Genomic DNA, 93,491 nt, shown 5'->3' with positions numbered 1-93,491 from the left:
GCCGGTGGCCGTCTTACGTTCTCAGGCGACACCCGCTACCGGGACGAAACCCCCGGAACGGGTGGAACCCGTACACCACTTCCCTGGACGCAACCCGCCTCCTGGGCGGCAGCGTCCTCCCTGCCGCGCCACGAACCAGAGCGGCGTACACGCCGGGCCGGGGCAGTTCGATGTATCGGCGTACTCGGGGGAGAACGCCCGGATGGTGACGGTGCCTGTGGGGCAGTCCAGTGCGGCGGGGCAGAAGGCGTCGTACGCCCCCAGGCAGCCGCCGGTCACCGGCCCGTTCCACACCCGCAGGACGATCTCGGCGGGCGAGGTGCCCTGCAGGCTTCGGATGTAGAGCTGGGGACCGAGGCCTGCCACGATGCAAGAGGCCACTTGGACAGGAAAAACGCAACTTCGACATGGCCCGCAGAGGCAGCTACCTTCATCTGGTCTTCGGCGATCGCCCACGGGCGCACAGGAGTTCCTTCAGGCTGAGCCACCCGCGACGGGATGAGGTGGTCACGCCCCATGAATCCTCGCCCCCATGCGGGGGCCACCGAACCGGGTCCACACCAGGCACCTCCGACCAGGGAGAGACGCATGCCCCATCTTGCGCTGTACACATTCGGCGTCCTGAAGTCACCTCTCGCCGATCCCTCACCTCTCACGAACGAGTTCTACGACAGCGGCGAGGCCGTCTACCGGAAGATCAGCCGGCACCCCGGGTACCTCGCTCGCGCTGAAGCGGCAGACGGCGACCGGGGCACACTCTTCGAGGCGGACTGGGGCGCATGGGGAGAGTTCGCCGTACCGACCTGGTACGGCAAGGGCCGTACGGCGGAAACCACCGCCCTGGCCGCGACCCTCTCACTCTGGACCGACCTGCGCCCCGCCTTCGACGCCGTCTACACCGGTCTGCACCGTGAGGCGCTGAACAGGCGTTACGACTGGTTCGAGAGGACAGGGCACCCGAGTTACGTGTTCTGGTGGGTCTCCGACGGCGTGATACCCACCTGGCAGGACGGGGTTTCCAGGCTGGAACACCTCCACGATCACGGCCCCGCGCCGCACGCCTTCACCTTCCACCACTCGTTCGCCCCGGACGGAACTCCGACCAGGATCGAAGGCATCGGGCCGAAGAGCGATCAGGTCCGCTGACAAGGAAGCCTGAACGACTGGGTCCGCTGTCGAACGCCTCGATTGAATGACGGCGGACAGATGCGTCTGCGCTGCGGCGGATCCATCAGTACCTGGGGCTTCGCCCTCTACCTCGCGAGCACCGGTGAGTACCAAGACGCCATCCTGCCCACCAGCGGCTTCGCCGCACCCCCGAAGACGCCCTCGACTGCGCCTGCGGCCGCTACTTCACCGACCACTGGGCCGTGTTGCCAAAGGAAGCTGGTGAGCCGGGTGCACCCCCAGACTTCGGCGTCGAGCAGCGTCATTCCCAGCACGGGCCACGCATCCCGCCTGCGCCTGCGGCCGCGTGGTGTCCGTCTCGCTGCGTAAACTGTTGGCTCGTATGCCCGTCTGTGATGGCTACGCGCACACTGACGGTTTCCCGTTCGACCCGAAGGACTGAGCCGTGCCCGACAGACCTGAGATTGTCTGCATCTGCGGCTCTACCCGGTTCGCGGACGAGATGAGCGCGGCGAACCGTGATCTGACCTTCGCAGGTGTCATCGTCCTCGCGCCAGGCGTCTTCCTGCGCGCCGAGGATCACGGAGCAGACGAGTTGATCACCAACGAGCAGAAGACCGCGCTGGACGCTCTTCACCTGCGCAAGATCGACCTGGCTGACCGGGTTCTGGTCGTCAACCCGGGCGGGTACATCGGCGAGTCCACGAGCAGGGAGATCGCATACGCCCACGCCACCGGCAAGCCGATCTCGTTCACCGATCCCCTCTGACCAGTAGACGCTTCGTGGTGCGCCCGGGCAGCGAGTCTCGGTCAGCCTTGGAGCGTGTTGCCGGTACTCCAACTGAGGTTCGATGTGTGTCATAGGGATGTTGCCCATCGTCGCTGGTGGTGGCATCGCTGGGCGGTGTGCTGGTGGTGTAGTGCAGGCCCACCTCGGAAAAGACCCCCGTATCGATCACGGTAGGGGGTCTTCGGCGCCCACGTTCGACACCGATCCTCTGGCTACCCGCTCTTGCCGTTGGCTAGAGGCGTGTCGCGGTGCGGACGAGGTCGGCGACGGCTTTGGATCTGCTGTGTGGCGGCCAGGCGATGACGGTCGTGACAGCCGGTGCGTCCGGCACCGGCACCGTCGCATGATCGTCGCGCAGGTGGGCCCGGAGGGACTCGGGCACGACCGCGCAGGCCCGTCCGAGCGCGATCAGCTGGAACAGCTGGGTGTGGTCGCGCACCTGCGGGCCAGGTCCGTCCGGATAGCCCCCGCCCCGTCGAGGCCAGCGCGGCAGGGGCAGGTCCGTCAGGGTGGTGACCTCGGCCATCGACATATGGGGTCGGTCGGCCAAGGGGTGCCCGGCGGGCAGGACCACGACCTGCTGTTCGGTGTGCAGGTCCTCGGTGTCGAGTCCGGCCGTCGTGTCGAAGGGCCGCTGGAGCAGAGCAACGTCGGCACGCCCGTCGCGCAGCAGCCCTTCCTGCTCGCCGGGCCCGCACAGCATCACCTCGACTGCGACCGCGCCGGGCTCGGCGGCGTAGGCGTCCAGCAGCTTCGACAACAGTTCGCTGGACGCTCCGGCTTTCGTGGCCAGCACCACACCGGGCTGTTCGGCAGCTGCGCGGCGGGTGCGGCGCTCGGCGGCTTCGACCGCGTCGAGTGCGGCCCGGGCCTCCCGCAGAAGCACCGACCCGGCCTCGGTCAAGGCGACTGCGCGAGCAGTCCGGTGCAGCAGAACCACTCCGAGCCGCCGCTCGAGCTGCTGGATCGCCCGCGACAGCGGTGGTTGCGCCATGGCGAGCCGCTGCGCCGCCCGCCCGAAGTGCAACTCCTCCGCGACGGCGACGAAGTATCGCAACTCCCGCGTCTCCACCGCGTCATCGTATCCGGCGCTCACCACGACCGATATCCGTGCGGTATCGCCGCCCACCCAGTCGGTCTTGGACGTCCCACCCGAGTCCGCACCACGCTTGACGACATGAGTGAACAGACGATCGCGCTGGTGACCGGTGCGAACAAAGGAATCGGATACGAGATCGCGGCGGGCCTGGGCGCCCTCGGCTGGCGAATCGGCGTGGGCGCGCGGGATCAACAGCGCCGCGACACCGCGGTGGAGAAGCTGCGCGCAGCCGGGACCGACGCGTTCGGCGTTCCGCTCGACGTGGCGGACGACGCAAGTGTGGCCGCCGCGGCCGAGCTGATGGCCGACCGCGTCGGAGGGCTCGACGTCCTGGTCAACAACGCCGCGATCACCGGCGGTATGCCGCAGACGCCCACCACGGTCGATCCCGCGACCGTACGAGCCGTCGTGGAAACCAACGTGATCGGGGTCATCCGCGTCACCAACGCGATGCTGCCCATGCTGCGCGGCTCGGCATCGCCGCGGATCGTGAACATGTCCAGCAGCGTCGGCTCGCTCATCCTGCAGACCACGCCCGGCATCGACATGGGCCCGATTCCCACTGCGTACTTGGCGTCCAAGACCTTCCTCAACGCCGTCACCGTCCAATACGCCAAGGAACTGAGCGACACCAACATCCTGATCAACTCCGGCTGTCCCGGCTTCACCGCCACCGACCTCAACGGCTTCCAGGGCGTCCGCACTCCCCGCCAGGGCGCGGCGATCGCGATTCACCTCGCGACCCTGCCCGACGACGGACCGACCGGCGGATTCTTCGACGACGCTGGAACAGTGCCCTGGTGACAGGCCCACCGGCCCCTGGGCGAGTATTTGGTCGTGATCAAGGGGAGGTCTCGGCGAGGTCCTTGGTCCAGATCATCGCGCCGCGAAGGTGGAGGCCGGCGAGGTGGCTCGCAGGGGTTTTGTCGTAGCGAGTGGCGATGCCTCGCCAGGCCTTCAACTTGTCGATCAGGCGCTCGACGGTGTTCCGCTCCCTGTAGAGGTCGACGTCGTGGCTGACGGGCCGGCCGCCCCGACTGCCCTTCTTCTTCCGGTTGGCGGCCTGGTCCTTCTTCTCCGGGATGACGGCCTTGATCGCGCGTTGATGCAGGTGGGCGCGGTTGCCGCGGGACGAGTGGGCCTTGTCTCCGGCGACCGCGTCGGGTCGGGTGCTGGGGCGGCCGACCGGTCCGCGGACCCGCACCTTCTCCAGCACGGGGGATGAACTGGGGGCTGTCGACGGCCTGCCCCTCGGTCAGAACGAGCACCAGCAGGCGGCACTTGCGCTCGCCGGCAACGTGGACCTTGCTGGTCCGACCGCCTCTGGAGCGCCCGAGCAGGGTGGCCTTCGGGCGGAGCTTTCGCCTGCGTCGGACACGTCTCCGCTCATCCCGCGCGGGGTCGTGTGCGGTGTCCTGCCCGCCTTGTCCCTCCGGGCCGTCCCCCTTTGCCGGGCCTTCTCCACCTCCTCGGCGGCCTTCTCCAGGTCGGCGAACGTGTCACAATGCGATCTATCGGATCGGGCGTGACCGTGAGGGTGAAACCCGCAAACTGATCACAACCGGATGCGTGCTCTAGGCGGGCTGCGGGGCGGGCGTTGCCGGAGCGGCCGCGACCTTGCGAGTCTCGTGCATTATCAGCAGGCCGTTGACCACCATCAGTGTCGCGGTCAGGCCGTGGACACCGAGGGCGGTGGCCAGGGAGCCGTGGTGGGCCAGAACGGTGGCCATGTCGCCGTACGCGGCGAGGGCCTCCACCAGCAGCACCCAGCCCAGTCGCGCCGGGTAGCGGGTTCCGGAATCAGCCGGGGAGAAGCACGCCTTCGAGCCCGTGGCGCGGATCCGCAGCGCGGTATACAGTCCCGCCACCTGATCGAGCGGGGCCTGCCCAAGGAGCGCCGCTCGCAGAGCGGTACCCACGGGGGGCGGAGTCTGCGGCTCCTGGTGGGGGCTTGGGCGACCTGACGCAGCCTCTGCTGCCGGTCGGCCGAGCAGGAGCCGACGGGTGCCCGGGCCCGGGCCCGGCGCGGTGCACGCGACGGGCCCGGGCCTTTCGCCCGACGATCATTTCCAGCGGTCGTTCCGGTTCGGCCGGCCGCGGTTCGCCCTGTCCGGCGATGCGCACCGATCGCGCGGGGAAGTCTGCGGCACGCGAGCCGTCTTGCGCCGCGCCCCGGTCGGCCTGGTGATCGCCGTCCCGCAGCGACGCGGCGACGGTGTGGGGGAGGCGGGCTCGCTCAGGCGAAGTAGTGGCCCTTGTCCAGGTCCTCGATGAGGCCCGGCTCGGAGGGGCGCCAGCCGAGCAGTTCGCGGGTCAGAGCGCTGGAGGCCGGCTGGTCGACGGCCAGGATCCGGCCGAGGAAGCCGAAGTCCTCGGCGGGGACGGAGGCGGTCGGCAGGCCGAGGTGGCGACCGATCACCTCGGCGATCTCGCGGACCGGTACGCCCTCGTCGGCGACGGCGTGCAGCACGGAGGCGGCCGGGGCCTGCTCGAGTGCGAGGCGGTACAGGCGCGCGGCGTCCCGTACGTGCACGGCGGGCCAGCGGCCGGTTCCGTCGCCGACGTAGCCGGAGATTCCCTTGTCCCGCGCGGCGGTGACCAGTTGGGCGATGAAGCCGTGGTCACCGTCGCCGTGCACGGTCCGGGGCAGCCGCACGACGGACGGGCGGACGCCGCGTGCCGCCGAGTCGAGCGCCGCCTCGGCGTTCGCGTCCCGGCCGGCCGCGGGTGAGCCCGGGGCGGAGGTGTCGTGCTCGGTCGCGACGCGTCCGGGCACCGCGGCGGTGCCGGCGGTGACGACCAGGGGCTTGCCGGTGTCCTCCAGCGCGGCGGCCAGCGTCTCGATGGCGCGGGCGTCGGCCTGCACGGAGGCCTCGAACCGGGTGAAGTCGTGGATGAACGCGAGGTGGACGACCCCGTCGCAGTCGGCAGCCCCGGCCCTCAGGGCGTCGAGGTCGTCCAGGTCGCCCCGGAGCACCTCGGCTCCGGCGGCAGCGACGGCGGTGGCCGAGGAGTCGGACCTGGCGAGCCCGAGGACCTGGTGACCTGCTCCGATGAGCTCGGGGACGACGGCCGAGCCGACCCAGCCGGACGCGCCCGTGACGAATATCCGCATGGCAGTGCCTTCCGAAAAGTGATGACAGGTTCTGTCATCACGGTACAGGTGATGACAGGCCCTGTCATCACGTAGGATCGCGGCATGGGTCGATGGGAGCCGAACGCACGCGGCCGGCTGGCACAGGCGGCACTGGAGCTCTACGCCGAGCAGGGGTACGAGCGGACCACCGTTGTGGAGATCACCGCACGGGCCGGGCTGACCGAGCGCACCTTCTACCGGCACTTCGCCGACAAGCGTGAAGTGCTGTTCTTCGGTACGGAGATGGTGAAGGACCTGCTGGCGCGAACCGTCGCCGGCGTGCCGGCCGACGCATCGGCGATGGACACGGTGAGTGCCGCTCTCGAGGCCCTGGGTGCCGAGTTCCAGGAGAACGCCGAACGCGTCAGACTGCGGGACGCCGTCGTGTCGGCGCACGCGGAACTCCGGGAACGCGAACTGATCAAGCTCGCGGGGCTTGCCGGGACGATGGCCGACGCGCTGCGCGACCGCGGTACTCCCGAACCGGCCGCGACCCTGGCGGCCGAGACGGGGATCGCCGTGTTCAAGGTCGCTTTCGCGCGCTGGATCAGCGAGCCGGGCCGACCGGACCTGCCGGGCATCCTCCGGGCCTCGATCGCGGAACTGAGGAACGTACTCGCGGAACGCGCACCCGCCTGAACGGACTCCAGGCCCTCGCCGCCCGCGCCACCGCTACGGCCGCTCGGGCCGGGCAGGCCGGCGGCACGCGTACCGGGGATGCAACGGAGACGGCAGTCGTCGCGGTGCCCGGCGGCCGGCACGTCCGGGAGATCGTGGCGGGAGACGGCACCTCACCCTGCGGGGCTGCTTCGGGACGCTGCCGAGAGGGCGTCGCGCATGTAGGTGAGGGCGGTGCGGTCGTCGATCCGGACGGCGGCGGGGGCTGCGTCCGCCAGGTCGGGGACGAGGGTGCGGGCGGCCAGGGCGCCGAACTCGTTGGCTGCGGCGAGGTACGCGCGGATGTGGGCGGCTTCGGCGGTCCGGCCGGTGGCCGCCATCATGGTGACGAACTCGATGCCGGCGACGCTTGCGGCGACCACGTTGTCGGTCTCGATCAGCTGGTCGACGTAGGAGCGGAGCAGCCGGAAGGCCCGGCCCCGGTCGCCCCGCCGGAACGCGGAGCGTGCCCGGGTGAGTTCGTCGGCCGAGAGCGTGCCCGCGGGGACGTCGACGAGGGCCGCTTCGTCGAAGTACCGGTCGGCGTCGTCGCGTCGGCCCTGGAACGAGGCGCTGTAGCCGAGGGTCTGCAGTGCCCAGTGCAGGAGGGTCGGCGGGCCGCCGGTGCGGTACCGGTCGGCCAGGTCCGCGACCGAGACGTCGACCTGCTCGAACCGTCCGATGCCCAACAGGGGCCCTGCCGATGTCAGTTCCAGGAACGACGCGAGGTGGTCGTCGCTCCGGCGGCGCAGGTCGGCGACCGCTTCCGGCAGGACCCGCCGCAGTGCCTCGCCGTCGCCGGACGCGTACGCGAGCGCGTAGCGGGCCAGGGGATGTTCCGGAACGGCGTACCGCTCCGCAACCCGGTGGTACGCCGCCGGGTTGGCGTTCTGGGTGTGGCGCTCGGCGGCCCAGACGAGCCAGAAGGCGCGCAGGTCCCGGTCGTCGGGTGCGGTTGCGGCCAGGATGCGTTCGGCCCAGGCGCCGATCTCCTGGCGGCCCCGCAGGGGGAGTTCGGTGACGACCGGCCGGGCGAGCGCGTCGGCCAGGTGCGGGTCGGCGGCCGCGCACGCCCAGGCCACGGCCGACCGCAGATGCGCCCAGAGCTCGCCGAGGCGGGCGACCCCCTCGCTCTCGTCCGGCCCGGTGAGCAGACGGTGGACACGGGCGACCTCGACCAGGCACCAGCGTGCCTGCCGTTCGGCGATCGCATCCGTCTGCCCGTGCTCACGCAACTGCTCCGCGGCGAACTGGCGTACGGGCTCCAGCAGCCGGAAACGCCGCCCCGTGGGGCCGAAGGCGACGGCGACCGTCGAGCGCTCGACCAGGGAACCCAGCAGGTCGTCGGCCTCCTCCCCGTCGGCGGAGCGTCCCGCCGCGACGGCCCGGGCCGCGCCCAGCTCGAACGGTGCCGCGAAAACCGACAGTTGGGCGAACAGCGCCTGCTCGGCCGGCGTGAGCAGGTCGTACGACCACCGGACGGCCGCCCGCAGCGTGCGGTGCCGGGCGGCGCCCGTCCTGCGCGCGCCGGCCATCCGCAGGGCGTCGTCGAGCCGGGCCGCGAGGTCGACCGGCCGGTGGCTCGCCATCCGTGCGGCGGCCAGTTCGACGGCCAGCGGGATGCCGTCGAGCCGCCGGCAGATCTCTTCGACGTGACAGCCGTGCTCACGCGGGTCGTAGTCGGGGTCCGCGGCGAGCGCGCGGGTGTGGAACAGCTCGACTGCGGCGGCCGGGGCCAACGGCCCCACCGGCAGTACCTGTTCGCCGGGGACGGCCAGCCGCTCGCGTGCGGTGGCCAGGACGCGCACCTCCGGGCAGCCCTCCGCGACGGCCCGCGCCAACGCGGCGGCGCCGTCCAGGACGTGCTCGCAGTTGTCGAGGACCAGCAGGGCCCGGCGTGTGCGAAGGCCCGCGACCAATGACTGCGTGAGGGTCTGCCCCGGACGCTGCGCCACCCGCAGTCCGTCGGCCAGCACGTCGGCGACCGCACGGGGTACGTCGGCAGGCGATGTGATCTCCGCCAGCTCGACCAGCCACCCGTCCCGGCCGTGCTCGGATGCGGTCGTGCGTGCGGCGGCCAGGGCGAGGCGGGTCTTGCCGATCCCGCCGGGCCCGACCAGGGTCACCACGGGGGAGTGCCCGAGCGCCTCGGTCACCTCGCGCAGCTCGTCCGTGCGACCGACGAGCCGGTCGGGGGGAACGGGCAGGCCGCCGACGAGTGGGGAGACAAGAGGTCGGCCGAGGTCGTCCACTGCGCCGGTGTCACGGGTGTCCGTCGCCTCCGCCGTGGCGGCGGTCGCGCTCGGGTGGTGCAGCCGCTCGTCCTGGGCCAGGATGTGCGCTTCGAGCTCGCGCAGTGCCGGCCCGGGCTCGACGCCGAGCTCGGTGACGAGACGCTCGCGGGCCCGCCGGAAGGCGGCGAGGGCGTCGGCCTGCCGTCCCGTCCGGTACAGGGCGGTCATCAGCAGGGCACAGAGGCCCTCGCGGAGCGGATGGCGTTCCGCCAGCTCCGCCAGCGGACCGACGGCCCCGCGCGGGTCGGCCTCGACCCGGTGTTCGAGGTCGGCCTCGACGGCTCCCAGCCACTGCTCGGTCAGGCCGGCCGCGGCCGCCGCGAGGCCGGGTGCGTCCAGGCCGGCCAGCGGCGTACCGCCCCACTCTGCGAGGGCCCCGGCGGGATCGCCGTCCCGGAGGCGGCGTTGAAAGCGCGTCACATCGACCGCGTCCGGCGGGACGTCCAGGCGGTACGCGGCGCCGACCCGGGCGATCGTGCCGGCGCCGAGGGCCTTGCGCAGCTGTGCGACGTGCCACTGCAGGGTCTTGTCCGCCGTCCGCGGCGGTGCATCGCCCCAGACGAGTTCGACCAGGCGGGAGACCGGGAGCGGTGTGCCGGGCGCCAGCGCCAGCGCCGCGAGCACCGTCTGCGACTTCGCCGGACCCACGACGAGCGGCCGGCCGTCGTCGGTGGCGGCGCGGACACCCCCGAGCAGACCGATCCGCACCACGGTGCCGCCTCCCAGGCTTCGACCACCGCCGAGCGTGCCACAGGCCCCGACCAGGGACAAGCCTTCCCCCGGCTGCCCGCACACCCGGACCCCACCGGCCGCACACCGGCGTCGCCGACGATCGGTGCAGCGGCCACCACGGCCGCGACGACAGGGACGACAAGGACGGGGCGGACGCATGCACAGGCGGACAACCGCGCGGGTCACAGGCATTCTCTTCCTCACCGCAACGGCGGCGGGCGCCCTCGGAGCGGGCCTCCTCGGAAGCCTCGACACCCTGGACTCGGCCCGGGCCGTTGCCGACCGGTCGCCCACCCTCGCCGCGGGCGCCCTCCTGATCCTGCTCATGGCAGTGGCGATCGCGATGATCCCGCCGACGCTCCACCCGGTCCTCAAGGAGCACGGCGAGGCGCAGGCGCTCGGCTACGTCGTCGCCAGGACGATCGAGGTCGTCCTCGTCCTCCCGGCCGCCGTCGGCCCCCTGGCGCTCGTCGCGGCGAGCAGCAGGGAGCCGGGCGCCGTCGACCCCGTCCTGGCGCTGACCCGGACGTACGACCTGTGGGGGCCGACCTGCAGCTCGGTCTTCTTCTGCCTGAGCGTCGTCCTGCTCAACCACCGGCTCCACCGGTCACGGCTCGTCCCGCGCTGGATCGCCGTCTGGGCCCTCGCCGCGGTGCTGCCGTATCTGGCCGACGCACTCCTGGCCGCACTCGGCCCCTCCGCGCTGCCACCGGCGGTCCGCGCCGTCCTGGTCGTCCCGCTGGCACTGAACGAGATGGCGCTGGCCCTCCGGCTGTTGGTCAGGGGCTTCACGGCACCTGCACCGGAGCAGTCCGCTCGTGCCGCCGCCGCCGTACCGGACGGACGGCCGGTCGATGCCGCTTCCTGAGCACCATCAGCGCCCGCCGGCCTGTCGGCCCGGTGAGCTGCCATCTCACCCGGCGGTGGGCTCGCACCGCCGGACGGCGTCGTGGGCGGCCAGTGCGGCGCGCAGGGTGAGCTGGTCGGCGCCGCGGGCCACGTCCAGGCCGGTGAACTCGGTGGCCTTGCGCAGGCGGTAGTCCACCGTGTTGGGGTGCACCTGGAGCCGTGCGGCGGCCCGGCGCCGGTCGAGGCCACTGGAGAGGAAGGTGCGCAGCGTGTCGAGCAGTTCCGGGCGTCCGGCGAGCGGGTCGAGCAGTGCGGCGAGCCCGTCCCTGGCCGGGCTCGGGCGGCTCAGCTGGTACTCCAGCAGCACATCGCCCAGCAGGTAGAGTCCGGGCCCCCGGCCGGACGCCTCCGCCACCTCCCGGACCTCGCCGACCAGCCGGGCGGCGTCCGCGACGCCGTCCGGTGCGGCGGCGGCCGCAGCCACCAGCAGGTCGGCGCCGCACACCAGCGCCAGCTGTTCGACCAGCCGGGAGAGCCGGTCCCGGTCCGTGCGGGAGAAGTCCGCGGCCGGCGTCTCGTACGGGATCAGCACCAGCCCGCCGTCGCCGGACAGCACGGACAGCGGGACGCCCGGCGTCTGGCGCTGCAACTCGTTGCGCAGCCGCCTGAGTTTGCGGCGGGCCGCGACGGAGTGGTTCACGCCGGGCCGCAGTTCGTCCGGGTGCGGTCCCACGGTGATGCCCAGGACCAGGTAGCAGGGCGGCAGCCGGATGCCGGCGCGGTCGGCGGCGGACTGCGGGTCGCCGCCCTCCAGCAGCAGGGAGAGCAGCGCCTGCCGGGCGACCTGTTCGTCGCCGAGTGCCGCCTGCCGTTCCTGGACGTATCCGGCCGCGACGGCGCAGCTCACCAGCCGGAGGTAGCCGAGCAGTCGGCGCTGGACGAGCAGCACGTCCGGCAGGTCACCGGGTTCGGCGGCCGCCAGGACCTGGGCCGCGCACTCCTCCGCACCGAAGTGGTAGGCGCCGACCACGGCCTCCAGCGGCACGCCCTCGTCCGCCCGCCGGGCCGAGGATTCGCTGATCCTCGCCAGTTCGGCCTCGCCCGGCAGTTCGCCGATCCGCAGGACCTCGATGAAGGCCCGGATGCCGCGGTCCACCTCCTTGGTGACCTCACCGCGGAGCTGTTCGGACGGGAGCGCGCCGTAGGCGGGCAGCTGCTCGACGAGCCGGGCCATCACCGCAGGCGCCAGGTCGGCCGCGGCGGCCCGGAGCCGCTTGTGGACCGGGATGCCGCCGAACTGCGGTGTCGGGCCGTGCCCCGCTGCGTTGGACGCGGTCACAATCCACCTCGCGAATCTCTGTGGTGCGTCCCGGGTGCACGGCGCCGTACCGCCGCCATGATGGTTTCCGGGAAGTTACCTACCAGTTGGTAACACGTCCACCGGTGGATCACCAGACATGTGCGGACCCCGACCGCACTCGTCCACCGGACCCCCACACCCCACAGACCGGAGGACTCCCTTGCCCGCGCGAAAGGCCGCTGTGGCCCCCACCCGACCGCGCCGCCTCCCTGCCGCAGCCGCCACCGGCTGAACCTCCGCCGCGGTCACGCGTCCCGGCCGGCGCCTTCCCGCCGCCGGACCGCCACCGCACCTTCCACCGGCCGGACGGCCGACCACACGTCAGAACACGTACCACTGCAGCCTGTCGGCGACCTCCGTCCCCGGCAGGCCCAGCCATGCCGTTCCACGAACTGGGGGAGTCATGCACAGAAACACCGCCCGGCTGCTGGCCGCCGCCGTCGTCACCGCGATGGCCCTCACCGCCGCTCCGGCGGCCACGGCCGCCGCGGCCACGCCGGCGGCCGCCACGGCGAGCGACCCGTTCTACACCTACGGAGGCAGCGAGCCGCTGTCCTCGTTCGCGCCGGGTGCCGTGCTGAAGACGCGGACGCTGCAGTACCACGTCGTCGGACTGCCCACTCCGGTGAAGGCGATCCAGCTGCTCTACCGCACCGTCGACGCCCAGGGCCGTCCGGCCGCCAACGTGACCACGGTGGTGCGCAGCCTGACGGGCGACGGCAGCAAGGCGGTGTCCTACCAGTCGTTCTACGACTCCCTCGACCCGCAGGACGGCCCGTCCCGGGCGATCGCGGGCAACCTCAGCCTGGGCGGCGTCATCGCGAACGTCGAGGCCGTCTTCCTGGTGCCGCTGCTGCTGCAGGGCTACAACGTCGTCATCCCGGACACCGAGGGGCAGAACGCCGACTTCGCGGCCGGGCCGGAGTACGCGGCCAACACGCTGGACTCGATCCGGGCCGCGACCCGGTCCGCCGAGACCGGCATGAACGCCGACACGAGGTTCGGTCTGATGGGCTACTCCGGCGGCTCCATCGCCACCAACTGGGCGGCCGCACTCGCGCCGGGCTACGCGCCCGAGGTCAACCGGAAGCTGGTCGGCTTCGCCGAGGGCGGGCTGCTCGTGGACCCGGCCCACAACCTCGAGTACGTCGACGGCTCCCTGGTGTGGAGTGGTGTCATCCCCATGGCGCTCATCGGGGTCTCCCGCTCCTACGACATCGACCTCAAGCCCTACCTGAGCGACTACGGCCTGAAGGTGCACCAGGAGCTGCAGCGGGGGTCGATCGTCGACGCACTGGGCCACTACCCCGGGCTGACCTGGAAGAAGATGGCGAAGCCGCAGTACGCCGACCCGAACTCGGTGCCGGCCTTCCTCGAGGCGGTCAACAGGATCAACCTCGGCTCGGCGCCCACCCCGACCGTCCCGGGGTACATCGCCCAGGGCAACGGCGGCGTCCTGGAGGGCACCTTCGGCAACCCGCCGGGCGTCGGCACCGGCGACGGGGTCATGGTGGCCGGGGACGTGCGGGCGCTCGCCCGGCAGTACTGCGCCACCGGCAACGGCTCGATCGCGTACCAGCAGTACGACCTGCTCAGCCACGTGGGCGCGGCCGTGGCCTGGGCACCGTCGGCGATGAGCTGGCTCGCCGACCGGTTCGCGGGCCGGACCGCCCCGTCCGACTGCGGCCGCATCCCCGCGGGCAACTCGCTGGCCCCGGAGGAGCCGGCGCCGACGTCCTGACGCCCTGCCCGCCCCGAGGCCCCGTCGCACCCGGATCCGCGTGCGACGGGGCAACCGGACGGCTGCCGCATCCCGGTCGAGCCGCCCGAAGGGCGGACGGTCGGACGAGGCCGTTGTCCCTGGCGTAGAGGGCGGCCTGGGTGCGGTCGCGCAGACCGAGCCGGCTCAGGACGCGGGAGATGTGGTTCTTGACGGTGCCTTCGCTGAGGTAGAGGTGGGAGGCGATCTCCTTGTTGGTGGCACCGGCCGAGACGAGGCGGAGGACTTCCGTCTCCCGGGGCGTGAGCAGCTCGGGGGCCGGGCCTCTCCTCGTGGCGGGTCAGTCGAACAGGTCGGGGTCGGACGCGGTGATCCGGTCCCACAGCGGGCGCGCCTGGAACCAGCCCGCCAGGTGGCTGCCCACCTGCTCGCGGGTGATCAGCGCGGTCTCCCGGTCGATCAGCCGGGGCGTGCCCGCGGCCATCGCGAGCAGCTGGGTCTGACAGGACCGCTCCATCGTGACGAACCACCAGACCGCCTCGGCGACGGAGTGGCCCACCGTCAGCAGGCCGTGGTTCTGCAGGATGACGGCCTTGTGGGGCCCGAGGGCCGCGCCGATCCGGCGGCCCTCCTCCACGTCGTTGACCACACTCCGGTAGTCGCTGTAGAGGCCGTGGTCCTCGAAGAACGCGCAGGCGTCCTGGGTGATCGGGTCCAGCAGGATGCCCAGGCTGGAGAACGCCTTGCCGTGCAGGGAGTGCGCGTGCGCGGCGGCGACGGCGTCCGGACGGGCGGCGTGCACCTGCGAGTGGATCACGAACGCGGCGCGGTTCACCGGCCGGGAGCCCTGCAGCAGGTGGCCCTCGTGGTCGACCAGGACGAGGTCCGAGGCCCTGTCCAACTTCAGCAGCAAGGAAGAGCTCTTCCTCGCCCTCTTCGACGCCCACAGCGACGCCATCCTCACCCGGCTCCGCGAACGGATCGACAGCCTGGGCCAGGACGGGCTCACCCTCGACGACCTCGCCGAACTGGTCTCCCGGATCGACCCCTCCGAACGCGACTGGTACCTGGTCACCACCGAGTTCACCCTGCACGCCATCCGCGCCCCCCAGGCCGCCTGGCTCCTCGCCCGCCACGACGCCCGGCTGCGCGCCGAACTCACCGGCGCCGTCACCGCCTTCCTCGCCGCCGCCGGACGCGAACTGACCGTGGACGCCGAGCAGGTGAGCCGCCTGCTGATCGCCCTCCGGGAGGGCGGCCTGGCCCAGAGCTACGTCGAACCCGACCGGCTCCCGCCCGGACGGCTCGAGCGCGACTTCGTCGGCCCCCTCCTCACCGCCCTCAGCCGCCCCACCACCGGCTGACCGCGGAGGCCCGCCCGGCGGAGTCCGGTCAGACCTTCCGTGCGGTCACCAGGGCGAAGGAGAGGTACTCCCCGGCATCCGTGGTGAGCATGTCGATGACCCCTCGGTTCGCCTCCCGGCTTTCCGGCCGGTGCTCGGCCCCGGCGCGGGACCACAGCAGCCAGTCCTGCCAGGCGTCGTCCTGCAGCCGTGCGGACGTGACCTCGACCAGTTCGGTGATCTCCCACTGGAAGCGCCACCACTCCGCCGTGTGCCAGGCGATCGCCTCCCAGCCGACCACGGCCTTGATGTGCGGAGGGATCGCGCCCAGCTCGCGGACCTCCCGGGTCAGGGCGGGCGTCGCCATGCCCAGTTGTCCGTCGGGTCGGAGGAAGCGCAGCAGGTAGGGCAGGTAGCCGTCCGCCGTACCGAAGTACTCGAACGCGTCCACGCTCACCACCGCGTCGAAGCTCCCGTCCTCGAAGGGCAGGGCGTGCGCCTCCGCGCGAACGGCCGTCACCCGGTCGCCGACACCCGCCTCGTCGAACACGGCCTGCGCCTCCTCCGGGGAGATCCACCAGTCCGCCGCGACGACCTGAACCCCGTACTCCCGGGCGAGGAAGACGGATGTGGCGCCCTTGCCGGAGCCGAGGTCGAGGATCCGCATCCCGGGGCGCAGGTCGAGGTCCCGGGCCAGGTCCTCCAGCAGCCACAGCGGGTTCGGCCCCATGTCCAGGTCCAACAACCAGGCGGGGTCGTAGCGGGACGAGCGCGGGTAGCGGTCCGGACGTACGAGATCATCCATGGCGGTCACGGTACGCAGCCAAGTCGATCGTGGAACGGGGAGCAACCGATTTCGAGAACGCGGAGACTCGTCCGGGCCGTCCGAGTGTCGCGGGCAGGGGGTCGGCGCAGCGGCGATTAGGTTCGTGGTTGTGACCGGCAACGACGTCGTCCTGGCGCTGGTGGTCGCCACCGCCCTGGGCTTCGACTTCACCAATGGGTTCCACGACACCGGCAACGCCATGGCGACCTCGATCGTCACCGGGGCCCTCCGGCCGCGCGTCGCGGTCGCGGTGTCGGCGTTGCTGAACCTGGTCGGCGCGTTCCTGTCGACCGCGGTCGCCGCGACCATCGCCAGCGGCTTGGTCGACAACGCCGACGTGACGCTGACCGTGGTCATGGCGGGCCTGTCCGGCAGCATCCTGTGGAATCTGGCCACCTGGTTCTTCGGGATCCCGTCCAGTTCCTCGCACGCCCTGATCGGCGGCGTGGTCGGGGCCACCATCGCGGCGGCCGGAGCCGACGCCGTCAAGTGGCAGGGCCTGGTCGCCAAGGTGATCGTGCCCGCCGCGCTGTCGCCGTTCATCGCCGGGACGGTCGCCGCACTCGGCACCTATCTCGTCTACCGCCTCACCCGTGACGTGGCCGAGAGACCGCGCCAGCACGGCTTCAGACTGGGCCAGGTCGGCTCGGCCTGCATGGTGTCGCTCGCCCACGGCACCAACGACGCGCAGAAGACCATGGGCGTCATCACCCTGGCGCTGATCGCCAACGGCACCCTGGACAGCGGAGCGAGTGCCCCGACCTGGGTGATCTCCTCCTGCGCCGTGGCGATCGCCCTGGGCACCTACATCGGCGGCTGGCGGGTCATCCGGGCCCTGGGCAAGGGGCTGGTGGAGATCGAGGCACCGCAGGGGATGGCCGCCGAATCGGCCTCCGCCGCGGTCATCCTCTCCTCCACGGACTTCGGCTACTCGCTCTCCACCACCCATGTGGCCACCGGGTCGATCCTCGGCGCGGGCGTGGGCAAGAAGGGAGCGGTGGTGCGCTGGCACATCGCCCACCGGATGGTGGCGGCCTGGCTGCTCACGCTCCCGGCCTCGGCGATCGTCGGCGCGCTGGCCTACTGGGTCGCGAACGGGATCGGGGGCACCGCCGGAGTGGTGGTGATCGCCGTCGCGCTGGTGCTGGCCTCCATCGCCTTCTATGCGGCGTCCCGCCGCCCGGCCGTCACCCCGGAGAACGTCAACGCCGCGTGGACGGGCTCGATCGTCCCGCGTCCGTCCCGGAGGAGGTGACGGGCCCCGTGAACTCCTGGATCAATCTGGAAGCCCTGTGGAAGATCATCGTGGTGGGGCTGCTCGCCGGAGCCGGCCTGCCCGCCCTGTTCGCGATCGGCGTGCGGGCCCTCAACCCGCCGGCCCGCGCGGGCGGTGCCACCGCCGGGCACTCCTCCGCGGGCCCGCTCGGCCGCACCGTCGCCGCCGTCTGCTTCGCGGTGGTCCTCGCCGCGATCGGCTGGGGCATCTACGTCATCGTCAACCACGGCTGACCGCACCGCCGACCGCCGGGAGCGGCCCCGCCCCGGGTCAGCAGCGGCGTCGGGCCAGGGCCAGGACTGCGGCCGTGCCGAGCATGGCACCACCGACCGCGGCGAGCACCGGACCGCCGTACCGGGCGGTCTGGAGGGCGAGTTCGCGGGCGGAGCTCTCCGAGTGCCGGCCGACCGCTGCTCCGGCCGTCCCGGTGAGGGCCGAGGCCTGCTCCTTCATCCGCGATCCGCTCGCGCGCAGGGTGTGGCCGGCACTGTCGATCCGTTCCTCGAGGGCGTGCCGGGTATGGTCGGCCGTTCGGCCCGCCCGTTCCCTGGCATGGCCGGCGGCACGGCCCGCCCGCTCCTTGACCTGCTCGGCGGCGTCGCGCACCCGTGCGCCGACGTCGGCCTTCGCCGCGAGTTCCTCGACGGTGTCGGCGAGCCGGTCGCGGGTGTCGGCGATCTGCGAGGCGAGGTCCGCCGTGGTGGGGCCGGCCCCGTCGGTGCGGTTCTTCCCGGTCATCGGTGCACACGCTCCTTGATCATGTCGATGTCGGTCCTGGTGGTCGCGACGGCCTGCTCGGGTACGGGCGATCCCGCCTTCCCCAGCTGCCGGCGGCCGGCCAGCGCGAGCACGGCCGCGATCAGCATCAGGGCGCCGCCCGCGACCAGGGCCGCGGCCCACAGCGGTATCACCATGGCCAGCGCGGCGATCGAGGCCGCGACGAAGGCCTGCAGACCGATGACCGCGAGCAGCCCGGCGCCGCCGAGGAGCCCGCCGCCCTTGCCGGTCCGCCGGCCCTTCTCGGTGAACTCCGCCTTGGCGAGCTGGACCTCCTGCCGCACCAGCTGCGACGCCAGGCCGGTCACTTCGTGCACCAGCTCGTTCACCGTCCTGGTGCTTCCGGCCTTCGGGCCGCGACCGATGTGCGGGCCGCTGCCGTCGACCGTGCCGTGCGGCCGCTGCGCCGGTGCGGGCCGTCCGGTGTTCACGCTCGTGTTCACGTTGCCGTTCCCTCCGTCCGCGTTCGGGCACCCCCTCCTGGCGGGTGACCGCACATCCGCCCGGCAAACCCCGTTCCGCCGACCGGTCGGCAACCACCGGCTCCTGTTTGAAGCGGTCGATCCGGGTATGAGCGGCCTAATTGCTCGCAGAGGAGGGACACGCGTATGCCCCCCGAAGCCCGGGACACCGGACGCCGGCCGCAACGGCCGACCCGCAGCGGTGATTCTGCGCGCAGCGGTGATTCCGCGCGCGGGGCCGACAGCGACCGGGCTGCCCGTGCAACATCCTCGGACCGTCGGCCGGTGTCGGCCGCCCGCGCGATGCGGACGGCGGCGGCGCAGCTGGCGGAGCTCCTCGGCCGGACGCCGGAGTCGGTCTCCGGGATCCGGCGCACCGACGAGGGCTGGCAGGCCGAAGTGGAGGTGGTGGAACTCGAACGCATTCCGGAGACGAGCAGCGTGATGGCGAGCTACCAGGTGCTGCTCGACACCGAGGGGGAGCTGATCGGGTACGAGAGGACGCGCCGCTACACGCGGGCCGAGGTCGACCGGCGCCGTACCTAGCACCGGGTGCAGCAGATGCACCGGACGGGGTCGGCGCAGGCGGGGCGGAGCCGCCGCGACGTGCGGCGCGCCTGTGGAAAGGAGTTGCCATGACCGTGGTGCCGCAGAGCGGTGGAACCAGTGCCGTGGCAGGAGGTGCGAGCACCGGCACGCTGTACGACGTCGTCGAGCTGATCCTGGATCGTGGACTGGTCATCGACGTGTTCGTCCGGGTGTCGCTGGTCGGAATCGAGATTCTGAAGATCGACGCCCGCGTGGTGGTGGCCAGCGTCGACACCTACCTGCGATTCGCCGAGGCCTGCAACCGGCTGGATCTGGAGTCGGGGCGCAAGGCCCCCACCAAGCTCCCGGAGCTGGTCGGCGAGATGACCGAAGGCGGATCCCGTGGCAAGAGCAAGGGGGCGATCACCGGGGCGGTCGAAGCGGTGACGGACAGCATCCGCGAACACCTCGAGGACCGCGACGAGCCCGAGCCCGAGTCGCGGGAGAGGCGGCGCCCCGCCCGGCGGTCCACCCGGTCGAAGGACGAGTGAGAGCCGTGGCCGTCTACGTGTACGCCATCACCGCCGACACCCACCCGGCGCAGCTGCAGGAGATGACCGGTGTCGGTTCTCCTCCCGAGGAACTGCGCGTTCTCGCCGAATCGGGCCTCAAGGCCGTCGTCAGCGAAGCACCGGAAGGGCTCCGGGCACGTCGACGCGACCTGATGGCCCATCAAGCCGTGCTGGAACAGCTGATGGACGAGGGGGCCGTCCTCCCGCTGCGTTTCGGCGCCGTCGCCTCCGACGAGCAGGAGGTCCTCGGCGTCCTCCGGGAACAGGTCGACTCCTACCGGGAGCGGCTGGCCGCGCTCGACGGCTGCGCCGAGTACCTCGTCAAGGCCGCCTGCGAGGAGGAGGCCCTGCTGCGGCAGATCCTGCGGGATTCCGCCGAGGCCCGACGCCTCAACGAGGAATCGAAACGGAGCAGCGACCCCGCGCCGAAGATCCGGCTGGGCGAACTGCTGGCCGGTGAGATCGAGGCCCGCAACCGGTCCGCCGCGGCCGCGGCCATCGAGGCGCTGCGCCCCCTGGCGCGCGAGGTCCACGAGAACGAGCCCGCCGGGGACGACTTCGTCAGCGGCTCGTTCCTGGTCGAGAAGACCCGCCAGGACGACTTCCGCAGTGCGGCGTCGGAGCTGGCCCGGCGCTGGGGCGAGGACTACACCTTCCGGGTGCACGGACCGCTCCCGCCCTACAGCTTCGTCTGAGAGGGGTGCGCCATGGGTCTCATCACCGGACTGCTGACCCTGCCGCTGGCCCCCGTCCGCGGGGTGGTGTGGGTGGCGGAACGGGTCGCGGAGGCCGCCGAGCAGAAGTTCTACGACCCGGCGCCGGTCGAGGAAGCACTCAAGGCCCTGGAACGGGACCTCGTCGCCGGACGCATCGACGAAGCGACCTTCGAACAGCACGAGGAGGAACTGCTGGACCGGCTCGACGAGATCCGCCGCTACTGGGCGTCGCGAGGCCGCTGAGCCGAGGGCACCCGCCCGAAGGCTCCTTTGATCCGGGGGTTTTCCCGCCGCGTCAGCGGTTACGCGCCCTCCATGGGCGGCCGCCCCGGACACGGGCTGCGCCGCCCCCGACGGACCGGTGGGACAGGAGGAGTCGGCCGATGAAGGTCTCCGACCAGATACTGCAGCGCCTCAGGGAGTGGGATGTCGAACACGTCTTCGCCTACCCGGGCGACGGCATCAACGGGCTGCTCGCCGCCTGGGGGAGGGCGGAGGACAGGCCGCGGTTCGTCCAGGCCCGCCACGAGGAGATGGCCGCCTTCCAGGCCGTCGGCTACGCCAAGTTCTCCGGGCGGACCGGCGTCTGCGCGGCGACGTCCGGCCCCGGCGCCATCCACCTGCTGAACGGCCTGTACGACGCCAAGCTCGACCACGTCCCGGTGGTCGCGATCGTGGGCCAGACCGACCGCAGCGCCATGGGCGGCTCCTACCAGCAGGAGGTCGACCTGCTCAGCCTCTACAAGGACGTGGCCTCGGAGTTCTGCGAGATGGTCACCGTCCCCGAGCAGCTGCCGAACGTCCTGGACCGGGCCGTGCGGGTGGCCGCGACCCGACGCACCGTCACCGCCGTGATCGTCCCCGCCGACGTGCAGGAGCTGGAGTACGAGCCGCCGGCCCACGCCTTCAAGCAGGTCCCCTCCAGCCTCGGGGTCGGCCGCTACGCCCCGATCCCCGCCGAGGAGGACCTCGCCCGGGCGGCGGAGATCCTCAACTCCGGCGAGAAGGTCGCCGTGCTGGTCGGGCAGGGCGCCCGGCACGCCCGGCCCCAGGTCGAGGCGGTCGCAGACCTGCTCGGCGCCGGAGTGGCGAAGGCACTGCTGGGCAAGGACGTCCTGCCGGACACCCTGGCCTACGTCACGGGCTCGATCGGCCTGCTGGGCACCCGCCCCTCGTACGAGCTGATGCGGGACTGCGACACCCTCCTGGTGGTGGGCTCCAGCTTCCCGTACACGCAGTTCCTGCCCGAGTTCGACCAGGCCCGGGCCGTCCAGATCGACCTGGACCCGTCCATGGTGGGGCTGCGCTACCCCTTCGAGGCCAACCTCGTCGGCGACGCCGCCGAGACGCTGCGCCGCCTGGCCCCGCTGCTGGAGCGCAAGGAGGACCGCACCTGGCGCAAGACGGTCGAGGAGAACACGGCCCGCTGGTGGGAGGTCATGGAGCGCCGCGCCGAGGTGGCCGCGGACCCGCTCAACCCGGAACACGTGGTGCACGCCCTGGACGCCCTGCTGCCCGAGGACGCGATCATCGCCGCCGACTCCGGCTCCGCCGCGAACTGGTACGCCCGGCACCTGCGGATGCGCGGCACCATGCGCGGCTCCCTCTCGGGCACCCTGGCCACCATGGGCCCGGGCGTGCCGTACGCGATCGGCGCGAAGTTCGCCCACCCCGACCGGCCGGCCATCGCGATCGTCGGCGACGGCGCCATGCAGATGAACGGCCTCGCCGAGCTGATCACCGCGGCCAAGTACTACCAGGAGTGGTCCGACCCGCGGCTGGTCGTGGCCGTCCTCAACAACCACGACCTCAACCAGGTCACCTGGGAGATGCGCGCGATGGAGGGCGTCCCGCAGTTCGAGGCCTCGCAGAGCCTGCCCGACCTGCGGTACGCCGACATCGCCGTCCTGATGGGCCTGCACGGCGTGCGGGTGGAGAAGCCGGAGGACGTGGAACCGGTCTGGCGTCAGGCACTCGCCGCCGACCGGCCGTTCGTCATCGACTTCCGCACCGACCCGGCCGTGCCGCCGATCCCGCCGCACGCCGACTGGGACCAGGTCAAGGCCGCCGCCTCCGCCGTGTTGCACGGCGACAGCGACCGCGCATCGGTGGTGCGCCAGGGCGTGAAGGCCAAGATCCAGGAATTCCTGCCCGGCCGGGGGAAGAGGTGAGGGCGGTGCAACGTCCCCGTACGGGCCCCGCGGAGGCCGCCGGGCGGCTGCTCGTCGATGTGCGGCACGGGCGGTTCGAGCGGTCGCTGTCGCTGCTGACGGCCGCCGGCGCGCTGGTCGCCGCGGCGGAGATCTACCTGGAACACGACCGGGCCGGCTTCGGGAACCGGATGATGTGGTGGCCCGTCGTCCTCGGCCCGCTCGGGGCCGCCGCCGGCGTCGCCGGGTTCAGCAGCGAACGCGCCGCCCGGACGGTGCTGCCGGTGGTGTCCGCGGCCGTCGTCGCCAACGGACTGCAGGGCACCTGGCTGCACGTCCGCGGGATCGCCCGCAAACCGGGCGGCTGGTCGATGGCCCGCTTCAACATCGAGACCGGACCGCCGCTGTTCGCCCCGCTGCTGGTCACCATGGTCGGCGGCATGGGCCTGCTCGCCGCCGTGCTGCGCCGGGAGAGGTGAGCCGTGCGGCGACTCCCGACCGGGCGGCGCGTCCCCTCCGGGGAGACCGGCGCCCGCTTCCCGAACTTCGACGCCCTCGACCAGGTCGACGCCTGGGACCCGGCCACCGCCGCCACCGTCGTCGGCCGCCTCGCCCGCCAACCCGACCTGCGGTTCTTCACCCCGGCCGAGGAGGCCACCGCCGGCGCCCTGCTCGACCGGCTCCTCGCCCAGGACGGCCCGCCCGGCGAGCCGAAGGTCCCCGTGCTGCAGATGGTCGACGCCCGCCTCGCCGAGGCGCAGACCGACGGCTGGCGCTACCACGACATGCCCGAGGACGGCGACGCCTGGCGCGCCACCCTCGCCGCCCTGGACCGGGACGCGGCCGACGAGTACGAGGCCGACTCCTTCGCCGACCTCACCTGCGACCGGCAGAAGCGCCTCGTCCGGGCCGTACAGGACCTGCACGGCAAACCCTGGCACGGCCTGCCCGCCGCACACGTGTGGAGCCTGTGGACGCGCTACGCCTGCACCGCCTTCTACGCCCGCCCGTACGCCTGGAACGAGATCGGCTTCCCCGGGCCCGCCTACCCCCGTGGCTACGCCCGGCTCGGCATCGGCCTGCGCGAACCCTTCGAGGAGGCGGACGCCGACCCCACCGCAGACCCCGCCGACCGGAAGGGAACCGGATGAGCGGCCCCGTACGCAGCCGGCTCCGCGAGGCCGCCGGCACACTGTGCCTCACCGCGTCCCCGCAGCGCGCGATCCGCGAGCGCAACGCCTCCGCCTGGCTGCTGCCCGAGGACGGTGCGCGCTTCGACCACCGGCTGGTGGAGGGCATGCGGCGCTTCGACGACACCGACGAGGTCGACCTGGTGGTGGTCGGCTGCGGCGCGGGCGGCGCCACCCTCACCCAGCGGATGGCGCACGCCGGCTGGTCCGTGGTCTGCCTGGAGGCCGGGCCGTTCTGGGACCCGGACACGCACTGGGTCAGCGACGAGGCCGGCTCCCACCACCTGTACTGGACCGAACCGCGGGTGATCTCCGGCACCGACCCCGTCCCCATGGGCTCCAACAACTCCGGGCGCGGCGTCGGCGGCTCCACCGTGCACTTCGCGGGCTTCGTCCCCCGCTTCCACCCCTCCGACTTCAGCACCTTCACCGACGACGGCGTCGGCGCCGACTGGCCGATCCGGTACGAGGACCTGCGGCCGTCGTACGAGCGGATCGAGCAGGAGCTCCCGGTGGCCGGCCAGTACTGGCCGTGGGGCGACCCGCACCCCTACCCGTACGCCCCGCACCCGGTCGGCGGCAACGGCGAGATCCTGCTGCGCGGCGCCGCCGCCCTCGGGATACGGGCCCGGGTGGGGCCCGTCGCCATCACCAACGGCCGCTTCGGCAACCGCCCGCACTGCATCTACCGCGGCTTCTGCCTGCAGGGCTGCAAGGTCAACGCCAAGGCCTCCACCCTGATCACGCACGTCCCCGACGCGCTCGCGCACGGCGCCGAGATCCGCACCCAGGCCATGGCCGTCGCCGTCGAGACCGACGCCGAAGGCCGCCGCGCCATCGGCGTGCGCTACCTGCGCAACGGCCGCGAACACCTGCAGCGCGCCCGCACCGTGGCGGTCGCCGGCTACTCCGTCGAGACGCCCCGGCTGCTGCTGAACTCCGCCAACCGCCGCTTCCCCGACGGCCTGTGCAACGACCACGACCAGGTGGGCCGCTACCTCATGGTCCAGGGCGCACCGCAGACCGCCGGCCGCTTCGAGGAGGAGATCCGCGCCTACAAGGCTCCCCCGCCCGAGGTCACCAGCGAGGACTTCTACGAGACCGACCCGACCAACGGCTTCAAGCGCGGCTACGCGATCCAGACCGTCTCGCCGCTGCCGATCACCTGGGCCGAACACGTCGCCGCCCAGGGCCACTGGGGACACGACCTGCGCCGCTACATGCAGGACTACATCCACTGGGCCACCCTCGGCGCCCTCTGCGAACTCCTCCCGCAGCCCGGCAACCGCGTCACCCTCTCCGACGAGAAGGACCGCCACGGCCTGCCGGTCGCCGACTTCTCCTACAGCCAGTGCGACAACGACCGCGCCGTCATCAGGGCCGCCCGCGCCACCATGGAGCGGATTCTGCGCGCCGCCGGTGCCACCGAGGTCATCACCATCGAGCGATACGCCCACCTCGTCGGCGGCTGCCGCATGGCGGCCGGCCCCGAACAGGGCGTCGTCGACGCCGATCTGCGCACCTTCGCCGTCCCCAACCTGCTGATCACCGACGGCAGCGTGCTCCCCACCCAGGGCTCGGCCAACCCGGCGCTGACCATCATGGCCGTGGTCGACCGCGCCGCCCGGCGCCTCGCCGACGGGGCCCGCAGCGGCCTGCGCAGCCCGTACGAGCGGAGCCTGCCATGACCGGAACGGACGCCCGCGTCGACGGCATCGACGTCCGGACCTTCACCGTGCCCACCGACGGCCCCGAGGCCGACGGCACCCTCGCCTGGGACAGCACCACCATGGTCCTGGTGCAGGCACGCTCCGGGGACACCACCGGGCTCGGCTGGACGTACGGCGCCCCGGCCACGGCGCAGGTGGTCACCGGGATGCTCGCCGGGACGGTCACCGGCCTGCCCGCCCTCGACGTCCCCGCCGCCAACGAGGCCATGGCCCGAGCCGTCCGCAACGCCGGCCGCCCCGGCCTGGTCGCGGGCGCGCTCTCCGCCGTGGACATCGCCCTGTGGGACCTCAAGGCGCGCCTGCTCGGCCTCCCGCTGGTACGCCTGCTCGGCACCGCCCGCAGCGAGGTGCCGGTCTACGGCAGCGGCGGCTTCACCACCTGGACGGACCGCCGCCTCGCCGACAGCCTCACCGACTGGGCGGAACAGGAGATCCCCCGCTTCAAGATCAAAATTGGCGAGGGGCGGGGCAGCGAGGAGCAGCGCGACCTGCGGCGCACCGAACACGCCCGCACCGTGATCGGCGACGACGCCGAGCTCTACGTCGACGCCAACGGCGCCTACACCCGTAAACAGGCCGTCCGCATCGGCCGGACCCTGGCCGGCCTCGGCGTGAGCTGGTTCGAGGAACCCGTCTCCTCCGACGACCTCTCCGGGCTCGCCCTCGTCCGCGACGCCGTCACCGCCGACGTCGCCGCCGGCGAGTACGGCTACGACCTGCCCTACTTCGCCCGCATGGCCCCCGTGGTGGACTGCCTGCAGGCCGACGCCACCCGCTGCGGCGGCATCACCGTGTGGCTGCGCGCCGCAGCCCTCGCCGAGGCCCACGGACTCCGGCTCTCCGGACACTGCGCCCCGCACGTCCACGCCCACGCGGCCGCGGCGATCCCCAACCTGCGCCACCTCGAGTGGTTCCACGACCACGTCCGCATCGAGGACCTGCTCTTCCACGGCACCCTCGACCCCCACGGCGGCAGCATCCGCCCCGGCAGCAGCGGCGCACCCGGCCTCGGCCTGTCCCTCGACCCGCAGGAGGCCGAACGCTTCCGCACCGCCTGACCCGCGCCGGCCCCGCACCGCAGCAGGCCCGCCGCAGAAGGGAGGCACCGGTGGCACCGTCCGGCGACGCCCCCGCCCCGCACGCGCTGCGCGACTACGCCCTGCTCGCCGACGGCGAGCGCGGCGCACTCGTCGGCCCGCACGGCGACATCGTGTGGATGTGCGCACCCGGATGGGACGGCGACGCGCTCTTCGCCGCCCTGATCGGCGGAACCGGCCACTACACCGTCACACCCGCCGAACCCTTCGTCTGGGGCGGCTACTACGAGAGCGGCAGCCTGATCTGGCGCAGCCGCTGGACCACCACCGACGGCATCGTCGAATGCCGCGAGGCCCTCGCCCACCCCGGCGACCCGCACCGCGCCGTGCTGCTGCGCCGGATCATGGCCGTCGACGGCGAGGCACGGGTGGACGTACGGCTGCACCCGGCAGCGGGCTTCGGCGCACAGCCGCTGCGCGACGTCCACCGCGACGGGTCGGGCCGCTGGACGGGACGGACCGGAGACCTGCACCTGCGCTGGACGGGGGCACCCGACGCGCGGGCGGACGGGCCGGGGCAGGCGGCGCTCCGCACCGCCGTACGGCTGGAGCCCGGCGCGCACCACGACCTCGTCCTGGAGGTCTCCGACCGGCCGCTGCCCGCTCCCGAGCCCGCCGACCGGCTGTGGCGCGCCACCGAGGACTCCTGGGCCGCCTGCGTGCCCGGCCTGCCGCACGTCCTCGGCAGCCGGGACGCCCGGCACGCCGTCGCCGTGCTGCGGGGCCTGACGGCGTCCGGCGGCGGCACGGTCGCGGCCGCCACCACCAGCCTTCCGGAGCGGGCCGAGCAGGGCCGCAACTACGACTACCGCTACGTGTGGATCCGCGACCAGTGCTTCATCGGCCAGGCCGCGGCCCTCGCGGGCGTGCACCCGCTCCTGGACGACTCGGTGCGGTTCGTCACCGCCCGCCTGCTGGCCGACGGCCCGGCCCTCGCCCCCGCCTACACGGTGGCCGGGGCGGCCGTGCCCGACCTGCGCACCCTCGACCTGCCCGGCTACCCGGGCGGCTTCGACGTCGTCGGCAACCACGTCAACCGGCAGTTCCAGCTGGACGCCCTCGGGGAGTGCCTGCTGCTGTTCGCGGCCGCGGCCCGCCACGACCGGCTCGGCCCCGACGGCCGGCAGGCCGCCCTCGTGGCGGCGGACGCCATTGCCGCCCGCCGCCACGACCCCGACGCGGGCATCTGGGAACTCCACGACGACCACTGGGCCCACAGCCGGCTGATCTGCGCGGCCGGGCTGCGTGCCGTGGCGGCAGAGGCCCCCGCCGCCGACAGCGGCCGCGCCGGGCGCTGGGAGGCGCTCGCGGACCGGATCGTCGCCGACACCGCGGCCGACAGCCTGCACCCCGCCGGCCGCTGGCAGCGCGCCCCGGCCGACCCCGGGGTGGACGCCGCACTGCTGCTGCCCGCCGTGCGCGGCGCCCTGCCGGCCGGTGACCCGCGGACCGCGGCCACCCTGCGCGCCGTACGGGCCGACCTCGTCCAGGACCACTACGTGTACCGCTTCCGCCACGACGAGCGCCCGCTGCAGGACGCCGAGGGCGCCTTCCTGCTGTGCGGCTTCGCCATGGCGCTGGCCGAGCACCAGCAGGGCAACACCGTCGAGGCCGTCCGCTGGTTCGAACGCAACCGGGCCGCCTGCGGGCCCGCCGGGCTCTACGCCGAGGAGTTCGACGTCGCCCAGCGCCAGCTGCGCGGGAACCTGCCGCAGGCGTTCGTCCACGCGCTGCTGCTCGAGACCTCCGTCCGCCTCGCCGGGGCGGTCTGACGGGGCGACGGGCGGGGCGGCGCGGGCCGCGCGGCTGTGGCTCCGGGTGTGGTGTCCGCGGTGCCAGCCGGGGTAGCCGCCGCACAGGGGAGGCCCGGGCGCAGGCAGAGGGGGAGACACAGAGAGGACCGGTACGCCATGACCGAGTACGGCTACTTCCTGTCGTGCGAGGAGTTCACCCCCGCCGAACTGCTCGACCAGGCGAAGCGGGCGCAGCAGGCTGGCTTCACGCGGCTGGCGATCTCCGACCACTTCCACCCGTGGAACGACGCGCAGGGCAACAGCCCGTTCGTGTGGTCGGTGATCGGCGCCCTGTCGCAGGCGGTGGACCTGCCGGTGACCACGCTGGTGACCTGCCCCACGGTGCGGCTGCACCCGGCGGTCACCGCGCAGGCCGCGGCGACCTCCAGCGTGCTGCTCAGCGGGCGGTTCACGCTCGGCGTCGGCACCGGCGAGGCGCTGAACGAGCACATCCACGGCGACCCGTGGCCGTCGTTCGACGACCGGGCCGCCATGCTGGAGGAGGCGGTGGCGGTGATGCGGGAGCTGTTCACCGGCCGCCAGATCAGCCACCGCGGCCGCCACTACACGGTCGACAACGCGCGTCTGTACACCGCGCCGGACGGGCCGCTGCCCGTCCACGTCTCGGGGTTCGGGCCGAACGCGGCGGAGCTGGCGGGCCGGATCGGCGACGGGTTCGTCACCATGACCCCGGACGCCGACCTGGTCGGCGCGTTCCGGGAGGCCGGCGGCGCGGGCAAGCCGGTGGTCGGCGGGGTGAAGGTGTGCTGGAGCAGCAACCGCGACAAGGCGGTCGACACCGTCCACCGCCTGTGGCCGAGCGAGCTGCTGCCCGGTGAACTCGCCCAGATCCTGCCCACGCCCGCGCATTTCGAGCAGGCCGCGGAACTGGTCACCCCGGAAATGGTGGAGGAGTCGGTGACCTGCGGCGACGACGCGCAGGAGCACATCGACACGGTCCGTGCCTATGCCCGGGCCGGGTTCGACGAGGTGTACGTCGGTCAGATCGGGCCCGACCAGGCGATGTTCTTCGACGCCTACCGCGAACTCGTCCTGCCGGTCCTGCAGGGCTGACCGGGCCTGCCCGGTCGACCGCACCTGACCGTAACCAAACGTGATATTCACGCGCGGTATGTCTTTTTTGCCGTTTTCTCGGTGCCGAATTCCTCACCGTTTGTGATGAAGGTAGCCGGGTAGGCGGGGCAGAGTCTTCGTTGGACGGATCCTCGATGCCCGACGGACCGACGACGGGGACTTCCCTCCCGTAGGACACACCATCCCGTAGGACAGACCATGAAGAATGCCAAGCTTGCCGCAGCCGTCGGTGCGGGCTACCTTCTCGGGCGCACGCGCAAGGCCCGATGGGCGATGACCCTCGCCGGGATGATTGCGGGCAAACGCCTGACCGCCGATCCGGCGGCCCTCCTCGGCAACCTGCTCGAGTCCTCGCCGCAGCTCCGGCAGTTGGCCGGGAACGTGCGCGGCGAACTGGCCGACGCCGGTCGCAAGGCCGCCGTCGCGGCGGCCGGGAACCGCGTCAACGCGCTGACCGACTCGCTCCAGCGCCGCACCGAGTCCCTGCGTTCGGCCTCCTCCGGTCGTGCCGAGGACGAGGGTGACGACGAGGACCTCGAGGACACGTACGAGGAGGAGCCGGAGGACGAGCACGAGGAAGAGCCGGAAGAGGAGCCTGAGGAAGAGCCGGAAGAGGAGCCGAAGCGCACCGCCCGCAAGACCGCCGGGCGCGCATCGTCCACCGCTGCCAAGGGCGGCCGGACCGCACGCGGCACCGCGCGGAAGACCGCCTCCACGGCCAGGTCGGCGACCCGGCCGGCCGCCAAGAAGACCGCGTCCGCGGCCCGCAGCGCAGCCAAGCCGGCCTCCTCACGGGCGAGCGGCACGGCGAAGAAGGCCGCCGGGGCGAAGAGCACCGCGTCGAAGACGGCCGCGTCCAAGACCGCGGCCGCCTCGAAGACGGCCAAGAAGGCCACCGGCACGGCGCGCAAGACGGCGCGCAGCACCACGGCACGGAAGCGAGCGTGATCGCGATGGCCCGCACTTCCACGGACCGCGACACCGGGGGCGTCGGCGCCCTGCTCGACCAGCTCCCGACCGACCGGCTGAAGGAACAGGCGCTCGACCTCGCCTCCGCACTGGGGGAACGCGCCATGACCGCGGCCGCCGAGAAGGTCGGCGGCGTCACCGACAAGCTGCTCGACTACGTCGAGCACGGCCCTGCCGCCAAGTCCGACGGGGGCGGCGTGTCGCCGATGAAGATGGTGATGGCGGCCGGTGCTTCCGGAGTGAAGCAGTTCGTCGCCAACAAGTTCACCGGCGGCGGAAAGGGAAAGAAGGGCGGCGGCAAGAAGCTCAAGCTCACCAACATCGTCGAGGACATCGAGGTCGGCGTGCCGGTGCGCGTCGCCTACAACCAGTGGACGCAGTTCCAGGACTTCCCGAAGTTCACCAAGCGGCTGGAGTCGGCCAACCAGGAGTCGGAGCAGAAGATCTCCTGGAAGGCGGGCATCTTCCTCTCGCACCGCACCTGGGAGTCCACCATCGTCGAACAGGTCCCCGACGAGACGATCGTCTGGCGCTCCAAGGGCAACAAGGGCCACGTCGACGGCACCGTCACCTTCCACGAACTCGCGCCCAACCTCACCAAGATCCTCATGGTGCTGGAGTACCACCCGCAGGGGCTGTTCGAGCGCACCGGCAACATCTGGCGCGCCCAGGGCCGCCGCGTCCGGCTGGAGCTCAAGCACTTCCGCCGGCACGTCATGACGCAGACCATCCTCGACCCGGACTCGGTGGAGGGCTGGCGCGGCGAGATCCGCGACAGCAAGGTGGTGAAGTCCCACGAGGACGCCGTCGCCGAGGAGGAGGAAGCCGAGGGCCGCACGGACGAGGAGCCGGACGAAGAACCGGACGAAGAGCCGGACGAGGACCGGTACGAGGAGGACGACGAGTACGAGGACGAGGAACCCCGGGACGAGGAGGAACCGAGGGGCGACGAAGAGTCCGGCGACGGCGAGCCCGAGGACGAGTACGAGGACGGCGAGGACGAGGAACCGTACGAGGACGAGCCCCGTGACGAGTCCGAGGAGGAGCCGTCCGACGAAGAGGAGCCGTACGACGAGGAGGAGCCGTACGACGAGGACGAGTACGAGGACGAGGAACCCGAGGAGGACGAGGAGCCCGCTCCCCGCTCCCGCCGCAGGGTACCCGCCGGAAGCAGGTGACGGGCCATGGCCACGGCCACCCGGGCGGGCCCCTACCTCGACCGCCCCACGTCGAGCAGTCTCGCCGACGTCATCGACCTGATCCTGGACAAGGGCCTGGTCATCGACGCCTACGTCCGGGTCTCCCTGATCGGCCTCGAACTGCTCACTATCGACGCCCGCGTCGTGGTGGCCAGCGTCGACACCTACCTCCGCTTCGCCGAGGCCGTCAACCGGCTCGACCTCACCGCCGACGGCAGCCGCGGCCTGCCCGAGCTGGTGCAGGACGGAGGCGCCGAGCACAGGAGCAAGGGCGCACTGGAGGGCGCCGAGGAGAACGTCACCGATGCGGCCGGCAGCCGGCGCGGTGACGCCGAGGACGAGGAGCAGCCGGAGGAGCGGCCGCGCCGCCGCGCCCGTCCGGCCGCACGGCGACGGGAGCAGGAGTGATGGCCGCACAGCACCGGACCCGGGCCGCCCCCATCGCCACCGGCAACGGCGGCGTGGACCCGCAGGCCTGCTACGTCTACGGCATCGTGCCCGCGGGCACCCCGCTGCCGGACCGGCTGCAGGGCGTCACCGACCCGTCGGTGCCGGTCGAACTGGTCGGCCGCGGCCGGGTGGCCGCCGTGGTCAGCACCGTCCCGGCGGACCGGCCGCTCGGCACCGCCGCGGACCTGCGCGCCCACGCCGACGTGCTGGACACCCTGGCGGCCGCCCGCAACGCCGTCCTGCCGATGCGCTTCGGCGCCGTCCTCCGGGACACCGAGACCGTCACGGAGGACCTCCTCGACCCGTACGAGGAGGAGTTCCACGACGCGCTCCAGGAGATCGAGGGGCACGCACAGTTCACCGTGCGCTGCGACTACCGGGAGGACGAGCTCCTCCGCGAGATCCTGGTGGACCGGGAGGACATCGCCCGGCTCCGCGACGACATCGCCGCACTGTCCGAGGAGGCCGGCCGCTACCACCGCATACGCCTCGGCGAGCTCGTCGCCGGGGAGGTCGCGGCCCGCCGGGACGAGGACGCCGCCGTCCTGGCCGACTGCCTCGCCCCGCACGCCGCAGCCATCGCCCCCGCCGAGCCCGGCGTGGCCGAACAGGGCTTCAGCGCGGCCTTCCTCGTCCGCGACGGCGCGCGCACCGAGTTCGAGCAGGCCGCGGAGGGCCTGGCCCGCCGCTGGGCCGGCCGCCTGCGCGTCCGCCTGCTCGGGCCGATCGCACCGTACGACTTCGCAGCCCGGATCGCCGGGACGGCGGAGGGGGACGGGTAGCCATGGCACCCGTCACCGGACCGCGCACCGGGCCGGCCGCGACAATCGGCAGGCACCCGGAGGTGTGAGCCGTGCCCGCCCGCGACCCCCGCCCCGCGGCCGGCGACCGCCCGGAACGGTCGGCCGACCGCCGCAGCCGCCGGGCATCCCAGGCCGAGCCGCCGGACGGCCCCCCGCTGCGCCGCCGTACGGCCGAGGAGCCCCGCCGCCGCACCGCCGAGGCGCCCGACCGTGTCGATGCCCGGCCTGCCCGGCGGCCGGCTCCGCACAGCAGGACGACCGGGTTGACGGCCCGTCGGGCCGCAACCCTGGCCGCCGCCCAGGTCGGTGACCTCACCGGCCGCACACCGGAGGGCATCACTTCACTGGACCGCGGAGAGGAGGGCTGGGAGGTCGGCGTCGAAGTACTGGAGACCCGCCGCGTCCCCGACTCGAACGACATCCTGGCCGTCTACCGGGTCGTCCTCGACAACGACGGCGACCTTGTTTCCTTCCGCCGCGAACGCCGATACCTCCGCGGTCGGACCGAGGAGGACTCATGACCCAGCCGACCCCCTGGACGCCCGACCGGAGCTACGCGCCGCAGTCCCGAGCCGCCATGGCGCCCGCCCCGTCCGCCAACCTGGCGGACCTGTTGGAACGCGTCCTCGACAAGGGCATCGTCATCGCGGGCGACATCCGGGTGGACCTGCTCGACATCGAACTGCTCACCGTCAAGATCCGGCTGCTGATCGCCTCCGTCGACCGCGCCCGGGAGATGGGCATCGACTGGTGGGAGCACGACCCCTCGCTCTCCTCCGGCAAACGCGACCTCTCCCTCGAGAACCGCCGCCTGCGCGAGCGCATCGGCGAACTCGAGGCCGCCCGCAGCGCCGACCGCGACCGTACGGACCGCGCGGCCGCCGACGGCGATCGGGCCGACGAGGCGCCGCCCGTCCGGCGCCGCCGCAGCACCAGGAGCGAGCCATGACCACCCCCGGCCTCACCTGGATCTACGCGGTGGTCCCCGACGTCGCGGACGGCCTCCTCGACGGCATGACCGGCGTGGCCGGCGAGCCGCTGCGCGCCCTCACCGCCCCGGGCCTCGCACTGGTCGTCGGCTCCGTGCCGCGGGAGGACTTCGACGAGCGGGCCCTGCAACAGCACCTGGCGGACCTGCGCTGGGTGGAGACCGCCGTCCGGGCCCACCACCGGGTGATCGCCGAACTCGCCCGCACCCGCCGCACCCTGCCGCTGCGCTTCGCCACCCTCTACCGCGACGACCGCGGCGCCCTCTCCTTCCTCCGCGGTGCCGGGCCGCGCCTGCAGGCCGCCCTGGACCGGGTCGCCGACCGCGACGAATGGGGCGTCAAGGCCTACCTGGACGCACCCGTCCCCGATGCCCCCGCCACCGGCCCCGCCGATCCGCCGGACGGCGCCGCCGCGGCCGACGACCGCCCCGGAACCGCGTACCTGCTGCGCCGCCGCGCCCAACGGGACGACCGGGCCCGCCGGTTCGAACAGGCCCACGAGCGCGCCCGGCAGATCCACGCGGCCCTGGCCGACCGAGCGGACGAGGCGGCGGAGCACCCGCTGCAGTCCGCCGAGGCGAGCGGACGGGCCGCCCCGATGCTCCTGAACGGCGCCTACCTGGTGGAGCACGCGCGGGCCGCCGAGTTCGGCGCCGCCGTCACCGAGCTCGGCCGCCGGACCACCGGTGTCCGCGTCGAACTCACCGGGCCCTGGCCGCCGTACTCCTTCGTCGAGATCGACGCCGAACCTGTCGAACCTGCCGAACCGGCTGGGCCGGTGACCGGTTCCGCGCCGGCCGAGGGCGGGTGATCCGCCATGACCGGCGCCGGAGAGGTGGCCCGGACCGCCCCGTACCCCGTGGACGACCGCCGCATCGCGCTGGTCGACCTGCTGGACCGGCTGCTCGCCGGGGGAGTGGTCGTCGCCGGTGAGATCACCCTCGGCATCGCGGGCGTCGACCTCGTCCGGATCAGCCTCCGGGCGCTGGTCGCCTCGGTCAGCACCCTCGTCGCCGAGACCGACCCGGACCTCTGGGACCCCGGCCCGCCCGACGGCGACCTGCCGCACCGGGAGCTCCCGTGACCGCCCCGCACGACGGCCGGCAGCCCGGCCGCCGGATCGAACTGGACCCGGAGTCCGTCGGCCGGGACCTCGCCGCGCTCGTACTCACCCTGGTCGAGCTGATCCGTCAGTTGATGGAACGCCAGGCCCTGCGCCGGATCGACCAGGGCGACCTCTCCGACGACCGGATCGAGGCCCTCGGCCGCACGCTGATGGCCCTGGAGGAACGGATGGCCGAACTGCGCGACCACTTCGGCCTGACCCCCGAAGACCTCAACATCGACCTCGGCCCCCTGGGCCCGCTGCTCTCCCCGGACTGACGCCCGTACCCGGACCGCCCCCGTTTGCCGTCCGGCGGACCGGAAAGCCGCACGGTATGAGAGACCATCCCTCCGACGCCCGCACTGTCGTGATCACCGGCGCGAGCGGAGGCATCGGCCGCGCCTGCGCCGTCGCCTTCGCCGAACGCGGCGACCGGCTCGCCCTGATCGCCCGTGGCCGTGCCGGGCTGGACGGCGCCGTCCGCGAGGCCGAGCAGGCCGGGGCCGCGAAGGCGATCGCGATCGAGGCGGACGTCGCCGACCCGGACGCCGTCGAAGCCGCCGCCCAGCGGGCCGAGGACGAGCTCGGCCCGATCGACGTGTGGGTCAACGACGCGTTCGCCTCGATCTTCGCGCCCTTCACGGAGATCGACCCCGAGGAGTTCCGCCGGGTCACCGAGGTCGCCTACCTCGGGTACGTGTACGGCACCGGATCGGCCCTGAGCCGGATGTTGCCCCGCAACCACGGGACGGTCGTGCAGGTGGGATCGGCCATCGCCTACCGAGGCATCCCGCTGCAGAGCGCCTACAGCGGCGCCAAGCACGCCCTGCAGGGCTGGCACGAGGCGCTGCGCTGCGAACTCCTGGCCTCCGGCACCCGGGTGCGGACCACGATGGTGCAGATGCCCGCGGTCAACACGCCGCAGTTCGACTGGGTGCGCTCGCGGCTGCCCGAACAGGCGCAGCCGGTGCCGCCGATCTACCAGCCGGAGGTCGCCGCCCGCGCGGTGCTCCACGCCGCCGACCACCCGCGACGGCGCGAGTACTGGGTCGGCGGCAGCACCGTCGCCACCCTGCTGGCGAACGCCGTCGCACCGGGCCTGCTGGACCGCTACCTGGCCCGGACGGGCTTCGCCTCGCAGCAGAGCGGCGAGCCCCGGCGGGCCGACGCGCCCGACAACCTGTTCCGGCCCGTCGACACGGCCGAGGACCACGGATCGCACGGCCGCTTCGACGACCGCGCCCGCGCCCGCAGCCGCCAGCAGCAGGCCGCGCACGGCCTGGGTGCGCTCGCCGACGGCGTCCGGCGTGCGGCCGGGTGGGTGATACCGGGTTTGCGGACGGCCCTGCCCGGGTTCGCATCACGGATGCCCGGCCCGCAGACACCACAGGAACCGGAGAGGAGTGTGTGACCGTGCACCGCAGCCCGACCCCCGAACGGGAGCGCCGGCACGAGCCCGTCGAAGGTACGGAACCCCCCGTCCCCCCGGACCCGCCGAAGCCGCCCGGCACCCCCACCCCGCCACCGGACCCGCCCCTGCCGGAACCCCCGGACAAGGAAACGGAACCCGGCCCGCCCGACCCCGAAAAGCCCCCCGAGCCCCCCGACTGACCTCCGCCCCCGCCCGCCGGTGGTGCTGCCCGAGAACGTTGTCGGAGGAGAGGGACGCATGGGCGAGATCGCCGTGTGGTGGTGCGTGCTGACGGGTCTTACGGTGGTGCTGATCAGCACCGTCTCGCCCGTCGAACTGCTGGTCGCCGCCCTGGCCGCACTCGGCGCGGCCTTCGCCGCGCGGGCCATGTGCCTCGCCTCCGGTACCGAGTGGCGCGGTGCCCGCCGGGCGGGGCGGGCCGTGATCCGGCTGCCCCGGTCCGTCCTGCGCGGCTGCGCGGCCCTGCTGTCGGCCCTGGCACGCCGCGACGAGGGCGGGGCACGGCTGCACCGCGTCGTCCTCCGGGAGGGCAGCGATCCGGGCTGGGCCGGTGCGGCGCTGGCCGCCTCGCCGGACACCTGCGTGATCGACATGCCGCACGGCGACGACGCCCTGGTGCACACCCTCGGCGACCGCCCGGGGCCGATGGAACGCCTGCTGGTGGAACGCCTGCCCGCCGACCCGGGGGAGCGCCGGTGAACGCGTGGACGGCGGCCGCCCTGGTCCTGCTGGTCGTGGCCGTGCCCGCCTGCGGATGGGTGGTCTCGCGCGGTACGACGGTGCGCCGCCTCGCCGGGGCGTGCCTGCTGTCGACGGTGACGGGAGCGGTCTTCCTCCTGCTGCCCCGGGCCTACAGCCGGTCCTCCTACCAGGACCTCGCACTGGTACTGGCCGTCCTCGCCCCCGCCGGATCGCTCGTCTTCACCCGGTTCGTGGCAGGCCGGAGCGAGGACCGGGACCGCGACGGCGGAACGTGACCGCCCGTCCGCACAGGAACCACCGACCGTCCGGGGGAGAGGGATGACGCCGAGTCATGTCGCCGCACTGGTGCTGCTGTGGGCGGGAGTGGGGTTCGTCCTGCTGTCCGCCGTCGCCCTCGTCCGGCTCCGCGGGACGCCGGCGCGCCTGCACGCGCTGGCACCGGCGTCCTGCGCCGGGGTGCCGCTGATCGCGGCGGCGGTGGCCGTCGACCAGGGGCCGGGCCGGGCGGCCGTCAAGACGCTGTTCATCGGCCTGCTGTTCGCCGTCGGCGGCACGGTGACCACGATCGCCGTGGGCCGCGCCTCGCGGCAGGCCGAGGACGGGGGAGCCGAGTGAACGACTGGCTGATCGGTGCCGCCCTGGCGTTCGTCGTCGTGGCCGCGACGGTGGCGGTGCTCACCCGCGACCCGGCGCGCCAGGCGGTGGTGCTCGCCGCCCTGGGGCTCGGCCTGGCCGTGCTCTTCACGGTCCTTCAGGCACCGGACGTCGCCCTCTCCCAGCTGGCCGTCGGCACGGCGCTGACGCCGTTGCTGATCCTCCTGACGGTCCGCAAGGTCGGCCGTCGCACCGCTGACGACGACCGGCACGAGGAGCAGGACGAGGAGCAGCGGTGACGGTCCGCGCCCGTCTGGTCATGGCGCTGGCCGCCGCAGCGGTCATCGCCGCCTTCTTCGCCGCGGCCTGTACGCAGCTGCCGCCGTTCGGCTCGGACCTCCACCCGTACGGCGAGCGCGCCGTGGCGGCGGCGCTGGCCCACCGCACCGCGAACGTCGTCTCCTCCGTCAACTTCGACATCCGGGCCTTCGACACCCTGGGCGAGGAGTCCATCCTGTTCGGCACCGTCCTCGGCGCCACGCTGCTGCTGCGCCGGGCCCCCGACGAGCGCCGTCGCCGGCCGCGCCCCGGGCGCGTCCTGCCCACCACCCGGCTGTTCGGCACCCTGCTGCTGCCGATCACCGTGGTGGTCGGCGTCTACATCGTCGCCCACGGCCAGCTCAGCCCGGGCGGCGGCTTCCAGGGCGGCGTCGTGCTGGCCACCGCCCTGCACCTCGCCTACGTCGCCGCCGACCACCGGGTGCTGCGGCGCCTGCGGCCGCTGGACGTCCTCGACGTCACGGACTGCACCGCCGCCGCCTCCTTCACCCTCGTGGGCCTGGCCGCCCTCGCCGCAGGGGGTGCCTTCCTGCAGAACATGCTGCCGCTGGGCACCTTCAACCAGATCACCTCCGGCGGCACCGTCCCCCTGCTGAACGCCGCCGTCGGCATCGAGGTCGCTTCCGGGCTCAGCGTGCTGGTCGCCCACTTCCTCGACCAGGCCGTCGAACTCGAGGACCCCGACGCCGACCGATCCGACAAGGAGCACCGCCCGTGGGGATCTGGCCCTACCTCGCCGCCGGATGGGTCCTGATCATCGCCCTCTACGGCCTCGTCACCAGCCGCAACCTCGTCCACGCCATCGGCTGCCTCGCCGTCGCCCAGTCCTCCACCTACCTGCTGCTGCTGGCCGTCGGCTACCGCAAGGACGCCACCGCGCCCGTCTTCGCGGACGTCGACCCCGGCAGCCGGCCCGTCGTCGATCCGGTCGTCCAGGCCCTCGCCCTGACCGACGTCGTCGTCGGCGCCACCGTCACCGCCCTGCTCCTCGCCCTGACCATCCAGCTCCGCAAACGCCACCACACCGTCGACCCGCAGGCCCTCACCGGCCTCGGCAAGGCCCTGGCCGAGGAGGACGCCGGGCACTGGCTGCCCTGGCTGCCCGCCGTGTTCGTCGTCGCGTCCGCCGCCACCGGGGCCGCGGTGCTCCGCGCCGCCCTGCGCATCTTCTGGGGCGCCGGCCCCGCGCCGCAGGCCGGGCCCGGCGAGGAGGAGATCACCGGAGAGGGCGAGGAACCGGAGATCCGCGCCGCCGAGCGGCCCCTGCCGCCGACCATGCTCGCCGTCCCCGGCGTACTGCTCCTCCTCGCCCTGCTCCTCGGGAGTCTCTCCGCCGTCGAGCCCGCCCTGGCGCACGGCGCAGCGGCGTTCACCGATCCCGAGGCCTACCGCGCCGCCGTGACCGCCGGAACGGCCGCCGTCCCCCACGCGGAGGAGTCCGCCTGGTGGGCTGCGCCCGGGCTCGTCCTGGGCTGCCTCTCGGCCGGCCTCGCCGTCGCCCTCGCGCTCCTCGCCGTGCACCGGCGGCCGGATCCCCGGCCCGCGCCGCGCCCCGCCGAGCGGGCCGTCCGGGGCCTGCGGCGCCTGCACTCCGGGCACTTCGGGGACTACCTGGCGTGGCTCGCCCTGGGCATAGCCGTGCTGTGCGCGGCCGTTGCCGCCCAGAGCTGACCGCCGGGCACACCGGACGGGCCGGGCGGGCCGAGCGGGTCAACGCCCGGCATGCTGCGGCCTCATGCCGTGGACGGGATCGGGGCGTCCGGCCGCGGGCCACCCTTCCGCGACGGCGCGCCGCAGCACGTCGGCGGCTTCGGACTGCCGGGCGTCGAGGATCTCCGCCTGGCGGCGGGCCCTGCCCTCCAGCCGCTCCAGCCGCGCGGTGAGGAGGTCGTCCTCGGCCACCGCGCCCAGCGCCCGCCACAGGGCCATCTTGCCCTGGACGCCGGAGCGCATGGCCTCGGTCTCGAGCAGGTCGCTCAGCGGGGAGCGGCGGAACAGCCGCCCGTTGAGCTTGAGCCGGCCGGCCTTCTCGGCGACCGCGCCCATGGCCATCCGGTGCCGCCGGGGCCGCACGCCGAGCGTCCGCATCAGCTGGACGAGTTCGTCGCGGTCCTCGGCGATCTCGCGGGCCAGGCTGCGCAGATCGGGCGCATTCGGTCCGGTCGGGTGCTCGCGTGCGATCCGGGCCGCCAGGGCCGCGCCGCCGTAGGCGCCGGCCAAGTGGTCGTTGAGGTAGATGGCGAGCAACCGCTCGCCGTTCGGGTCCGACATCGTGCCGCTCCTTCGTTCGCTCGGTGTGCCGGGACGGTCAGGCGGCCAGTTCGGTCGGCCGCAGCAGGACCTTGGTCCAGCCGTCGTCGCGGTGGTCGAAGCAGCGGTAGCCCTTCGGCGCCTCGGCGAGCGGCAGCTCGTGGGAGACCAGGAAGGAGGGCTCCGCGCGTCCGGCGACGATCAGGTCGCGCAGCCGGGCGTTGTACCGCTTGACCGGGCACTGGCCGGTGCCCATGCGCTGCCCCTTGCTGAAGAAGGTGCCGTAGTCGAAGCCGATCCGGCCCTCCTCGGCGCCCTCGGTGGCGGCCTCCGGGTCCTCGGGGACGTACACGCCGACCACGCCGATGCCGCCCGCGGTGCGCACCGCCGCGACGAGCTGGTCCAGGACGAGTTCCGGGTGCTCCTGGCCGGTCGGGTCGTGCGCCTGGTAGCCGACCGCCTCGACGCCGCAGTCCGCGCCCGTGCCGCGGGTGGCCTCGGTGATCCGCTCGACCGGGTCGGCGGCCGAGAAGTCGACGGGCTCGGCCCCGATCCGTTCGGCGAGGGCGAGCCGGTCGGGCTCCTTGTCCACCACGAACACCCGTGCGGCGCCGCGGATCACCGCGCTGTGCGCGGCGAGCAGGCCTACCGGGCCCGCGCCGAACACCGCGACGGTGTCGCCCGGCTGCATGCCGGCCAGCTCGGTGCCGTGCCATCCGGTCGGGAAGATGTCCGACAGCATGGTGAAGTCGTTCTCGTGCTCGGTGCCGGCGGGCAGTTCCAGCAGGTTGAAGTCCGCGTGCGGCACCCGCAGGTACTCGGCCTGGCCGCCGTCGTAGGGGCCCATGTCGGCGTAGCCGTACGCCGCGCCGTCGACGCCTTCGGTCGGGTTCATCCGCAGGCAGAACGCCGTCAGCCCCTGCACGCAGTTGCGGCAGGTGCCGCAGGCGATGTTGAACGGCACGGACACCCGGTCGCCGGGTTCGATCCGGGTGACGCCCGGCCCGGTCGCCTCGACGATGCCCATGTTCTCGTGGCCGAGGACCTTGCCCTCCTCGACCGAGGTCCTCCCTTCGTACATGTGCAGGTCCGACCCGCAGATGTTGGTCGTGGTGATGCGCACGACCGCGTCCCCCGGGGCTTCGATCCGCGGGTCGGGCACCTCCTCGACCGACACCTCGAACGGCCCCCTGAACACCACTGCCTTCACGGCGACCACCCTCTCCGGAGTTCTCGTGGCCCGCTGGGCGGCTGCCCGTCGGGGCCGGGCGGAAACGACACGGCGGGGCTTCTCCGTTTGGGCGGTCGACCGCCGGACAGGCGCCTCGGGGGGTTCCCGCGCGGGCAGCCGCCCGGCGGGCCGCACGCCGGAGGCGAGGCAGCCCATGCACAGCCACGACGACCCGTTCCGCGGCGCCGCCGCACTGGTCACCGGAGCGTCCCGCGGGCTCGGCCTGCTGATCGCCGGTGAACTCGCCGACCGCGGGGCACGGGTGATGATCTGCGCCCGCGACCCGGAGGAACTCGCCACCGCTGAACGGCAGCTGCGCAGCCGCGGCGGCACCGTCGCGTCCACGGTCTGCGACCTCGCCGAACCGGACGCCCCCGAGCGGCTCGTCGCCGCGACGGTCGAACGCTTCGGCCGGCTCGACGTGCTGGTGAACAACGCAGGCCTGATCCAGGTCGGACCGCTGGAGGCCTTCGGCACCGAGGACTTCGACCGGGCGCTGGACGTCATGGTGCGGGCGCCGGTCCGGCTGGTGCTCGCCGCACTGCCCGGCATGCGGGAGCGCCGCCACGGGCGGATCGTCAACATCGCGTCCATCGGCAGCCGCGTCCCGGCCCCGCACCTGCTGCCGTACGTCACCGCCAAGTTCGCGCTGGCCGGTCTGTCGGCGGGGCTGCGGGCCGAACTCGCCGCCGACGGCATCACGGTCACCACCGTGCTGCCGGGCCTGATGCGCACCGGATCGCACCGCGCCGCCGCCTTCGCGGGCCGGCCGGAGCGCGAGTACGCCTGGTTCGCACCCGCCGCCGGCATGCCGCTGCTGTCGATGGACGCCGGCCGCGCCGCCAGGGCCGTCGTCCGGGCGGCCGGGCGCGGCCGCCCGGAGCTGGTGCTGACCCCGGCCGCCAAGCTCGGCAGCCGGGTGTACGGCCTCGCGCCCGCCACCACCACCCGCGCCCTGACGCTGGCCGCCCGGCTGCTGCCCTCCGGCGGCAGGCACCCCAGCCGCCCGGTCGACGGCACGCGCGCCGCCGCCGAGGCCGAGCGCCGACACCCGCTGGTGGGCGCGCTGACCGCCCTCGGCGACCGCGCCGGACGCCACACCAACGAGCCCGGCTGACCCGCAGCGCTCCCGCCCCGGGACGGCTCAGGGGTCCCGGGGGCCGGGACGGCCCAGGGGTCTGGCTCAGGGGTCTCAGGGGGTGAAGACCACCTTCACCGCGCCGTCCTGCTTCTCCTGGAACATCCGGTAGGCGTCGGGTGCCGCACTCAGCGGCAGCCGGTGGGTGGCGAACGAGTCCACCCCGAGCGGGTCCTCGTCGGTCAGCAGCGGCAGCAGCTCGGGCACCCAGTGCAGGACGTTCGCCTGCCCCATCCGCAGCCGGACCTGCTTGTCGAACATGGTCAGCAGCGGCAGCGGGTCGGTCATGCCGCCGTACACCCCGACCACCGAGATCGTCCCGCCGCGGCGCACCAGGTCGATGGCGGCGTGCAGGGCGTGCAGCCGGTCCACGCCGGCGTGTTCCATCAGCGGGGCCGCAAGGGTGTCGGGCAGCAGTGCGGTGGCCCGGTGGGCGGCCCGGGCCACCGGGGAGCCGTGCGCCTCCAGGCCCACGGCGTCGATCACGGCGTGCGGCCCCCGGCCGCCCGTGAGGTCGCGGACGGCGGCGGCCAGCCCCTTGCCGAGCGCCGACACGTCCAGTGCGGTGACCCCGCGCTCGCGCACCCGGTCCAGCCGCTCGGGCACCAGGTCGATCCCGATCACCGTGCCGGCCCCGCGGTGCGCGGCGATCCGGGTGCACATGTCGCCGATCGGCCCGAGACCCAGCACGGCCACGCTCCCGCCCCGGGGCACCTCGGCGTAGGCCACGGCCTGCCAGGCGGTGGGCAGCACGTCGGAGAGGAAGAGGTACCGCTCGTCCGGCGGCCCGTACGGCACCGGAACGGGCAGGGTGTTGCCGAACGGGACACGCAGCAGCTCGGCCTGACCGCCCGGCACCTGCCCGTACAGCTTGGTGTACCCGAACAGCGCGGCACCCGTGCCGTGCGAGCGGACCTGCGTCGTCTCGCACTGCGACTGCAGGCCCTGCACGCACATGAAGCACCGGCCGCAGCTCACGTTGAACGGGATCACCACACGTTCGCCCACGCCGACCGCCGACACCGCCGGGCCGGTCTCGCGCACCGTGCCCATGGGCTCGTGCCCCAGGATGTCGCCCGGGTCGAGGAACGGGCCGAGCACCTCGTACAGGTGCAGGTCCGAGCCGCACAGTCCGGTCGAGGTGATCTCCACGAGGATGTCGTCGGGCTCCTCGATCCGTGCGTCCGGCACGTCGTCCACGCGGACGTCCCGGCGGCCGTGCCATGTCACTGCTTTCATCGCCCTGCACCGTCCGATCGCCTGGTGTCCCCACCTGCGGGGCGTCTGAGCGTGCTCGGCCGGAGCCAAACGCGTCCTACAGCCGCTCCTCCATGCCGACGGCCTCGCGGAGGCGGTCGTGGGCCTCGCCCGGCTGGCCCTCCTGGAGTTCGAGCAGGGCCTCGGCGATCGCGTCGAGCTTGCGCTGGATCGCGTGCTCGGCGCGCCGCTCCGAGTTCTTCAGCATGGCCAGCAGCAGCAGCGTGACCGCGGCCATCGCGTCCCCCGCCACCAGTTGCCACTCGGAGGACAGCCCCGCCGCGTGCACCGCGACGAACGCCGCCACCAGCAGCAGGCACAGGACCGCGAAGAGGGGTGAGCTGGTGAAGTTCGACGCCAGCTCGGCGAACTGCTCGAACCGGCCCCTGCGGCCGTCCTCGCCCTTCCGTGCCGGATGCTGCAGGGTCATGGCCCCGTCCTCCCGTCCCCACCCCTTCCGAAACGGTGTGGATTACCCCGGTGACGGCCGGGCACACGCGGGGTCGGGAAGGTGATCGAAGATGGTTGCGCTGTTGCTCGTACTGCTGCTGATCCTGGTGCTGTTCGGCGCCGGGTTCGCCCTCCACCTGCTGTGGTGGGTCGCGCTGGTCGCCCTGGTCCTGTGGCTGCTGGGTTTCTTCGTCCGTGGCCCCTCGGGTTCCCGGTGGTACCGATGGTGAGGGATGGCGGCTGCCTCACCGGAAGTGCCTGAGGCAGGGCCGGCGGGGCCGGGAGCACCGAGGTGTCCCGGCCCCGCCGGGCTGCGCCCGTGGCCGTGCATCACAGGCGCCGGGCCGCGGCGGCGATGTGGGTGCGGGAGATGCCGGCGGCGTCCAGGAGTTCGGCCGAGGTGCCGGACCCGGGGAGGGTCCGTACGGCGAGGTGGGCGAACGCCGGGCACAGGCCGCGTTCGGCGAGGGCGCCGAGCACGGCTTCGCCGAGACCGCCCTCGGGGCGGTGGTCCTCCACGACGACCAGGCGGCCGGTGTCGCTGACGGCCCGGGCGAGGGTCTCGCCGTCCACGGGCTTGACGGAGTACAGGTCGACGACCCGCGCCGCCGTGCCCTCCTCGGCCAGCAGGTCGGCGGCGGCCAGGCACTCGTGGAGGGTGACGCCCGCACCGACCAGGGTGACCCGGTCGCGCTCGCCGGAGCGGAGGACCTTGGCCCCGCCGACCGGGAAGGTCTCGTCGGGGCCGTACAGCACCGGGTACGCGCCGCGGGTGGCCCGCAGGTAGGAGATGCCGTCCAGGTCGGCCGCGGCGGCCGTGAGCGCGGCGGCGGAGGCGGCGTCGCTGGGGCAGAGCACGGTGGAGCCGTGCACGGCGCGCATCATCGCCAGGTCCTCCAGCCCCATCTGGGACGGCCCGTCCGCACCGATCTCCACGCCGCAGTGCGTGCCGCAGAGGGTCATGGTGACCCGGGAGACCGAGGCCATCCGGACGAAGTCGTGGGCGCGGGTGAGGAAGGCGGCGAAGGTGGCGGCGTACGGGTGGTGGCCGCGCACGGCCATGCCGACGGCGGTGGCGAGCATCTGCTGCTCGGCGATGTAGTGCTGGAAGAACCGCTCCGGGTGGGCCTTCGCGAAGTCCTCGGTGTGCGTGGAGTTGCCGACCTCGGCGTCCAGGACGACGATCTCCGGCCGGGCGCCGAGCGCGACGAGTGCCTTGCCGAACGCGGACCGGGTGGCGACCTCCTCGCCCACCTCGAAGCGCGGCAGGTCGACCGTGCCGGGGCGGGCCGTCCGCCGGCGCGGTGCGTCGGGCGGACGGGGCCCGCGCACGGTCAGCCCGCGCACCCCGCCGAGCTCGTCGACGGCCCGCTCGGCGAGGTCCTCGGGCAGCGGCTTGCCGTGCCACCCCTCGGCGTCCGCGACCTCGGAGACGCCCCGGCCCTTGACCGTCCGGGCGGCCACCACGGTGGGCGCCGCGCCGTCTGAGGCCTCGCCGAGGGCCCGGTCCACCGCCTCCAGGTCGTGGCCGTCGACCGTGATCGCGCGGCAGCCGAACGCCTCCGCCCGCCGCACGTACGCGTCGGTGTCCCAGCCGAACTCGGTCGGCCCGCACTGTCCCAGGCGGTTGACGTCCACGATCACGGTGAAGTTGGCCAGACGGTGGCGGCCGGCTGCGCCCAGCGCCTCCCAGACCGAGCCCTCCGCCATCTCGCTGTCCCCGCACAGCACCCACACCCGGGACGGCTGCCCGTCCAGCTCGCGGGCGGCCAGCGCGATGCCCACCCCGTACGCGACGCCCTGGCCGAGCGACCCGGTCGCCACGTCCACCCAGGGCAGCACCGGCGTGGGGTGCCCCTGCAGGCGGGCACCGATGCGGCGGTACGTGGTCAGCAGCTCGGTCTCGCCGACGACACCGGCGGCCCGGAACATGGCGTACAGCAGCGGCGAGGCGTGGCCCTTGGAGAAGACCAGGTGGTCGGCGGCCGGATTGCCCGGGTCCAGCCAGTCGTAGCGCAGGTGCCGCGCCATGAGGACGGCCATCAGATCGGCGGCCGACAGGCTGGACGTCGGGTGTCCCGACCCCGCCGCGGTGCTCGCCCGCACCGCATCGACCCGGAGTTGCTGGGCGAGTTCGAAGACCTGCCGCAGATCGGTGCCGGGATCGACCGGAGCGGTGAGTGTGCGTTCGGCGGTCATGGCGCTCTCCTTCCGTCTCCCCGCGCCTGCCCGGTCGGCGCCTCCGGAATCAGGCACGGCCGGAATCGGGCGCCACCGGAATCCGGCCCGGCGGACCCGCGTGCCGCGCCCCGGAACGGGCAGCCGCCGAAAGGAGCAGCCGGCAGCAAGGAGCCCCCGATGACCAGCCGGAACCACACCCCGCACGGCGACCGCAGGCCCGGAGAGCGGCACGACTTCCCGCACGCCCCGCACGGGCCCGGCCGCACGACACCGCAGTGGCGGCCCCAGGAGCCGGTGCGCCGCGGCACCGAGCCGGTGACGGCGCGCACCGACCTGGAACTGAGGCGCCTGCTCTCCCGGATCTTCCTGGGCATCTTCGTGTTCGGCGCGGTGGCGTTCTCCGTCATCGCCGGGCTGGAGGGCACCGGCCCCGCGCCCGACCGCTGGACGTTCGCCGTCTTCGCCGCGGTCTGCGTGGCCTTCGCCGGAATCGCCGCACTCGACCTGACGGTCATCCGTCGTCGGATGGCCGCAGGCCAGGGCCGGGCGCCGCGCCGGGACCGGTGACCGCGATCCGAGGGGGAGCTCCGGCCGGGGCCCGGCCTGTACGGCGAACCGGTGGATTCGGCGCAGGACCGAGTGTCCCGGCCGGTGCCGGGGAAGGCGTGGCGGGACCTGTTCGAGACCCTGTTTGGGAGTTCCCATGGCCGACGACTTCGTCATCGATGTGACGCGGATCCGGGACGAGGCCCGTCAGAAGATGGCCGACGGGCCCATCACCTCGACCTACGGCCTCGACGCCGACAAGGTGATCGCCGTCCTCAACGACGTCGTGGCGACCGAGGTGGTCTGCTGGCTGCGCTACACCCGGCACGCCATCTCCGCCACCGGCATCGACCGGGCACAGGTGGCGGCCGAGTTCACCGAGCACGCCGCCGCGGAGATGCAGCACGCCCTGCGCGCGGCCGCACGCATCTCCCAGCTCGGCGGCGAACCGGACTTCGACCCCGCCACCCTCGCCGGGCGCGCCCACACCGACTACACCACGCCGGAGCGCCGCGACCTCAAGGCCATGCTGGAGCACAACCTGCTGGCCGAACGGATCGTCATCTCCACCTACCAGGAGATCGCCCGCTGGCTCGGCGACCACGACCCCACCACCCGGCGCCTCATCGAGTCGATCCTCGAGGAGGAGGAAGAACACGCCGACGACCTGACGGACCTGCTGGCCGTCTAGGGTGTACCGCCGAAGGCAGTCGGGCCCCGCCCGGGCCCGACTGCCCCGGCGGAAGCGCCGCTTCACGGCCTCCGCACCGAAGTCACCCTGCCGCGCAGAGTAGTTGTATGCGTGGAGCGCCACGGGCCGGGCAGACGTACTCCGTGCCCGAGGACCCAGGAGGTGAGGGTGATGACCAGGATCCGGATCACCGTACGGTCCGGTCGAGGCCGCCCGCGGCCCCCGCTCGATCTGCGGACCCCTTCGGGCCGCCCGCTGCCGTACTGACGGAGCGTCTGCGTCCGATCGGCTCCGGCGCGCAGCGCTCTCGTGTTTCCTCGGCGGGCCCAGCCGTCGGCCTGCAGTCGCAACAGGCTGCATCCCCGGCAAGATGCTCGCCGCGACTGCAGACATTGCCGATGCCGTCCGCGACGCCGGCCGACACGCTGCTCGTCGCGGTCGGCCGCCCACCCGACAGCGATCGCCTCGATGCGGGCAAGGCCGGCTGAGCGGGTGTCCGCAACCCCTCGCGGCTTCGCGCCCGCAGGTGATGTCGGACACGGATCGAGTGGAAGGCTCAATGGTTGACCATGTGAACTATTGAGTCTACGGTCGAGTCGGCACACGAGGTTCGCATCCGCAGAAACCTTCGATCCGCTCGGAGCGCCGCTCCGTCCAGAGAGGCACGACCACTATGACGACGTCCGTCCGCCCGGTCCCCGGGGCCGCCCCGATCGACCACCGTGCGGCCGTCGGCGTGGAGACCGCCCGCTTCGCGGCAGCGGTCCGGGGCGCCGACTTCGCAACCCCGGTGCCGAGCTGCCCCGGCTGGACGCTGGCCGACCTGGTCAGGCATGCGGGCAGCGTGCAGCGCTGGTTCTCGATGTTGCTGCACGGGCGCATCCAGGAGCCGCCGCGAAGCCGCGACGTCGACCTGCAGCTTCCGGCCGGGGACGGCGGGTGGGCCGACTGGCTGGCCGGGAGCGCGGCGGTGGCGGCGGACGCGTTCCGGGCCGTCGGCCCGGACACCCCGATGTGGGCTTGGGGCGCCGACCAGCACGCCCGGTTCTGGGCGCGCCGGATGCTGTTCGAGACCCTGGTGCACCGGGTCGACGCGGAGCTCGCCCTCGGGGTGCGGCCGGAGATCGACCGCGCGCTCGCGGTCGACGGCGTGGACGAGTTCCTGGTGAACCTCCCCTTCGCCGGCTTCTTCGCCCCCAAGGTGGCCGGCCTCCGCGCGGACGGGCGCACGATCCGGTTCCGTACGACCGACGGGGACGCCGACTGGCTGGTCCGGCTGCGGCCGGACGGCTTCGGGCTCGACCCCGCCGATGACGGATCGGGCACCGCGGACGCGACCGTCCGGGGCGCCGCGGCCGACCTCCTGCTGCTCGTCTACGGCCGCCTGTCCCTCGGCGCCGACGCCGTTGCGTACGAGGGGGACGGGGAACTGCTGGCGCACTGGTTCGCCAACTCCGCGTTCTGAGTCCGCCGGGCCGGCGGTGCAGCCGCGGAGCCCGACCCGGTCGGTGACAGCGGCCCGGCCGCCGGGTGCGCGGACGGGGCGCAACCGGCGGCCGGGGGCCGGGAGCGAGGGCGGTCGCGGATCAGCCGCCGTGCTGCTGGAGGAGCGAGGAGGCTTCGGCCACGTCCTCGACGATCTGGGAGACGAAGGCGTCGAGATCGGGTACGGCGGTGTTGTTGACGCCGACGAAGAACGTCCGCACCTCACCGGAGGGCGTCACCAGGTAGCCCGCGACGGTCTCGGCACCCACCGCGAACTGCTCGTTCAGGGCGTCGAAGCCGGCGACCGTCCCGGTCTTGGCGAACACCTTGCCGACGCCCGCGCAGCCGGTGCAGAAGCCGTCCAGCGTGCCGTCCACGCCGAGGATCGGCAGGCTGTCGCGGAACTCCTCGAACTCCGGGGTGTGCAGCCAGTACCGCAGCAGCTGGTTGACCGCCACGGGGGTGGCCCGGTCGACCGGGTCGCCGCCGCGGCCGTCCGCGAGCTGCACCTGCGTACTGTCGACCCCCGCCGCCTCCAGGAACGCCCGGAGCACCGGGAACCCGGCGTCGCAGTCGGTGCTGCCCGCGGACACCGCCATCAGGCAGACGTCGAGGTTGGCGCCGAGGTTGTGGCTGACCTTGAGCACCAGCCGGGCGTACTGGCTGAACGGCGGCGACACGTAGGCGGCGACTTCGGAGCCGGGGGCGTACGCGGCCGGCAGGCCGTCCTCGTCGTTGGCGCCGACCGGGTCGGCGGTCACCGTCACGCCGGCCCGGGCGAGCGCCTCGATCAGTGCCGTCCGCCCGAAGGCGGCCGGGTCCACGACGGGGCTCACCCGCAGCGCGGGTGCCGCGTCGGCGGCGATCGTGCCGGACAGCGTGATCTGCGTTCCGTCGTCGGAAGCCGTCACTTCGATGTCCGTGGTGCCTCCGGCAGCCACCGTGGTGACCTGCGAGGTGACCTTGTAGGGCGCGACCTGGGGGCGCCACGAGAGTTCGGCCGGGTGGCCCGGGCTGGTGGGGGTGGTGAGCAGGTCGATCAGGTTGTCGTTGATGATCAGCGGGGTGGGGGTGGGATCGAGGGCCGGCGTTTCGAACAGCCGGGTGTCGACCACGACGTCGCCGTCCACCCGGCTGATGCCGGACTGCCGGATCTGCCGCGCGACGGCGTCGATCCCTGCGAGCGGGTCTTCGGGGGTGAGGGTCGCCCCGGGCAGGTCGTTGGCGTACGTGTGGTCGATGGAGGTGAAGTCCAGGGTGCCCTCGGGCGTGACCCGGCCGCCGAGCGCCAGGTCGCCCTGCGCCACCAGCACCAGATCGCCGTGCAGGCCGGCCCCGTCGCGGGTGCCGACGGTGTGGACGGGGGTGGTGAAGCGGTGGTCGCCGCCGAGTGCGTTCCAGGTGCCGGAGACGGTGAACAGCTTGGCCACCGAACCGGGGATGAAGAACTTGTCGGACTGGAGCTCGTGCAGCACCCGGCCCTCGGGGTCCTCCTCCAGGACGCCCCACTGGGCGTGCGCGTAGATCGGCTTGTCGAGGATCCGCCCGAGGATGTCCTGCGTGTCCCCTCCGGCTCCGCCGCCCGGCGGCCCTCCGCCGGCGATCGTCAGCGCGGCCAGGGCCAGTATGCCGCCCGCGAGCCCCGTTCGTCCTATTCGCCGTGTGTGGCGCTTGGTCGCCATTCAACCCACCGTTCTGGAGGTCCGGTTCGGCGCCGGGGGAACGCATCGACGCGGCCCGCGTCGAGCAGACGGCATCCGGCGCCGCGGTGCTCGGCCGTCGTCTGACCGACCGTCGCACGGCAGGTCGACGGTGGGGCACCGGTGCGTGCCATCCGGGTGCCCCGCTGTCGGCATCCGGGTGGCAGGCCCGGCGGCGAACACCGCGAGAACCGCATCACCGCCGTCGGCCGGCGGACCCGGGAGCAGTACCTCGCCGAGGCCGTCGCCCGCCGGCGGTCGCGCGGGCGCGTCGCGCGCCCGATCGTGCGGCGTCGGGGTTGCGGTTGCGGGGACGGGGCGTCATGGCGAGAGGGCCGCGCCCGCCTTCCCCGGGGAGGCGGCGCGGCGCCGTACCGTGGCGACTTGAGGGTGTCGGAGACCTTCGTGCGGACCGTGGGCACCTCGCAGCAGATCACCCACGACGTCATCGCCTGCATGGAGCCCACGCTGCACGCGGTCGCGGCGACCGGCGCGACGATCGCCTCCCGGCCGGAGCGGAGCACCGGGTCCGGGGCCTCGCGCCATTCCACGGTGTTGCGGGCGACGTAGGTCAGCTCACGCACCGGCGGCCTCCTTTGAACCCTGTGAAGCCCGATCGAACCCTCCTGGGACGGGTGCACCGGGGCAGTGGATTCCGTTCGCCTGCACACTCCTGCTCCTGGCATGGTTCCCACGCACCGAAGGCGGGTCCTGGCGGCACTTCCTCTGGCGACAAGGGCTCCATGTGCTCCCGCGCCGCGTCCGTCGACTCGCCTCGACGCCGACCCCATGTGCCGGTCGGTCTTAGAATCGGCATCATGGGAGAGCGCTCGGGCGCGCCCACCGCGCCGCCAATGGTTCTCGTCACCGACACGGACTCGCAGTTGATCGATCCGCGCCGGGCTTACCACGTCGGCCGGGACCCGACCAGCGAGATCGTCCTCAGGGACCCCCGGGTCTCCTGGCACCACGCCGTGCTGCGCGCCGCCGCCGGACACTGGCTCCTGGAGGACGTCGGCAGCACCAACGGCACCTTCGCCGACGGCCGCCGGATCCAGCACGAGGACATCGGCCCCGGCAGCCGGCTGCGGTTCGGCAACCCGGCCGACGGCCCGTCCGCCACCTTCGCCGACCTGCCCCCACCGGCCGACGGCGAACGGACCGTGCTGATCGCCCCGCAGGCCTCCGGCGTGTTCCGCCAGCCGAGCACCGTGCTGCGGCTGGTCGGCCGGCCGGTGCGGATCGGACGGGCCGGCGACAACGACCTCGTCCTCGACGACCTGGAGGTCTCCCGGCACCACGCCGAGCTGCGCATCCTGTCGGACGGCGGCCACGAGATCGTCGACCTGGCCAGCCACAACGGCACCTACGTCAACGGCCGCCCGGTGGTGCGGGCCCCGGTCGGCCCGGCCGACATCATCGGCATCGGCCACTCCGCACTCTGCCTCTCCGGCGACGAGTTGGTCGAGTACACCGACACCGGCGAGATCTCGCTCGACGTCCAGTGCCTGGTGGTCAGGGTCGGCCCGGACCGGCGGGTGCTGCTGAACGACGTCGGCTTCCCGCTCGCCGAGAAGGCGCTGCTCGCGGTGGCCGGCCCCAGCGGCGCCGGCAAGTCCACCCTGCTCAACGCGCTCACCGGGCTGCGCCCCGCCGACGAGGGCACCGTCCTCTACGACGGACGCGACCTCTACCGCGACTACGCCGAACTGCGCCGCCGGATCGGCCTGGTGCCGCAGGACGACATCCTGCACACCCAGCTGACCGTGCGCCGCGCGCTCTCCTACGCGGCCGAATTACGCTTCCCCGGCGACACCTCCAAGCACGAGCGGGAGGCCCGGGTCACCGAGGTGATCCACGAGCTCGGCCTGGACAGTCGCGCCGACCTGGTGATCTCCAGCCTCTCCGGCGGCCAGCGCAAACGCGTCAGCGTCGCCCTGGAGCTGCTCACCAAGCCCTCGCTGCTCTTCCTCGACGAGCCGACCTCCGGGCTGGACCCGGGCATGGAGCGCTCGGTGATGCACATGCTGCGCGGCCTCGCCGACGACGGACGCACGGTGGTCGTGGTCACCCACAGCGTGCTCAGCCTGAACGTCTGCGACCGGCTGCTGGTGCTGGCCCCCGGCGGCCGGACCGCCTACTACGGCCCGCCCGAGGAGGCGCTGTCGTTCTTCGGCTACACCGAGTGGCCCGAGGCCTTCGAGGCCTTCGAGAGCGAGGACCACGCCGCCTGGCAGCGCCGGTTCCGGGAGTCCCCGCAGTACCAGGAGTACGTGGCCACCGCGGCGACGCCGGCCGTCCGGCCCGGGTATCCGGCCGCGTCGGCCGACGGGCACCCCGCGGGGAGCCCGATCCGCCCGGAGCAGCCGCAGAGCTGGTTCTCCCAACTGTCCACGCTGGTCCGCCGGTACACCTCGGTGCTGGCCGCCGACCGGCTCTTCCTCACCGTGATGATCGCCCTGCCGTTCGTCATCGGCGTGATGTGCCGGGCGATGGCCGGTGCATCGATCTCCTCGGAGAACGCGATCAACGTCGTGCTCACGCTCTGCATCGGCGGCGTGCTCACCGGCTCCGCCAACGCGGTCCGCGAGGTGGTCAAGGAACGGCCGATCTACCAGCGCGAACGCGTGGTCGGCCTGTCCAGATCCGCCTACCTGGTCTCCAAGGTGGTGGTGCTCGGCACGGTCACGGTGGCGCAGGCGGCCGTGCTGACCACCGTCGGCCTGGCGGGCGTCGACCTCGCCCCGACCCTGCCGAACGGACAGCAGGTGGAGAGCGGGGTGGTGCTGCCGCCGCTGATCGAGCTGATCATCGCCGTCGCGCTGCTCTCGTTCGCCTCCATGATGCTCGGCCTGCTGGTCTCCGCGCTGGTCCGCAAGGAGGAGGCCACCATGCCGATGCTGGTGCTCCTCTCGGTGGTGCAGATCGTGTTCAGCGGCGCCATGCTGAAGGTGTACGGGGTGCCCGGCCTGGAGCAGTTCGCCTGGCTGGTGCCGTCCCGCTGGGGTCTGGCCGCGATGGCCCAGACCATCGATCTGCACGCGGTCTTCCCGACCGGGATCACCGCCGACCCGCTGTTCCGGCCGGACCGCTCCCGATGGCTGCGCTGCATGGTGATGCTGATCGCCCTCTCGACCGCGCTCGGCCTCGCCGTCCTGGCCCTGCTGCGCCGACAGGAACCGGCGATCATGCGGAAGTAGCGGCACCTCCGGCACCCCCGCGGCCCGGGAGCCCCCGTCCGAAGGGTGCCCTCGGGCCGCGGGCGTGCCGTACGGGATACGGATGAGGCGTGCGCGGCGCGGCCGCCCGGCCCCGGCGACGGGTTGCCCGCACCGGAGTTCGGGCCCCGAGCCGTGGTGAGGACGGGTGCCGGCTGCTCAGGGGGCCGTTGCGAGGGTGCCGTCGAGCCAGTCGAGGACGCGGGCCAGGGAGCGGCGCATGGCGCCGGGGTGGCAGTGGGCGCCGGCTCCTTCGTCGGCGGTGAACACCATGAGGGTCCTGGGGCAGGTCAGGTGGTCGTAGAGCTGCTGGGGCTGTCCCTTGAAGAATTCGTCGTCGGCGGCGTCGCACACGAGGGTGGGGCACCGGATCTGTTCGGCGATGCCGTCGGCGAGGGTGTAGTCGAGGTAGGAGGCGCTGAAGGCCCGGGGGGTGTCGACGCCCATGACGTACATGCCGTGGTTGATCGCCCACCGTGCGGTGGCGTCCTGGGCGATGATCTGCCGGAAACGGGCGTCGAGTCGGGGGTCGGAGTCCGCGCGCAGGCGCCGTTCGGCTTCCTCACGGTCGCCGGGGATGTGGCGGACGGACAACGCGCCGAGGTCGTAGACGCCGTCGACGGCGATCAGTGCGGCCAGCCGGTGTTCGAATGCTGCCGCCCTGGGGGCGAGCAGACCGCCCATGCTGGAACCCAGGAGTGCGATGCGGCTGTTGTCGACCTCGGGCAGGCTTTCGGCGAAGTCGACGACGGGGGTGACGACGTTCTCCCAGTCGGGGCGGAAGACCAGGCCCTCGCGGTGCCGCGGTCCGGGCTGCCCCGGTCCGTCGAAGGTCAGCACGGTGTAGCCGCGTTCCAGGGCGGCCAGGGCACCGCTGAAGTGGAGTTCCTCGGAGGTGCCGTCGAAGCCGCTGTGCATGATCAGGGTCGGCCGCGGTGTTCCGGTGGTGTCGGCCCGGTAGAGGTAGCCGGGCAGGGTGGTGCCCTCGTAGGGGATGGCGACCGGTTCGATGCGTGGGGTGTACAGGGCCGCCGCGGTCCGGAAGCAGGCCACGCTCTGGTCGTAGGCGTGGTCGTGGCGGGGGTCGCACGGGTGGCCGTGGAGGAAGAACTCGGCCGAGCGGTAGTAGTTGGACGCCCGCAGGAATCCGTCCCGGGCGCTGATGGTGCGGCCGGCGTCCAGGGCCTGCCGGGCCTGCCCGGCCACCCGGTCGGCGGTGGCGAGCCACTCGTCGTGCCAGCTGTCGTGGCCGCCTTCCTCGATGCGCTCGCAGGTGGAGACCACCTCGCCGAAGTCGGCCCCGCCGTAGGCGATGTGGCTCATCGAACGCAGGGTCTCGTACCAGAACTGGGGGTTGTCGGGGAACAGCAACGGCTTCACGGCGGCCTCCTGGGGGTGTGGCAACTGGTCGGACGGTGTGGGGTTCAGCGGGCGCTGCCGAGGTTCCGGTCGCTGTCGGCGCCCTCGAGCATGAGGGTGGTCTCCTCGATGCGGCGGAAGCGGCCGTCGGGGGCGAACTCGGCGAAGACGTAGACCTCCATGCGGACCGTGGAGCCGTCGGTCTTGACGACCTCCATCGTGTGGCGGTCGGCGTACAGGTCGCCGGACGAGAGTTCGTCGTGCACCTCGACCGAGCCGTCGGCGACGACCGTGCGCAGGTGGGCGATGTGGGCGAGGAACTCGGTGCGGTCCGCCCAGTCGCCGTCGGTGCGCTGGCGGTAGTCGGGGGCGAAGTGCCGGTCGGCGGCCTCGTCCAGGCCGAGGCCCGGGGTGAGGAGCAGGTCGGTGAGGGCGGCACGGATGTCGGTGCGGGTCATGGGGGATTCCTTCGGTTGCGTGCGGGAGCGTTCCGCCGTGGATCGAGCGGAGATGCGTGCCTGAAGCACGCTTATGACTGTAGCAGGAGAAGCGTGCGCCGCGCACGCTAATCTGGAGGGGTGAACAACTCGACAGGACACGACATCGCCGAAGCACTCGGACTGCTCCTGCGGCGGAGCACCCGCGCCCGCCTCTACACCCGACTGACCGAGGGGCTGGGGGAGGCGGTCGACGAGCTCACCTACCCCGTCCTCAGCGGCCTGGCCCGCACCGGCCCCGCCAGCGCGGCCGACCTCGGCCGCGAGATCGGACTCGACCGCACCACCGTCACCCGCCGCGCCGACCGCCTGGAGCAGGCCGGCCTGCTCCGGCGCCAGCCGGACCCGGCCGACGGCCGCGCCACCCTGCTCGCCCTCACCGATGGCGGCCACACCGTCATCTCGGCCACCCGGCAGCGGCTGGCCGCCGGCATCGAGGACTCACTCGCCACCTGGCCGCAGGCCGACGCCCAGGCCTTCGCCCGACTCCTGCGCCGCTTCGTCGACGAGGGGCCCTTCACCGCCGACCAAGGCTGACTGCCACCCGCCCGCCGGCGTCCCGGCTCCGGCCGTGACTGGGTTGTTCGGGTGACGGGCCCGCACCGCGGCGTTGCGCGAGTGTCGCGCCGAGGAGCAGCTGGGAGGATCGGGCGCAAGTGGCGGGGGCTTCGTTGCCGGGCGACTGCGGCGGACGACGCGACTGTGGCGAACAACAAGGAGCACCTGTGTCCCACCACCTCAGCGGTCCGGACCTGCGCTCCCCGAAGGGTGACGCGCGATTGGACCTGACCGACCTGTTCGTGTTCCCCGCGGCCGAGGCCGGCCGGACGGTCCTGATCATGAACGTGAACCCGTTCGCCCCGACCCGGGGCGAGGCGTTCCACCCGGACGCGGTCTACCGGATCAACATCGACACCGACGGCGACGACCTGGCCGACATCGCCTACAGCTTCGTCTTCTCCCCGCCCCGCGACGGGGCGCAGAGCGTCACCGTCCACCGGGCCGAGGGGCCCGAGGCCCAGCAGCACGACGCCGCCGGACCGGCCGTCATGTCCGACATCGCCGTCGCCTTCGACCGCGCACCCGGCGCCGACGGCGCGCAGAGCGGCGGCCGCCGCTTCTTCGCCGGGCTGCGCAGCGACCCGTTCTTCGCCGACCTCGACGGCATCGTCGACGACTTCCAGTGGACCGGCAACGACTTCGCCATCGACAAGAACGTCTTCGGCATCGTGCTGGAAGTCGACGACGACGAACTGGGCGAGCGCCCGATCGGCGTCCGGGCGCGCGTGAGCCTGCGCCAGAACGGCGAACCGGTGTCGGTGGACCGCGGCGCGCATCCGTCCCTGACCGCGTACTTCAACGCGGAAGAGGTCAAGGACGCCTACAACGCCGGTGAGCCGGCCGACGACTGGGACACCTACCGCGAGGCCTGGACGGCGGTCCTGTCCCACACCGGCGCTACGGTCCGCAGGAGGCGGAAACCGCCTCGCACACCGACCTGCTCACCGTCTTCCCCCTACCTCGGTGAGCCGCACCCCGTACCGGCCCCCTGACGGCCGGCCCGCGCGGTTCACACCGGAGCCACCGTCAGAAAGAGGGACGAATGCCCGAAGTCACCACGCCGTACTCGACCGGCATCCCGTGCTGGGTCGATCTGATGGCCAAGGACCAGCAGGCCGCGCTGGACTTCTACCGCGACCTGCTCGGCTGGCAGGGCCGACCGGGCCCCGCCGAGTTCGGCGGATACGCGGTGTGCGAGCTCAACGGCAAGGCCGTCGCCGGCATCGCCCCCGCCATGGCTCCCGGAGGCATGCCGGAGCCCCCGACCGCCTGGACCACCTACCTGGCCAGCACCGACGCCCGGGCCACCCAGGACGCGATCGTCGCCGCGGGCGGCACCGTGGTCGTGCCGGTGGTGGACGTCGGCAACCTGGGCCGCATGCTGGTGGCCTCGGACCCGCAGGGCGCGGTGTTCGGCGTCTGGCAGCCCGGCGAGTTCTTCGGTGCCCAGACGGTCGGAGAGGCCGGCGCGTTGGTCTGGAACGAGCTGCACACCAGCGACGTGCAGGCCGCCACCGCCTTCTACGGCAACGCGTTCGGCACCGCCGTCGAACCGTTGGAAGGCGCCGACTCCTACTGGCAGTTGCGTGTCGGAGGGAGGGCGGTCGGAGGCGTCACCCCGCTGGCAGGCGATGCGCCCGGTGCCTCCGCACACTGGCTGACCTACTTCGCGGTCGACGACGTGGACTCCACCGTGGACGCTCTGGTCAAGTCGAACGGCACGGTACTCAAGTCCCCGTTCGACATGAGGGCCGGACGGATGGCGGTGGTCGCCGACCCGCAGGGCGCTCAGTTCGCCGTGATCACACCCAACCCGATGTGAGGCCGGTCCGTTCGTCCTGCTCACCCTTGCGCGGGCGGCCACGACTCCGGAGAGCGGGCGCCCGATCACCACGCCTACGTGCCGAACGCCTGCGGTGGCCGGGCGTGCCGGGCCGCCTCCTCCGCGGACGCGCAGACCGGGAACAGTTCGGCCGCCTCGGTCAGCTCCAGCACCCGGCGCACCGCGCCGCTCGGTGCCAGCAGCACCACCGGCACCCCTCGGTCGGCCGCTGCCGAACGGACCTGCAGCAGGGCGTTCAACCCGCTGGAGGTGAACAGCTCCACCCCGCTCAGGTCCACGGCCAGCACCTGCGGCAGAAGGCCCAGCGCCTCGTTCAGCACCGTGCGCACCCCGGGCTCGTTGGCCATGTGGAGGTCACCGGCGAACGTGCACACCACTGCTGCTCCCACCCGCGCGGTGCTGCTCTTCAGCCGACCCGTCACGGTTCAACGCCCCCTTGAGCCGGAGTCCGCCCGGGCCCGGCGGTGTTCCCGCTCCCCGCCCGAACCGTGTGGGCCCGGCTGCGGGACGTCCGCGGTGGTGATCCGCGGCAGGGGTGCGGCGTCGCGGCGGGCGGGGGAGGGCGAGAGGTGCCGGGTACTCATGGGTGCGCCACCTCCGGGTGGAGCAGCTGTCGTGTCTTCCGGGCTCGTACGCGGGAGCGGCCCGGCTCGGGGCCGTTCGCTGCGGGCGGCCCGGCGACGTGCGGCCGGGATCGCCGGGTACCGGCCCTCATCCCCACCACGCGGCGATGCCGTCCTTGCCCCTGCGCTCCCTCGCTTCGGCGGCGCGGTCGAGTTCGAGCAGGATGTTCAGGACAGCGGCGGCCGCAGCGGCCGCCGGTACGGCCGCGCCGAGGGCGTCGAACGCGCCCTTCCGGTCGCCGTTGCTCCAGAGGCCCACTGCGGTGCAGGCCAGGTCCTTGAACTCGGCGAGCTTGGTGGCGGCCGCGGTCGGCAGGGCGTCGTCGCCCGTGATCGTGCGGTCGTCGGTCATCGGTGCCCTCCCCTGCACGTCGGGGGATCCGTTCGGCGGACTGGTTCAGGAATGGTCGTCGCGCTCGTGCCGGCCACCGGGACGGGTGCCGTGGTTGCCCTCGGCGCCGGGGGCGGCGAGAGGTCGGCGAACAGCTCCAGGAAGCCGGCGATCTCGTGGCGGGCCTCGGCGGGATGGCGGAAGTGCGTGTGGCCTGTGACGTGGTAGTGGTTGCGGCGGCCGTGCCGGGTGCGGGTCAGGTAGCCGGCGCTCTCCAGGTCTGTGATGATCGACTGCACGGCCCGCTCCGTCACTCCGCACGAGGCTGCGAGATCCCGCACGCGCACCTGCGGGTCACGCGAGACCATCAGCAGCACCCGGGCGTGCTGGGTCAGGAACGTCCAGCTCGTGCGGGGCTCGTGCTCCTCCGCCACACCACAAGTATGAACCGGAATTCCGGTTTTGCCGGACCTGAATCCGTAGTCGGACGACTCCGTCGGGCAGCCGGCATCCGCACCGCCGTGGGGCCCTATGCGGACCGGACGCGGGCGATCAGGAGGGCCACGTCGTCGTGGTCGGAAGGGCGGCGGAGTTCGTGCAGGAGCCGGTCGCAGGTCTCCTCCACCGAGCCGTCGGGCGAGGCGAGAAGGCTCAGCAGGAGGTCGAGGCGTTCGTCGATGGGCCGGTCGCGGGTCTCGACCAGCCCGTCCGTGTAGAGAACGAGCCGGTCGCCGGGTCCCAGGTCGAAGGCGGCGGACTCGAACCGCTGGCCGCCGACTCCCAGCGGTGTGCCGGTGGGCAGGTCGAGCAGCTCCGGCGGCCCCTCGACGGGCACCAGGACGGGCGGCAGGTGGCCGGCGGTGGCCACGCAGCACCGGCGGGCCCGGGTGTCGTACAGCGCGCAGATGCAGGTGGCGATGTACGGGTCCAGGCCCTGGGTGATCCGGTCGAGGTGGCCGAGGATCCGGGCGGGGTCGAGGCCGAGGCCGACGAGGGTGGACATGGCGGTCCGCAGGCGGCCCATGGCGGTGGCGGCCGCGATGCCGCTGCCCATCACGTCGCCCACCACGAGCGCCGTCCTCTCGCCGTCGAGCGGGATCACGTCGTACCAGTCGCCGCCGACCTCGCTGAACGCCTGGGCGGGCCGGTACCGGGCGGCGAGCTCCAAGTGGGGGTGGTGGGGCTGGAGCCGGGGGAGCAGGCTGCGCTGCATGGTCTCGGCGGCGCCGCGGATGCGCTGGTGCAGGCGGGCGTTGTCGATGCACACCGCGGCGCGGGAGGCCAGTTCGCAGGCGAGGGCGAGATCGTCCTCGTCGAACGGCTGCGGGTTGCGGGCCCGCGCAAGGCCGACCACGCCCAGGATCCGGTCGCGGGCGATCAGCGGGACGGCCATGTCGGTGTGGACGCCGGCCTCCGCGAGCAGCCGCGCCGCGCCGGGATCGGTGGCGATGCGTTCCAGATCGGGGCCGCGCACGTGGGTGATCAGCAGCGGGCGGCGGGTGCGGATGCAGTGGGCCGCCGGGTGGTCGGCGTGGTAGGCGGTGATGTGTCCGGGCGGCACCACCGCCCGGGAGGCTTCGGTGGAGTAGGCGGCCTTGACCGCCAGGGCGCGGAACAGCATCGGGTCGTCGCGGCCCTCCGCGGAGCCGTCGTGCAGTACGGAGTCGAGGACGTCCACGGCCACCACGTCGGCCAGGGCCGGCACGACGACGTCCGCCAGTTCGCGGGCGGTCTGCTCGACCTCCAGCGTGGTGCCGATGCGGGCGGAGCCGTCGGCGACCAGGGCCAGGCGCTGCCGGGCCCGTTCGGCCTCCATGGTCGCCCGGTGCCGTTCGGTGACGTCCACCACCGAGTTCGCGACGCCCAGGACCTGACCGTTGGAGTCCTCCAGCCGGAAGAAGGACACGGACCAGGCGTGATCGTGGTCCGGGTCGGCGCGTGTGCGGCCGACGGTGTACCGGTCGATCACCGGCGTGCCCGACTCCAGCACCTTCCGCATCCGGGCCTCCGCGGTGCCGAACTGACCCGGCGGCATGACATCGCGGAAGCGGCGGCCCAGGTGGCCCTCCTCGGGGACGCCGTGGATCCGCGCCAGCGCCGGATTGACGGTCACGTACCGCAGGTCGGTGTCCAGGACGGCCAGCCCGATGGGCGACTGCGAGACCAGCCGCGTCGAGAGCGCCAGGTCGCGTTCCACCTCGCGCAACCTCAGCCGGTCGGTGGCGAGCCCGAGGGCGTAGAAGTCGCCGACACTGTCCATCAGCCTCATGTTGCGGAACTCGACCAGCCTGGTGCTGCCGTCCTTGTGGCGGACCGGGAAGGCGCCCGCCCATCCCCGGCCGGTCTGCAGGACCTCGGCGAACAGGCTCATCGCCAGGTCCCGGTGCTGCGGATGGAGGAGCAGCGACGCCGCGTACCGGCCGACCGCCTCGTCCGCGGAGTAGCCGAACAGCTCCTCGGCCTTCGGGCTCCACATGTCGACCCGCCCGTGGCTCTCCAGCAGCACCGCCGCAACGCCCAGGAGGTCCATCAGCCCGCTGGGGCCCGACGGCATGCTTGCCGCGGGCCCGCCTGCAGACTCCGCCTCGCCCATCGCGGACCCTCCTTCCGCGTGCCCGCCCGGTCGGCGGCCGCGCGCTTCGGCCCGGTGCTCCGGAGCCCGCGCCTTCCATGGTCCCCGATCGGCGTCGACGCCACGCGCCGGAGGCCCGCCGGCTGCGCCGGACCGTGTCTCCACCGCCACTCCGGGAATCGACAGCGGTGATCCGGCCGGATCGGCCGGATCGGCCGGGTCGAAACGGGGTGGGAACGTGTGGGCGGGGTAGGGACGGTGTACCGGTGTTCGTCACCCTGGCGCTCACCGGATGCCCGTCGGCTGTCGCCGCACTGTCTCCCGAACCCGCGAGGAAATGATGCCCCGGCCCACCGTGACGGTGGAGCCATCGGTGGGCTCGGAGAGCGTGCCATGACCTCCTACAGCCATTCTGTGCAGTCCGTCGGGCCGGCCCCGGATCTGAAGATCGGCACCACTGTCGTGGGCGACGCACTGGCGTGCTCGTTCGCCGGGAACCTGCATCTCGAGAACGAAGAGCAGATGGGGCAGGCCCTCGGCGAGGCCCTCGGCCGACGCCCGACCGTGCTCGCCGTGGACCTGTCCGCCGTCCGGATCTTCACCTCGAGCGGCTTGAACGCGCTGCTCGTCGCCCGTCGTGCCGCGCACGCCGATGGCGTGGCACTCGTCCTGGTGGCCCCGAGCAGGAGCGTGCGGCGCGTCCTGGAGATCACCGAGGCCCACTTGGTCTTCCCGATCCGTCCGACCCTCGAGGAGGCGGTGGACCACCGGGACACACCGGCGCCGTAAGGGGTGTAGGGCGCGTCCGGCCGGGGAGACGCGAGGGTCAGCGAAGCCTTTCCCGGCCCGTCCGGAACCGTCATGTGCCCACTGACCACCACCCCGGCCCACCGCCACCGCCGCCTGGCTTTTCCGCCGGGCGACCGGAAGGGGTGCGTCCGCCGGGGCATCGACTTCACCCGGCTCGCCCTGGCGGACTGGCGGCCCGACGCGGACGCGGTGGTCGTGGACGATGTGCTGCTGGTGGCGGCCGAGCTGCTCGCCAACGCCGTCGACCACGCCGGCGGCCCCGTGGTCATGGACCTCCGCCTCGCCCCACGGGCCCGCCGGATGCGGATCGAGGTCGCCGACGCGAGTCCCGCCCGACCGCGGATCCGCCCCGCCCGGCCGGAGGAGCCGCACCACCGCGGTCTGCGCATCGTCGACCACATCGCCGCGGCCTGGGGCAGCCGCCCCGACGGCACCGGCAAGACGGTCTGGGCCGCACTCCGCCTACCCTGACGCAGCACCGCCGGGCTAGGGGCCGTCGTCGTCCTCGTCGGGCCAGGTGCGGGTGTCGCGGGGTGCGACGTAGGGCTCCTCGGTGCGGGGTCGGCCGGTGCGAATGGACTGTTCGCGGGCGAGTTCGGCGTCGAGTTCGAGGCCGAGGAGGATCGCGAGGTTGGTCAGCCACAGCCACACGAGGAAGACGACGACGCCGGCGAGCGTGCCGTACGTCTTGTTGTAGGAGCCGAAGTTGGCCACGTAGGCGGCGAAGCCGGCGGACAGGGCGAGCCAGAGGAGTACGGCGAGCAGGCTGCCGGGCGAGGTCCAGCGCAGGCCGCGGCCGCGGACGTTCGGGGCCGCCCAGTACAGCAGGGCGATCATGAGCGCCACGAGGATCACGAGGACCGGCCATTTCGCGATCGCCCAGGCGGTGAGCGCGGTGTCGCCGAGGCCGAGCAGGTCTCCGGCGCGTTCGGCGAGTCGGCCGGTGAAGACGACGATGACCGCGCAGGCGACGAGCAGGACCATGGTCAGGAGGGTCAGGCCGATCCGCAGCGGGGTCGTCTTCCACATCGGGCGGCCCTCGCGGATGTCGTAGACGGCGTTGGCCGCGCGGATGAACGCGCCGATGTACCCGGACGCCGACCAGAGGGCACCGGCGAGTCCCAGAACGGCGAGGAAGCCGCCCGCGGCGCGTCCGGCCTGCAGTTGGGTGATCGCGTCGTGCAGGATGTCGCGGACGGACCCCGGCGCGAGTGCCTGCAGGTTGTCCAGGACGGTGTCCGTCGCGGAGGTGCCGGCGAGTGCGAGCACGGCCACCAGCACCAGCAGGGCAGGGAAGATCGCCAGGATGCCGTAGTACGTGAGGGCGGCGGCCCGGTCGGGGAGTTCGTCGGCGAGGAACTCGCGGCCGGTGCGTTTGAGTACCTGCCACCAGCCCCGGGCCGGAACCTCCAGCGGGCTGCTCGGCCCGCGCCCGGGGGTCGGGGCGGGCTCCGCGGCCGGTCGGCCACGCTTGCCGTGTTCGTCTGCCATGTGTCCGCGTGTTCCCTCCGAACCGGTCCCAAACCAGCCCCGACGCCGACCCGGACCCGCTGTTCGATGCCTGAACGTCGCCCGACACGACAAGACCCGCGAGTCCCCGGGCCGCCGTCCCCGCTGCCGGGTGACCGGAACCGGCGTCGGACCGGTCCGCCGCCGGGTCCGCCGGCGATGCGGGGGAGCGGAGTGTCGAGGGCACCGCGATCGGACCGGTCGCCGCGGACAGCCCTGCAGCCGCACCGGCGGCCCGGTCGCGGACGCGGGTGCGAGGCCGTGCGGGTGGGATCCGGGCCCGGCGGCTGCGGTGGCCGGCCGCGGCTGCCCTGGTCGCGGCCGGCGCCCTCCACCTGCCGCTCGTGATCCCGCACTGGGACGGGAATCCGGCCGCCACCACCGTGTTCGTCGCCGTGGCGGCCCTGTGCCTGTTCCTTGCGGTCCTCCTCGTCGTCCGTGACGTCCTGTGGGTGTGGGCCGCCGCCGCACCGGTGGGCTTGTCCGCCATCACCGGCCACCTGCTCGCCGGTCGACTCTTTCAGCCGGCGGACCTCCCGTCCTCGGCCCGGTCGGCCGGGTGCAGTTCGTAGAGGGCGAAGGCATGCCGGATGACCGGCTGCGCCACGTTGCGCACATGCACGCCACCGGCGGTCATGCCGCGTTCGGTGCCGGCGTGGGCGTGGCCGTGGACGGCCAGGTCGGCGCCGCCCTCGTCGATCGCCTCGGCCAGCAGGTAGCTGCCCAGGAACGGGTAGATCTCCAGCGGCTCGCCTGCCAGCGTGTCCGGTACGGGGGAGAAGTGCGTCAATGCGATCCTGAGGTCGCAGGCGGCGAGTTCGTCCAGCGCGGTGCGCAGCCCGTCGGCGAGCGACCGTGAGTAGCGGACGAAGGCCTTCATCTCGTCCTCGCCGAACTCCGAGCCGCAGCGCCCCGCGAACCCGCCGCCGAAGCCCTTGGTGCCGGCGACGCCGACCTGCCGTCCGTCGACGGCCAGGGTCACCGCGCTGCCCTCCAGCACGGTGACGCCGCCCTCCTCCTGCAGTACCGCCACCACGTCGTCCGGGCAGCCGTGGTGGTGGTCGTGGTTGCCGAGGACGGCGACCACGGGCACCGGCAGGCCGGCGACCTCCGCGGCGACGGTGCGGGCCTCGTCGACCGTGCCGTGCCGGGTGAGGTCGCCGGCCAGCAGCAGGAGGTCGGCCGTCCCGCCCAGGCTCTCGAAGGCGGGGCGGTAGCGGCCCGCCGTGTCGGGTGCGAGGTGGATGTCGCCCACGGCGGCGACCCGGACGGTGCGGCCGGTCATTGCACGGTCTCCGGATGGTCGGGCAGGCTGGTGTCCGCCAGGGCGATGTCGGTGTGGACGTGGAATCCGGCGAACTCCTCCGCCACGGCGTCCAGGAGGTAGCTGCGGCAGGCCGCGGTGGCCGCAACGGCCCGCACCAGCACGGCATCGCCGCGGAACTCGATCCGCAGGGCGAGTTCGGCGAACGGCCCCGCCGCGAGCCGCTCCTGCAGCCGCGCCGCCCGGTACTCGGCATGGCCCGTACTCTCGGGGCCCGACGTGCGGTCGACGGGTTTCACGGTGCCGCCTCCCGGGACGGTTCGATCACGTCGAGGCGTTCCAGCAGGTAGAGGAAGGCCTCGGCCATCGGCAGTCCGCGGCAGCGCGACCGGAGCTCGGCCCAGTCGATCTGCTCGCGCAGCGTCCTCGCGATCGGCAGCACCCTGCCGAAGTCGCAGTGGTGCTCGGAGAACGCGGTGAGCTGGCTGGCCATCAGGTCGGTCGGTGCCAGGACGGGCATCCACACCGAGTCCACCGGCCGCGATACCGCGCGCTCCAGCAGGCCCTCGGTGACCGGACGGTCGGAGAGCGAGAAGATCAGATCGATCTGCTGCCCCTGGAACTCGGTCTTGACCAGCCAGTCGTCCGGCGGGGACCAGACGTGCAGCCCGGCCGTGTTGAGGACCTCGGTCAGGGCGTCGACCTCGTCCCGCAGCACGCAGAAGTCGGTGTCGTGCAGTGTCCTCCGCGGCACTCCGTGCGCATAGGCGGCCACGCTTCCGGCGAGCGCGAACCGGTGGCCGCTGGCCTTGAGCAGGCGCGCTACCTGCTTGGTGGCCTCCAGGATGCCCTGGGACGGGTCCTGGGCGCCGTTGCCGCCCGGTGCGGCCGAGGGGGCCGTCGCCGGCTCGGTACGGGGGACACCGGAGTCGGACACGCTGGGACCTCCTGTGGACGCCGGTCGGTCGGGGACGCCGGTCCGACCGCCCCGGGCGGCAGGCCCTCCGTCCGGGACACCTTGTCGGGCTCCGCCGCGGGGACGGGCTGCCCGGCTTCTAGCCAGCGGTGCCCGGCCGAAACCGGAACCGGCAGGTGGACGGGTGGGGCGGCTCGGAGGCCGGCGGTTTGCCGCGCCCGCGTCCGGGCAGGCGACCAGCCCGGTACTCCGTGATCCGAGGAGGAGCCATGGACGACATCCCGCAGGGCGGCGCCGGGGGAGTGCCCGGGCAGCACGACGACGAACAGGACGACCGGCGGACCCCGACGGTGAAGACGGTGCGCGCGGGCACCCCGGTGGCCGAGCAGGACGCCGACACCGAGCACCCGCCGTCCGACACCGAAAAGGAAGAAAAGGGCAGCCGGGAGACCGACTGAGCCCCACCCGCGTGTGAACGACCGAGGGCAGGACCATGGACCATCAGGAATTCCTGCTGCTGGTGCGCGACACCGCCGGCTACGAGGACGGTGACGCGGACGAGGCCGTCGCCGCCGTCCTGGGCCTGCTCGGCGAACTGCTCGGGACCGGCCCTGCCGCGGCCCTGGCGGACCAACTCCCGGAAGAACTCGGAGACCTGGTCGTCTCGAAGCCGGAGCGGGAGCCGTCCGGATGGACGGCGGAGGCATTCCTCGGCCGGGTCGCCGAGGCACGGGACAGCACGGTCGACGAAGCGGCCGCGGACGCGTCCGCCGTCCTGCGGGCGGTGGCCGAGACCGTGGACGACAGCGAACTCGACGCCCTGGTGAACGAGTTGCCCCCAGGCTTCGCCGATCTCTTCGGCCACCCGGAACTCTTCTGAGAGCGCGCAGCACCAACCAGAGGAGGGCGCCGTCATGCCCACCGAACCGCATCCCCACCGCCCCCGGGCCCGACGACCCGAGGGCCCCGCCGCCGAGAAGGCCCGCCGGGAGCGGGCCGCGCTCGCCGAACTCGGCGCACTCCTCGACGAACTCACCGCCCTCGGACCGGGCGAAGCGAGATTCCGGCGGCGTCCCCCGGTCGTCGTGCGCCGCCCCGGGGCCGAGGCCCCCGACGGTCTCCCCGACCTCGGGGCGACCGCTTGAGCGGGACCGCATCCCGTCCGGGCCCTGCACGCAGCGCGCACTTCGTTCCGGGGGCTGACTTCGCCCGTTGTACGGTCCACACTGGTGCTGTGACCAGGCCACTCGTCCCTCCCCTGCGCCCGGCGTCCCCGGCAGCGCCTTCGCTGCGGGGGCAGTCGGCCGGGCGGAACGCCCCGCGGCCGCGGCGCCGGGGACACCTGACCGCGGAGGGCGGCGAGGACAGCGCGACCGCACCCCTGCTGCGTCGCGCGCTGCTCAGCGAACTCGGCCACTGCCCGCCCGGCGGGGCGGTCACCGTCGACCTGGCTGCCCTGGCGCGGTGCTCCGACTCGGGCATCTCGGTGCTGCGCGAGGCGCTTTCCGCCGCAGCGGCACGCGGCATCGAGCTGCGCTTCGTCGGAGCGCCCTCCGCCGTCCGCCACGCACTCGGCCTGGTCGACGTCGGAGGCTGGCACGTCGCCGTCCCGTGACGGCCGCAACGGGTGGCCGACAGCTCTACACCGGGTCGTCCGGCCGGTCACCGGCCGAGCGCCGACCGTCGTAGTGGACGTCCACGGGTGGCGGCTTCCTCTCTTGCCGGCGCTGGCCCAGCACGAACGCCAGGACGAGGAGGACGACCACGGCTGCGCCGGCCGCGATCAGCCACAGGTGCGGACCGGCACCGTCAGCGGCGATCCCGGTCCAGCCGATCGGTTGTGTCACGTGTTCCCAGTTCATGACGCGGCGCCTGTCCGGTGAGGAAGCGGCCAAACCCCCGGCCGCCTCCACCCGTTCACGGTTGACCTCCGGCTCGGCGGGTAGCCGCCGCACGTGCTCACCATCGGCGTGGAGGAGGAGTACCTCCTCGTCTCCCCGGCCACCGGGGTGCCGGTCGCGCGCGCCGCCCAGGTTCTCGCCGCGGCCGGCCTGCACCCGGCGGTGGAGCACGGCGAAGTGCAGCGCGAACTGCTCCAGGCCCAGCTGGAGGTGGCCACCCCGGTCTGCCGCGGCCTCGACGAACTCGGCGGCCACCTGCTGCGGCTGCGCCACTGCCTCAGCGATGCCGCCGAAGCTTGCGGCTGTCGACTCGCCGCCTGCGGCTCCGCCCCGTTCACGGACCGGCTCCCCGTGCCCGTCACGCCCTCGGTGCGCTACCGGCGGATGCGCCGGGACGCTCCGGCCCTCACCGACGAACAGCTGATCAACGGCATGCACGTGCACGTCGGCGTCCCCGGGCGGACGGAGGGCGTGGCCGTGCTCAACGGCCTGCGGCCCTGGCTGCCCGTGCTGACCGCGCTCAGCGCCAACTCCCCGCTGTGGCGCGGCCGGGACACCGGCTTCGCCAGCTGGCGCACCGTGGTCTTCGGCCGCTGGCCGGTCAGCGGCGTGCCCCCGTCCTTCGCCGACGCCGCCGACTACGACCGGCGCCTCCACCACCTGATCGCCACCGGGCTCGTCCGCGACACCGCGCAGGTGTACTGGCAGGCCCGCCTCTCCGAGCGCTACCCGACGGTCGAGGTCCGCGCGATGGACGTCCAGATGCGGGCGGACGAGGCCGTCCTGCTCGCCGCACTCGTACGGGCCCTGGCCGCCCGCATCCTCGCCCCGGACCGCCCCGCCGCCCTGCCCCCCGCGCCACCCGAGCTCCTGCAGACGGCCGCCTGGTACGCCGCCCGCCACGGCATCGCCGAGCGGCTGCCCGATCCCGCCACCGGCACCCTCGGCCCGGCCGCCGATGCGGCCGGGGCCCTCCTCGCCGCCGTCGGGCCGGAGCTGCGGGCGAGCGGAGACCTGGAACGCATCGACGAAGCCCTGCACCGCCTCCTCGCGGGCGGGAACGGCGCCGTGCGCCAGCGCCGCCGGCTCCGGCAGACCGGCCGCAAGGGCCTCGTCCGGATGATCACCGACGAGACGGGCGGCGTACTGCTCTGAGACGGCCCGGACAGCCCGGCGGCCGGCCGGGAACGAACGGCGATTGGAACGGCGATTTGCGGGCAAACGCTCGGATTCAGGCGATTCCGGCGCCCGGACGATGCGCCGGCTCGCGGACCGGCCCGACCGGAGTGGGTGGACAGCCATGAGCACCGTCGCACGAAAACTGCCACTGAGCATGCAGCAGACCGCCCTCTACGAGCGGGCCGCCGAACTCGGCTGGGCCGTGCGCCGTGAGCCCGCCGACCGGGCCAGGAACGAACGCATGCTCTTCACCCGGCCGGGTCGCTCGCTGATGGCCGTCTTCTCGCACGACGGCGCCTTCGCCTACGCCAGGGCCTCCGGCCAGGGCACCGGCATCGTCGAGCTCGACCTGCCCGCGACACTGCGGGAACTGCAGAAGAACACCTCCCCGGCGACCGCCTCCACGAGCGGCCGCCCGGCAGGGCAGACTCCGGCCGCTCCGGCCGCTCCGGCCGTGCCTCCCGAGGAGACGCCGCCGGGGGAGGGAAGCACCACGGAGGGCATCTCGGTACCCGAGCCGCCGGAACTGCGCCGGGCCTGGGGACCGTGGCCGCTGGTCGTCATCGGACTGATCGTCCTCTGCGTCATCGTGTTCATGGTGGCGCGCATCATCGCCTGATCCGAAGGTGCACCTCCGCGTTCGAGCGGCGTTGCGCCGGGGGCCGGAGGACGGCGACTCGGCATCGGCGTCGGGAGGACGCCATGATCGACGACCGCGCAGGACTGCCGGACCATCGTGTCCGGTACCTGCGACCCGGACAGGAACGCGCCCTGGCCACGGCCATGGCCTTCGTCCGGCAGACGTTGGACGACTGGTACCCGGTCGGTGGTGACGGGCCCGAGGTCAGGCGTGCACGCGAGGACATGCTGCTCGTGGCGGACGAACTCCTCGCCAACGCGTGCATGCACACCGCCGGGCCGACGCGCCTCGAACTCGACCGCGTGGGACGGCGGTTGTGCATCGCGGTCACGGACGGGGACCTCAGGCCGCCGGTCCTCCGCCGCCCCGGTCGGCCCGACGCCCCGACCGGTCACGGCCTGCACATCGTGGACCAACTGGCCCTGCGCTGGGGCCACACGCCCTCCGGGGGCGGAAAGACCGTCTGGGCCGAGCTGGTCCCACCGCTCCCTCCGGTCGACGGGGTGCCCGTCGACCCGCGCCGCCTGCGCCGTCTGCGGTGAGGCGACCGCCTGTCGGACGGCATTTCGCATTCGTCAGCAGGCAGTGCCCTCGAGCCGGGACACGTCCGCATCTTCGACGTCGAACACGGTGTCGGCCTCGGTCACCTGCAGGAGGCGGGTCACCTGCGGGCTCGGCGCTGCGAGCCGGAAGGCGACGCCCGCTGCCAGGGCGGCCCGCCGGGCGCGGAGAAGTTCGTTCAGACCGGCCGAGCCGCAGAACTCCAGCCCGGAGCAGTCGACCGCGAGCACCTCCGGGGCCCCGCCGTCGGCCAGCACCTCGTCCAGTGCCCTGGCGAGGTGTTCTGCGGTGTCCATGTCGACCTGGCCGGCCAGAACCAGCCTGCACACCCCTCGCGGGGCGCGGCACCGGGTGATGCGGAGCTCCGTTCCCACGGCCGGCTCCTTTCGCCGTGCCTCCCGATGGGCGGGGGGCCTCCATTCGACCCTGGCCCTGCTGCGGTCCGACCGCAGCCCCACAGACGAAGCACCCCCCGACAACCGGCCGGAATACGAAGCACGGCCTCATCCCCGACACCTCGGCACACTGCCCGGGCAATCCCCGACCAGGTTCGTTTCCCGGGCCGCGCGCCGGGCAGGCGGTTGGCACACATTCAGGGCGGCAGCCGCTCGAAGCGGGCGGCTGCCACGGTCCTGAAGGAGGCTCCCGTGCATCCCGTCATTCGCGTCACGCACCGTTCGCCCACGCCGGGCCTGCGGGTGGTCCAGCTGGCCGGCGAGGCCGACACCGGCAGCGTCGAAACGCTGCGCACCGCCCTGGACAAGGCCCTGAGCCGCCTCCCGGCGCCGCACACCGTCGTGGTGGACTGCTCGGCACTGGAGTTCTGCACCACCGCGGGCCTGAACGAACTGCTCAAGGCGCGGCACAGCGCCGCGGCCGACGGCATCGCCTTCCGGCTGAGCGGGCTGCGCGCGCAGCTGACCCACCTGCTGCGGGTGACCGGAACGCACACGGTGTTCGACGTCGAACCCCCGGCCCTCCTGGAGACCGCGACCTGACCGCGGAGCACCCGGATGCCGTCGCAGTTCCGTGATTGGAACCCGGCCTGCCGGAAAGCCGCCTGTCATGACTGTCGTCGAAATCTGTGCACGCCCCCTGCTGGCGTCGATGTTCATCGCCGGCGGCACCGACGCGGTACGGCGTCCGGACCGTCTGGCACCCGCAGCCCGGCCGGTGGTCGAGACACTGTCCGACGTCCCCGGCGTGCCGAGCCGCACCGCCACCGCCGTCCGCCTGAACGGTGCCGTCCAGGCCGTCTCCGGTCTGATGCTCGCGGCGGGGAAGCTGCCGAGGCTGTCGGCCGCCGTCCTGGCCGGCACCCTGCTCCCGGTCACCTGGGCGGGCCACCGCTTCTGGGAGGCCGAGGACGAGGGCGAACGCGCCCGGCAGCGCATCCACTTCCTCAAGAACCTCTCCATGTTCGGCGGACTGCTGATCGCCGCCACCGACAAGGGAGGGCGGCGCAGCGGCCACCCGTCCCTGCCGATTCCCGGCGTCCTCCGCCTGCTCCACCACCACAGGTGAAGCCGTCCGGTGCCCCGGCGGTCCGCCGGGGCACCGGAGCGGCCGTCCCTATGGCGCTGCCGTGTCGGCCGCGGGCGGTTCCGGCTCGGTGCCGCCGCGTCCCGCCGCGGGGGACGACGCGGTGCTCCTGCCCGCGTTCTTCCGTCCCGGGGGCTCGTCCCGGTGGGCGTCCGACGGAGCGGCGCGGTCGGTCCCGGTGTCGCGGTCGTCCGGACGTCCCCGGCCCTGCGGCGCGTGCGGGTACGCCCTGCGTCGGATGCTCATGGCGTGTCCCTCCCTATGCCGCGCCGCGGTCGGTGACGTAGTCCCGTACCCGGTCGATCAGGCCGACACCCGGTGCCAGCAGCTTGCGGGCGGCCGGGGAGGAGGGGGCACCGGGGTGCGGGCGCGTCGGCGCGGTCGACTTGGAGAGGCGCACGCTGTCGCCGAGTTGGTCGAGGTCGGCCTTGCTGCAGGCCGCGCGCAGGGCCGGGAAGAGGTTCTGCTCCTCGTCGCGGATGTGCGAGGTGACCTCCTCCACCAGGGTGGTCGCCAGACCCGCCAGCGCGGCGTCGTCGGCGTCCCTGTCCTCGATCTCCTTCAGCAGCCGTTCGACCCTCGCATGGTCCTCGACCTCGCGGTCGGCCATCGCGTCGCCGCCGGGCACGTGCTTGCGCACCGCGGGGTACAGGTGGGCCTCCTCCGCGACCGAGTGCCGGACGAGTTCGATCGTGACCTCGTCGAGCAGGGCCTTGCGGTGTCCTCCGGTGGCCTTGAGGATCTGCGCGAAGAGTTCCTCGACCTCGCGGTGGTCGGTCTCCAGTTCCTTGACGACGTCGCCGCCGTGGCCTGCCATCGCAGCCTCCTCGGGTCGGGCCCGCTCGGTGCGGGCCAGTGGTTGTGTTGTCGCCCGCTCGCCGGCGGGCCCTTCGGCTCGGGCGGCTACCCCGTCGGCCCGGGTGCACACGTGCTGTGCGGGCGAAGGAGCGGAATCGGGGGGTTGTCGTGTCGTACCGCCGTCGACGGGTACGCCGGGGGGCGACGAGGCGTAGCGTCGGAGCAGGCCCGTTCCCGTGTCCGGAGGTGGTGATGGAGTCGTTCGTGTTCGACAGCGCGAGTCTGGAGGCGACGGAGGAGTTCCTCTCCACGGCCTACACGCCCATGCGGATCGGCGGCCCGGTCGAGGACGCACGGGTGCGGATCAGCCGGCGCGCGGCCGGCGCGCTGTCGGTGGACCGCCTGTCGTTCGGCTACGACATGGGCTACGACGCCGACAGCCTCGGCAAGGTCTGCCTGATCAGCATGCACGAGGGTGTGCTGGTCGACCGGACGGACGGCCGCGAGGAGGTGTTCTCCGCCGGGGACACCTTCCTGGTGGCCCCGCCCGACCGGCCCTACCGGGGCGAGGTCAGGTCGGCCCGGTACACCATCGCCATGTTCGACCCCGCCCTGCTGACGGAGGTCGCTCCCGGGCTCGCCGACGGCCGCGGGCCGGTGCGGCTGACCGGGCACCGCGCGGTCACGGCGGCGGCGAACCGGCAGCTGACCGCGGCGGTGGCCTACCTGCGCGACGGCGTCCTGGACAACCCGGTCGCCCGTGAGTCGGAGCTGGTGGTGTCCACTGCCGCCCAGCACCTGGCGGCCGCGACGCTGGCCGCGCTCCCGCACACCGCCCGCACCGACCCGGCACCGGCCGACACCCGGGACGCCGGCCCCGCGACCCTGCGCCGGGCCATGGCCTTCATCGAGGACAACGCCCACCTGGACATCACCCTCGCCGCCGTCGCCGCCGCGGCCTTCGTCACGCCCAGGGCCCTGCAGTACTCGTTCCGGCAGCACGCCGGATGCACCCCGCTGGCCCACCTGCGCCGTGTCCGGATGGCGCGGGCGCACGCCGAACTCAGGGCCGCAACGCCGCAGAGCGGTGTGACGGTCACCCAGGTCGCCGCCCGCTGGGGCTTCGCGCACCCCGGCCGCTTCGCCGAGGCCTACCGGCGCGCCTACGGAGTCGCCCCCTCGGTCACATTGAAAAGGTGACCGCAGAGGCGTGCGCGTGCGGGTGCCACGGCAGGGGGCGGAGCCGTGACACCCGCTCTACGCCTCTGGTCAGTACGGGACGTTTCAAACCCCGGTGTCCGCCGGCCGGGCGCGGCGGCGATGGCTGGTGTCGCAGAACGGGTAGCACCGGCTGCGCCGGCAGGCGCACAGGGCCACCACCGGCCGCTCGCTGACCTGCCGGGTGCCGTCCGGGAGGACGACCTCGACCGGGCCCTCGACCAGGAACGGGCCGTCCTCGGCGACGGTGACCCTCCGCCGCGTGCGGTCAGACGGGCCGGACACCGCGGACCACCACCAGTTCCTCCTCGCGCTGCCCCGGAGCGATGAGCCCGCACTCCTCGAACCAGTCGGCCCTGGCGGTCATCACCGGCCCGAACGGCTGGCGTCGCCGCGCGGCGATCCCCACCCGCAGGCCCGCGCGGGCGAGGGCGGTCAGGGTGGCCGGTACGCCCGCGACGGCCGACTGCACGACGAGCAGCACCCCGCCCGGGGCCAGCAGTGCCGGCGCGTCGGCGCAGATCCGGTCGAGCAGGGCGCGGCCGTCGTGGCCGGCGTCCCAGCTCCGGGCGATGCCGCGCCGCGGCGGCGCCGACCGGCTGGGCACGTACGGCGGGTTCGCCGTGATCAGGTCGAACCGGGCACCGGCGACCGGCGCCAGCAGGTCGCCGTGGCGCAGCCGCACCCGGCGGCGGTTGAGCAGCAGGTTGGCCGCGGCGGCGGCCAGGGCGCGCAGGGAGACGTCCACCGCGGTGACGCGGGCGCCGCGGGCGGCGGCGGCCATCGCCACGGCCCCGCTGCCGGTGCACAGATCGAGGACACGGCTGTCGGCGGCGAGGGCCTCACGGTCCAGCGCGTCGGTCAGCAGCCGGGTGTCCCCCTGGGCCGGGTACACGCCCGGCGGGGTGAGCAGAAGCATGGTCCGCGCCTGCCCGCCCGGCGGGGGCTCAACCAACGCAACCCGTCAGGGGCTACTCGACGGGCGGCCTGAGTGCACCGTGGAGGAGTTCCAGCGCCGCCAGCACGGCCGCACGGCGGATTCCCTCGCGGTCGGCGGCGCCGTGCTGCGGTTCGGCGGTGGAGGCGCCGCCGGGGGAGGCGAGTGCGACGTAGACGGTGCCGACCTCGTGGCCGTCCTGCTGGGCCGGCCCGGCCACCCCGGTGGTGGCCAGACCGTACTGGGCGCCCGTCAGCTGCCGGACGCCCTCGGCCATCTGCGCCGCGACCCGGGCGTCCACCGGTCCGCGTTCGCGGAGCAGTGCGGCGTCGACGCCGAGCAGGCCCTCCTTCAGCTCGGTGGCGTAGGCGACCACGCCGCCCCGGAAGGCGGTCGACGCACCGGGCGCCTCCGCGAGGGCCTGGCAGAGGGCGCCGGCGGTCAGCGACTCGGCGGCCGCGACGGTGTGGCCCGCGGCGCCGAGGGCCGCCGTGATCTGCCGGGCGAGCACTGCCGTACGGTCCAGACGGCTGCCGGAGGAGGGGTGGTCGGCCATGGTTCGTTCCCTTGTGCCGCAGGGCCGTCAGGTCGGCGGGCCGTCGGCGAGCGGTGCCCGCAGCGAACTCCGGCCGCGGCCCCACGCATCGAGCAGGTGGCCGGCCAGCCGGTCCTCGACCGTGCCGGTAGCGGCGATGCCGAAGGCGATGTCCGCGGCGAGCGCGGGGTCACCGGCGACCAGCGGGTCGAGGACCGTGCGGCGGACCAGCTGCTCGTGGACGGCGTCCGCCACCACGTGCTCCCGGTAGAAGAGCGTCCCCGCCGGGGAGGCGCCGAAGCGTTCCAGTGCACGGGCCAGCCTGGCCGCGCCCGGCGGCGAGGTGATCTCGACGGCGGCGAACTGGCCGACCGCCGCCCCGCGCAGCGCCCGGTGCAGCCCGAACAGCGACATCAGGTTGACCACCGCCAGGGCAGGGGCGGGCACGGTGTCCAGGTAGTGGCCGTAGCGGGTGTCCAGGCCCAGGTCGGCCATCATCTGCGCGAACAGCAGGGCGTGGGCCCGCTCGGGCCGCCCCGACCCGTACTCGTCGTACTGCACGGTCATCAGGGCGGCCTTGGCCGGGTGGGGCAGCCGGGGCACGGCCCACAGCTGCGGGTCGGCCTCCTTGAGGTGGTAGAGCGACCGGTGGACCACGTACTCCCGGGCCTGCCACCGCTCACCGTGCGCCAGCAGGTGGTACGAGGGCCCCGTGCCGTCCGAGGGCTCGACCAGCAGGTCGGCGACCACCTGCGGCAGCGGGCCCGGGTCGCCGACGGCCTCGCGCAGTGCCGCCAGGAAGGCGCCCTCCAGCCGGGCGCGCAGGGCGAGCAGGCCCGGGTCCCACTCCCACGCCGGGTCCACCCGGTCGAAGCCCTGGTAGTGGAGTTCGTAGCAGAGGTACAGCGCCAGCTGGAGGTCCTCGCCCCAGGCGTCCGGGGTGCCGGCCGTGCGGCCGGGGGCGGTGCCCGGCGGCGCGGAGAGCAGGTCGAGGACCAGCGCGGACAGCGGCCCGCGTGCCGACGGCAGGGCGGGGGCCTCCGGGACGGCAGGACGGAGGTCGGTCGTCATGCGGGCACCTCTCTCGCAGGAGTCGGTACGGACGGACGCTGCTCACGCATCGCGGAGTTCGAGCGTGCAGCACTTGGGGCCGCCGCCCGCCTTGAGCAGCTCGGGCATCTCCACCGGCACCGGCCGGTAGCCGTGCGTGTGCAGCTGTGCGGCCAGACCGGTCGCGGCCCGGGGAAGCACCACGTGCCGGCCGTCGCTGACGGCATTGAGCCCGAAGACGGCCGCGTCCGTCTCCCCGGCGCGGATGGCGTCCGGGTACAGCGAGGCGAGCAGCCTCCGGCTGGTGGGAGCGAAGGCGGGCGGCCAGTACATGATCTGATCGTCGCTCAGGACGGTGAGCGCGGTGTCCAGGTGGTAGAAGCGCGGATCGACCAGTCGCAGGGTGACCACCGGCAGGCCGAGCAGGTGCTGCGCCTCGCGGTGCGCGGGGGCGGTCGTCCGGAAACCCCAGCCCGCCAGGATCCGCCGCCCGGCGACCAGCAGATCGCCCTCGCCCTCGTTGACCCGCGTCGCCGTGTGCACGGGCCGGAAGCCCGCCCGGTCGAACCAGCGCCGGTGGGCGGTGGCCTCGCCCGCGCGCTCGGCGTGCTTGAACCGCGCCACCAGCACCCGCCCGCCCACCACGGTGGCGCCGTTGGCGGTGAACACCATGTCGGGCAGTCCCGGCAACGGGTCGAGCGTCAGCACCTCGTGCCCCAGGCTGCGCAGCACCGCGCACAGCCGGCGCCACTGCCGGTCGGCGGCGGCCCTGTCGACCGGCTGCCCGGGATCCATCCACGGGTTGATCGCGTACCTGACGGCGAAATGCGTGGGCGGACACAGCAGGTACCGCCTGCGGCGGGCCGTGCGGTGGAGCAGGGACGTCATGGTCGCGCGCCTACCCGTGACCTGCCGGGGCATACACGCGGTGTGCGTGGAGCGGGCGGGCCCGGGTGGGCGCGGCTCACACCGGCGCTGCGAACCCGGAGGTGGCCCGTGAGCGAGGACTTCGACCCGGAATCCGCGGTGTGGGCACTCACCGTGCAGGAACAGCCGCCCGGTCCTCCCGTGGCGGAGGCGTTCATCGAGGTCGGGCCGCGGTGGCACCGCGAGCTGCTGGACCACGCGCTGGAGAGCGGGTTCCTGCCGGCGGCGGGGGAGGCACCGCAGAGCACCGCCGTGCTGGAGATGCGCGGCGCGCCGGTCGAACGGCTGGTCCTCGTGGGCGGACGTCAGGTCTGGGAGCCGGTGCCCGGACCGGCGGCATCGCCCGAGTGGCGGACCGCGGCCCGCGAACGCGGCGAGGTCCTGGTGGTCGTCGTCCCGCCCGGCAGGTGCGCAGCCGAGGGGCCGGAGTGCGACCCGCAGGAGCAGGCCGACGGGCTCGCCGACAGTGTCGCCGCGGCCTGCGACGACGGCGTGGTGCTGCACGGCACGGCCGGACTCGCACTGCTCTGATCCCGTCCCGGTTGGGCCAGCCCGCCCCGGGTACACGCTGCAGCCCGACCAGTGACCAGGTACGGAAAACGAGGTGCACCATGACCTCCGGCGATCTCGTCGACGTCCTCACCGCCGACCACGACCGGCTCCGGGTGCTGTTCAGCCGTATGGCCGGTACCCCGCTCGGGGACCCGCTGCGCCGTGAACTCCTGGACGAGGCAGCCGGCCTGTTGGAGCGCCACATGGCGGTCGAGGAACAGATCCTCTACCCTCTGGCGCTGCGCACCCTGCCGGACCGCCGGGAGGTCGTGGTGCGCGAGCAGGGGGGCCTGGCCACCATGGGTGCGCTGCTCGACGACCTCTCGCGGCTCGGCGAAGCCGTCCCGCTGTTCGACCGCAAGGTCGCACTGCTCGTACGGGAGGTGACCGGCCACGCCAGCGAGGAGCAGGCACTGCTTCTGCGCGACCTCGGCGCCGCCGCATCCGAGCAGGAACTGGCGGAGGCGGGCGAGCGGGCCCGGTCCGGCAGGCTGCACAAGGTGCAGCGCCGTCCGGCCGACCGACCCCGCGACGACCTCCCGGTGTACTGACGGTCACCGCCACCCGGCAGGTCAGCAGCCGTCCTTCACGGGCGGCTGCTCCGCGGTGTCGATGTCGAGCACGGTGTCGGCCTCGGTGACCCGGAGCAGGCGGCTCATCCGGGGTGTGGGTGAGGCCAGGCGGAAGGCCACCCCCGCGGCGACGGCCGCCAGCCGGGCCCGCAGCAGTTCGTTGAGCCCGGCGGAGGTGCAGAAGGCCAGGGCCGAGCAGTCCACCACCAGCGTGTCTGGTGCAGGCGGGCTGTTCAGGGCCTCCTCCAGGGCTCCGGCCAGCAGGCCGGCGCTGTCCATGTCGACCTGGCCGACCACGGCCAGCATCCGCACCCCGGGCGGGGCCGGGCGCGGCGTGACGCGGAGCTCCGTGTCCATGGATCTGCTCCTTCCGCCACGGGTACCCGGGCAGGGCTCCCTTCGACGGTGGTTCCCGCGGCGTCTTCCCACACCCCGGCAAACGAAGCGTCCGGGCCCGAACGACCGCAGAACGAACTCCTGTGGCCGGCGGGCCCCCGGGCGTTACGGCAGGGAGGGAACGGTTACACGCCCCCCGGGGACCCATCGGACGCGGGAGACGAGCGTGGACCGGAGAACGCGTCACTGGCACCTGCCCCTCGGACCGGTCGACGGCCCCGGTCCCCAGGTCGGCGTGGCCTATGTCCGCCGTGCGCTGGCCCGTGGTTCGGCGCCCGCACCCTTCGAAGGGCCGGGGGCGAACGACGCGCTGCTCGTCGCCTGCGAACTGCTCGCCAACGCCTACCTCCACACGCCGGGCCCGCTCTGCCTGGACCTCGACCTGAACCACGGCACCCTCACCGTGTCGGTGACCGATGCGAGCACCCGGCCGCCGGTGGTGCGCCCCTACCGGCCGCAGGAGCCGCACGGCCACGGCATGCACATCGTCGACCGGCTCGCCGTGACCTGGGGCGTCACGCCCGTACCGAGCGGCAAGACCGTGTGGGCGGTCCTGCCCGCGCCCTGACCGAACTGCCGCTTTCGACCGGCCGTGGATGGATCCCGGCTGCTCCGGGTAGGCGCGTGCCGAGGCACTGCGGCTCGTGCCGCAGGCGGCGACGGAAGAGGCGAGCACGGTGCAGCGGACAGAGGCGTTGTGGCAACTGACGGGCGGCCAGGGCTGGACGGCACTGGCGGACCTGGCGGTGGCCCTCGTCCTGTCCAGCCTGATCGGCCTGGAGCGCGAGGCCGGGCAGAAGAGCGCGGGCCTGCGCACCCACGCCCTGGTCGGCCTGGGCAGCGCGCTCTTCGTCAACGTCTCCCGGTACGGCTTCGGCGCGGGCGACCCGTCCCGGGTGGCCGCGCAGATCGTCACCGGCATCGGCTTCATCGGCGGCGGCCTGATCTTCGTCCGCCGCGACACGGTGCGGGGCCTCACCACCGCGGCGACGATCTGGCTCACCTGCGCCGTCGGCATGGCCTGCGCCGCAGGACTCGGAATCGTCGCCACGGTCTGCACCGCCGGCTACTTCCTCATCGTGCGCGGCTTCCCCGCCCTGCTGCGCCGGCTGGCTCCCGCGCTGGCGGCGGCCCCGGTGACCGTCGCGCTGGTGTACGAGATCGGCCACGGCCTGCTGCCCCGCGTGCTGGAGGCCTGTGCGGCGGCCGGCTTCCGCATCCTGGACACCGAGACCGAGCACGACCGCGTACCCCGCCTGAAGGACGGCGAGCCGGCCGACTCGCTGATCAGGCTCTGCCTGACCCTGGAGGGCCGCTCGGACGTCCGGGCTCTGACCACCGAGCTCGCCGCCCTCGGCGGCATCCGCTCCGTCCTGATCCGCACCGAGGACTCCGTCCCCGGGCCCCGCAGTCCCTGACCCCGAGGCCGCGACTCTCAGGCTGCGACTCTCAGGCTGCGCGGACCCGCGACGTCCAGTACGAGCAGGGCGATGTCGTCGGTGTGCCGGCCGGTCGGCCAGGTGTGGTGCACCAGTTGGTCGATGAGCCGGTCGGGGGTGGCGGCCCGGCTGTGGGTGAGGAGACCGGCCAGCTCGGCCGCGTTCCGGGACGCGTCGGTGCCGGGGACTTCGACCAGCCCGTCGGTGTAGAGGGCCAGCAGTGTGCGGTCGGGGAGCGGGAGGGTGGTGAGCGGGTAGGCGGCCGTGGTGTCGACACCGAGCAGCGGGCCGGCCTCGACGGTCAGGACGTGGCCCCGGCCGGTGGGCCGGCGCAGCAGTGGGGGCGGGTGGCCGGCGGAGGCGATGGTGGCCTGGCGCCGGGTGAGGTCCAGCTGGGCGTAGAGACAGGAGACGAGGAGGTCGGGGTCGAGGTCGGCGAGGAGCCGGTTGGTGCGGGTGAGGACCTGGTCGGGGGCGGCACCGGCGGTCGCGTGGGCGTGCACGGCGGTGCGGACCTGGCCCATGAGGGCGGCGGCGGTGGTGTTGTGGCCCTGGACGTCGCCGATGACGGCGGCGGCGGTGCGGTCGTCGAGGCGGATGAAGTCGTAGAAGTCGCCGCCGACGTCGAGGCCGCGGGTGGCGGGCAGGTAGCGGGAGGCCACCGCGATGCCGGGGACGTGGGGGAGGGAGCGGGGGAGGAGGGCGCGCTGGAGGTCGTCCGCGAGGTCGTGCTTGGCGTCGTACAGGCGGGCGCGGTCCACGGCCTGGGCGAGCAGCCCGGCGAGGGAGGTGAGGACGGCGCGCTCGTCGGCGGTGAACGAACGGGCGCGGTCGTAGGACAGGACGCAGACACCGACCGGACGCCCGGACACGATCAACGGGAGGATCGCCCAGGCGTGTTTGCCGCTCATCCGGGGTGCGCCGGGGTAGAGCTCGGCCATGTCGTGCACGTCGGAGAAGAAGGACGGCGTGCCGGTGGCCAGCACCTGGCCGGCGGGGGTGAGATCGGTGTCGAGGGGCAGGCCGTCCAGCCGTTCGATGGTCGCCGAGGAGTATCCGCAGTGCCCGATGATCCTCAGCCTGCCCGCGTCGGCGGCCGACAGGACGAGGCCGTCCGCGCCGAACGCGGGCAGCACCTGGTCGGCGACCAGGTCGACGACGTCGCGGACGCCGACGGCCTCGGTGAGGGCCACGGCGAGGTGCATCAGCTGGTAGAGGCGGCCGTCCGGGCGGTCGTCTGCCTGCGGGAGGCCGGGTTCGACGGCGGGGTCGTGGTGGCCGGGCGGACTCGCGTCCGCGCGCGCGGGGGTGATGCGGACGCTGATGCCGGTGCGGTCGGGGTAGAGGCGGAAGTCGAGCGGGGTGCCGGGCGGCCGCAGCGCGGTGAAGGCGGTGGGTTCGCGGCTGATGACCGCGGTGCGGTAGCGGTCCTCCACCGTCGGGTCGTCGAGCCAGGGCAGGGCCAGCCACGGCAGGGTGCCCAGCAGTTGGTCCGGCGTGCGGCCGAGCAGGCCGGCCGCACGGGCGCTGGCGAAGGTGATCCGCCCCGCGAGGTCGAGGGCGAGGCTGGCGCCGGGCAGGCGGTCGGCGAAGTCCGCCGCGGCCGGTGCGGGCAGGGACGAGCGGGGGCCGGCCGGCGGCTCGGGTGCGGTGCGCGGCAGCTCGGGAAGGGCGGGCGGGCGTCCGGCGTCGTCCAGGAGGCGGGCGAGGAGGCGGGCCCGGGTGGTGATGTTCCCGCGCTCGCGGGGTGTGGCGTGCTCGGGATGGTCCGCGGGGAAGATCAGCAGGAGGGCACCCCAGACCCGGCGGGTTCCGCTGAGCGGGGCGGCCGCGAGGGCGAGCCGGTAGGGCAGGGCCACGGCGATCCGGGAGTACGACCGGGCCAGGTCCTCCTGCGAGCCGACCCACACGAACCGGTCCTGCAGTACGGCGTCGCAGACCGGCAGCGGCGAGGTGAGGGGGATGCGGCGCCAGGCCGCGGTGAGTCCCGAGGGCAGGCGGTAGGCCACGGCCATGACCAGGACGGGGTCCCGGTCCAGGAGGAAGACGGCGCCTGCGGACGCGCCGGCCCGGTGCACGGCCGCGGCCAGCGCCGCATCGAGTTCCGCGTCCGGTCCGGCCGGGTCGGGCTTCGTACGGTGGGGTGCCTTCTCGGTGGGGGTGTCCATGCGCGGGCCCTCCGGACGTGCGGTCGATCCGGTGTCCGCCGGGCGGGGCGGCCGCCGCGGGGCGGCCGCCGCCGCGTTCAGCGGCCGAGGGCGTTCGCGAGCTGCTTCTTGTTCATCTTCGAACGGCCGTGGATGTTGCGCTGCTTGGCCTCGTTGTACAGCTGGTCGTAGGTCGGGCCCTCGGAGCCGGAGTGCGAGCGCTGCCCGCCGCGACGCGAGGACGACATGTCCTGGGTGGAGGAGCGGCTGGCGGTCTTCGACTCGCCGTGCCGGGCGCGTTCCTTGTTGACGGTGCGCGCGGCGATCTCCTTCGCCCGCTTCTCGCTCTCGCCACGGTCCAGGGCGCTGTCCTTGATGTGCTCGTACTGGCGTTCCCTCTTCTTGCTCGAGCCGGCCGGCATTTCTCCTCCTCGTGCTCGTGCCGTCTGCTTGGCTGCGCGCCTACCCGGCGGACTCCCGCCCATTCGTCCCGCCGGTACCGGGAGTCAGGTCTCGACGGCCACCCGCACGGTCCGCAGATGCGGGTCCGCGGCGTCGGGGACGAGCATGCCGGCCTCGACGCCGGTGCGCAGGTAGGCGAGCACATCGCCGTTCAGGCGCTCGCCCGGCAGGGCGGCCGGGACGCCCGGCGGGTACGGGGTGAGCATCTCGGCGGTGATCCGGCCCTCGGCGCCGTCGATCGCCACCCGCTCCACCGGGCCGAAGAAGGCGTCGCGGGGGAGCAGGACCTGTTCGAGGCGCAGCTGCCCGGGGTCCGGGACGTGGACCTTCCCGGCGGGCGGCAGTCCTGGTGCGACGTCGACGAGTTCGGTCAGTGCGGAGACCAGGATGTGCGCGGTCGTGCTGTCGTCGGCGTGGGTGAGCTGGGCGCTGATGCGGCGGTGGTCGCACACGTGCAGGTCGACCTGGTGGTGGGAGCGGAGCCAGTCGCCGGCCAGGTAGCCGGTGGTGTCGAGCGCGGAGATGTCGACGACGAGCTGGAGCGGGTCGAGGTCGGCGGCGCGGCCGGGGGCGCAGAAGTCGTCGCGGCCGTGGACGTGCAGGCCGTCCATGGCCGCGATCCGGGTGCGCAGGCCGGCGGCCAGGTCGAGGGCGGCGTCGTAGAGGGCGCGCCCGTGCTGGACCATCTGGCGGCGCCAGCCGTCCAGGGCGGCGTACACCAGGACCGAGGGGCTGGTGGTGCCGAGCAGGTCCTCCCGCTGCTTCAGGACGTCCGGGTCCACCAGGTCGCCCTGGAGGTGGAAGACGGAGCTCTGTTCGAGGGCGGAGCCCATCTTGTGGACGGAGGTGACGCAGACGTCGGCGCCCGCGTCCATGGCCCAGGTCGGCAGACCGGGGTGGAACGGCAGGTGGGCGCCCCAGGCCTCGTCCACGATCAGCGGCCGGCCGTGCCGGTGGGCGGTCCCGGCGATCGCGGCCAGGTCGGCGCAGGTGCCGTACGGCGTGGGGGAGGTGACGAGGGCTCCGCGGGCGTCGGGGTGCTCGCGGAGCGCGGTGTCGAAGGCGTCGGCCGACGGCGGGTGCGCCAGGTGCAGGTCCGGGTCCCACTGGGGGTCCACCCAGACCGGGCGGATGCCGGCGAGGATCAGGCCGGCGACGACCGACTTGTGGGCGTCGCGTCCGACCACCAGTTCCTCGTGCGGGCCGGCGACGGAGAGCATGGCCGCCTTGACCGACAGCGAGCTGCCGCAGGTGGAGAAGAAGGTGTGGTCCGCGCCGACGGCCTCGGCCATCAGCTCCTGCGCGTGTTCGAGGATCCGCCGGGAGGAGGTGCGGTCGTCCAGGCCGTTGACGGCGAGCACGTCCGACCGGAAGACGTCCGGGCCCAGGGCCTGAAGGACCCGTGGATCGGCCCCGCGGCCCTGCTTGTGGCCGGGCGGGGTGAACGCGGTCGGCGGGTTCGCGTGGTGGGCCGCGAGGGCCTCGAGCACGGGTGCCTGGGATTGGTCCATGGCCCGCGCCTGCCCCCTCGGTCTGCGCGAAAACGCCGTGCACACGCGGCGGCGGGCCGCCGGGGACCGAGCCCGGCGACCCGCCGCCCCTGCTGCGGTCAGGAGCTGCCGGGGGAGATCCGGCCGCGCCAGCCGCCGCTCTCCATGCCCTGCTCCTCGATGAACGACTTGAAGCGCTTCAGGTCGCCCTTGACCCGGCGGTCGACCATCCCCATGGCGTCCGCGGCCTTCTCGGCGACGCCGCCCGGTTCGAAGTCCATCGCCAGGCGGACCATCGTGTGGTGGTCGTCCAGACGCTCGAACGTCACCACGCCCATCTGCTGGACGTCGCCTCCCATGGTCCGCCAGGCGATCTTCTGGTCGGGCAGCTGGTCGACGATCTCGGTGTCGAACTCCCGGCTCACCCCGGCGACCTTGGTCTTCCAGTGGTTGTGCCGCTCGTCGACCTGGGTGACTTCTTCGACACCCTCCATGAAGCGGGGGAAGTCCTCGAACTGCGTCCACTGGTTGTACGCGGTGTGCAGCGGAACCTCGACCTCGACGGACTCTTGAACCATGCTCATGCCGGCCTCCGGTCTCTACTCGTCCAACAGGTCCGCCACGCGCTTGCCCGGTCGGCCGCGGTTCTAACGGGAGCCACCGGTCCGTCCTCACACTCGCGGGTGAACGAGCGCTCGTCCGGGAACCGCGGTGACCCCGGCGGCGCCTCGGACTGCACCCGTTCGGCGCGCCGCACCGGGTGTGGCGGCGTGCCGCCACCGGGCGCTGCGGTGATGATGAGCGGATGACCACTGATTCTTCGTCCGACGACTCGGCCCTGCTCCAGGAACCGCTGCCCTCGGAGGCTCTGCCGCAGGCCGCGCTGGCGAGGCTCACCGAGGTGCGGGAGCTGGCGGCCGGCGCAGTGGAGTCCTGGGAGGCCGGGGACCGGCAGGCCGCCTACCACGCGATGACCGAGGCGGTACCGGCGGTGGCGGCAGCGGCTGCCGTACTGGGCGTGCTCGTCGAGACCGGCAGCGAGCGGGAGGAGCCCGACCGACGGCCGACCGAGGGCCCGGTCGGACATTGGTGGGGCTGACGGCGTTTCGTTCCCGGCCCTGCGCGCAGCCGCTGAGAGAGGCGGTGCGGTGCCGAGACGCCCGGTGGTGTCCGGCCGGCCCCGCACCGTCGTCGAGGAGGTGGCCCGCGATGCCCGGCACCACCGACCGGGGCCCGATCACCATGCCGGCGACCGGCACGGTCGGGCTGTTCGCGGGCACGGCGTACGGGGCCTGCCTGAGACTGCGCGGCCTCGTGGACGCCGCACCGCCGAAACGCCTCCCGGTGGATGCGGTCGCGGTGGACGCGGCCGCGGCCGGCCTGTGGGACGCCGCCGTCCGTTACGTCGCCGCCCGCCTCGGGCACACCGAGACCCTCACCCCGCGGGTGGCGGGCCGCACCGCCCGCCTGCTGGTGCAGGTCGCCCTCGAGGTCTTCCCCGTCCCCGCCACCCGGGGACCGGCTCCCGCGGACGGGACGGACACCCCTCCGGCCACCTTGCGTCTGGCGGTCGCGTTCATCGAGTCCCACGCCGGGGAGGACATCGTCCTCGCCGACATCTCCGCCGCCGCCTTCGTCACCCCCCGCGCCCTGCAGTACGCGTTCCGCCGCCATCTGGACACCACGCCGCTGGCCCACCTGCGCCGGGTCCGCCTGGACGCGGCACACCGGGACCTGCTCGCGGCGGACCCGGCGACCGCCACGGTGACCGAGATCGCCGCACGCTGGGGTTTCGGCCACCCCGGCCGGTTCGCCGCCTCGTACCGCGAGGCCTACCGGACCGCCCCGCACAGCACGCTCGCCGCCCGGGCCTGAGCCCGCCCGCCGGTGCTCCGCCGCACCGGAAGGTGCGTGCCCGGCACATCCGTTTTCCCGCCGACGGGCCGGGCAGCCGCGCGACAGGGAAGAATCGGACCCTCCCGAGGAGCGCGCCATGGACATCGGCTTCCTCGCACCACTGATCGACCGGCCCGGCCCCTGGGCCACGGTCTGCCTCGACACCTCCCGTACGACCGAGGACGCCGCGCAGCGGCAGACGCTGCTCCGGCGCACGGCCGTGCGCGACCTCATCGACCGGGGGGCCGACCCCGGTGTCTGCCGAGCCGTCTGGGAGCACCTCGAGAACGAGCCCGTCTCGGACTCCCCGCCCGGACGGGCCCTGTTCGCCGCGGGCGGCGAAGTCGTGCTCGACGTTCCGCTCGCCACCGCACCGGTCGGCGTGGAGACCGCCTGGGGACCGCTGCCGCACCTGTCCAACCTGCTCGGGCGCCTGGAGGCCGCGGCCGCCGAATGCCTGGTCGCGGCCGTCGATCGCACGGGCGCCGACCTGGAGACCCGCCGCCTCGGCAGACCGGAACCCGTCGGCACGGTGGACGGCGTGACCAGGCAGGGCAGAGGACACCGCGCACCGCCCGCCGACCGCTACGAGTGGCACTACCGGCACCGGGAACAGGACGCCTGGGACCGGACCGCCGACACCATCGCCGAGCAGCTCGCCGGAACCCGGTCGCAGATCGGGGCGGAACTGGTCGTCCTCACCGGCGACGTCCGGGAGCGGCGCGCCGTCCACCAACGGCTGCCGCAGGAGCTCCAGCCCCTCACCGTGGAGGTGGACGGCGGCGGCCGGGCCGACGGCATCCACGCAGAGGCCTTCGAACGACGGCTCGACGAGGCGTGGCGGCAATTCCGCCGCCACCGTGCCGAGGAAGCCCTGGACCGGTTCCGCAGCGGCACCGGCCGCCCCGGCGAGCACCGGACGGACGGCGCGGGAACCGAGATCGCGCCGGGAGCCGCGGCGGAGGGCGTCCCGGCCGTCATGGCCGCCGCCCGGCAGCGCCAACTCGCCACCCTGCTGCTCCGCGAGGACGGCCCGGACATCCACCGCGAGGTGTGGATCGGCCCGGAGCCCGAGCACATCGGCGTCGACCGCGGCGAGGTGCGCGGTATGGGCGTGGCCCACCCCGTGCAGGCGCCCGCCGGAGACGCCCTGCTGCGCTGCGCCATCGCCTCGCGGGCCGAGGCGATCCCCGTGCCGGACGACACGGACGGCCCGGTCGGCGGGGTGGGAGCCGTGCTGCGCTGGCGGACCTGACCGGGAGGGACGGAGAGCCCTGTGCACCCGGCCCCGCGGGTTTGCCCGGCTGCGCCGGGGGCAGACGCCGGCGCACCTTCGCAGGTGGACCCGGTGCCGCCCCGCCCGGAGGCTCGCCGACCGCCCCCTTCGGCGGTCGGCACGGCGGCGGGCGGCGCCGGACGGCGCCGGTTCGCGCATCCGATCGGCCGCCCGAGCACGGAACACCACGGAGGCGGCTGCACAGCACGAGGAGATCCGCCATGACGGGCGACCAATACACGCCGCAGGACCCGGTCGGGCAGCACCCGAAGCCCGAATTTCCCGAACAGGACCAGCCGCATCCGGGCAGTGGAAGACGGATGAGTCCCGAGCCCGACCACGGCGAGCGGAGCTACCGGGGCTGCGGCCGGCTCGAGGACCGCCGCGCGCTGATCACCGGCGGCGATTCCGGCATCGGCCGGGCGGTCGCCCTGGCCTTCGCCCGCGAGGGCGCCGAGATCGCGTTCTGCCACCTCCCCGAGGAACAGCAGGACGCCGAGGAGACGGTGCGCCTGGTGGAGGAGGCAGGACGGAAGGTGCTGGCCGTGCCCGGCGACATCCGGGAGGAGGCCTTCTGCCGGGAACTGGTGGAACGCTGTGACCGGGAACTCGGCGGGCTGGACATCCTGGTGAACAACGCGGCCTACCAGATGTCGCAGCCGGACGGGCTGGCGGCGATCGACACCGAGCAGTTCGACCGGGTGATGAAGACCAACCTGTACGGCATGTTCTGGCTCACCCGTGCCGCGCTGCCCTTCCTGAGGCCGGGTTCGGCGATCGTCAACACCACGTCCGTGCAGGCGTACAAGCCCAGCCCGCACCTGCTCGACTACGCCATGACCAAGGCGGCGATCGTCGCCTTCACCCAGGGCCTCGCGCTGCAGCTCGCCCCGGACGGGATCAGGGTGAACGCCGTGGCCCCCGGCCCGGTGTGGACGCCGCTGATCCCGGCCACCATGCCGCCGGACAAGGTGGCGCACTTCGGGGAGCAGTCGCCGCTGGGCCGTGCCGCACAGCCGGCCGAGATGGCGCCCGCCTACGTCTTCCTCGCCTCCCAGGAGGCCTCGTACATCACGGGCGAGATCGTCAACGCCACGGGCGGCACGCCGCTGCCGTGACCGGCCGCCTCGTCGGCGACCGCACCGGTGGTGTCACGGCGCTCGTCGTCGAGGGCCGGCCCACCGGCGTCGGGATCGGGCTCCTCGGCGGCGGGCCGTGCGCCGGCGGCCGTCCGGTGCGGCTTCGGTGCGACTACCGGCGCCGGTGGCGCGGGCATACGGTGGAGTTCCGGCGCGGGACGGAACGCCGTGTGCCGGTTGCCTGCTTCTCGAGGGGAGCGCGGTGCCGTGTCCGAGACGGAGCTGAGGGCCGGCACGGTCGCGGTCGGCGGGGCCGTGGTGTGCACCTTCGCGGGTGACATCCACCTCGGCACCGAAGGTGAGCTCCGGAGCGTCCTGGCGGAGGCCCTCGGCCGGCTTCCGCAGGTGCTGGCGATCGACCTGAGCGGTGTGGAGCTGTTCACCTCCAGCGGTCTGAGCGAGCTGATCATCGTTCGCACGGAGGCAGCCGGGCGGGGAGTGCCCGTCGTCCTGGTGGCACCGAGCTCCGGCGTACGACGGGTCCTGGAGCTGACCGACGCGCTCGGGGTCTTCCCCGTGTACGCGACCGTCGAGGAGGCCGTCCGGCACCCGGGGAATCGGCTGCCTCCCGGCGGATAGGCCCCGGAACACCGGGTACACGCGTCGGCAAGAGCAGCTCACACTTGTCCGGGACGTCGGCATGTACCCCTCTCACGCCATCACGGCCGTCGACCGCCGCCGGCTGGCCTTCCCGCTCGGAGGCGGTTCGGGCTGCGTGAGCGAGGGCATCGTCTTCGCTCGCCGCAGTCTCGCCGGCTGGCACCTCGAGAGCGCCGTCGCCGGCACTGCGGCGGCCGACGCGGTGATGGTCGCGGCCGAGCTGCTGGCCAACGCCGTCGACCACGCCGGGGGACCGCTCGCCCTGGACCTCGGCCGACACGGCGGACACCTGCGGGTCGCCGTCACCGATCCGAGTTCCGCCCCGCCCCACCTGCACGAGCAGTACCGCCCCGATGCCGTGAACGGCCACGGCCTGGTCATCGTGGACCGGGTGGCCGAGGCCTGGGGCTGCACCTTCCACGACGGCGGCAAGACGGTCTGGGCCGACCTCGCCCTTCCCCCGGCGGGCGGACCCGACCCCGGCCGGGCGCGCCGGGCCGCGCTCGCCGACCCGGACCCGCTCTTCGACAACTGACGGCCGCCGGGCGGAGCCGTTGCGAGCCGACGAAGGCCGGCCGGCCGAGTACGGGCACGTCCTCGGGGCCACCGAGCACTGCCTCGGCTGCGGCGAGGCACGGGCGGGGCCGCGCGTTCCGCCTCCAGCCAGGCGGTGCGCGGCCCTGTCATGCATCTGGCCCCGTTGTGCGGCCGCAAACGCCCGCAGCCGGGTAGACGCGTGCGTGCCCGCGGCAACCGGTCGGCACCGGGCCGAGGTGAGGAGGATCCGTCATGAAGAGGCACCGGCAGACACCGCCCGAGACCCGCGGCGCAGCCGCGCAGCCGCGCCGGGAGGTGAAGCCGCAGGACGAAGCCGCCGGCGACCGTTCCTACGGCGACCGCGCGTCCGAAGCCGACCCCGACCCCGCCCCCGAAGGCCGGCGGACCCGCGACGACACCGCCCCGCACGAGCGCTACGACGCGACGGCCGAGGCCGCCGACAGGGCCCGCCGCACCCCCGGACAGCCGGAGGACCCGTCCGCACCCCCCGACCGCTGATCCCGCGCCGGAGCCTGCACCGGTCATTGCGGACGGACGGGAGCCAAGGACCTCCGGCCGCCCGCGTCCCGACCGTCCTCCGGGAGCCCCGCGTCGGGGTCGTCGATCCGGGGGCGGGCCCGGTCGACGACGAATACGCGGTCGGTCTCGGTCAGCCGGAGCAGCTGGCGCATCTGGCGGACGGGGGCGGCCAGGCGGAACGCGATCCCGGCCCCGAGCGCGGCTTCTCGGCCGCGCAGCAGCTCGTTGAGCCCCGCGGCGGCGCAGAATTCCAGCCCGCTGCAGTCCACCACCACGGCGGCCGCGGCAGGCTCGGCGGTCACCGCCTTGAGGATGGCCGCACGCAACCGGTCGGCGGTGTCCATGTCGGCATCGCCGGCGACTTCCACGACTCGCACACCATCCGGGCCGGTGCGGTGGGTGATGCGGAGCTCGGGTCGCACATCGGTCTCCTGCCGATAGGTTCGTCTGCCTCTGACATCCCTGCCTTGAAAGCCTGGACGGTTCCGCGCACCGGCCGCAGCCCCCGGAGCGAAGACCACGGCTTCCGGCAGGTCGTCCGACGAAATGGCCGCCCGTGTCGGCCCGTCCCGGCAGGCGTGCACGGCGCCGCCCGGCGTTCGTTTGCGGCACGGGCACCCCGGCGTAGCGTCGGTGGTGGTGACCGTGCGCGGGACCGGTGCTCCACCCGGGACCTCGCGGGCCGGAAGGACGTGATCACCATGCCCGAGGCGCCGACGCGCTGGCTGCTGACCTTCCCCGGGACACCGGGTGCACACGGCGAGCAGGACACGGTCGTCGTGGAGGTCCAGGCCGGCATCGGCCCCCACGGTCAGCCGGTCTATGCCGATGCCGGGGGCACGGTCCGCGTGGAGATCGCTGACAGCGGCGTCGTCCATCTGCTGGCCTGCGAGGGCCGGCCCGAACCGGACACACCCGTGCACGCCCAGCCGCTTCCCTGACCACGGGGCGCACGCGCTCTTGACGGCGAGCGGATGCGGGTCGAAACTCCGGCAGGAGGACCTCGAGCAGGGGCGGGAGAGCAGTGAGGCAGACCGGGCCGGTCACCGCGAGCGCGGCTCAAGCCGTGCGGCTGCTCCCGATGCTGACGTCCCGTCGCCACATCGACCTGCTGCGGGTGTGCAGCAGTCTGGGAGAAGCAGCTCGCCGCAGCGGCGGCCACGCGGCCTGACGGCCTTGCTCCGGATCAGGAGCCCCCTTTTCCTGCGGCCCCCGGCCGCCCCTTCACCCCCACCGGACACCCGGCACGCCGGTTCGCGAGCCGCGCAGCCTGGGAGACTCTCATGCCCGCCTCGTTCCCCTCCGTCGCCGTGCCCGCCTTCCGCGCCAGGATCGGGCGCGACGCCCGCAGCGGGTACGGCGCCGTGCCGCACCGCTACCGGCTCCACCTCGCCCTCTCCTGTCCGCACTGTCTGCAGATCGCCGTCACCCACAGCCTGCTCGGCCTCGAAGGAACGCTCCCGGTGACCTGGCTGCCGGCGCTGCCCGACGACGGCGACGGCGGATACCTGGCGCTGCGGCCGCTGTACGACTCCAGTGCGCACCGGCACCGCGGGCCGGCCGCGGCGCCCGTGCTCGGCGACGACTGGAGCGGACGGATCGTCAGCACCGACAGCGGCGAGATCCTCACCGACCTGGCCCGGTGGTTCGACCGGGACGGGACGGACCTCCGGCCGCAGGGGTCCGGCACCGCCGTCGAGGCCGTGCGGCAGCTGTGCGAGCGGAGCATCGACGTCCCGGCCCAGCGCGCAGGCCTGGCCGGTATCGACCCGGCCGCGCACGAGGCGGCCCTGCGGAGCCTGCTGGACGGGCTCGGCGCGCTGGAGCAGCGTCTCGCCACCGGGGAGTACCTGCTGGGCGAGGGGGTGACCCTGGCGGACGTGCGGGTATGGGCGAGTCTGGTGGAGCTGGACACCGTGCACCGGTGGCACCTGAACGCCGCCGCCGTGGACCGGATCGCCGACCACCCCCGGGTGTGGGCCTACGCCCGCAGGCTGGCCGCCCACCCCGCCTTCGGCCGCCATCTCGACCTGGACGGCATCGCCCGCCGTCACCACGCCCACTGTCGGGGCGAGGAGGCCGCGGGAGCGGCGATGCCGATCGTGGACTGGGCGGCGTCCGCGCGGGCGCAGGTCGGCGTGGCCGGCTGAACGGGCCCCGAGCACCGGCCGGCGTCCTCCGGGCCGACCGGTGCTCGGGCAGGTGCTAGCTCAGCGTCCGCAGCGCCGCGGCGTCGAACGGCTTCAGCTCCTCGTGCCGCCCCTGGAGGACCTTCACCGCCCAGTCCGGGTCCTGGAGCAGGGCGCGGCCGACGGCGACCATGTCGAACTCGTCGCGCTCCAGCCGGTCCAGCAGGTTGTCGATGCCCTGGACCGGGGAGCCCTCGCCGATGAAGCCGCGGATGAAGTCGCCGTCCAGGCCGACGGAGCCGACGGTGATGGTGGGCCTGCCGGTGAGCTTCTTGGTCCAGCCCGCGAGGTTCAGGTCCGAACCCTCGAACTCGGGGATCCAGTAGCGGCGGGTGGAGGCGTGGAAGGCGTCGACGCCGGCGGCGGCCAGCGGGGCCAGGATCGCGTCCAGCTCCTCCGGGGTCTCGGCGAGCCGTGCGTCGTACGCCTCCTGCTTCCACTGCGAGTAGCGGAAGATGATCGGGAAGCCGGCGGAGACGCGCTCGCGGACGGCGGCCACGATCTCGGCCGCGAACCGGGTGCGGGCCACCGGGTCGCCGCCGTAGCCGTCGGTGCGGCGGTTCGTCCCCGCCCAGAGGAACTGGTCGAGCAGGTAGCCGTGCGCGCCGTGCAGCTCGACGCCGTCGAAGCCGATG

Annotated in this window: 108 protein-coding genes and 6 pseudogenes (1 of these 114 running past the window's edge); 71 read left to right on the top strand and 43 right to left on the bottom strand. The window is 73.6% G+C overall.

Going from position 1 to position 93,491, the window contains the following annotated elements:
* The first annotated feature begins 588 nt into the window (after positions 1–588).
* Both AB0M03_RS04215 and AB0M03_RS04210 read left to right on the top strand, forming a co-directional pair.
* Positions 589–1,146: a DUF3291 domain-containing protein gene (locus AB0M03_RS04215; RefSeq protein ID WP_363488189.1), complete on the top strand. Its 558-nt coding sequence runs from the start codon at positions 589–591 to the stop codon at positions 1,144–1,146.
* A 427-nt stretch (positions 1,147–1,573) separates the two neighbouring features.
* Positions 1,574–1,897, top strand: a complete 324-nt coding sequence (locus AB0M03_RS04210) for a hypothetical protein (protein ID WP_363488187.1) — start codon at positions 1,574–1,576, stop codon at positions 1,895–1,897.
* A gap of 253 nt (positions 1,898–2,150) precedes the next feature.
* Here the strand turns inward: AB0M03_RS04210 and AB0M03_RS04205 are convergent, their stop codons facing one another.
* Positions 2,151–2,990, bottom strand: a complete 840-nt coding sequence (locus tag AB0M03_RS04205; protein WP_363488185.1) for a LysR family transcriptional regulator — start codon at positions 2,988–2,990, stop codon at positions 2,151–2,153.
* 105 nt (positions 2,991–3,095) lie between these two features.
* Here AB0M03_RS04205 and AB0M03_RS04200 point away from each other — a divergent pair, with 105 nt between their 5' ends.
* A complete protein-coding gene (locus AB0M03_RS04200) occupies positions 3,096–3,821 on the top strand; it encodes an SDR family NAD(P)-dependent oxidoreductase (RefSeq protein ID WP_363488183.1) in 726 nt (241 codons plus the stop codon).
* Positions 3,822–3,858: 37 nt separating this feature from the next.
* Here AB0M03_RS04200 and AB0M03_RS04195 read toward each other — a convergent pair.
* The 3 genes and pseudogenes from AB0M03_RS04195 to AB0M03_RS04185 form a co-directional block, all read right to left on the bottom strand.
* Positions 3,859–4,503 (bottom strand): annotated as a pseudogene (locus tag AB0M03_RS04195) (IS5 family transposase); the annotation flags it as partial.
* Between the two features lie 88 nt (positions 4,504–4,591).
* Positions 4,592–4,792: pseudogene (locus AB0M03_RS04190) on the bottom strand (DUF4267 domain-containing protein); the annotation flags it as partial.
* A gap of 461 nt (positions 4,793–5,253) precedes the next feature.
* Positions 5,254–6,132: an SDR family oxidoreductase gene (locus tag AB0M03_RS04185; protein WP_363488181.1), complete on the bottom strand. Its 879-nt coding sequence runs from the start codon at positions 6,130–6,132 to the stop codon at positions 5,254–5,256.
* Positions 6,133–6,216: 84 nt separating this feature from the next.
* Here AB0M03_RS04185 and AB0M03_RS04180 point away from each other — a divergent pair, with 84 nt between their 5' ends.
* Positions 6,217–6,792 carry a helix-turn-helix domain-containing protein gene (locus tag AB0M03_RS04180; RefSeq protein WP_363488179.1) on the top strand — a complete coding sequence of 192 codons (576 nt, stop codon included), beginning with the start codon at positions 6,217–6,219 and terminating at the stop codon, positions 6,790–6,792.
* Between the two features lie 152 nt (positions 6,793–6,944).
* On the opposite strand, the gene AB0M03_RS04175 is transcribed toward AB0M03_RS04180, so the two are convergent.
* The gene (locus tag AB0M03_RS04175) at positions 6,945–9,815 is read right to left on the bottom strand and encodes a BTAD domain-containing putative transcriptional regulator (RefSeq protein WP_363488177.1); all 2,871 of its coding nucleotides are present in this window, start codon (positions 9,813–9,815) and stop codon (positions 6,945–6,947) included.
* Between the two features lie 178 nt (positions 9,816–9,993).
* Here AB0M03_RS04175 and AB0M03_RS04170 point away from each other — a divergent pair, with 178 nt between their 5' ends.
* Positions 9,994–10,704, top strand: a complete 711-nt coding sequence (locus AB0M03_RS04170; RefSeq protein WP_363488175.1) for a DUF4386 domain-containing protein — start codon at positions 9,994–9,996, stop codon at positions 10,702–10,704.
* A 45-nt stretch (positions 10,705–10,749) separates the two neighbouring features.
* On the opposite strand, the gene AB0M03_RS04165 is transcribed toward AB0M03_RS04170, so the two are convergent.
* On the bottom strand, positions 10,750–12,024 hold the full coding sequence (locus AB0M03_RS04165) for a helix-turn-helix domain-containing protein (protein ID WP_363488173.1): 1,275 nt from the start codon (positions 12,022–12,024) through the stop codon (positions 10,750–10,752).
* A 424-nt stretch (positions 12,025–12,448) separates the two neighbouring features.
* Between AB0M03_RS04165 and AB0M03_RS04160 the strand changes: the two genes are divergently transcribed.
* Complete coding sequence (locus AB0M03_RS04160) at positions 12,449–13,786, top strand: lipase family protein (RefSeq protein WP_363488171.1); 1,338 nt, start codon at positions 12,449–12,451, stop codon at positions 13,784–13,786.
* A gap of 133 nt (positions 13,787–13,919) precedes the next feature.
* On the opposite strand, the pseudogene AB0M03_RS04155 reads toward AB0M03_RS04160, so the two are convergent.
* Positions 13,920–14,075, bottom strand: a pseudogene (locus AB0M03_RS04155) (LuxR C-terminal-related transcriptional regulator); the annotation flags it as partial.
* Between the two features lie 30 nt (positions 14,076–14,105).
* A pseudogene (locus AB0M03_RS04150) lies at positions 14,106–14,660 on the bottom strand (class II aldolase/adducin family protein); the annotation flags it as partial.
* Here AB0M03_RS04150 and AB0M03_RS04145 point away from each other — a divergent pair.
* Positions 14,578–15,129 (top strand): TetR family transcriptional regulator C-terminal domain-containing protein, encoded by a 552-nt coding sequence (locus AB0M03_RS04145; RefSeq protein ID WP_363488201.1) that lies wholly within the window; start codon positions 14,578–14,580, stop codon positions 15,127–15,129. The pseudogene AB0M03_RS04150 and the gene AB0M03_RS04145 sit on opposite strands and share 83 nt — an antisense overlap.
* A 28-nt stretch (positions 15,130–15,157) precedes the next feature.
* On the opposite strand, the gene AB0M03_RS04140 is transcribed toward AB0M03_RS04145, so the two are convergent.
* The gene (locus AB0M03_RS04140) at positions 15,158–15,913 is read right to left on the bottom strand and encodes a methyltransferase domain-containing protein (RefSeq protein WP_363488169.1); all 756 of its coding nucleotides are present in this window, start codon (positions 15,911–15,913) and stop codon (positions 15,158–15,160) included.
* A gap of 130 nt (positions 15,914–16,043) precedes the next feature.
* Between AB0M03_RS04140 and AB0M03_RS04135 the strand changes: the two genes are divergently transcribed.
* Both AB0M03_RS04135 and AB0M03_RS04130 read left to right on the top strand, forming a co-directional pair.
* Positions 16,044–17,189 (top strand): inorganic phosphate transporter, encoded by a 1,146-nt coding sequence (locus AB0M03_RS04135; RefSeq protein ID WP_363488167.1) that lies wholly within the window; start codon positions 16,044–16,046, stop codon positions 17,187–17,189.
* Between the two features lie 8 nt (positions 17,190–17,197).
* Positions 17,198–17,443, top strand: a complete 246-nt coding sequence (locus tag AB0M03_RS04130) for a hypothetical protein (RefSeq protein WP_363488165.1) — start codon at positions 17,198–17,200, stop codon at positions 17,441–17,443.
* A gap of 37 nt (positions 17,444–17,480) precedes the next feature.
* Here AB0M03_RS04130 and AB0M03_RS04125 read toward each other — a convergent pair whose 3' ends face one another.
* Together AB0M03_RS04125 and AB0M03_RS04120 are read right to left on the bottom strand one after the other, a co-directional pair.
* A complete protein-coding gene (locus tag AB0M03_RS04125; protein WP_363488163.1) occupies positions 17,481–17,948 on the bottom strand; it encodes a DUF3618 domain-containing protein in 468 nt (155 codons plus the stop codon).
* Positions 17,945–18,430: a phage holin family protein gene (locus AB0M03_RS04120; protein WP_363488161.1), complete on the bottom strand. Its 486-nt coding sequence runs from the start codon at positions 18,428–18,430 to the stop codon at positions 17,945–17,947. The genes AB0M03_RS04125 and AB0M03_RS04120 overlap by 4 nt, the downstream gene beginning before the upstream one ends.
* A 165-nt stretch (positions 18,431–18,595) precedes the next feature.
* Between AB0M03_RS04120 and AB0M03_RS04115 the strand changes: the two genes are divergently transcribed.
* From AB0M03_RS04115 to AB0M03_RS03985, 27 genes and pseudogenes are all read left to right on the top strand, one after another.
* Positions 18,596–18,994 (top strand): gas vesicle protein, encoded by a 399-nt coding sequence (locus AB0M03_RS04115; protein WP_363488159.1) that lies wholly within the window; start codon positions 18,596–18,598, stop codon positions 18,992–18,994.
* 89 nt (positions 18,995–19,083) lie between these two features.
* Entirely contained in the window at positions 19,084–19,527 is a 444-nt protein-coding gene (locus AB0M03_RS04110; protein ID WP_363488157.1) for a gas vesicle structural protein GvpA, read from the top strand.
* 5 nt (positions 19,528–19,532) lie between these two features.
* On the top strand, positions 19,533–20,243 hold the full coding sequence (locus AB0M03_RS04105) for a GvpL/GvpF family gas vesicle protein (protein WP_363488155.1): 711 nt from the start codon (positions 19,533–19,535) through the stop codon (positions 20,241–20,243).
* A gap of 12 nt (positions 20,244–20,255) precedes the next feature.
* Complete coding sequence (locus AB0M03_RS04100; RefSeq protein WP_363488153.1) at positions 20,256–20,507, top strand: gas vesicle protein GvpG; 252 nt, start codon at positions 20,256–20,258, stop codon at positions 20,505–20,507.
* A 140-nt stretch (positions 20,508–20,647) separates the two neighbouring features.
* Positions 20,648–22,435 carry a thiamine pyrophosphate-requiring protein gene (locus tag AB0M03_RS04095; RefSeq protein ID WP_363488151.1) on the top strand — a complete coding sequence of 596 codons (1,788 nt, stop codon included), beginning with the start codon at positions 20,648–20,650 and terminating at the stop codon, positions 22,433–22,435.
* Between the two features lie 5 nt (positions 22,436–22,440).
* Positions 22,441–22,893: a hypothetical protein gene (locus tag AB0M03_RS04090; RefSeq protein ID WP_363488149.1), complete on the top strand. Its 453-nt coding sequence runs from the start codon at positions 22,441–22,443 to the stop codon at positions 22,891–22,893.
* 3 nt (positions 22,894–22,896) lie between these two features.
* Entirely contained in the window at positions 22,897–23,565 is a 669-nt protein-coding gene (locus AB0M03_RS04085) for a gluconate 2-dehydrogenase subunit 3 family protein (RefSeq protein ID WP_363488147.1), read from the top strand.
* The gene (locus tag AB0M03_RS04080) at positions 23,562–25,292 is read left to right on the top strand and encodes a GMC family oxidoreductase (RefSeq protein WP_363488145.1); all 1,731 of its coding nucleotides are present in this window, start codon (positions 23,562–23,564) and stop codon (positions 25,290–25,292) included. Before AB0M03_RS04085 ends, AB0M03_RS04080 begins: the two co-directional genes overlap by 4 nt.
* Positions 25,289–26,392: an enolase C-terminal domain-like protein gene (locus tag AB0M03_RS04075; RefSeq protein ID WP_363488143.1), complete on the top strand. Its 1,104-nt coding sequence runs from the start codon at positions 25,289–25,291 to the stop codon at positions 26,390–26,392. The genes AB0M03_RS04080 and AB0M03_RS04075 overlap by 4 nt, the downstream gene beginning before the upstream one ends.
* Before the next feature lie 50 nt (positions 26,393–26,442).
* On the top strand, positions 26,443–28,203 hold the full coding sequence (locus AB0M03_RS04070) for a glycoside hydrolase family 15 protein (protein WP_363488141.1): 1,761 nt from the start codon (positions 26,443–26,445) through the stop codon (positions 28,201–28,203).
* 138 nt (positions 28,204–28,341) lie between these two features.
* On the top strand, positions 28,342–29,298 hold the full coding sequence (locus AB0M03_RS04065) for a TIGR03557 family F420-dependent LLM class oxidoreductase (protein WP_363488139.1): 957 nt from the start codon (positions 28,342–28,344) through the stop codon (positions 29,296–29,298).
* A 219-nt stretch (positions 29,299–29,517) separates the two neighbouring features.
* On the top strand, positions 29,518–30,267 hold the full coding sequence (locus AB0M03_RS04060; RefSeq protein WP_363488137.1) for a histone protein: 750 nt from the start codon (positions 29,518–29,520) through the stop codon (positions 30,265–30,267).
* Between the two features lie 5 nt (positions 30,268–30,272).
* Positions 30,273–31,466: an SRPBCC family protein gene (locus tag AB0M03_RS04055; protein ID WP_363488135.1), complete on the top strand. Its 1,194-nt coding sequence runs from the start codon at positions 30,273–30,275 to the stop codon at positions 31,464–31,466.
* A gap of 6 nt (positions 31,467–31,472) precedes the next feature.
* The gene (gvpJ, locus tag AB0M03_RS04050) at positions 31,473–31,895 is read left to right on the top strand and encodes a gas vesicle protein GvpJ (RefSeq protein WP_363488133.1); all 423 of its coding nucleotides are present in this window, start codon (positions 31,473–31,475) and stop codon (positions 31,893–31,895) included.
* Positions 31,895–32,719 (top strand): GvpL/GvpF family gas vesicle protein, encoded by an 825-nt coding sequence (locus AB0M03_RS04045; protein WP_363488131.1) that lies wholly within the window; start codon positions 31,895–31,897, stop codon positions 32,717–32,719. Before gvpJ ends, AB0M03_RS04045 begins: the two co-directional genes overlap by 1 nt.
* A gap of 71 nt (positions 32,720–32,790) precedes the next feature.
* The gene (gvpO, locus tag AB0M03_RS04040; protein ID WP_363488129.1) at positions 32,791–33,261 is read left to right on the top strand and encodes a gas vesicle protein GvpO; all 471 of its coding nucleotides are present in this window, start codon (positions 32,791–32,793) and stop codon (positions 33,259–33,261) included.
* Between the two features lie 56 nt (positions 33,262–33,317).
* A complete protein-coding gene (locus tag AB0M03_RS04035; protein WP_363488199.1) occupies positions 33,318–33,689 on the top strand; it encodes a gas vesicle protein in 372 nt (123 codons plus the stop codon).
* Positions 33,686–34,540: a GvpL/GvpF family gas vesicle protein gene (locus AB0M03_RS04030; protein ID WP_363488126.1), complete on the top strand. Its 855-nt coding sequence runs from the start codon at positions 33,686–33,688 to the stop codon at positions 34,538–34,540. The genes AB0M03_RS04035 and AB0M03_RS04030 overlap by 4 nt, the downstream gene beginning before the upstream one ends.
* A gap of 6 nt (positions 34,541–34,546) precedes the next feature.
* Positions 34,547–34,813 carry a gas vesicle protein gene (locus tag AB0M03_RS04025; protein WP_363488124.1) on the top strand — a complete coding sequence of 89 codons (267 nt, stop codon included), beginning with the start codon at positions 34,547–34,549 and terminating at the stop codon, positions 34,811–34,813.
* Positions 34,810–35,112, top strand: a complete 303-nt coding sequence (locus AB0M03_RS04020) for a gas vesicle protein K (protein WP_363488122.1) — start codon at positions 34,810–34,812, stop codon at positions 35,110–35,112. The genes AB0M03_RS04025 and AB0M03_RS04020 overlap by 4 nt, the downstream gene beginning before the upstream one ends.
* A 56-nt stretch (positions 35,113–35,168) precedes the next feature.
* A complete protein-coding gene (locus tag AB0M03_RS04015; protein ID WP_363488120.1) occupies positions 35,169–36,245 on the top strand; it encodes an SDR family oxidoreductase in 1,077 nt (358 codons plus the stop codon).
* Positions 36,246–36,503: 258 nt separating this feature from the next.
* On the top strand, positions 36,504–36,965 hold the full coding sequence (locus AB0M03_RS04010) for a hypothetical protein (protein WP_363488118.1): 462 nt from the start codon (positions 36,504–36,506) through the stop codon (positions 36,963–36,965).
* Positions 36,962–37,243, top strand: coding sequence for a monovalent cation/H+ antiporter complex subunit F (locus AB0M03_RS04005; protein ID WP_363488116.1), 282 nt, complete (start codon positions 36,962–36,964; stop codon positions 37,241–37,243). Before AB0M03_RS04010 ends, AB0M03_RS04005 begins: the two co-directional genes overlap by 4 nt.
* A gap of 43 nt (positions 37,244–37,286) precedes the next feature.
* On the top strand, positions 37,287–37,583 hold the full coding sequence (locus AB0M03_RS04000) for a monovalent cation/H(+) antiporter subunit G (RefSeq protein ID WP_363488114.1): 297 nt from the start codon (positions 37,287–37,289) through the stop codon (positions 37,581–37,583).
* On the top strand, positions 37,580–37,861 hold the full coding sequence (locus tag AB0M03_RS03995) for a DUF4040 domain-containing protein (RefSeq protein WP_363488112.1): 282 nt from the start codon (positions 37,580–37,582) through the stop codon (positions 37,859–37,861). Before AB0M03_RS04000 ends, AB0M03_RS03995 begins: the two co-directional genes overlap by 4 nt.
* Positions 37,858–38,655, top strand: a complete 798-nt coding sequence (locus tag AB0M03_RS03990; RefSeq protein WP_363488110.1) for an MnhB domain-containing protein — start codon at positions 37,858–37,860, stop codon at positions 38,653–38,655. Before AB0M03_RS03995 ends, AB0M03_RS03990 begins: the two co-directional genes overlap by 4 nt.
* A pseudogene (locus AB0M03_RS03985) lies at positions 38,616–38,936 on the top strand (cation:proton antiporter subunit C); the annotation flags it as partial. The gene AB0M03_RS03990 and the pseudogene AB0M03_RS03985, both read left to right, overlap by 40 nt.
* A 675-nt stretch (positions 38,937–39,611) precedes the next feature.
* Here AB0M03_RS03985 and AB0M03_RS03980 read toward each other — a convergent pair.
* Positions 39,612–40,172 (bottom strand): hypothetical protein, encoded by a 561-nt coding sequence (locus tag AB0M03_RS03980; RefSeq protein ID WP_363488108.1) that lies wholly within the window; start codon positions 40,170–40,172, stop codon positions 39,612–39,614.
* Positions 40,173–40,209: 37 nt separating this feature from the next.
* Positions 40,210–41,361: a glutathione-independent formaldehyde dehydrogenase gene (locus AB0M03_RS03975; RefSeq protein ID WP_363488106.1), complete on the bottom strand. Its 1,152-nt coding sequence runs from the start codon at positions 41,359–41,361 to the stop codon at positions 40,210–40,212.
* A gap of 175 nt (positions 41,362–41,536) precedes the next feature.
* Here AB0M03_RS03975 and AB0M03_RS03970 point away from each other — a divergent pair, with 175 nt between their 5' ends.
* Positions 41,537–42,499, top strand: a complete 963-nt coding sequence (locus tag AB0M03_RS03970) for an SDR family oxidoreductase (protein WP_363488104.1) — start codon at positions 41,537–41,539, stop codon at positions 42,497–42,499.
* A gap of 75 nt (positions 42,500–42,574) precedes the next feature.
* On the opposite strand, the gene AB0M03_RS03965 is transcribed toward AB0M03_RS03970, so the two are convergent.
* Both AB0M03_RS03965 and AB0M03_RS03960 read right to left on the bottom strand, forming a co-directional pair.
* Positions 42,575–43,759, bottom strand: coding sequence for an alcohol dehydrogenase catalytic domain-containing protein (locus tag AB0M03_RS03965; protein ID WP_363488102.1), 1,185 nt, complete (start codon positions 43,757–43,759; stop codon positions 42,575–42,577).
* Positions 43,760–43,835: 76 nt separating this feature from the next.
* Positions 43,836–44,207, bottom strand: a complete 372-nt coding sequence (locus AB0M03_RS03960) for a low affinity iron permease family protein (RefSeq protein WP_363488100.1) — start codon at positions 44,205–44,207, stop codon at positions 43,836–43,838.
* A 91-nt stretch (positions 44,208–44,298) separates the two neighbouring features.
* Here AB0M03_RS03960 and AB0M03_RS03955 point away from each other — a divergent pair, with 91 nt between their 5' ends.
* Positions 44,299–44,457 carry a hydrophobic protein gene (locus tag AB0M03_RS03955; RefSeq protein ID WP_363488098.1) on the top strand — a complete coding sequence of 53 codons (159 nt, stop codon included), beginning with the start codon at positions 44,299–44,301 and terminating at the stop codon, positions 44,455–44,457.
* 100 nt (positions 44,458–44,557) lie between these two features.
* Here AB0M03_RS03955 and AB0M03_RS03950 read toward each other — a convergent pair whose 3' ends face one another.
* Complete coding sequence (locus AB0M03_RS03950) at positions 44,558–46,426, bottom strand: transketolase (RefSeq protein ID WP_363488096.1); 1,869 nt, start codon at positions 46,424–46,426, stop codon at positions 44,558–44,560.
* Between the two features lie 159 nt (positions 46,427–46,585).
* Here AB0M03_RS03950 and AB0M03_RS03945 point away from each other — a divergent pair, with 159 nt between their 5' ends.
* The 3 genes from AB0M03_RS03945 (at position 46,586) to AB0M03_RS03935 (ending at position 49,110) form a co-directional block, all read left to right on the top strand.
* Positions 46,586–46,975 (top strand): DUF6343 family protein, encoded by a 390-nt coding sequence (locus tag AB0M03_RS03945; protein WP_363488094.1) that lies wholly within the window; start codon positions 46,586–46,588, stop codon positions 46,973–46,975.
* A gap of 136 nt (positions 46,976–47,111) precedes the next feature.
* Positions 47,112–47,645 (top strand): ferritin-like domain-containing protein, encoded by a 534-nt coding sequence (locus tag AB0M03_RS03940; protein WP_363488092.1) that lies wholly within the window; start codon positions 47,112–47,114, stop codon positions 47,643–47,645.
* Between the two features lie 673 nt (positions 47,646–48,318).
* Positions 48,319–49,110: a maleylpyruvate isomerase family mycothiol-dependent enzyme gene (locus AB0M03_RS03935; RefSeq protein ID WP_363488090.1), complete on the top strand. Its 792-nt coding sequence runs from the start codon at positions 48,319–48,321 to the stop codon at positions 49,108–49,110.
* 121 nt (positions 49,111–49,231) lie between these two features.
* On the opposite strand, the gene dacB is transcribed toward AB0M03_RS03935, so the two are convergent.
* Positions 49,232–50,812 carry a D-alanyl-D-alanine carboxypeptidase/D-alanyl-D-alanine-endopeptidase gene (gene dacB, locus AB0M03_RS03930; RefSeq protein ID WP_363488088.1) on the bottom strand — a complete coding sequence of 527 codons (1,581 nt, stop codon included), beginning with the start codon at positions 50,810–50,812 and terminating at the stop codon, positions 49,232–49,234.
* Positions 50,813–51,294: 482 nt separating this feature from the next.
* A pseudogene (locus tag AB0M03_RS03925) lies at positions 51,295–51,414 on the bottom strand (dehydrogenase); the annotation flags it as partial.
* Positions 51,415–51,648: 234 nt separating this feature from the next.
* Here AB0M03_RS03925 and AB0M03_RS03920 point away from each other — a divergent pair.
* The gene (locus AB0M03_RS03920) at positions 51,649–54,030 is read left to right on the top strand and encodes an FHA domain-containing protein (protein ID WP_363488086.1); all 2,382 of its coding nucleotides are present in this window, start codon (positions 51,649–51,651) and stop codon (positions 54,028–54,030) included.
* A 177-nt stretch (positions 54,031–54,207) separates the two neighbouring features.
* Here AB0M03_RS03920 and AB0M03_RS03915 read toward each other — a convergent pair whose 3' ends face one another.
* Together AB0M03_RS03915 and AB0M03_RS03910 are read right to left on the bottom strand one after the other, a co-directional pair.
* Positions 54,208–55,428, bottom strand: coding sequence for an alpha/beta fold hydrolase (locus tag AB0M03_RS03915; protein WP_363488083.1), 1,221 nt, complete (start codon positions 55,426–55,428; stop codon positions 54,208–54,210).
* A gap of 44 nt (positions 55,429–55,472) precedes the next feature.
* On the bottom strand, positions 55,473–55,865 hold the full coding sequence (locus AB0M03_RS03910) for a nuclear transport factor 2 family protein (protein WP_363488081.1): 393 nt from the start codon (positions 55,863–55,865) through the stop codon (positions 55,473–55,475).
* Between the two features lie 120 nt (positions 55,866–55,985).
* Here AB0M03_RS03910 and AB0M03_RS03905 point away from each other — a divergent pair, with 120 nt between their 5' ends.
* The 3 genes from AB0M03_RS03905 (at position 55,986) to AB0M03_RS03895 (ending at position 58,287) form a co-directional block, all read left to right on the top strand.
* On the top strand, positions 55,986–56,441 hold the full coding sequence (locus tag AB0M03_RS03905; protein ID WP_363488079.1) for a MarR family transcriptional regulator: 456 nt from the start codon (positions 55,986–55,988) through the stop codon (positions 56,439–56,441).
* Positions 56,442–56,629: 188 nt separating this feature from the next.
* On the top strand, positions 56,630–57,457 hold the full coding sequence (locus AB0M03_RS03900) for a DUF4331 family protein (RefSeq protein WP_363488077.1): 828 nt from the start codon (positions 56,630–56,632) through the stop codon (positions 57,455–57,457).
* A gap of 50 nt (positions 57,458–57,507) precedes the next feature.
* On the top strand, positions 57,508–58,287 hold the full coding sequence (locus AB0M03_RS03895; protein WP_363488075.1) for a VOC family protein: 780 nt from the start codon (positions 57,508–57,510) through the stop codon (positions 58,285–58,287).
* A gap of 74 nt (positions 58,288–58,361) precedes the next feature.
* Here the strand turns inward: AB0M03_RS03895 and AB0M03_RS03890 are convergent, their stop codons facing one another.
* The 4 genes from AB0M03_RS03890 to AB0M03_RS03875 all read right to left on the bottom strand — a co-directional run bounded on the left by AB0M03_RS03890 (position 58,362) and on the right by AB0M03_RS03875 (position 61,855).
* Positions 58,362–58,730 carry an STAS domain-containing protein gene (locus tag AB0M03_RS03890; protein WP_363488073.1) on the bottom strand — a complete coding sequence of 123 codons (369 nt, stop codon included), beginning with the start codon at positions 58,728–58,730 and terminating at the stop codon, positions 58,362–58,364.
* A 289-nt stretch (positions 58,731–59,019) separates the two neighbouring features.
* The gene (locus AB0M03_RS03885; protein WP_363488071.1) at positions 59,020–59,283 is read right to left on the bottom strand and encodes a hypothetical protein; all 264 of its coding nucleotides are present in this window, start codon (positions 59,281–59,283) and stop codon (positions 59,020–59,022) included.
* Positions 59,280–59,696, bottom strand: a complete 417-nt coding sequence (locus AB0M03_RS03880; protein WP_363488069.1) for a helix-turn-helix domain-containing protein — start codon at positions 59,694–59,696, stop codon at positions 59,280–59,282. Before AB0M03_RS03880 ends, AB0M03_RS03885 begins: the two co-directional genes overlap by 4 nt.
* Before the next feature lie 95 nt (positions 59,697–59,791).
* Complete coding sequence (locus AB0M03_RS03875; RefSeq protein ID WP_363488067.1) at positions 59,792–61,855, bottom strand: SpoIIE family protein phosphatase; 2,064 nt, start codon at positions 61,853–61,855, stop codon at positions 59,792–59,794.
* A 372-nt stretch (positions 61,856–62,227) separates the two neighbouring features.
* Between AB0M03_RS03875 and AB0M03_RS03870 the strand changes: the two genes are divergently transcribed.
* Together AB0M03_RS03870 and AB0M03_RS03865 are read left to right on the top strand one after the other, a co-directional pair.
* Entirely contained in the window at positions 62,228–62,623 is a 396-nt protein-coding gene (locus AB0M03_RS03870; RefSeq protein WP_363488065.1) for an STAS domain-containing protein, read from the top strand.
* Between the two features lie 72 nt (positions 62,624–62,695).
* Positions 62,696–63,115, top strand: coding sequence for an ATP-binding protein (locus AB0M03_RS03865; protein ID WP_363488063.1), 420 nt, complete (start codon positions 62,696–62,698; stop codon positions 63,113–63,115).
* A 15-nt stretch (positions 63,116–63,130) separates the two neighbouring features.
* Here the strand turns inward: AB0M03_RS03865 and AB0M03_RS03860 are convergent, their stop codons facing one another.
* The 4 genes from AB0M03_RS03860 to AB0M03_RS03845 all read right to left on the bottom strand — a co-directional run bounded on the left by AB0M03_RS03860 (position 63,131) and on the right by AB0M03_RS03845 (position 66,354).
* A complete protein-coding gene (locus AB0M03_RS03860; protein WP_363488061.1) occupies positions 63,131–64,135 on the bottom strand; it encodes a YihY/virulence factor BrkB family protein in 1,005 nt (334 codons plus the stop codon).
* A 538-nt stretch (positions 64,136–64,673) separates the two neighbouring features.
* Positions 64,674–65,438 (bottom strand): metallophosphoesterase, encoded by a 765-nt coding sequence (locus AB0M03_RS03855; RefSeq protein WP_363488059.1) that lies wholly within the window; start codon positions 65,436–65,438, stop codon positions 64,674–64,676.
* On the bottom strand, positions 65,435–65,716 hold the full coding sequence (locus AB0M03_RS03850) for a hypothetical protein (RefSeq protein WP_363488057.1): 282 nt from the start codon (positions 65,714–65,716) through the stop codon (positions 65,435–65,437). The genes AB0M03_RS03855 and AB0M03_RS03850 overlap by 4 nt, the downstream gene beginning before the upstream one ends.
* Positions 65,713–66,354: a nucleotidyltransferase family protein gene (locus AB0M03_RS03845; RefSeq protein ID WP_363488055.1), complete on the bottom strand. Its 642-nt coding sequence runs from the start codon at positions 66,352–66,354 to the stop codon at positions 65,713–65,715. Before AB0M03_RS03845 ends, AB0M03_RS03850 begins: the two co-directional genes overlap by 4 nt.
* A 248-nt stretch (positions 66,355–66,602) precedes the next feature.
* On the opposite strand from AB0M03_RS03845, the gene AB0M03_RS03840 reads away from it, so the two are divergent.
* The 4 genes from AB0M03_RS03840 (at position 66,603) to AB0M03_RS03825 (ending at position 67,948) form a co-directional block, all read left to right on the top strand.
* Positions 66,603–66,791, top strand: a complete 189-nt coding sequence (locus AB0M03_RS03840) for a hypothetical protein (RefSeq protein ID WP_363488053.1) — start codon at positions 66,603–66,605, stop codon at positions 66,789–66,791.
* A 35-nt stretch (positions 66,792–66,826) separates the two neighbouring features.
* Positions 66,827–67,213: a DUF2267 domain-containing protein gene (locus AB0M03_RS03835; RefSeq protein ID WP_363488051.1), complete on the top strand. Its 387-nt coding sequence runs from the start codon at positions 66,827–66,829 to the stop codon at positions 67,211–67,213.
* 34 nt (positions 67,214–67,247) lie between these two features.
* Positions 67,248–67,478, top strand: coding sequence for a hypothetical protein (locus AB0M03_RS03830; protein WP_363488049.1), 231 nt, complete (start codon positions 67,248–67,250; stop codon positions 67,476–67,478).
* Between the two features lie 89 nt (positions 67,479–67,567).
* Positions 67,568–67,948: an STAS domain-containing protein gene (locus AB0M03_RS03825; RefSeq protein WP_363488047.1), complete on the top strand. Its 381-nt coding sequence runs from the start codon at positions 67,568–67,570 to the stop codon at positions 67,946–67,948.
* A 25-nt stretch (positions 67,949–67,973) separates the two neighbouring features.
* Here the strand turns inward: AB0M03_RS03825 and AB0M03_RS03820 are convergent, their stop codons facing one another.
* On the bottom strand, positions 67,974–68,195 hold the full coding sequence (locus AB0M03_RS03820; RefSeq protein ID WP_363488045.1) for a hypothetical protein: 222 nt from the start codon (positions 68,193–68,195) through the stop codon (positions 67,974–67,976).
* A gap of 93 nt (positions 68,196–68,288) precedes the next feature.
* On the opposite strand from AB0M03_RS03820, the gene AB0M03_RS03815 reads away from it, so the two are divergent.
* From AB0M03_RS03815 to AB0M03_RS03805, 3 genes are all read left to right on the top strand, one after another.
* Positions 68,289–69,389: a glutamate--cysteine ligase gene (locus AB0M03_RS03815; RefSeq protein ID WP_363488042.1), complete on the top strand. Its 1,101-nt coding sequence runs from the start codon at positions 68,289–68,291 to the stop codon at positions 69,387–69,389.
* 145 nt (positions 69,390–69,534) lie between these two features.
* Positions 69,535–70,032 (top strand): DUF6480 family protein, encoded by a 498-nt coding sequence (locus tag AB0M03_RS03810; RefSeq protein WP_363488040.1) that lies wholly within the window; start codon positions 69,535–69,537, stop codon positions 70,030–70,032.
* A gap of 83 nt (positions 70,033–70,115) precedes the next feature.
* Positions 70,116–70,595: an ATP-binding protein gene (locus AB0M03_RS03805; protein ID WP_363488038.1), complete on the top strand. Its 480-nt coding sequence runs from the start codon at positions 70,116–70,118 to the stop codon at positions 70,593–70,595.
* Positions 70,596–70,628: 33 nt separating this feature from the next.
* Here AB0M03_RS03805 and AB0M03_RS03800 read toward each other — a convergent pair whose 3' ends face one another.
* A complete protein-coding gene (locus tag AB0M03_RS03800; protein WP_363488036.1) occupies positions 70,629–70,988 on the bottom strand; it encodes an STAS domain-containing protein in 360 nt (119 codons plus the stop codon).
* 273 nt (positions 70,989–71,261) lie between these two features.
* Between AB0M03_RS03800 and AB0M03_RS03795 the strand changes: the two genes are divergently transcribed.
* Complete coding sequence (locus AB0M03_RS03795) at positions 71,262–71,612, top strand: STAS domain-containing protein (RefSeq protein WP_363488034.1); 351 nt, start codon at positions 71,262–71,264, stop codon at positions 71,610–71,612.
* Positions 71,613–71,679: 67 nt separating this feature from the next.
* Positions 71,680–72,138, top strand: coding sequence for a DoxX family membrane protein (locus tag AB0M03_RS03790; protein ID WP_363488032.1), 459 nt, complete (start codon positions 71,680–71,682; stop codon positions 72,136–72,138).
* Between the two features lie 277 nt (positions 72,139–72,415).
* Here the strand turns inward: AB0M03_RS03790 and AB0M03_RS03785 are convergent, their stop codons facing one another.
* Positions 72,416–72,973 (bottom strand): hemerythrin domain-containing protein, encoded by a 558-nt coding sequence (locus tag AB0M03_RS03785; protein WP_363488030.1) that lies wholly within the window; start codon positions 72,971–72,973, stop codon positions 72,416–72,418.
* 233 nt (positions 72,974–73,206) lie between these two features.
* Here AB0M03_RS03785 and AB0M03_RS03780 point away from each other — a divergent pair, with 233 nt between their 5' ends.
* Positions 73,207–74,154: a helix-turn-helix domain-containing protein gene (locus AB0M03_RS03780; RefSeq protein WP_363488028.1), complete on the top strand. Its 948-nt coding sequence runs from the start codon at positions 73,207–73,209 to the stop codon at positions 74,152–74,154.
* A gap of 84 nt (positions 74,155–74,238) precedes the next feature.
* On the opposite strand, the gene AB0M03_RS03775 is transcribed toward AB0M03_RS03780, so the two are convergent.
* The 5 genes from AB0M03_RS03775 to ddaH are packed head-to-tail and all read right to left on the bottom strand — an operon-like array spanning position 74,239 to position 77,582.
* On the bottom strand, positions 74,239–74,457 hold the full coding sequence (locus AB0M03_RS03775; RefSeq protein ID WP_363488026.1) for a CDGSH iron-sulfur domain-containing protein: 219 nt from the start codon (positions 74,455–74,457) through the stop codon (positions 74,239–74,241).
* On the bottom strand, positions 74,441–75,091 hold the full coding sequence (locus AB0M03_RS03770) for a HemK2/MTQ2 family protein methyltransferase (RefSeq protein WP_363488024.1): 651 nt from the start codon (positions 75,089–75,091) through the stop codon (positions 74,441–74,443). The genes AB0M03_RS03775 and AB0M03_RS03770 overlap by 17 nt, the downstream gene beginning before the upstream one ends.
* A 52-nt stretch (positions 75,092–75,143) precedes the next feature.
* On the bottom strand, positions 75,144–75,665 hold the full coding sequence (locus AB0M03_RS03765; RefSeq protein WP_363488021.1) for a nicotinamide-nucleotide amidohydrolase family protein: 522 nt from the start codon (positions 75,663–75,665) through the stop codon (positions 75,144–75,146).
* 27 nt (positions 75,666–75,692) lie between these two features.
* Positions 75,693–76,715 (bottom strand): iron-containing redox enzyme family protein, encoded by a 1,023-nt coding sequence (locus tag AB0M03_RS03760; RefSeq protein ID WP_363488019.1) that lies wholly within the window; start codon positions 76,713–76,715, stop codon positions 75,693–75,695.
* Positions 76,716–76,757: 42 nt separating this feature from the next.
* A complete protein-coding gene (gene ddaH, locus AB0M03_RS03755; protein ID WP_363488017.1) occupies positions 76,758–77,582 on the bottom strand; it encodes a dimethylargininase in 825 nt (274 codons plus the stop codon).
* A gap of 108 nt (positions 77,583–77,690) precedes the next feature.
* Here ddaH and AB0M03_RS03750 point away from each other — a divergent pair, with 108 nt between their 5' ends.
* Both AB0M03_RS03750 and AB0M03_RS03745 read left to right on the top strand, forming a co-directional pair.
* Complete coding sequence (locus AB0M03_RS03750) at positions 77,691–78,152, top strand: hypothetical protein (protein ID WP_363488015.1); 462 nt, start codon at positions 77,691–77,693, stop codon at positions 78,150–78,152.
* Between the two features lie 80 nt (positions 78,153–78,232).
* Positions 78,233–78,724, top strand: coding sequence for a hemerythrin domain-containing protein (locus AB0M03_RS03745; RefSeq protein ID WP_363488013.1), 492 nt, complete (start codon positions 78,233–78,235; stop codon positions 78,722–78,724).
* Positions 78,725–78,745: 21 nt separating this feature from the next.
* Here the strand turns inward: AB0M03_RS03745 and AB0M03_RS03740 are convergent, their stop codons facing one another.
* A complete protein-coding gene (locus AB0M03_RS03740) occupies positions 78,746–79,102 on the bottom strand; it encodes an STAS domain-containing protein (protein ID WP_363488011.1) in 357 nt (118 codons plus the stop codon).
* A 205-nt stretch (positions 79,103–79,307) separates the two neighbouring features.
* Here AB0M03_RS03740 and AB0M03_RS03735 point away from each other — a divergent pair, with 205 nt between their 5' ends.
* Entirely contained in the window at positions 79,308–79,709 is a 402-nt protein-coding gene (locus tag AB0M03_RS03735) for an ATP-binding protein (RefSeq protein WP_363488009.1), read from the top strand.
* Between the two features lie 109 nt (positions 79,710–79,818).
* Entirely contained in the window at positions 79,819–80,559 is a 741-nt protein-coding gene (locus AB0M03_RS03730; RefSeq protein ID WP_363488007.1) for an MgtC/SapB family protein, read from the top strand.
* A gap of 17 nt (positions 80,560–80,576) precedes the next feature.
* Here AB0M03_RS03730 and AB0M03_RS03725 read toward each other — a convergent pair whose 3' ends face one another.
* The 4 genes from AB0M03_RS03725 to AB0M03_RS03710 form a co-directional block, all read right to left on the bottom strand.
* A complete protein-coding gene (locus AB0M03_RS03725) occupies positions 80,577–82,748 on the bottom strand; it encodes a SpoIIE family protein phosphatase (protein ID WP_363488005.1) in 2,172 nt (723 codons plus the stop codon).
* Between the two features lie 77 nt (positions 82,749–82,825).
* The gene (locus tag AB0M03_RS03720) at positions 82,826–83,149 is read right to left on the bottom strand and encodes a plasmid stabilization protein (protein WP_363488003.1); all 324 of its coding nucleotides are present in this window, start codon (positions 83,147–83,149) and stop codon (positions 82,826–82,828) included.
* 84 nt (positions 83,150–83,233) lie between these two features.
* Positions 83,234–84,700 (bottom strand): ornithine decarboxylase, encoded by a 1,467-nt coding sequence (locus tag AB0M03_RS03715; protein WP_363488001.1) that lies wholly within the window; start codon positions 84,698–84,700, stop codon positions 83,234–83,236.
* A gap of 98 nt (positions 84,701–84,798) precedes the next feature.
* On the bottom strand, positions 84,799–85,263 hold the full coding sequence (locus tag AB0M03_RS03710; RefSeq protein ID WP_363487999.1) for an SRPBCC family protein: 465 nt from the start codon (positions 85,261–85,263) through the stop codon (positions 84,799–84,801).
* 221 nt (positions 85,264–85,484) lie between these two features.
* Here AB0M03_RS03710 and AB0M03_RS03705 point away from each other — a divergent pair, with 221 nt between their 5' ends.
* The 7 genes from AB0M03_RS03705 (at position 85,485) to AB0M03_RS03675 (ending at position 90,646) form a co-directional block, all read left to right on the top strand.
* Complete coding sequence (locus AB0M03_RS03705; RefSeq protein WP_363487997.1) at positions 85,485–85,778, top strand: hypothetical protein; 294 nt, start codon at positions 85,485–85,487, stop codon at positions 85,776–85,778.
* Between the two features lie 110 nt (positions 85,779–85,888).
* Positions 85,889–86,554, top strand: a complete 666-nt coding sequence (locus AB0M03_RS03700) for a helix-turn-helix transcriptional regulator (protein WP_363487995.1) — start codon at positions 85,889–85,891, stop codon at positions 86,552–86,554.
* A 118-nt stretch (positions 86,555–86,672) separates the two neighbouring features.
* Positions 86,673–87,830, top strand: a complete 1,158-nt coding sequence (locus AB0M03_RS03695; RefSeq protein WP_363487993.1) for a hypothetical protein — start codon at positions 86,673–86,675, stop codon at positions 87,828–87,830.
* Positions 87,831–88,072: 242 nt separating this feature from the next.
* The gene (locus AB0M03_RS03690; protein ID WP_363487991.1) at positions 88,073–88,969 is read left to right on the top strand and encodes an SDR family oxidoreductase; all 897 of its coding nucleotides are present in this window, start codon (positions 88,073–88,075) and stop codon (positions 88,967–88,969) included.
* A 228-nt stretch (positions 88,970–89,197) separates the two neighbouring features.
* Positions 89,198–89,569 (top strand): STAS domain-containing protein, encoded by a 372-nt coding sequence (locus tag AB0M03_RS03685; protein WP_363487989.1) that lies wholly within the window; start codon positions 89,198–89,200, stop codon positions 89,567–89,569.
* 61 nt (positions 89,570–89,630) lie between these two features.
* Positions 89,631–90,125 (top strand): ATP-binding protein, encoded by a 495-nt coding sequence (locus AB0M03_RS03680; RefSeq protein ID WP_363487987.1) that lies wholly within the window; start codon positions 89,631–89,633, stop codon positions 90,123–90,125.
* Positions 90,126–90,379: 254 nt separating this feature from the next.
* Entirely contained in the window at positions 90,380–90,646 is a 267-nt protein-coding gene (locus AB0M03_RS03675) for a hypothetical protein (RefSeq protein WP_363487985.1), read from the top strand.
* A 23-nt stretch (positions 90,647–90,669) separates the two neighbouring features.
* Here the strand turns inward: AB0M03_RS03675 and AB0M03_RS03670 are convergent, their stop codons facing one another.
* Entirely contained in the window at positions 90,670–91,089 is a 420-nt protein-coding gene (locus tag AB0M03_RS03670) for an STAS domain-containing protein (protein WP_363487983.1), read from the bottom strand.
* A gap of 279 nt (positions 91,090–91,368) precedes the next feature.
* On the opposite strand from AB0M03_RS03670, the gene AB0M03_RS03665 reads away from it, so the two are divergent.
* The 3 genes from AB0M03_RS03665 to AB0M03_RS03655 all read left to right on the top strand — a co-directional run bounded on the left by AB0M03_RS03665 (position 91,369) and on the right by AB0M03_RS03655 (position 92,817).
* Entirely contained in the window at positions 91,369–91,608 is a 240-nt protein-coding gene (locus AB0M03_RS03665; protein ID WP_363487981.1) for a DUF6296 family protein, read from the top strand.
* 83 nt (positions 91,609–91,691) lie between these two features.
* A complete protein-coding gene (locus AB0M03_RS03660; RefSeq protein WP_363487979.1) occupies positions 91,692–91,838 on the top strand; it encodes a putative leader peptide in 147 nt (48 codons plus the stop codon).
* A gap of 112 nt (positions 91,839–91,950) precedes the next feature.
* Positions 91,951–92,817 carry a glutathione S-transferase C-terminal domain-containing protein gene (locus AB0M03_RS03655; RefSeq protein WP_363487977.1) on the top strand — a complete coding sequence of 289 codons (867 nt, stop codon included), beginning with the start codon at positions 91,951–91,953 and terminating at the stop codon, positions 92,815–92,817.
* A 55-nt stretch (positions 92,818–92,872) separates the two neighbouring features.
* Here AB0M03_RS03655 and AB0M03_RS03650 read toward each other — a convergent pair whose 3' ends face one another.
* Positions 92,873–93,491 carry the 3' portion of an NADH:flavin oxidoreductase gene (locus AB0M03_RS03650; RefSeq protein ID WP_363487975.1) on the bottom strand. It continues 506 nt past the right edge of the window, so only the last 619 of its 1,125 coding nucleotides appear in the window; its start codon lies beyond the right edge, outside the window — the gene reads right to left on this strand; the stop codon is at positions 92,873–92,875.

Origin of the sequence: Kitasatospora sp. NPDC051914 (assembly GCF_040680995.1) — a bacterium.
Classification (GTDB): Bacteria; Actinomycetota; Actinomycetes; order Streptomycetales; family Streptomycetaceae; genus Kitasatospora.
The sequence above is the reverse complement of the archived record's forward strand: the minus strand, read 5'-3'. Positions and strand labels throughout refer to the sequence as shown.

Bases quoted from the DNA above. Each gene is read 5' to 3' on its own strand.
- AB0M03_RS03705 (WP_363487997.1), top strand. From the start codon at position 85,485: ATGACCACTGATTCTTCGTCCGACGACTCGGCCCTGCTCCAGGAACCG.
- AB0M03_RS03720 (WP_363488003.1), bottom strand. From the start codon at position 83,149: ATGCCGGCCGGCTCGAGCAAGAAGAGGGAACGCCAGTACGAGCACATC.
- AB0M03_RS03770 (WP_363488024.1), bottom strand. From the start codon at position 75,091: ATGCTTCTGCTCACCCCGCCGGGCGTGTACCCGGCCCAGGGGGACACC.
- gvpJ (WP_363488133.1), top strand. From the start codon at position 31,473: ATGGCCACGGCCACCCGGGCGGGCCCCTACCTCGACCGCCCCACGTCG.
- AB0M03_RS03780 (WP_363488028.1), top strand. From the start codon at position 73,207: ATGGAGTCGTTCGTGTTCGACAGCGCGAGTCTGGAGGCGACGGAGGAG.
- AB0M03_RS03765 (WP_363488021.1), bottom strand. From the start codon at position 75,665: ATGGCCGACCACCCCTCCTCCGGCAGCCGTCTGGACCGTACGGCAGTG.
- AB0M03_RS04035 (WP_363488199.1), top strand. From the start codon at position 33,318: ATGGCGCCCGCCCCGTCCGCCAACCTGGCGGACCTGTTGGAACGCGTC.
- AB0M03_RS03865 (WP_363488063.1), top strand. From the start codon at position 62,696: ATGTGCCCACTGACCACCACCCCGGCCCACCGCCACCGCCGCCTGGCT.
- AB0M03_RS03950 (WP_363488096.1), bottom strand. From the start codon at position 46,426: ATGACCGCCGAACGCACACTCACCGCTCCGGTCGATCCCGGCACCGAT.
- AB0M03_RS03860 (WP_363488061.1), bottom strand. From the start codon at position 64,135: ATGGCAGACGAACACGGCAAGCGTGGCCGACCGGCCGCGGAGCCCGCC.
- AB0M03_RS03760 (WP_363488019.1), bottom strand. From the start codon at position 76,715: ATGACGACCGACCTCCGTCCTGCCGTCCCGGAGGCCCCCGCCCTGCCG.
- AB0M03_RS04000 (WP_363488114.1), top strand. From the start codon at position 37,287: ATGACGCCGAGTCATGTCGCCGCACTGGTGCTGCTGTGGGCGGGAGTG.
- AB0M03_RS03740 (WP_363488011.1), bottom strand. From the start codon at position 79,102: ATGGACACGGAGCTCCGCGTCACGCCGCGCCCGGCCCCGCCCGGGGTG.
- AB0M03_RS03665 (WP_363487981.1), top strand. From the start codon at position 91,369: ATGCCCGAGGCGCCGACGCGCTGGCTGCTGACCTTCCCCGGGACACCG.
- AB0M03_RS03835 (WP_363488051.1), top strand. From the start codon at position 66,827: ATGGACCATCAGGAATTCCTGCTGCTGGTGCGCGACACCGCCGGCTAC.
- AB0M03_RS03830 (WP_363488049.1), top strand. From the start codon at position 67,248: ATGCCCACCGAACCGCATCCCCACCGCCCCCGGGCCCGACGACCCGAG.
- AB0M03_RS04045 (WP_363488131.1), top strand. From the start codon at position 31,895: ATGGCCGCACAGCACCGGACCCGGGCCGCCCCCATCGCCACCGGCAAC.
- AB0M03_RS03655 (WP_363487977.1), top strand. From the start codon at position 91,951: ATGCCCGCCTCGTTCCCCTCCGTCGCCGTGCCCGCCTTCCGCGCCAGG.
- AB0M03_RS03715 (WP_363488001.1), bottom strand. From the start codon at position 84,700: ATGGACCAATCCCAGGCACCCGTGCTCGAGGCCCTCGCGGCCCACCAC.
- AB0M03_RS04010 (WP_363488118.1), top strand. From the start codon at position 36,504: ATGGGCGAGATCGCCGTGTGGTGGTGCGTGCTGACGGGTCTTACGGTG.
- AB0M03_RS03840 (WP_363488053.1), top strand. From the start codon at position 66,603: ATGGACGACATCCCGCAGGGCGGCGCCGGGGGAGTGCCCGGGCAGCAC.
- AB0M03_RS03810 (WP_363488040.1), top strand. From the start codon at position 69,535: ATGAGCACCGTCGCACGAAAACTGCCACTGAGCATGCAGCAGACCGCC.
- AB0M03_RS03940 (WP_363488092.1), top strand. From the start codon at position 47,112: ATGGCCGACGACTTCGTCATCGATGTGACGCGGATCCGGGACGAGGCC.
- AB0M03_RS04075 (WP_363488143.1), top strand. From the start codon at position 25,289: ATGACCGGAACGGACGCCCGCGTCGACGGCATCGACGTCCGGACCTTC.
- AB0M03_RS03790 (WP_363488032.1), top strand. From the start codon at position 71,680: ATGACTGTCGTCGAAATCTGTGCACGCCCCCTGCTGGCGTCGATGTTC.
- AB0M03_RS04110 (WP_363488157.1), top strand. From the start codon at position 19,084: ATGACCGTGGTGCCGCAGAGCGGTGGAACCAGTGCCGTGGCAGGAGGT.
- AB0M03_RS03675 (WP_363487985.1), top strand. From the start codon at position 90,380: ATGAAGAGGCACCGGCAGACACCGCCCGAGACCCGCGGCGCAGCCGCG.
- AB0M03_RS04170 (WP_363488175.1), top strand. From the start codon at position 9,994: ATGCACAGGCGGACAACCGCGCGGGTCACAGGCATTCTCTTCCTCACC.
- AB0M03_RS04060 (WP_363488137.1), top strand. From the start codon at position 29,518: ATGAAGAATGCCAAGCTTGCCGCAGCCGTCGGTGCGGGCTACCTTCTC.
- ddaH (WP_363488017.1), bottom strand. From the start codon at position 77,582: ATGACGTCCCTGCTCCACCGCACGGCCCGCCGCAGGCGGTACCTGCTG.
- AB0M03_RS03960 (WP_363488100.1), bottom strand. From the start codon at position 44,207: ATGACCCTGCAGCATCCGGCACGGAAGGGCGAGGACGGCCGCAGGGGC.
- AB0M03_RS04055 (WP_363488135.1), top strand. From the start codon at position 30,273: ATGGCCCGCACTTCCACGGACCGCGACACCGGGGGCGTCGGCGCCCTG.
- AB0M03_RS03700 (WP_363487995.1), top strand. From the start codon at position 85,889: ATGCCCGGCACCACCGACCGGGGCCCGATCACCATGCCGGCGACCGGC.
- AB0M03_RS04160 (WP_363488171.1), top strand. From the start codon at position 12,449: ATGCACAGAAACACCGCCCGGCTGCTGGCCGCCGCCGTCGTCACCGCG.
- AB0M03_RS03690 (WP_363487991.1), top strand. From the start codon at position 88,073: ATGACGGGCGACCAATACACGCCGCAGGACCCGGTCGGGCAGCACCCG.
- AB0M03_RS04030 (WP_363488126.1), top strand. From the start codon at position 33,686: ATGACCACCCCCGGCCTCACCTGGATCTACGCGGTGGTCCCCGACGTC.
- AB0M03_RS03965 (WP_363488102.1), bottom strand. From the start codon at position 43,759: ATGAAAGCAGTGACATGGCACGGCCGCCGGGACGTCCGCGTGGACGAC.
- AB0M03_RS03820 (WP_363488045.1), bottom strand. From the start codon at position 68,195: ATGAACTGGGAACACGTGACACAACCGATCGGCTGGACCGGGATCGCC.
- AB0M03_RS04115 (WP_363488159.1), top strand. From the start codon at position 18,596: ATGCCCCCCGAAGCCCGGGACACCGGACGCCGGCCGCAACGGCCGACC.
- dacB (WP_363488088.1), bottom strand. From the start codon at position 50,812: ATGGCGACCAAGCGCCACACACGGCGAATAGGACGAACGGGGCTCGCG.
- AB0M03_RS04065 (WP_363488139.1), top strand. From the start codon at position 28,342: ATGACCGAGTACGGCTACTTCCTGTCGTGCGAGGAGTTCACCCCCGCC.
- AB0M03_RS04200 (WP_363488183.1), top strand. From the start codon at position 3,096: ATGAGTGAACAGACGATCGCGCTGGTGACCGGTGCGAACAAAGGAATC.
- AB0M03_RS03945 (WP_363488094.1), top strand. From the start codon at position 46,586: ATGACCAGCCGGAACCACACCCCGCACGGCGACCGCAGGCCCGGAGAG.
- AB0M03_RS03955 (WP_363488098.1), top strand. From the start codon at position 44,299: ATGGTTGCGCTGTTGCTCGTACTGCTGCTGATCCTGGTGCTGTTCGGC.
- AB0M03_RS04080 (WP_363488145.1), top strand. From the start codon at position 23,562: ATGAGCGGCCCCGTACGCAGCCGGCTCCGCGAGGCCGCCGGCACACTG.
- AB0M03_RS04185 (WP_363488181.1), bottom strand. From the start codon at position 6,132: ATGCGGATATTCGTCACGGGCGCGTCCGGCTGGGTCGGCTCGGCCGTC.
- AB0M03_RS03745 (WP_363488013.1), top strand. From the start codon at position 78,233: ATGACCTCCGGCGATCTCGTCGACGTCCTCACCGCCGACCACGACCGG.
- AB0M03_RS03710 (WP_363487999.1), bottom strand. From the start codon at position 85,263: ATGAGCATGGTTCAAGAGTCCGTCGAGGTCGAGGTTCCGCTGCACACC.
- AB0M03_RS04180 (WP_363488179.1), top strand. From the start codon at position 6,217: ATGGGTCGATGGGAGCCGAACGCACGCGGCCGGCTGGCACAGGCGGCA.
- AB0M03_RS03935 (WP_363488090.1), top strand. From the start codon at position 48,319: ATGACGACGTCCGTCCGCCCGGTCCCCGGGGCCGCCCCGATCGACCAC.
- AB0M03_RS03910 (WP_363488081.1), bottom strand. From the start codon at position 55,865: ATGACCCGCACCGACATCCGTGCCGCCCTCACCGACCTGCTCCTCACC.
- AB0M03_RS03870 (WP_363488065.1), top strand. From the start codon at position 62,228: ATGACCTCCTACAGCCATTCTGTGCAGTCCGTCGGGCCGGCCCCGGAT.
- AB0M03_RS03895 (WP_363488075.1), top strand. From the start codon at position 57,508: ATGCCCGAAGTCACCACGCCGTACTCGACCGGCATCCCGTGCTGGGTC.
- AB0M03_RS03920 (WP_363488086.1), top strand. From the start codon at position 51,649: ATGGGAGAGCGCTCGGGCGCGCCCACCGCGCCGCCAATGGTTCTCGTC.
- AB0M03_RS03785 (WP_363488030.1), bottom strand. From the start codon at position 72,973: ATGGCAGGCCACGGCGGCGACGTCGTCAAGGAACTGGAGACCGACCAC.
- AB0M03_RS03885 (WP_363488071.1), bottom strand. From the start codon at position 59,283: ATGACCGACGACCGCACGATCACGGGCGACGACGCCCTGCCGACCGCG.
- AB0M03_RS04215 (WP_363488189.1), top strand. From the start codon at position 589: ATGCCCCATCTTGCGCTGTACACATTCGGCGTCCTGAAGTCACCTCTC.
- AB0M03_RS03980 (WP_363488108.1), bottom strand. From the start codon at position 40,172: ATGTCGGACCCGAACGGCGAGCGGTTGCTCGCCATCTACCTCAACGAC.
- AB0M03_RS03680 (WP_363487987.1), top strand. From the start codon at position 89,631: ATGTACCCCTCTCACGCCATCACGGCCGTCGACCGCCGCCGGCTGGCC.
- AB0M03_RS04095 (WP_363488151.1), top strand. From the start codon at position 20,648: ATGAAGGTCTCCGACCAGATACTGCAGCGCCTCAGGGAGTGGGATGTC.
- AB0M03_RS03805 (WP_363488038.1), top strand. From the start codon at position 70,116: ATGATCGACGACCGCGCAGGACTGCCGGACCATCGTGTCCGGTACCTG.
- AB0M03_RS04025 (WP_363488124.1), top strand. From the start codon at position 34,547: ATGACCGGCGCCGGAGAGGTGGCCCGGACCGCCCCGTACCCCGTGGAC.
- AB0M03_RS03695 (WP_363487993.1), top strand. From the start codon at position 86,673: ATGGACATCGGCTTCCTCGCACCACTGATCGACCGGCCCGGCCCCTGG.
- AB0M03_RS04125 (WP_363488163.1), bottom strand. From the start codon at position 17,948: ATGACCGGGAAGAACCGCACCGACGGGGCCGGCCCCACCACGGCGGAC.
- AB0M03_RS03855 (WP_363488059.1), bottom strand. From the start codon at position 65,438: ATGACCGGCCGCACCGTCCGGGTCGCCGCCGTGGGCGACATCCACCTC.
- AB0M03_RS04100 (WP_363488153.1), top strand. From the start codon at position 20,256: ATGGGTCTCATCACCGGACTGCTGACCCTGCCGCTGGCCCCCGTCCGC.
- AB0M03_RS03970 (WP_363488104.1), top strand. From the start codon at position 41,537: ATGCACAGCCACGACGACCCGTTCCGCGGCGCCGCCGCACTGGTCACC.
- AB0M03_RS04140 (WP_363488169.1), bottom strand. From the start codon at position 15,913: ATGGATGATCTCGTACGTCCGGACCGCTACCCGCGCTCGTCCCGCTAC.
- AB0M03_RS03875 (WP_363488067.1), bottom strand. From the start codon at position 61,855: ATGGGCGAGGCGGAGTCTGCAGGCGGGCCCGCGGCAAGCATGCCGTCG.
- AB0M03_RS04015 (WP_363488120.1), top strand. From the start codon at position 35,169: ATGAGAGACCATCCCTCCGACGCCCGCACTGTCGTGATCACCGGCGCG.
- AB0M03_RS03725 (WP_363488005.1), bottom strand. From the start codon at position 82,748: ATGGACACCCCCACCGAGAAGGCACCCCACCGTACGAAGCCCGACCCG.